The organism is Streptomyces sp. NPDC033221 (assembly GCF_055577005.1).
Genome location: NZ_JBVIQN010000009.1, coordinates 57,019 through 170,892, shown reverse-complemented (window position 1 = coordinate 170,892; position 113,874 = coordinate 57,019). Strand labels below are relative to the sequence as shown.

The following is a 113,874-nucleotide window of genomic DNA, read 5'->3' as shown; positions in this document are numbered from 1 at the left end:
CCGCCGACGAACATGTCGTAGTGCGCGGGGAAGACCAGCTTCTGCGCGGTACGGCGGTGTACGAAGATCCGGTCCTCGGCGTCGCGGGCGAGGATGAACGCGCACCTCGTCCGCAGCCGGTGGGCGTAGGCGTCGCCCCGCCGGGCCTGGCCCACGACCTCGTCGCTCTCGTTGACGATGTCGACGATCTCGTCCACGCTCAGTGGCTGCTGTTGTCCGTCCATGTCTCCATGCAATCAGTCCGCGGGGGCCGGTGTGGCACGGACCCGGCGGCGGGTGTCAGAGCCGAGGCCCGGCCTCACCAGCGCACCGCCGTGAAGTCGACCGGCCGCGGCCGCAGCTCCCGCGTACGCGTGGTCAGTCCGCGCAGCCGGGCGGCCATGTCGTCGGCGGGCAGCCGCTTGCGGTCGCCGTGGCCCGGCAGCAGCCACTCGAAGCGCAGCCCGGCGGCGGTACGGGCCAGGGAGGCCGCCAACTCCTCGATGGAGTACCAGGTGACGCTGTCCGCCACCTCGATGTCGCCGGTCGTGCGCGACCAGTAGAAGCTGTCCCCGCTGAAGCAGTACCGCTCGTCGGCGACGTAGAGCACGCTGCCCTTGGTGTGGCCGGGCAGCGGATGGGCGAGCACGCCCTCGGATATCTCCGTGGCTCCGGTGCCGCGCAGGACGTGGTCCGCGTCAGGCGCGGCGTCCAGGTCGCCCTCGTGGATCCACAGCCGGGCGCCGAAGCGGTCGGCGTAGCGGCGGCCGTGTGCCGCGTGGTCCCGGTGGGTGAGCAGGACGTCGGTGACGGGACCGATGGCCTCGTACCGGGTGGCCAGCGACTCGCTCCAGCGGGGCGTGTCGACCATCGTCAGCGTGCCGCCGGGGCGGTGCAGGAGGTAGGAGTTGGCTCCGGCGGTGTGCGGGGAGTTGTGCCCGCACAGCAGGACGTCGGTGGTGCCGAGCCGCAGGGGATAGGGGTCCAGGGCGGGGTCGAGCCGGCGTGCGGGGCGGCGGATGGAGCGGGTGGGGCACGCGAACGCCGCGGCGTACAGCCGCCGTTCCTCGGCCGCGTCGCGTGGCTGCCGTACGACCTCGGAGCGGCCGCCGGTCTCGATGATCAGGTCGGGGGCGAGCTGCCGGGCGACGTCGCAGTTGGTGCAGCGGTCGTCGACGTACCAGGCGTTCCGGGTGTCCTCGGGGGCGGGGCGGGCGTCGTTCATGGCATGCCTCACTGTTCGCAACTCTTCGGGTGGCTTGTAGGGGTTCGTACGAAGAGGTTCCGCGCCGGGCCGCGGAAGGGGAAGGGGTGCCGGGTCTTGTTTCTGCTCGCCAAGGGGGCTCTCGCGAGGCATGGGCGGGCAACATGGGCATGACAATCAAGAGGGGCTGACGGGGCCACCCGCGCCTCGACTGTCGCCCCTCACCCCACCTGCAACTCCCGCACCCGCTCCGGCCGCCCGGCCATCCCCGCCGGCATCGCCGGATGCCGTCCGATCAGGATGATGCCGGAAACGACCGCCGCCAGCCCGGCCGCCTCCCAGGTGAGCGCCCCGGTGGTCAGATTCAGCCGGTCGCCCAGGAAGCCGACCCCGCAGACGATGCCCGCCAGGGGCTGGGCCGCCGTCAGCGCGGGCAGCGACATGCGCAGGGGTGCCGTCTCGAAGGCACTCTGCACCAGCACCAGGGCGACGACGCCCAGAACGAGTACCGCGTACGGCTCCCAGCCGGTGAGCAACGCCGCCCAGCCACCGTGCCCGAACCGCTCGCCGCTGATCCGGGTCAGCGCGTCCTGAAGTCCGTACAGCAGCCCGGCCGCGACGCCCAGGAGCGCCGCCTCCCGGCTCATCCGTACGCGCCGGGCGCAGGCCGCCAGCAGCAGCGCGAGGCCCAGTACGGCCCCCATGACCAGCCAGTGCCGCACCGGGCCGGCGACGCTGTGGCCACCGTGCGGTTCACCGGCCACGATGAACACCGCCACGCCGCCCGCCAGCAGCCACAGGCCGCACCAGCCCTGCCGCCCCAGCCGCTGCCGGGTGAGGAATCTGGACAGGGCCATGGAGAACAGCAGGTTCGTGGCCAGCAACGGTTCGACGAGGGTGACCTCCCCCATGCCGAGCGCCGCGGCGCCCAGCGCCATGCCGGCGACCATGAGACCGAGGCCGGCCAGCCAGCGCGGCATCCGGGCCAGGTCGAGCAGCAGCCGCAGGGAGAGGAAGTCCTGCAGGGGGGCGCGCCGGGCCGCGCACTGCTGGAGCACGAAACCGGAACCCAGACAGCCGGCCGCGCTCACGGCCAGCAGGAACACCGTCACGACAGGCACCTCAAGTCGGGCGGGGCGAAGGAGACTTGGCCGAGAATAGCGAGCCGGACGGCCGCCCGCCGCCGGTCGACGCCCCCGGGTGCCCCGCCGTGCCGCGCGCGAACCCCGGTTGACGCACCGCGGGCACACGCTGAGGATCGGTATCCACGATGGCGGCCGGGCCCCGGTGCGCCGCGGTGCGGAAAGAAGACGGCGGACATGGCCTACGACGCTGATGTGATCGTGATCGGAGCGGGTCTGGCGGGTCTCGCGGCCACCGCGGAGCTGGCCGAGGCCGGGCGCAAGGTGATCCTCCTGGACCAGGAGCCGGCGAGCGGCCTCGGCGGCCAGGCGCACTGGTCCTTCGGCGGCCTCTTCCTCGTCGGCTCACCCGAGCAGCGGCGGCTGCGCATCCGCGACAGCCACGAGCTGGCCTGGCAGGACTGGCTCGGCGCGGCGGGCTTCGACCGCCCCGAGGACCACTGGCCGCGCAAGTGGGCCGAGGCGTACGTCGACTTCGCGGCGGGCGAGAAGCGCCCCTGGCTGCACCGGCAGGGCGTACGGTTCTTCCCGGTCGTCGGCTGGGCCGAGCGCGGCGGCTACGAGGCCACCGGGCACGGCAACTCCGTACCCCGCTTCCACATCACCTGGGGCACCGGCCCCGGCCTGGTCGAGCCGTTCGAGCGGCGGGTGCGGGCCGGGGTGGCGCGCGGCCTGGTGGAGCTGCGCTTCCGGCACCGCGTCACCGGCCTGGGGCGCAGCGCGGGCGCGGTGGACACCGTCACCGGCGAGGTGCTGGAGCCGTCGGACGCCGGGCGCGGCACGCCCAGCAGCCGTGAGGTGGCCGGCGCCTTCGAGCTGCGGGCGCAGGCGGTGATCGTCACCTCGGGCGGCATCGGCGGCAACCACGAGCTGGTGCGCGCCAACTGGCCGGAGCGCCTCGGCACGCCGCCGGAGCGGATGCTGTCCGGGGTGCCCGCCCACGTGGACGGCCTGATGCTCGGCATCGCCGAGGCGGCCGGCGGCCGGATCGTCAACCGGGACCGCATGTGGCACTACACCGAGGGCATCGACAACTGGGACCCGATCTGGCCGCGGCACGGCATCCGCATCCTGTCCGGGCCGTCCCCGCTGTGGCTGGACGCGCGCGGCAAGCGGCTGCCGGTGCCGCTGTTCCCCGGCTTCGACACGCTCGGCACCCTTGAACACATCATGCGGACCGGTTTCGACCACACCTGGTTCGTGCTCACCCAGAAGATCATCGAGAAGGAGTTCACCCTCTCCGGCTCCGAACAGAACCCGGACCTGACCGGCCGCAGCGTCCGGGATGTGCTGGGGCGGGCGCTGCCCGGTGCCCCCGGCCCGGTGCGGGCGTTCATGGACCGCGGCGCGGACTTCATCGTCGAGCGCTCGCTCGGCGGCCTCGTACGGCGGATGAACCAGCTCACCGCGGACCCGCTGATCGACGAGGCCGCGCTGCACCGCGAGATCATCGCGCGGGACCGGGAGATCGCCCACTCCTTCACCAAGGACGCCCAGGTCACCGCCGTGCGCGGGGCGCGCAAGTACCTGGGCGACCGGCTGATCCGCACCGTGTCCCCGCACCGCCTGCTCGATCCCAAGGCCGGTCCGCTGGTCGCCGTACGGCTGAGCATCCTCACCCGCAAGACGCTCGGCGGCCTGGAGACGGACCTGTCCTCGCGGGTGCTGACCGAGGGCGGCGAGCCGCTGCCGGGCGTCTACGCGGCGGGCGAGGCGGCCGGCTTCGGGGGCGGTGGCGTGCACGGCTACCGCTCCCTGGAGGGAACTTTCCTGGGCGGCTGCATCTTCTCGGGGCGCACGGCAGGGCGGGCGGCGGCGAAGGCGGTGGGCTGAGCGGGGGGACGGGGCCGGGCCGGTGCGCGTTCGGGCCGCCGCCGCACCCCCGGCACTTATTGACAAGTGTGTTGACGGGCAAGGGAGTTGGCTTTTCGGTCAATCTCCGAACCGCCTTGACGCGACACTGTGGCTGCGGGTTTGCTGTGCGTGACCTAACGGTGTCGATCAGTCCACACCCCATGGTGTCGATCAGTCCACCGATTCCGCACATACGCGCCCGGAAAGCGGCGCGCCGGAGGTGAAGCGCGTCATGGAGTGTTCCTGCCCGTGACCCCTCCGCCACCCCCGCCGCTGGGCCGCTCCCGCCGCAAGGACACGCCGGTCCTCGACCCGGCCCTGGACGACGTCCAGCTCGCCGCCTCCGTCGACGCCCTGGCGCACGGCCGCTGGGTCCGGGTACGGACGCTGCTGGCCGACACCGGAACCGACTGGGACCTGCGGGGCCACCGGCTGGTGGTCCTCGCCGAAGGCCAGGCCAGCGCCGCCTGGGCCGGTGACTGGCGCCTCGCCGAACCGGACAGCGCCGACGCCGCCACCCTGCTGGCGTGCGCCCTCGTCTGCCAAGTGCTGCGCGGCAAGGGCAGTGCGGACGCCGCGCGCGAAGCCTGCCGCCTGGCCGCCGCCATGGCGCCCCGCGACCCGACGCCCTGGCTGGGCCTGCTGCTCCTCGCCCGCCGCACCGGCACCCCCGACGAACGCGAGCACGCCTTCGACCAGGTACGGGCCCGCCACCCGGACCACCACCACGCCCACCACCTGATGGCCGCCTGCCTGGCCGAGCAGCAGCAGAACGGTGCCGACGACCCGCTGCACCAGGTCTACGACTTCGCGTACTGGGCCGCCGAACAGGCCCCCGCCGACTCACCGCTGGCGATCCTGCCCGTCGTCGCGCACGCCGAGCGCTACCGCGCGCTGGCCGCCGCCGGGCTCGAACCGGCGGACCCGGCCGCCTCCGGCCACTGGTCCACCCGCCGCGCCCGCCAGGTCATGAAGGCGGCCTTCGACTGGTGGCTGGAGTGGGAGGGCGAGGACCACCCGCGCCGCAAGGTGGACCTCAACTTCCTCGCCCACGCCAAGTACCACGAGGGGCGGATGGCGGAGGCCGCCGCGCTCTTCCACCGCATCGGCCCGCATGTCACCGCCGCCCCGTGGTCCTACCCCGACCGGGACGCGCGCAAGGCCTTCAAGGCGGCCCGCGCCACGGCCTTCAGCACCGCCTGACCCGGCGACCGGCCCCGCCCGGCGCCCGCACGACGTACGCAGCACCACCCGGCACGACGTACGCGGCAGAGCCCGTACGCAGCACCACGCACCACGCGCCACAGCCGTACGCACCACACGCGCAACCCGCACCACCCAGCACTCCGCACGACGCGCACCCCCGCCTCCCCGCTCCACGGAAAGGACACCTCCGCGCCATGCTGACGAGCAGTACGGGAAACCAGGGCAGTCCGGGACGCACCAGAGCTCCGGGCGGCCCCGATGAGATCAGCACCTTCAAGGGCCAGGAGCGGGCCCTGCGCGCCGGCCGCATCGGCACGCCGGGCCTGCTGCTGTCCGTGCTGGCGGCCAGCGCGCCCCTGATGGTGGTGGCCGGTGTCATGGTCACCACGTACCAGGTCATGGGCATCGTCGGGCAGCCGCTGCTGTTCGTCATCCTGGGCGTGGTGATGGCGCTGTTCAGCGTCGGCTACGCGGAGATGAGCCGGCACGTGCACAACGCCGGCGCCTTCTACGCGTACATCGCGCGCGGCCTCGGCGGCACGGCGGGCGCCGGTGCGTCCTTCGTCGCGCTCGCCGCGTACAGCGCCCTGCAGTTCGGCATCTACGGCATCTTCGGCTTCGAGGTGGCCGGGCTGCTCGACAAGCATCTGGGCCTCACCGTCCCCTGGTGGGGGCCCGCCCTGCTCGGAGTCGTCCTGATCGGCGTGCTCGGCGCGCTGAAGATCGACCTGAACGCCAAGGTGCTGGGGGTGCTGCTCGCCGTCGAGGTCGTCCTGATCGCCGTCGTCGACCTCGCCTTCGCCGCCGACCCGGGCCCGCAGGGCCTGTCGCCGCTCGCCTTCGACCCGGCCACCCTCGGCGGCGCGGGCCTGGGCACCGCGCTGTGCTTCGCCGTCGCCGCGTTCGTCGGCTTCGAACAGGCCCCCGTCTACGCCGAGGAGACCAGCCGGCCGCAGACCGTCGTGGCCCGGGTGATGTTCCTCGCCGTGGGCTTCGTCGCGGTCTTCTTTGCGCTCAGCTCCTGGCTGATCGGCGTCGCCACCGGCCCGGACCACGTCGTGGCCACCGCCGGAAAAGAAGGCCCCGGGCTGCTCTTCGCCCTCACCGGACCCCGGCTCGGCGGCACCTTCACCGACATTCTGCACATCTTCTTCGTGACCGGCATCTTCGCCTCGATGCTCAGCTTCCACAACGTGGTGGCCCGCTACGCCTTCGCGATGGGCCGCGAGGGCCTGCTGCCCGCCGCGCTCGGCCGCACGTCCAGGTCCAGCGGCGCGCCCGCGCTCGGCTCGCTGCTCCAGTCCGTCATCTCGCTGCTCGTCGTGGCCGCCTTCGCGCTCACCGACCGGACGCCGGCCGGCGATCCCACCACCCCCGTGCTGAAGCTGTTCACCTGGGGCGGCAACGTGGGGGCGCTCGGGGTGATCGTGCTGATGGCCACCGCGTCCGTCGCGGTCATCGCGTTCTTCGTACGGCGCGGAGCGGGGCGGGCCCAGGCCGGGCGGCTGCTGGCCGCCGGGCTGGCCGCGCTGGCGCTGCTGACCGTACTGGTCTACGCGGTCAAGGACTTCGGTGTCCTGGTCAGCGCCGGGGAGGGCTCGGCGCTGAGCTGGGTGCTGCCCGGTGTCATCGGCCTGGCGGCCGTGGTCGGGCTCGGGTACGGGCGGATCCTGCGGGCCCGGCGCCCGCGGGTCCATGCCCGTATCGGCCTGGGCAACGAGGCGTTCCAACTGGAGAAGGCGGCGAGCGTGCCGACGCCGTCGCCCCTGCGTGAGGAGAGCTGACCGATGACGCCCGGCACGACAACACCGCAGCCGCCCGCCCCGCACCCCCTCGACCCGCTCACCGCCGACGAGATCACCGCGGCCCGCGACGTCCTGGGCGGCGAGGGCCTGGTGGGCGAGACCACCCGCTTCCCGTTCGTGCTGCTGGACGAGCCGGACCGGCACACCGTCGCCGCCCACCGCCCCGGCGACCCGGTCGTCCGCCGCCTGCGCCTGACCCTCCTGGACACCGAGACCGGTACGAGCGCCGAGGCGATCGTCGACGTCACCGCCCGCGTCCTGCTGTGCCACCGCCCGCTGGACCCGGAGGCGGACGGCCAGCCGCCGATCCTGTTCGAGGAGTACGAGCGCTGCGACGCGATCGTCAAGGCCGACCCGGGCTGGCGCAAGGCCATGGCCGAGCGCGGCATCACCGACACCGCGCTCGCCGTCTGCGCGCCGCTGGCCGCAGGCAACTTCGGCCGGGCCGAGGAGACCGGACGCCGGATGCTGCGTTCGCTGACGTTCCTGCGATGCGACACGGCCGACAACCCGTTCGCGCACCCCGTGGGCGGACTGGTCGCCGACGTGGACCTGACCGAGCGGCGGGTCGTCCGGCTCGTCGACACCGGAGCGGTGCCCGTACCCGCCGAATGCGGGCGTTACGAGGCCGAATACAACGGCCCGGCACGCACCGACCTCAGGGCCTTGCGGATCAGCCAGCCCGACGGCCCCTCCTTCACCCTGGACGGACACCGACTGACCTGGCAGAACTGGTCGCTGCGACTGGACTTCAACTCCCGCGAGGGCCTGGTCCTGCACGAGCTGTCCTACCGCGACGGCGACCGCGTACGGCCCGTCCTGCACCGCGCCTCGCTCGCCGAGATGGCCGTCCCGTACGCCGACCCCGGCGCGGACCGCAACTGGATCTGCTACCTGGACGTCGGCGAGTACACCCTCGGCCGCAACGCCAACGCGTTGCGGCTGGGCTGCGACTGCCTCGGCGAGATCCGGTACGTGGACGCCGTCGTCCCCGACGACCACGGAACCCCGCGGACGCTGCCCAACGCCGTCTGCATCCACGAGGAGGACCACGGCCTCCTGTGGAAGCACACCAACATGTTCGACGACTCCGCCGTCGAGAGCCGCCGCTCCCGCCGCCTGGTCGTCTCCTGCATCGCCACGCTCGGCAACTATGACTACGGCTTCTACTGGTACCTCTACCAGGACGGCGGCATCGAGTTCGAGGTCAAGTCCACCGGCCTGGTGCAGACCTCGGCAGCCGAACCGGGGACGGTCTCGCCGTACGCCACCGAGGTCGCCCCCGGCCTCCAGGCTCCCTACCACCAGCATCTGTTCTGTGCCCGGCTGGACCCGGCGGTGGACGGCCACGCCAACACGGTGGAGGAGGTCGATATCGTCCCGCTCCCCATGGGCCCCGGCAACCCCAACGGCAACGCCTTCACCATCCGGGCCACCCCCGTCACCGACTCCGAAGAAGCCGGACGGCTGGCCGACCCGGCCGCCGGACGCCGCTGGCGGATCACCAACCCCGCCGCCCGCAACCGCACCGGACAGCCGGTCGCGTACACCCTGACCCCGCAGACCTCCGGCCCGGCCCTGCTCGCGCAACCCGGCTCCGCGGTCGCCGCGCGGGTCGCCTACGCCACCAGACACCTGTGGGTCACCCGCAGCGCGGCCGGCCGCCACTACCCGGACGGCGATTACCCCAACCAGCACCCCGGCGGCGCGGGCGTCACCGCGTGGTCCCGCCCCGGCGAGTCCCTGGAGAACACCGCCCTCACCCTGTGGCACTGCTTCGGACCGACCCACCTGCCGCGCCTGGAGGACTGGCCGGTCATGCCGGTCGACCGCTGCGGCTTCACGCTGCGGCCGACCGGCTTCTTCGACCGGAACCCGACGCTGGACCTGCCGCGGGAGAGCGGCGGGACGGACCACTGCCACGCCCAGGGCACGTGATGTCCCCCCGGGGTTCGGGCAGCGGCCCGGGCAGAGATGACGAAAGCCTGACGTCCGGGCGCGCAGGCTGGCCGGGCCCCCGGCGCGGTGCTCGAATCGAGGTGTGACCCCCAACGACGACGCGCCCGCCGCGGAGCCGGGGGCCGACGGGCGCGGCAGCCCCGTCGGCCGCCGCCTGGTACTCGGCATGCTCGCCACCGGCGCAGCCGGCATCGCCACCGCCCCGTACCTCCAGCGTGCGTACGACCGCACCCTCGGCGCCGCCGCGCAGAACGACCCCACCGGCCTGTCAGGCCTCCTCCCGGCGGGCGGTGGCTTCCGCTACTACTCGGTGACCGCTTCCGTACCGCCCAAGAACGAACGCAGTTACCGTCTCAAGGTGGACGGCCTGGTCGACCGCCCGGCCACCTACCGCCTGGCCGACCTGCGCGCGCTGCCGCAGACGCGCCTGGTGCGCGACGTGCAGTGCGTGACTGGCTGGCGGGTGCCCGGCACGCCGTTCCAGGGCGTCCGCCTGTCCCGCCTCCTGGACGCGGCGGGAGTGCGCCCCGGCGCGAAAGCGGTCCGCTTCACCTGCTTCGACGGCGCGTACAGCGAAAGCCTCACGCTCGGACAGGCCCGCCGGGACGACGTACTGATCGCCCTCACCATGCGCGACAAGCCGCTCCCGCACGCGCACGGCGGCCCGGTGCGGCTGTACGTGGCGCCGATGTACTTCTACAAGTCGGCGAAATGGCTGTCCGGCATCACCGTCACCGAGCGGGTGGAGCCGGGGTACTGGGAGGAACGCGGGTACGACGTAAACGCGTGGGTCGGCCGCTCGAACGGACGCGACGATGCACCGACCGTCTGAACGGGCCGCGCGCGTACGCCGCTTCACGCCCGCCGAACGCTGGGTGCACCGCGCCACCGCCACCCTCATGGCCGTCTGCGTCCTGACGGCGGGCTGCCTCTACCTCCCCTTCCTCGCCCAGCTCGTCGGCCGCCGGGCGCTGATGGTGACCGTCCACGAATGGTCCGGGCTGCTGCTCCCCGTACCGCTGCTGCTCGGCCTGGCCTCGCGCGCGCTGCGCACCGACCTCACCCGCCTCAACCGATATGGGCCGCATGATGGGCGCTGGCTGCGCGCCGCGCTGCGCCGTGGCTCCGACCGGCCCGCAGGGAAGTTCAACGCGGGGCAGAAGATTTACGCGGCGTGGCTGGCGGGCGCGGTCCTGGTCATGACCGGAACGGGCCTGCTGATGTGGTTCACCCACCTCGCCCCGCTCTCCTGGCGCAGCGGCGCGACCTTCGTCCACGACTGGCTGGCCCTGACGATCGCCGTCGTCATCGCGGGCCATGTGTGGATGGCGTACGGCGATCCCGAAGCGCGCCGGGGGATGCGGACCGGAACCGTCGACCCGGGGTGGGCGCGGCGTGAGCATCCGCTGTGGGAGCCGGGGGAGACGGGGAAGACGGGAGAGGTGCGGGAGCGGGACTCGGGCCGCGTGGGTTAGGCCTCTTCCGGCGCGTCCAGGGAGGTCGGCTCCCAGGCCCGCCGCAGCTGCGCGCGCAGCAACGGCAGCGGACTGTCGTCGATGCCGCGGAGCCGGTCGGAGAGCAGCGTCAGCGTGTCGCAGCGGGCCAGTTGCAGCGCACGGGCACCGGCGCCGAGGCCGAAACCGGCGGCCGTCGCGATCCGTACGGCGGCCACCGCGCCGACCGAGATCGCGAGCCCCGCGACGTCCTCGGCGGAATCGCCGGTGACCGCGTCCGCCCAGTCGAGCACGCCGCTGATCCGGCCGTCCTCGGCGACCAGCAGATGCTCGCCCTTGAGGTCGTTGTGTACGAGCGCGCCGGGCGCGGTGGCGCTCTCCGCCCCCGGGACGCGCAGCCTCGGCAGCCACGCCGTCTCGAACTCGCCCCGCGCGGCGGCGTTTTCGGCTGCTTCCGTGGCGCGGCGCAACAGCCCGGGCATGTTGCGCGGCGCCTCCGGGGGCACCCCCAGTGCCTCCGCGGCCTCCGCGGGCACCTCCGCGAGCAGGACGAGCAGCCGCGCCAGGTCGGCCTCGCCCGCCGCCGTCACCGGGCGCAATTCGGCGGAGGTCCCGTCCAGCCGGGTGTCCAGGGTGAACGCGCGGCCCCGGGCCCACTCGCCGCTCGCCACGCTGACCGGCACGGACACGCCGATCCGGTCGCCGATCAGCTCGCGCAGCGCGACCTCCCGGCGCAGCCGTTCCGATCCGCTCCGGTCCAGCGCGCACCGGGCCACCCGGTCCGGCCCGACCCACCAGGACGCGTGGTCGCCCCCCTCGCCGATGGGCCGGACATCCGCCGCGGTCACACCGGGAACGGTGTCCTGGGCCAGGTGGGCCACCTCTGCCGCCTCCGGCAGGCGTTCATCCGTCATGATCGCCATCATGCCGCAGCAGGCCGGATATCGGCACCGACATTCATAAGGGCAGTATGTGAATACGCAGCATTCACCTGTTCAACCACAAGCGCGTTTCTTCGGCGCTTTTTGACATGGTCGCGATTCTTTTCGGATCTCCGCTTGTTTCGCCGCACATATGGCACCCAGGTGCTTCGGCGGGCTTCCGACATTCCGTCCGCCACACGATGCGACACAGGTCACACGAGTCACGCCGATTCCGGTGCTACCTTCCCTCACCGCTGACCAACACCCGATGCAGAAGGAGAGGTTGTCATGAACGAGCAGTCCGAACAGACGCAGACGCCCACGGAGTACATTCCGCCGACGCTGGTCGAGGTGGGCGAGTTCTCCGAGGACACGCTGGGATCGAGCGGCCGGTCGCCCGACTGGTTCTTCAACTACAACTGGTAGGCCGTCCGCTGAACCAGCGGACACAGTGCAGGCAGGGAGCCGGGCCCGCGCGAGCGGGACCCGGTCTCCGCCGCCCCGCACCGCGGCCCCGGCCGCGCGGGGCGGCGAGGGCACCGACGGGGGGCGACAGGATGACGCAGACGCAGGCCGGGTTCGTGGTCCTGCCGGACACCGCCGGCGGCGCGCGGCTGCGACCGCTCGTACCGTTCGCGGACGCCCGGGTGGTCACCCACCCCTCCGGACGGCCGTGGCTGGCCGGCCGGTGGCACGACGACCGGGTCCTGACCGCCGCGGCGGGCACCGTGCGGCTGGCCGTGTTCGGATCGTCCCCGGTCACGGCAGACCGGCTCCAGCAGCTGGCGGCCGGCGTCTCCCGGCCCGCCGACCTGGACCGGTTCATACCGTCGCTGCTGGGCTCCTGCCATGTCGTGGCATCGGTGCACGGCACCGTCCGGACCCAGGGCAGCCTCTCCGGCCTGCGCCGCGTCTTCCACACCCGGGTGGACGGGGTGCCCGTCGCAGCCGACCGCTCCGACGTCCTCGCGGCGATGACCGGAAGCGGAGTGGACGAGGAGACGCTGGCCCTGCGGGTGGCGTGCGGCCTTCAGGTGCCCTTCCCGGCGAACGCCCGCAGCGCCTGGTCGGGCGTCCACGCGCTCGACCCGGCGGACTTCCTCCTGTGGGACGGCGACCGGGACCGGGAAGTGACGTGGTGGCGCGCGCCCACGCCGGACCGCTCGCTGCGGGACGGGGCACCGGCGGTGCGCGACGCCTTGGCCGCCGTGCTGGAACGTTCCGCTGAACGGCCGCCGCCCGGCGCGGGCCGGCTGAGCACCGACCTGTCCGGCGGACTGGATTCCACCTCCCTGGCCTTCCTGGCAGCCCGGCACACCCCCGAGCTGCTGACCTTCCGCTGGGGCGAGGCCGAGGCCGCAAACGACGACGCGGTCTACGCCGGACACGCCGCCCGGCTGCTCGACCGCGCGGAGCACCTGGTCGTCCCGCAGCACGAACTCCCCGAAATCTTCGCCGACCCCGGCATCGCGTTCGCCACCGAGGAACCCGTCTCCCTGACCCGGGCGACCGCCCGGATCCGCCGGAGCGCCCGGCTGCTCGCCGGCCACGGCGCCCGCCGGCACCTGGCCGGACACGGCGGCGACGAACTGTTCCTCCCCACGCCCGGCTACCTCCACGAACTGATGCGCGCCCGGCCGCTGACCGCTCTCAAGCACGTACGGGCGTACTGCGCGCTGACCCGCTGGCCGCTGAAGGCGACGCTGGCCGAGGTGGCGAACCCGGGCACCCAGGCCGCGTGGTGGCAGGCCCAGGCCGACGACCTGACCGCGCCCCGGCCGTCCCAGCGGCGCCCGATGCTGGGCTGGGGCCTCGGGCCGATGCGAGCGGCACCCTGGACAACGGCCGAAGGCGTCGGCCTGGCCCGCGCGGTCCTGCGCGGCACCGCCGAGCAGGTACGGCCCCTCGCCGACGGTCCGGCCGTCCACTCCACGCTGCTCATGGTCCGCTCGAACACGTCCGGCTACCGGCAGCTGGCCCGGCTGTACGCGGAATCCGGCGTCGAGCTGGACATGCCGTACCTGGACGACACCGTCATCGACACCGTGCTCCGGGTGCCCGTCCACGAACACGCCGGACCCTGGCGGTACAAGCCCCTGCTGGCCGAAGCGATGCACGGCATCGTGCCCGACATGGTGCGGACCCGGTCCACGAAGGGCGAGTTCGGCGAGGACATCCGGAGGGGCCTGCGCCGCAACCTGCCCGCCATCCTCGACCTGTTCGCCGACTCCGAGCTGGCCGCCCGCGGCCTGATCGACCCGGCGGAGCTCCGCCGTCAGCTGGCACTCCCGCAGCAGGACACCACGCTGCCGCAGGCGCTGGAGAACCTGATCGGCTGCGAAACCTGGCTGCGTGCCGCCGCCCCGGCCACCACCGCCTCCGCCCGCGCCACCGTGACACCCGACAGTGACCGCACCGCACCACGGAAGGCCTGACCCATGCGGCTCCACCCCGACGTATCCATGACGGACACCGACGACGGCACGGTCCTGCTGCACCAGCGCACCGGCCGCTACTGGCAGCTCAACACCACGGGGAGCCACGTACTCCACCGCCTGCTGGACGGGGACACCCCCGACTCCGTCGCCGCCGGCCTCGCCACCTCGTACGGCATCGCCCCGCAGCGCGCCACGGACGACGTCGACGCCGTGCTCGCCCGACTGGCCGCCGCCGGGCTGACGGTGGGCCCATGAGCCAGTCCATGGCCCTGGCCGACCGGCGGCGGCTCCCGCTGACCCACCGCGTACTGCCGCTGCTGGCCGTCGGGGTGGCGCGGCCGCTCGCCGGCCTCACCCCCGCACGGCTGCGCGCCGTACTGGAATTCGCCCGTCGCGGGGCGGCACCGGCCCGCTCCGGCCAGGCCCGGGCCGCGCGCGAGCAGGTCGTGTCGGTGAGCCTGCGCTGCGCGGGCCAGAACTGCCTCCAGCGCTCCATCGCCACCGCGCTGCTGTGCCGGACCCGCGGCGTCTGGCCGACCTGGTGCACCGGTGTGCGCACCCACCCCTTCGCCGCCCACGCCTGGGTCGAGGCGGAGGGCCGGATGATCGGCGAGCCGTACCCCGAGGGGCACTACAAGCCGCTGCTGACCGTACCGCCCGCCACCGCGGGCCGGTCCCGCGCCGCGGTGCGGCGTCCGTTCCGCCCGCGCCGGCCGAAGCGCTGAGCCCGTGCGCACCGTCCCCCAGGAGGTGGCCACCCCATGACGACCGTGCACACCGACGAGCCGCTCGGCTCCGCCGCCAGGGCCCTGCGCCTCGTCGAGGACCGCACCACCGCACCGACGACGGTGGACGTCACGGAGTACGTCGCCGCGATGTCCGCCCACTGCCCCTACCTCGCGCCGTCCGTGGAACGCGGGCTGACGAGCTGGACGCTGTACGAGGCGGCCGGGGACGCGGCGGACGTCGAGGCGGCGGTGTTCCATGCCGGGATGCGGGCCGCGGAACGGCTCCGGACCCGGGCGGACCAGCGGCACGGCGCCCTGCTGTGCGAGAACATCGTGGTCGGCGGGGCCGGCCGGGAGGTGCTGGCGTGGCCGCACTGGGCCCTGAAGAACCTGTACACCCCGGTCGGCGTCATGTTCGGCAAGTTCCCGGTCGGCGACCAGATCGCCGACCACCACGGCCGCGTCATCCCGGAACCGCCGGTCTCGTTCCTGGCCGTACGGTTCGTCGTACGGGCCCGCGACCCCCTCTTCCTGAGCCGCACCCCGGACCTCGCCGACGCCGTGGCGACCGCGGAGGACGACGGCCGGGACGTCTTCGCCCAGTTCTCGCTCCCCCGGGAGTGGAAGGACGTGAAGCTCTGGGCGCGGGGGCGGCTGCCCAAGGAGTAGGTGTGCGCGGGCCCGCCTCACCCTCCGGGCAGCTCGATCTCGAAGCGGCAGCCCCGTTCCGTGTTGCCGACCGTGGCGCGGCCCGCGTGCGCCTCGACGATGCCGCGGACGATCGCCAGGCCCAGGCCCGCGCCGCTGCCGCCGTCCGCGCGGGGCGTACGGGCGGGAGCGCCGCGCCAGCCGGTGTCGAAGACGCGCGGCAGGTCGGCCTCCGGGATGCCGCCGCACCCGTCCTCGACGGCGAGCACCACCCGGCCGTCGTCCGCGCGCCGCGCGCTCACTGCCACCGTGCCGTCGGCCGGCGTCGCCCGGATCGCGTTGACCAGCAGGTTGCCCAGCACCCGGGTGATCTGCTGGGCGTCCACCCGGACCGGCACGGCCGCCACCCCGCCGTCCACCAGGCGCACCCCGTCCGCGGCGGCCAGCGGCCGGGCGCCCGCGAGGGCGTCGTCCACCAGGTCGTACACCGACACCCGGGAGGGCGTCAGCGTCAGCGCGCCCGCCTGGATACGGGAGAGTTCGAAGAGGTCGTCGACCAGGCCGGCCAGCCGGTCCACCTCGACCCGTATACGGGCGTGGTAGCGGGTCGCGTCCGCACCGGACACCACGCCGTCCTCCAGCGCCTCGGCCATCGCCCGCAGGCCCGCCAGCGGGGTGCGCAGGTCGTGGGAGATGCCCGCGACCAGGTCGCGGCGGGCGGAGTCCAGGGCGCGTTCGCGCTCGCGGGCCCGTGCCAGCCGGGCGCTGGTCTCCTCCAGCGCCTCGGCCAGCGTGGCCAGTTCGGCCGTCGGCGGATCGGCGGGCGCCGCGAACCCGCCCTCGCTGCCGACCGTGCCGGCCGCCGCCGCCAGCTGCCTGCTGCCCGCCGCGATCCGGCGGCCGAACAGCAGCGCGGCGCCCAGCGACACCACACCGGAGACGGCGACCACGGCCATCACCACACCGAGGTCGTGCGCCGACAGGAACATCGCCTGGGCCACCGCGACCGTGCCCGCCGCCATCGTGACGACGGCCAGCGCCCCGGCCGCGAACAGCGACAGCGCGACGGAGCGGCGCCGCAGCACCCGCACGGCCGCTGCGGCCGGAAGCCCTGCGGCCGCCGCGCCGAGGGCGGCCAGGGCGACGATGACGAGGAAGTCGTTCACGGGCGGGGGCCTTCGAGGGGCGGGGTCTGCGGGGCCGGGTCCGTGTGCGGGGGCGCCTCCGCCGGGTCGAAGCGGTACCCGGCGCCCCACACCGTCACGATCAGCCGCGGCGCCGCCGGATCGTCCTCGACCTTCTCCCGTAGCCGCCGCACATGCACGGTCACCGTCGACAGGTCGCCGAACTCCCAGCCCCAGACCTGGTGCAGCAGCTCCTCCCGCGCGAACACCCGCCCCGGGTGCCGCATCAGGAAATGCAGCAGGTCGAACTCGCGGGCGGTCAGGGACAGGGGCCGCCCGGCCCGTACGGCGTGGCGGCCCGCGAGGTCGGCGGTCAGGTCCCCGGCCCGCAGGGGAGGGGCCGGGGTTGCGGCCGGCGGGGCGGCCTCCGCGCGCCGCAGTACGGACCCGATGCGCAGCACCAGTTCACGGGGGCTGAACGGCTTGGTCACGTAATCGTCCGCGCCGAGCTCCAGCCCCAGGATGCGGTCGGACGCCTCGCCGCGGGCGGTGAGCATCACGACGGGGAGCGGGCCCGCCCCCTCCGCCCCGTCCGTCCCCTCCGCCCGGCGCAGCCTGCGGCACACCTCCAGGCCGTCCAGGCCCGGCAGCATCAGGTCCAGCACCACCAGGTGCGGCCGGAAGGCCGCGGCGCGGTCGAGGGCCGCCCAGCCGTCGGCGGCGTGCTCGGTGGTGTAGCCGGCGCGGGTGAGGTAGCCGGTGACGACCTCGGCGACGGTCGGATCGTCCTCGACGACGAGGATGCGCCGGGGCGGGCCGCCGGGCACCGGGCCGGTGGGCGCCGGGCCGGAGCGCGGCCCGGCGGGCGGACCAGGGGTCGGCCCAGGGGGCGGTACGGGGGGCGGGGTGGCTCGGCTCACGGGATCAGCGTGCCATCACGTCGGCCGGCCGGAGGTCGGCGGCGCCGAAGGACACCGAGAACCGCTGGCACCAGATCACCACGCTGCGGAAGCCGGCGGGGTCGGCGCCGGCCGGTACGGCGTAGTTCTGGTTGCCGAGGTTGCCTTTCAGCCTGCCCAGTTCGACGGCGTCCTTCCCGAGGCCCTTGGCGGCCTCGGCGGCGCTCCGGTGCGACAGGTACACCCGCACGTCCGGCCCTTCGGAGGTCTTGAGGTCCTCCAGCCGCACCACCCGGCCGCCGTCCGTCTGGCGCAGGGTACGGGCGGTGCCGCTGGTGGTGTGCTCGTGGGAGACGAAGGCGCCGCGGGCCGACGGTCCCTGCATGTCGCCCGCGCCCTGCTCGCCCTGTTTGTCCTGCATGGCGGGGGCGGAGGCGGCGGGCGGCGCGGCCTCGTCCACCGTGGTGTCGGTGAACGCCTTCCACGGCTGGAACAGGTAGAGCGCGAACGCCGCGGCGGCCACGGCCACGGCGAGAACGGGGACGACGACGGCACGGCGCAGGAGCGGCGTGCGGCGGGATGCGGTGGGCTTCATGCGTCCAGCGAACCGCGCCGGACGGGCGGACGGGGGCGGTGCGCCCGTCCCGTAAGACTCCGGTAATCGTCCGAGGGAGGCTGCGCCGGACGGCCGACGCGGCTCCGCGCGCCGGAGCCCCTCAGCTCTCCAGCGCCTCCCGTACCCGCCGCGACACGGTGAACGTGTACAGGTCCAGCACCCCCGGCGGCTCCGCGATGCCGGGCCCGCCCGCCTTGATCCAGGCGGCGACGTCGTCCAGCGCCCCGTCGTCGTTGACCAGGCCCAGCCACACCGGGCGCCCGCCCGCCGCCCGGCCCGCGCGGGACGGCTGGACCACCACGACGTTGGCCTGGTCGCAGACGTCCAGGCACTCCGAGGCGCGGACCTCGGCCGCGCCCGCCAGCGCCGCCCGCAGCCGCGGTATCTGCGCCGCGTGGTCCACGCCCGGGACCTTGCGCGGATCACCGCAGCAGCAGCCGCGGCAGACGGTGACGCGGCAGGGGGTTTCGGCGGGCGCGCGGCCGGAACGCTTATTGATCATTCGGCTCATGCTACGCGGGGTAGGTATCGGCCTCATGACCTCCACCACACACCCCGCCCCGCAGATACCGGGCCCCCGGGGAGTCCCCTTCCTGGGCTCGATGTTCGACCTGCGCCGGTCCACGCTCGACACCTTCACGCGCGCCCGGCGCGAACACGGCGACGTGGTCCGCTTCGTGGCCGGCCCGCCCGGCCTGCGCAGCGTCTTCCACGCGGTCTTCTCGCCCGAGGGCAGCCAGCAGATCCTGGCGTCCGGGGCCGCCAACTTCCGCAAGGACCACCCGTTCTACGAAGAGGTCCGGCAGTCCTTCGGCAACGGCCTGCTGACCAGCCAGGACGCCGATTACCTGCGGCAACGGCGGATCGTGCAGCCGCTGTTCACCAAGCGCCGGGTGGACGGGTACGCGGCGGCCGTGGCGTCCGAGGCGCAGGCCGTCGCCGACCGCTGGCGCACCCGGCCCGGCGGCACCGTCGACCTGGTGGGCGAGATGAACCGGCTCGCGCTGCGCACGGTCTCCCGCATCCTGTTCGGTACGGACGTGGAGGCCGCGGTCGCCACCGTGCACCGCTGCTTCCCGGTGATCAACAAGTATGTGGTGCGGCGCGGCTTCTCGCCCCGCAACCCGCCGCGCCACTGGCCCACGCCCGCCAACCGCAAGGCGGCCGCCGCGACGGCCGAGCTGCACGCGGTGTGCGACCGTATCGCCGCCGGACGCCGGGCCGCCGGGGCGCCCGGCGACGGCGACGAGGACGGCGACGGCGCCGGCCTCGACCTCCTCTCGCTCCTGACCCGCGCGGGCAACGCGGCGGACGGCGGCCTGGACGCCACCGAGATCCGCGAACAGGTGCTGGTCTTCCTGCTGGCCGGGCACGAGACGACCGCGACCTCGCTGGCCTTCACCCTCCACCTGCTCGCCCGGCACCCCGGGGAACAGGCGCTGATCCGGGAGGAGATCGACTCCGTACTGGCCGAGCGCGACCCCGAGGCCGCCGACCTGGACCGGCTGCCGCGGCTGACGCGGGCCCTCAAAGAGGCCATGCGGCTGTACCCGGCGGCGCCGGTGGTCAGCCGGCGCGGCGTCGAGGCCACCGAGATCGGCGGATACCGCATTCCGGCCGGCGCCGATGTGATCGTCTCGCCCTGGGTGACCCACCGGCACCCGGACCTGTGGGAGGACCCGGAGCGCTTCGATCCGCTGCGGTTCACGCCGGAGCGCGAGGCGGCCCGCCACCGCTACGCGTGGTTCCCCTTCGGCGGCGGTCCGCGGGCCTGTATCGGGCAGCACTTCTCGATGCTGGAGTCGGTGCTGGCGGCGGCGGTGCTGCTGCGCGCGTACGAGCTGACGGCGGTGGACCGGGACGTGCCGCTCACCGCCGGGATCACCCTTCAGGCGGCCGGACCGGCGCGGGTGCTGCTGCGCGCGGTGGGCTGACGGCCGGGGGCGGGCAGTTCGCGGCGGGGGAGGGGCGCCGGCGGGTGGTGCGACCCCACCACCAAAAGCAACGAAAATAGCATTTGCGTTTTCGTGGTGCCCCTGTACCGTTCGTCGTGGTCCCACTGCCGCCGATAGGAGAAGGCCGTTGCTCGTCTGAGGTCCTGAGACACCGCGCCCACGGCGCGAGGTGCGAGAGTGCGCGATCAGCGCGCCCGGCACCCGCCGTGCGCCCTGTCCTCGACCTCGGCGACCCGGATCTCCCGGCCCGCCCGCCGCCCCGGCCCGCCCCTCGGCGCCGCCGCCCGGCTCTCGTGGACCTTCCCGTGGTGTCTCCCGCGCTGCCACCCGCACCTTCACCGCGCAACGCGCAACGAGGAGACCTGTATGACCACCTCTTCCACCGCCTCTGCCGCCGCTTCGGCCGCCGCTTCCGTCGTCTGCTCCGGTCTCGGCTTCTCCTGGCCCGACGGCACCCCCGTCCTGGAGGACTTCGACCTGACCGTCGGACCCGGCCGTACGGGCCTCATCGGCCTCAACGGGTCCGGCAAGTCGACCCTGCTGAAACTGTTCGCCGGCCGGCTCCAGCCGTCCGAGGGGTCCGTGAAAGTGGCCGGCGAGATCGGCTACCTGCCGCAGAACGCCGCCCTGGACACCGGACTGCGGGTGGACGCGGCCCTCGGCATCGCCGGAACCCGCGCCGCCCTGCACGCCATCGAGGCCGGAGACGCCAGTGAGGCCAACTTCACCGCCGTGGGCGACGACTGGGACGTGGAGGAGCGCGCCCGCGCCACTCTCGACCAGCTCGGCCTGCACTCCATCGACCTCGACCGCACCATCGGCGAGGTGTCCGGCGGCGAGTCCGTCCTGCTGCGGCTGGCCGCGCTGCTGCTGCGCCGCCCCGACGTCCTGCTGCTGGACGAGCCGACCAACAACCTCGACCTGGCCGCCCGCCGCAGGCTCTACGACGCGGTGTCCGGCTGGCCCGGCGTGCTGATCGTCGTCAGCCACGACCGTGCGCTGCTCGATCTGGTGGACCGCATCGCCGACCTGCGCGGCGGCGAAGTCCACTGGTACGGCGGCAACTTCACCGCGTACGAACGCGCCCTCGCCGTCGAGCAGGAGGCGGCCGGACGCATGCTGCGGGTCGCCGAGGCCGAGGTGGCCCGCCAGAAACGCGAACTGGCCGACGCGCACGTGAAGCTGGCCCGCCGGGCCCGGTACGCCAACAAGATGTACGCCCAGAAGCGCGAGCCGAAGATCATCATGAACGCGCGCAAGGCATCGGCCGAGGTCTCGGCCGGCAAGCACCGCATCATGCACACCGAGAAACTCAAGGAGGCCAGGGAGCGGCTGGGCGAGGCCGCCGAAGCGGTACGGGACGACGACGAGATCCGCGTCGACCTGCCGCACACCGAGGTACCGCCGGGCCGCGAGGTCCTGACCCTGCGGGCCCTGCGCGCCCGCTACGGCGGGCACGCCGACCTCGAACTGCGCGGCCCCGAACGGGTGGCGCTGACCGGCCGCAACGGCTCCGGCAAGACCACGCTGCTGCGGACCCTGGCGGGCGAACTCCCGCCCGACGAGGGCGAGGCGCAGATCCACGTACCGCACCGCTTCCTGCCGCAGCGGCTGGACGTCCTCGACGACGGGCTGACCGTCGCCGAGAACGTCGCCCGCTTCGCCCCGGACGCCACCAACAACCGGATACGCGCCCGCCTGGCGCGCTTCCTGTTCAAGGGCGCCCGGGCCGACCAGCAGGCCGGCACCCTCTCCGGCGGCGAACGCTTCCGCGCGACCCTCGCCGCCCTGATGCTTGCCGAACCCGCACCACAGCTCCTGACGCTCGACGAGCCGACGAACAACCTGGACATGGCCTCGGTGCGCCAGCTCGTCACCGCACTGGAGTCCTACCGGGGCGCGCTGGTCGTGGTCAGCCACGACGTGGCGTTCCTCCGCGAGATCGGCATCACCCGCTGGCTCACCGTGGACGGCGGCAAACTGACGGACACGGACCCGATGTGACGGTCCGGGGACGGGGGCGGCCCCGGGGCCGCCCCTTTACCCTTCCGCCGTGAACAGCGCCAAAGTGGCCGCACACTGCGAGTGCAGCGGTGCCGGCAGCGCGCCGGACGCGAACCAGCCCAGCTCGTCGAACTTGTGCGGCTCGCCGATCCGCACCTCCTCCGGACGGACCCGGACGGCGAAGACCACGGCGACCCAGTGCGACACCACCGGCTCGCCGCGCAGTACGTTCCGTACGCCGAGCCGCGCGATCTCCAACGGCGTGGTGCGGTACTCCTCGTACACCTCACGCGTCACGGCCGCCTCGAAGGTCTCGCCGAACTCCAGCGCCCCGGCGCCGCAGTCCCACGTACCCGGCTCGTCCCGGGCCCCCACGCTCCGCCGTGCGAGCAGCACCCGCCCCCGGCCGTCATGGCACACGAACACGCACGACACGCTCGGCACGCCACTGTTCCCCGTCACCGCCGGCTCTCCCTTCTCCTTGTTCCGCATCCCACCCCGCTCAGAAGTGCCGCAGCAGCTCGGCGAACGTCTCCAGGTGGAGCACCTGCTCGTCGGCCGGGTCCAGCACGCCGTGTTCCAGCACCCAGGTGTGGTCGTTCGGGATGAACACCGCGTTCAGGCCCGCCTGCCGGGCCGGCAGGATGTCCGACTTGGGGGAGTTGCCGATCATCCAGGTGGCCGACGGCGTCAGCGCGCACGTCCGGATCAGCTCCTCGTACGTGCCGGCGTTCTTCTCCGGCACGATGTGCACCCCGCGGAAGTGGTGCGCCAGCCGGGACGCGTCCACCTTCGCGCGCTGCTCGTCCGCATCCCCCTTCGTCAGCATCAGCAGCTCGTGCCGCCCGGCCAGCTCCGCCAGGGTCTCGGCCACGCCCGGGATCAGCTCCACCTCGTCCGCCTCGAAGGCCCGCGCCCAGCCCGCGATCCGCGCCAGCTCCGCCGCGCTGGCCTCCCGCAGCCGCACCCGCCGCACACACTCGCCGAGACTCTGCAGGAACACCTTGCTGCCGTAACCGTGCACCACGGCGTTGGCGGCCTCGATCTCGTCCAGCAGCGCCCGTACGCCGTCCCGGCCCAGCTCCGGGTGGTCCAGCCAGGTCAGAAACTCCTCGATGACCCGCTCGAAGATCACGTTGTTCTCCCACAACGTGTCGTCCGCATCGAAGACCAGCACCTGCCGCGCCCGCCGCGCCCCGGCCCCGTCGCCCGCTGTGCTCACACCGTCTCCTCGTACGCTTCGCCGTCCAGGCCGGAAGGCACCCCCGGCCCCGCGGCACCCTACTGACCGGGTCCGCGCGCACGCACCGCAATTCCCCGCGGCCCGGCCCGGCCGGCGCGGGGCAGCCGCCACCGGGGACAATGGCGGCATGCCGACAGAGCCCGACGCCGCGACCGTGTCCGGCGGCCCGTACGCGGTCCCGGACGCCGCGCAGTACCTGGCCGGATGGTGGACGATCGAGCGCACCGTGCTCGATGTCCGTACCGGTACGCAGGGCACCTTCCGCGGTACGGCGCACTTCCGGCCGGAAGAATCTGAAAACGCCGCGGGCTCCGGCGGTGGGACCGCGCCCGGTGTGCTGCTGCACATCGAGGAAGGCGAGCTGACCTGGAACGGCACGACGGCCCCGGCAACCCGCACGCTGCGGCTGTGCCCGCACCCGGACGGCACCGCCGACGTCACGTTCGCCGACGGACGGTCCTTCCACGACCTCGACCTGCGTACCGGCCACTGGACCACCCGCCACCCCTGCGCGGCAGACCTCTACGACGGCGAATTCACCGTCGTCTCGCCGGAGGAGTGGCACCTGCGCTGGCGGGTGGGCGGCCCGGCCAAGGCCCAGCTGCTGTGCTCGGTGTACCGGAAAGCGGACCTGCTCGACCGGCTGCCCGGTCGCACCGACTTCACCGTGGAGCGGGAGGAGTCCGTATCGGAAGGAGCCGGCGGACACACGCTGTTCCGGGCCCGGCGGCCCTGAGCCGCGTCACGGCCCCGGCCCCCAGTCCTCCGGGTCGAGCACGGCCGCCATCCGGTTCAGCGCGCGCTCCGGCATGCCGGGATGCAGTGGCAGGCACACGGCGTGGCGTACGAGATGAGCCGCGGTGCGCGCGCCCTGGCGGTGGCCGGGCGGTGCCGGTAACGCGCCCAGCGACGTCGGCCGTGCCGCGTCGAATCCCGCGGACCGCAGACGGGCGGTCGTCGCGGCCGGGTCCGGGGTGGGTACGGCACACAGCCAGTACGTGTGTACGGGTGCGCCCGCGCCGTACACCAGCGACGGGCCGGGCAGCCGTGCCACGAACCGCCGGGCCACCGCCGCCCGCTGTGCCACCGCCCGTGCGGTGCCCGAGGCGCGCAGCCGCCGGTCCAGCAGGGCGAGCAGCGCGGCGCTCGGACGGTGCCGGATCGCGGGCATGAGGTCCATGCCGGCGAAGGCGCCCACCGTGTCCTGGAGGCCGTTCGTGCGATCGTGTCCCAGCGCTCCGGCGGCGGCCATCACACCGGTGTAGACCGGCCGCGTGGTGAGCAGCGCCAGCAGGGCGTACTTGGCGACCCGCCGGGCCTGCGCGTCCTGTCGCTGCACCGGCCACTCCCGGTGCAGCGCGCGCATCGCTGCCAGCAGACCGTGATTGCGTACGATCGCCACCGCGCCGCCCAGCGCCGTGGCGGTCTTGATCGGGCCGAAGCTGAACAAAGACACGTCCGCGCCCGGACTACCCCGGAAGTCCGGGCCGCTGTACGCCTGGGCGCAGTCCTCCAACAGCAGCCAGCCGCGCCGCGCGGCCAGCTCCGCCAGCAGGCCCAGCGGCGCCTGGGTGCCCAGGAGGTGAGCGACGACGACGGCCTTCGTCCGCGGGGTGGCGGCCGCTTCCCACTGCGCGGCGGTGGGCAGCAGCGTGCCCGCGTCGAGGTCCACCGGCACCGGCACCAGCCCGTGTTCCGTCACGATCCGCCACATGTCGGGGATCGTGACGGCGGACATCAGCACCTCACTGCCACGCGGCAGTGCGGCCGCGCTCAGCGCCAGGTCCAAGGCGCTGCGCACGGACAGCGTCGCCAGGCACCGGGTGCCGCCGCCTCCGGTCCCGTGCGCGTTCCCGCCCGTACCGCGGTCCCCGAACCGCCGTTCCACGGTGGCCGCCCACTGCTCGGCGTCCCCGCCCCGCCCACAGGCCGCCATGCCGTACGCGAGGTCCGGCCAGCCGATGTCGAAGTTCTTCGGTGGATACACCGCACACCACCTCCTCACCGGGACAGACGCACCGCGCCGCCGCATGCCTGACGGCCTCGGCGTCCTCTGCCGGGCATCCGGGTCCCGGCCGCCGGGTAGGGAGGCGCTGTGACCACTCAGGACAGCACGCCCCACCAGGACAGTGTCCCCACGACCGACGCCATGCTGCGGGCCAATCAGGAGAACTGGGACGCCCGTACCCCGGTGCACGTGGCCAGCGCCTTCTACGGTCTGGACGGCTCACGAACCGCCGATGACTGGTTCGCCCCTTTCGAATGGGACGACCTCGGGCCCTTGAAGGGGCGGGACGTGCTGCACCTGCAATGCCACCTCGGCACCGAGACACAGGCATTCGCCGAACGGGGCGCCGCACACACCGTCGGCCTGGACTTCTCCGGCGAGGCCCTGGCCGAGGCGCGCCGCCTGGCGGCCGGCAGTGGACGGGACATCGAATTCGTCGAGGCAGATGTGCACCAGGCCGCTGAAGCGCTGGGCGGGCGCCGCTTCGACGTGGTCTACACGGGCAAGGGCGCGCTCTGCTACCTGCCCGACCTGCACCGGTGGGCCCAGGTGATCGCCGAGCTGCTGCGGCCGGGCGGCACGCTGTACGTGGTGGAGTTCCACCCGCTGCTCAACTCCCTGGGCGCCACGCCCGACCCCGCCCGGGCGCCTGAGGACGCGCGGCTGCTGCTGGCCCACGACTACCTGGAGGGCCGGGGTGCGATCCGCAGTGATGCGCCGCACACGTACACCGACGGGCCACCGGTGGAGGGCGCGACCACCAGTTACGAGTGGCGGCACGGCCTCGGCGAGACCGTCAACGCGCTCGTCGGCGCCGGGCTGACCGTTGACCTGCTGCGCGAGACGGAGCTGCTGCCCTGGAAGCGGTTCGCGACGATGGAACGGGCGGACAACGGCTGGTGGCGGCTGCCCTCACAGGAACCGCGGGTTCCTCTGATGTTCGCGCTGCGGGCGGTTTCAGCAGGCAGGTAAGCGGAATCTGCGGGTCGGGCCAGGCGAACCCCGACATCCCCGGGCCCAGCAGCGGAGAAACGATTCTGGCCAGCCCTCGTCCGCTTCAAGCCGGAATGCCCCGGGCCGCATTGCACCGGCAATCATCCCATGATCCGGTGGATTCACGGGACAGGCCGGACAGGCCCGGCCGACAGAGACCAGCGAGATCAGCAGAAATCAGCAGACAACCAGCAGAGAACCAGCAGAGAGGTGACCCCGGATGCGCGACGTGGATGCCGTACTCGGCACGCCCTGGCACGAACTGCCCTCCGCCGACGCCGTTGTGACCGCGGCCATGGAATGGCACTTCGACCCGGCCACCGGCTCCCGGTTCTGGGTGGAGCGCGCCGCGTCGCTGCCCTTCGACCCGCGCAAGGACATCACCACCCTCGCCGACCTGAACCGCTTCCCCGACGTCAGCGCCGAGTGGCGCGACGTACCGGTCGAGGACCTGCTGCCCGCGGGGCTGCGCGGCCTCGGCAGGCGGCCCGCCGTCTGGGAGAGCGGCGGCACCACCGGAGCGCCCAAGCGGATCGTCGACCTCGGCCAGTGGGAGCGCAACACCCGCTGGTGGTCCGAGGTCCTCGACCAGCAGGGCTTCCCCTCCGACGACGGCAACCTGCTCTTCCTCGGCCCGACCGGGCCGCACGTCGTCGCGGAGGCGCTGCGCGGTCTCGCCCGGCTGCGCGGCGCGGTGTTCTTCCCCGTCGACCTCGATCCGCGCTGGGTACGGCGGTGTCTCCAGGACGGCCAGAGCGACATCGCCCGGCACTACGTCGACCACATCCTCGACCAGGCCGAGCGGGTGCTCGCCTCGCAGTGCGTCTCGCTGCTGTACGCGACCCCGCCGCTCCTGGAGGCGATCGCCGAACGCCCGCGGCTCGCCGGTCTGGTCCGCGACAAGGTCCGCGGCATCATGTGGGGCAGCACGTCGATCGACCCCGAGACGCTGCGGCTGCTGTCCGCCGAGGTCTTTCCCGAAGCGGCTGTCAGCGGTCTGTACGGGAACACGATGATGGGCGCGGCGCCCCAGCGGCCCGCCGTGCCCGGCGACACCGAACCCTGCGTCTTCCAGAGCTTCCACCCGTATGTGCACCTGTCCCTGCTCGACCCGGACGACCTGTCCCGCGAGGTGGCGTATGGCTCACGTGGCCGGGTGTGCATGCGCCAGCTGAGCCCGGAGGTGCTGCTGCCGCACGTACTGGAACGGGACACCGCGATCCGCGTCGCGCCGGTGCCGGGCTTCGCGGGCGACGGCGTGGCCGATGTACGGCCGCTCGCCGGCGGCGACAAGAAGATCATCGAGGGGGTGTACTGAGGTGCCCGGCCACCCGGAAGCCGCCGCCGGGAACGGCGACGACATCGCCGTCGAACGGCCCTCCGGCCCGTACCGCTCCGCCCACCGCACCGCCCTCACCGACGCCACCGGCAGCCCGGCGGGTGAACTGTCCCTCGCTCCGCCGCTGCTGATCCGCCAGGTGATCAGCGAGATGCGCGCCGCGCCGGAACAGCCCGCCGGGGAACGCCTCGCGGCCCTCGCACGGGCGGGGGAGCTGTTCGCCACCGCGACCCTGGACGGGGAGACACCCGACGCGTACTGCCGCAGCCAGGCCCTGGTCTCCGGACTGCCCGTGTCCGTCGCCCGCCGCACCCTCGACAGGGCGGCGCGGACCGGCCGCGCCGCGGCGGACACCCTGGCCGCGCAGCGCCCCGCCGGCGCCCTGCCCCTCGACGGCCTGACCGCCGACGGCACGACGGCGGTGTGGGTACGCAAGGGCGATGTCCTCGGCGTCCTGGCGCCCGGCAACCACCCGGCCACCCACCTGGAGTGGCTGGGCGCCCTCGCCCTCGGTTACCGCGTCGCCGTACGCCCCTCCCAGCGCGACCCGTTCACCCCGCGCCGGCTGGTCCGCGCCCTGCGCGAGGCCGGCCTGGCACCGGCGTACACGGCGCTGCTGCCGACCACCCACGAGCACGCGGAGACCCTCGTCGAGCAGGCCGATCTCGGTCTGGTCTACGGCGGTGAGAGCGTCGTCGCCCGCTACGCGGACAGCCGGCGGGTGCTCGCCCAGGGCCCCGGCCGCTCCAAGATCCTGATCACCGGGGACGTGCCCTGGCGGGACCACCTGGACACCGTCGCCGATTCGGTGGCCGCCGACGCCGGGGTGCAGTGCCTGAACGCCAGTGCCGTCCTGTGCGAGGACGATCCGCGGGGCCTCGCCCGGGCCCTGGCCGAACGGCTCGCGCGCCTCCCGCTGCTGCCGCCGGACCACCCCGAAGCGGCACTGCCCGTACGGCCGCTGGCCGAGGCCCGGCGCCTCGCGGAGCAGCTGCACGACACCGTCGGCCCGCACCTGGCGGCCGCCTCTGGCACGGACCCCGCCGAACGGTTCATCGCCGACCTGGGCGACGGCAGCGCCGTCCTGCGGCCGGTCGTGGTCGCCCTTGACAGCCCGAGGGACCCGCATCTCGGCACCGAAATGCCCTTCCCCTACGTGGCCGTGGCGCCCTGGTGCCCGGAGCTGCGCCCGTCCGGGCTCGGCCGGACCCTGTCCCTCACGGTGCTGAGCGAGGACACCGGCCTGGTACGCGAATGTCTCGCGAGCCCGCGGATCCGCAATGTGCACCGGGGCGACGTCCCCACCCACCGGACCCGACCCGGGCTGCCGCACGACGGCTCGCTCGCGGAGTTCCTGATGGAGTCGAAGACCTTCGCGGGCGGGGCCGGGGCGGCGGTCCGGGGACCGGTCACGTGAAGGGCCGCCACCGGTTCCCGGAGGGCATGTGCCACGGCCCGCTGCGCCGTTCCACGGGCAAGATCCGGTGGGTAGGGTTCCGGACATGGTCCTCTCCGGATTTTCCCGGCTTCCGCTCCGCGCCGTGCTCTTCGCCGACGGCGTGTTCGCGCGCCTCGAAGGCAAGACCGCCCAGGGCGTGCTGCGGCACAGCACCGTCCTCGAATCCGTGGCGGTCGTCGACCGCCTGCACCCGTCCGGCAGTACGGCGTCCGTGGTGCCCGGGACCGACGTCCCGGTCGTCTCCTCGCTGGAGGAGGCCCTGCGGTTCGAGCCGGAGGCGCTCGTCGTGGCGATGACCGAATCCGATCATGTGGCGGTCGTGGACGGCGAGGTGCGGCACGCACCACGGCCACCGGGCGACCTGCCGGCGTTCTGGTGGGAGCAGATCGCGACCGCCGTACGCAACGGTCTGCACGTCATCTCCTGTCTCCACCTCCAGCTGCGGCACACCGAATTCGCCGACAAGACCGCGAACGGTCAGCAACTGGTCGATATCCGGCGTCAGTACGACGCGCTCCCGAAGTATTCCGGCCGCCTCGAACGCGCCCGTGCCAAACTCGTGCACGTGGCGGGCAGCGACTGCGTGGTGGGAAAGCGGACCGTCGCCCTCCAGCTCCACCGGGAGGCACAGGCGCGCGGCATCGACTCCGGATACGTCGGCACCGGCCAGACCTGTCTGCTCGCCGGCTGCACGGAGGGCGCGATCATCGACCGTACCCCCGTCTTCCAGGCGGCCGGGCTCGTCGAGCACTTGGTACAGCAGGCCGACCCCCGGCACGACCTGCTGATCATCAAGGGCCAGGCGTCCGTGCTGCACCCCGCGTTCGGCGGCCTGGCCACCGCGATCCTCCAGGGCTCGCAGCCGGACGCCGTGGTCTTCGTGCACGACCCGCGCCGCACCCACCGCTACCACTGGGAGCACCTGCCGGTGGGCGACCCGCGCAGCGAGATCCGCATGGTGGAGGAGCTGGGCGGAGCCCCCGTCGTCGCCGTCGCCACCCGCGGCCGGGACAACGTGGCGAGCCTGCGCCCGCTGGGGCTGCCGGTCGTCGACGTCCTCGACGGCGACGGCACGGCCGAACTGATGGACGCCCTCGGCCCCGTACTGCCCCGCTGAACCGAACCGCTCCCGGCCCGGGGCCGCGAGCGGCGGCCCACCCGATATTCCCGTTACGAGGAGAATGTGCACAGTGACTGTTGAAGTGGCCCTGGCCGTACGGGCGCACTTTGCCGAATGCCCCACCTGGGACGCCGCCGACGGCACCCTGCTGTGGGTCGACATGAACGAGGGCGGGGTGCACCGCTACCGCCCCGCCGACGGCGGCGACACCGTCACCGTCGTCGACCAGCCGGTGGCGGCGGCGCTGCCCCGGGCGGGCGGCGGCCTGGTGCTGAGCCTGCGCGACGGCGTCGCGGTGGCCGGGCCCGACGGGTCCCGACGGTGGCTCGCCGAGTGGTCGCAGGAGGGCGTGCGCGGCAACGACGCGAGCATCGACGACCGGGGCCGGCTGTGGGTGGGCACCATCGCCGGTGAGACCGCGCCGGGCTGGCTGGCGCGCATCGACGCCGACGGCACCGCGCACACCGCGGCCACCGGCATCCAGCTGAGCAACGGCATCACGTGGAGCCCCGACGCCACCCGGATGTACTACGTGGACACCCGCACCCGCCGTATCGACGTCTTCGACTACGACCTGGACACCGGCAAGGCGGCCAACCGCCGCCTGTTCGCCGAGATCACCGGCACCGAGGGCCTGCCGGACGGCATGTGCACCGACACCGCCGGCGGCGTCTGGGTGGCCCTCTTCCGCGGCGGCGCGGTCCGCCGCTACACCCCGGACGGGCGGCTGGACCGCGAGATCACCCTGCCCGCCTCGCTGACCACCTCCTGCGGCTTCGGCGGCCCGGACCTGACCGACCTCTATGTCACCTCCGCCCGCCGCGACCTCGGGGACGTCGAGCCGCAGGCCGGCAACCTGTTCGTGGTGTCCGGCGTCGCCCAGGGGCTGGAGGGCGTGCCGTTCGCCGGGTGACCCCGCCCGTACGGGGTCACTGTCCGGCCCGCGCCACCGCGGGCCGGGCCCGGGCGAACGCGCGGGACACCTTGACCAGCCACGCCACATCGGCGGAGAAGTCCGGCCCGCCGGCCGCCGCGGGCACCGGCACACCGTCCGGACCGGGCGGGTACTCCTCGGCGCCCAACGGGCCGTCCGTCACCGGACCGTCCGTCACGGCCTCCGGCGCCCGCGGCCCGGCCGCCAGCGCCGCCGCGATGTGTGCCGCCTCCACCTCGGCGTGCCGCTCCTCGGCGGCCCCCCGCCCGGGCGAGAGCACCGCGCCCGGATCGCCGTGGTGCCCGCGCAGCGCCAGACAGCCGTCCCGGATCTCGATCACCCGGCGGTGCAGGTGGAACCGCAGGTCGTACAGGGCCGACAGGTCGTTGCCGGTGCTGGACGGCAGGGAGATCTCCGGGTGGGCCTGGTGCAGGGCCAGCCACAGCGGGCGCAGCAGCCGGTAACTGCGGTAGTCCGCCAGCCAGCTGCGGGCGGCGGAGACCCGCGGCCCCCACAGCGGCGCGGTCCAGCCGACGATGTTGAGGACCATGCCCACCGTCAGCGTCGTGCGGGACACGTCCGACCAGCGCAGCGGGTTCCAGCCGTACTGCGTCAGGAAGACATCGGCGTACCGCCCCGCCGGATAGACCAGCTCGATGGCCGCGCCGGCCGCCGCGATGCGCAGCCCGCGGCGCACCCACGCGTGGTCGGTGAGCTTGGCGAAGTGCCAGCAGGCGCGCGCCACCAGGACCTTGCCGACCACGAACGCGGTGAGGTACGCGGCCTGGTAGGCGACGAAGAACGGCTGGTCGCCGAGGTGGGTGAAGACATTGCGCGGCGGGCCCTGGAGGGTCGCCAGGAAGAACAGCACCGCCATCGTCACCGGCACCACCGCGAGCAGCGACAGCCGCCGCCTGGCCCGTACCCGTGCCTCGGCCCGCGGGTAGATCCAGTGGATCAGCAGGATCTGCTGGCAGGCCAGTACGGCGATGATCCACAGCTGGACCGACACGTTGTACCAGGTGATGGTGCCGAACAGGGTGCCCGTCCAGCGGGCGGGGGTGGACATCGAGAGGTACATGCCCTGGCACCCGAAGGAGGCGCACAGTGCTATCAGCCCCGCGTTGCGGCGGTGCCCGCGCAGCAGCGGTACGAGGGTGTAGGCGAACGCGATCCAGCAGGCGAGCGCGGCGATCGGGTAGCGGATGTGGGTGATGCCGGTCATGAACCGTCCTCACGGCGCCAGTTGAGCGATCCGTGGATACGGCCCAGCGCGCTGTCCGGGTCCGGTGCCGCGGTGCCCCCGCGTGGACCGGCGCGCAGCGCCTCCCCGAGGAGAAAAGCCATGACCTCCGCTTCCTGTTCCTGGGCGTCCGAGTAGTTCTCGCGGTACAGCAGGTCCTGCACGAGGGACGGGTCGAGGTCCGGGAAGAGCAGGGTGCCGGGATCGGTCCCGGGGACGCCGACGCCGTGGTGACCGCAGATCATGTGGGCCAGTTCATGGGCGATGATGTGTTCCTGGTGGTGGCGGCTGGTGTGCGCCTCGTAGACGACGTAGTCCGTGCCGGGGAAGGACAGCCACAGGCCGCACGGCCCCGAGGTGTCCATCGGCATGGCCACCAGCTCGATCTCCCGGTCCCGCACCCGGGCCAGGTGGTCGCACAGCTGAGGCAGGTCATAGAAGGCGGGAAGTCCATACGAAGCCAGCTTCTCCCGGCACTGCCGGCGCAGGGCTTTCACGCCGGAAGACCCTCTGCCGTGGCGGTCACGCCAGGGGAAAGGCATCCGGAGCACTACTCCTCGCCGTCGGCCGAACGGCTCGGCTGCCGGCCGCGGGTCGCGCCGGTGGTGGCGTGCATCATGCTGACCTCGCGGATGATGCGGGCCAGGGACTTGCGCCCGGAGTCGTCCATGCTCATGGCGCGCAGCGCGATGTCGCGGACCTCCGCGTTGCCCATCGCGGAGGCGAGGGCGAGCTGGGAGTCGACGCGGTCGGCGGTGCCGTCGTCGAAGAAGTAGGCCACCGGCACCCGGAAGAACGCCGCGAGCGCCTCCAGGTGGCGCTTGGTGGGGTTGGTGCGCTGGCCGGTGCGCAGCTGCCAGACGTAGGTCTTGGAGAACGTGCCGCCGCTCAGTTCGCTGCATCCGCGCGCGACTTCCTCGTAGGTGTACTCGCGGCCGTTCGCACGGATCGTGGTGAACAGCTTGTCGACCTTCCCGGCCAGTGACGACATCTGGGCTCCTTGGTGGGTCCGCCGGGGTGAGCTGCCTGGGCATGCCAACTCATCCTAGTTGACAGGGCTCTTGTGTGCACTTACCGTCAGATCGCGTTAGCGGAGATGAACAGAGCAGTACCGATGTCCACTCACGCGGACGACGGGGGTGTCCGCCTGAGGGAGAGCTCGTCGCGACGGCGACCGATTGCCATGGTCGCGCGGCGCCGGCGCGATGAGCCGCTGCGCACACCGGCGCACCCGACCGCGCAGTCGCCTGGCCACGCGCCCGCAATGTCTCCGCCGCCTCTCTTCGATTCCCTCGGCCTTCTTCGATGCCGTCGCCTGTGGTGTCCGCCGTCGGCCGGCACGCACGACCGGTCGAACTGGTAACTGAGATAACGCAGTTCACGCAGCCCGCAGCCGAACCGCCCACATTGCAATACAGAGCTGTGCTGTATCGTAATGAGTGTGAAGCCTGACAGTGAGCCCGAAAGGCACACCCTTGCCGTGCCGACCCCGCAGACGAAGACCCCCGGCCGGCCACGCAGCCGGGAGGCCGACGAGGCGATCCTCGCGGCCGCGCTCGATCTGCTCATCGAGCGGGGGATCGGCTGGGCCAGCATCGAGCAGGTGGCGCGCCGCGCCGGAGTCACCCGCGCCACCGTGTACCGCCGTTTCGCGACCCTGACCGACCTGTTGGTGCGCGCGGTCGAGTGGGAATACCGGGACGTGGACCCCGGCTCGATGGACTGGCCGGACATCGACGGCATGATCACCGCCTGGGCCGGTCACCTCGCCGAACCCCGTGCGCGCAAGCTGATCCGCCGCCTCTACGGCACGGTCGACGACCTCCCCGAACTGCTGCACGCCTACCACAAGGCGCACGGCGGCCACCGCGGCCTCGCGGTGCGCACCACCTTGGAGCGGGCCCGCACGGCCGGACAGCTTCCCCCGGACAGCGACCCGCACATCCTGCAGCAGATGCTCAGCGGCGCGGCCCTGCAACACCTCGCCGCGCACCCCGACACCACCGGCGCGGAAGAGGTCAAGGCCTACTTCCTCGCCGTCCTGGGGCAGGCCGGACTGCAGCCCGCTCCCGCACCTGGAAGGAGCACCACACGATGACCGAGAACGCGGCGTGGCTGGGACGGGACATCCGCAGGGCCCGCAAGGAGGGCATGCCCGCCGTCACGCGGCGGCAGCGCGACCGGCTGGCCGGCATGGTCGCCCACGCGCGGGCCGCCTCCCCGTACTACCGCGATCTCTACCGCGGCCTGCCCGAACGGGTGGAAGATCCGACGCTGCTGCCGGTCACCGACAAGAAGACGCTGATGGCGCACTTCGACGACTGGGCGGCCGACCGCGCCATCACGTACGACAGGGTGCGCGCCTTCACTGACGACCCCGACCGGATAGGACGGCGGTTCCTCGGAAAGTACCTGGTGGCCACCACCTCGGGTACCAGCGGCCGGCGCGGCCTCTTCGTCCTCGACGACCGGTACATGGACGTGGGTGCCGCACTCACCTCCCGCGTGCTCGCCTCCTGGCTGGGCCCGGCCGGCCTGGTGCGGGCGGCCGCTCAAGGCGGCCGCTTCGCCCAACTCGTGGCCACCGGTGGGCACTATGTCGGTTTCGCCGCGTACTCCCGCACGGTCCACGCGGGCGGCTGGCGCAGCAAGCTGCTCCGCGCTTTCCCGGTGCACACGCCGATGCCGCAGCTGGTGGCCGAACTCAACGCCTGCCGTCCCGCCTTCGTCATCGGCTACGCCAGTACGATCATGCTGCTCACCGCCGAGCAGGAAGCCGGCCGCCTGCGCATCAACCCGGCGCTGGTCCAGCCGGCCGGCGAGACGATGACCGCGGACGACACCGACAGGATCGCCCGCGCTTTCGGCACCACGGTCCGCGCGATGTACAGCGCGACCGAGTGCACCTACCTCAGCCACAGCTGCGTCCACGGCTGGTACCACGTCAACAGCGACTGGGCCGTACTCGAACCGGTCGACGCCGACCACCGGCCCACCCCGCCCGGACAGTTCTCGCACACCGTGCTGATCAGCAACCTCGCCAACCGCGTCCAGCCGTTCCTGCGCTACGACCTCGGTGACAGCGTCCTGCTCAGGCCCGACCCGTGCCCGTGCGGCAATCCGCTGCCCGCGCTGCGCGTACAGGGACGCGCGGGCGACATCCTCACCTTCCCCGCCCGCGACGGCGCCCCGGTGCAGCTCGCCCCCCTGGCCTTCGGCACCCTCTTCGACCGCACTCCCGGAGTCGAACTGTTCCAGGTCGAGCAGACCGCCCCCGCTACCCTGCGCGTACGGCTGCGGCCGGCCGCCGGCGCCGACCCGGACCGCGTGTGGCAGGGCGCCCACCTGGAGCTGACGCGCCTGCTCGCCGACAACGGACTCGACCACGTCACGGTCCAGCGCGCCGAGGAACCACCTCGGCAGGCGGCCGGCGGCAAGTACCGGACCGTCATTCCCTTCGACGGGGCGGGCGCCCGCCCCTGAGCAGCGGCGGCCCCGCCCGCAGAACGCGAAAAACCCCAGCTGAGCTGGGGTTTTTGCTGGTGTCCGAGGGGGGACTTGAACCCCCACGCCCGATAAAGGGCACTAGCACCTCAAGCTAGCGCGTCTGCCATTCCGCCACCCGGACCAGGTGTCTGCCGGTGCGGGCCCTGGGCCGTTCCGACAGAGAAAACAATAGCAAACGTTCAGGGGTGGTCGATCACGGCCGTCCGGAGCCGGGGGTACGCCCGTGACCTGCACATGTCGGGAGTATTGCGGCCTTGGGCGCAGCGCCGCCGAGGGGGAGGATGGCGGTGGACGCCCGCCGCGGTCCGTGCCCCACCGGGAGGACGGCGCGGCCGTGAACCATGAGGAGGCAGTGTGAGCGAGTCGCAGCCGGCCCGTACGGTCACCGGCGAGGACGAGGTCGTCGACCTGTGCCGGGACCTGATCAGGATCGACACGAGCAACTACGGCGACCATTCCGGCCCGGGTGAGCGCGCAGCCGCCGAGTACGTGGCGGAGAAGCTCGCCGAGGTGGGCCTGGAGCCGCAGATCTTCGAGTCGCACAAGGGCCGCGCCTCGACGGTGGCCCGGATCGAGGGGGCGGACCCGTCGCGGCCCGCGCTGCTGATCCACGGACACACCGACGTGGTGCCCGCCAACGCGGAGGACTGGACCCACCACCCGTTCTCCGGGGAGATCGCGGACGGGTGCGTGTGGGGCCGCGGCGCGGTCGACATGAAGGACATGGACGCGATGACGCTCGCGGTCGTCCGTGACCGCCTGCGCTCCGGCCGCAAGCCGCCGCGCGACATCGTGCTCGCCTTCCTCGCCGACGAGGAGGCGGGCGGTGTGTACGGCGCCCGCCACCTCGTCGACAAGCACCCCGGGCTCTTCGAGGGGGTGACGGAGGCCATCGGCGAGGTCGGCGGCTTCTCCTTCACCGTCAACGAGAACCTGCGGCTGTACCTGATCGAAACAGCCCAGAAGGGGATGCACTGGATGCGGCTGACCGTGGACGGCACGGCCGGCCACGGGTCGATGACCAACAGCGACAACGCGATCACCGAGCTGTGCGAGGCGGTCGGGCGGCTGGGCCGGCACAAGTTCCCGGTGCGGGTGACCAAGACCGTACGGTCCTTCCTCGACGAGCTGTCGGACGCCCTGGGCACCGAACTCGACCCGGAGGACATGGAGGAGACCCTCGCGAAGCTGGGCGGCATCGCGAAGATCATCGGAGCCACGCTGCAGAACACCGCGGCACCGACCCAATTGGGCGCCGGCTACAAGGTCAACGTCATCCCGGGCCAGGCGACCGCGGCCGTCGACGGGCGGTTCCTGCCCGGCCATGAGGAGGAATTCCTCGCCGATCTGGACCGTATTCTCGGCCCGCGGGTCAAGCGCGAGGACATTCATGCCGACAAGGCACTGGAGACCGGTTTCGACGGCCCGCTGGTGGCGGCCATGCAGTCGGCGCTGAAGGCCGAGGACCCGATCGCGCGGGCCGTGCCGTACATGCTCTCCGGCGGTACGGACGCGAAGTCCTTCGACGACCTCGGTATCCGGTGCTTCGGATTCGCGCCGCTGCAGCTGCCGCCGGAGCTGGACTTCGCCGGCATGTTCCACGGCGTGGACGAGCGGGTGCCGGTCGACGGACTGAAGTTCGGGACGCGGGTACTCGACCGGTTCATCGAGCAGAGCTGAGGCGAAGTCCCGCGCCGCGGCGCGGGACTTCGGGCCCCTGACGTCGTACGCGGGCCCGGACAATCGGCCAGGCGTACGTATTTAGCCGGAACGAGTGAATGGCGTCATAGGCTCGTAGCTTCATCACCTTCTCCTCGTTGCAGAGAGTGCGGTCCGCGGCTGGGACCGCATTGCCAACAAGGAGGAATAATGATCAAGAAGGTCGTCGCTGCCGCGGCTGCCACCGGCGGTCTGGTGCTCGCTGGCGCGGGCATCGCCGTCGCCGACGCGGGGACGCAGGGCGCTGCCCTGAACTCCCCGGGTGTCATTTCGGGCAACACCCTCCAGGTCCCGGTCCACGTGCCGATCAACCTGTGCGGCAACACGATTGACATCATCGGGCTGCTGAACCCTGCCTTTGGCAACACCTGCGTCAACGACTGACGCTGTGCCTGAACCCGTAAGGCTGTAACCCCGGTCGGCTCCGGAGTGCGCGCCATGCACTCCGGAGCCGACGGTTGTTCCGGCCCGTGGACGCGAGGCGTGGTGCGGGTCACTCGGAAGGTCAAAGGCAGGGGAGAGCGAACCTATGCGACAGGTCGCGAAAAAGGGCCTGATCACGATGGCGGCGGCGAGCGGCGTACTGGCCGTCGCGGGCGGCTATGCGCACGCGGATTCCGGTGCGCAGGGGAATGCGGCGCATTCCCCAGGGGTGTTGGCCGGGAATACCGGCCAAATCCCCGTGGACATCCCGGTGCAAGCCTGCGGTAATTCCGCGAATGTCGTCGGACTGCTGAATCCCGCCATGGGAAACCACTGCGACAACGGCGGCGGGGGATCGCACGCCGGCCGGAGCCACGGCAGGAACGGGTCCGGCGGCGGGGCCGGTGCGCAGGGCTCGGCGCAGGGGTCGCCCGGCGTCGTCTCGGGCAACCAGGTGCAGGCGCCGATCCACGCGCCCGTCAACGCCTGCGGCAACTCGGTGTCGGTCGTCGGACTCGGCAACCCCGTCAACGCCAACGGCTGCGCGGGCGACGGCGGCAGCACCGGGGACGGCACCGGCACGGGCACCGACCACGGCTCGACGCCGGGCCATCCGGGCAGCCCGGGCAGCCCGGGCACGCAGCACCCGCGGCCGTCCGGCGGCCAGGAGGACCCGCGGGCCCCGGGCGGCCCCGCGACCCCGGCCGAGGACCGCGCGGGCGAACCGGCGGACCCGGCCCACGGCCTGCGGCCGCACACGACGGACACGGCGGGCGCCGTGCAGGAGCGGGAGGCGCAGGCCCGGAAGGAGGAGTCGACGCCGCGTACGCAGTTCGTCACGCCGCCCGAGGAGGCCGAGGGCATGGAACGCCTCGCCCAGACCGGTGCGGGAGCGCTCGGTCTCGCGCTGCCGGCGAGCGCGGGCCTGTTGATCGGTGGTGCGGTGCTCTACCGCCGCGCGCGTTCCGCACGGGTCTGACGGCGCACGGACGTACCGTGCACGGACGTGTTGCTACCGCTCGCGGGAGGGCCGCCAGGCCGGTACGACGACCACGGAGCGGGCCCCGCGCCGACGGGGCCCGCTCCGTCGCGTGCAGGGGCGGCGTATGCAGGATTGTCGGACAGCGGCCCGTCGGATACCGGCCCTTCGGCCGCGGGCCCGGCAGAGGCCGGCCCGCCGTACGCGGCCGGAAAGGCCGGCGGCGGTCACGCGTGCCGGTCCGTGCCGCGGCGGCCGTGGCCGCTCACCAGGTCGCCCGGATCTGGCGGATGATCCGGCGGCGCAGCCGTACGCGGCGGCTGCCGTCGGGGTTCAGGCGCAGGCGGTCCAACTCCCAGTGTCCGTACTCGGCATGGTCGGTCAGCAGGCGTGTGGCGGCCTTGCGGGAGACCCCTCGCGGCACATACACATCGCAGAATTCGTATTCCGGCATCGCATCTATTGTGCGGGACCCGCCCCAGTACGGATAGCGTCTGCACTATGTCTGATGCTGCGCAGCCTTCCGCTGCCGAGGTACGTGCCGCCGCCGAGGCGGTCAAAGCCGCGCTGGACCGTCACCTCGACGCGGTCGAACACCGCTCGGGCCAGGACGACCCTGCCGTCTATGCCGCGTTCGACGAACTCGCCGCGGCGGCTGAGGCGTACGACGAGCTGCTGTACGACACCTATGACGAGGTCACTCCCTTCGAGATCCCCGGGAACGACACGCTGCCCGCCTACGCGGGCCCGGAGGAACCCAGCGCGCTGAGCGTGCTGATCCGGCGGGACTACGCGGTGGTCGAACCACAGCGGCTGCTGTCGCAGGCACAGCGGATCGCCGACCTCGACCCGGAGTCGGCCGCCGACGCCGCGGCGGAGGCCAGGGCGGTCAACGGCGGTACGGGATCGGTGTCCGGCGTGGTCGGCAGCAGCGTGCACGCGGCGCTGGGGGTCCTCTTCGGGGAGTTCGAACCGGACGAGATCGCCACCCGGCACAAGGAATTCGGCCTGGAGGAGGGCGACTCCACCCTGTGGGTGGTCGCCGCCGACGAGCTGACCGAGCCGGGGGAGTGGCTGTCCGCGCCGTTCGACCAGACCGATCCGCAGCGGGTGGTGTGCCGCTTCGACGTCAGCTCCGTCTTCGACGAGGATCTGGGCACCGACGTCGATGACGACGACGTACTGGAGACGCTCGACGGGGACCGGTGAGGGTCTGCGATCGCTGCGGGCCGTGTGCCTGCGGCTGGTGCGGGCGTGTACCGGTGGCGGGCGGCACGTTGATGCGCGCCGCCCGCCACCGTGCGGCACGGGTCAGCCGGTGAGGGCGTCCGCCGTGGCCTGGACCGTGTGCAGCTGGAGCAGCGTCCGCAGGCGGGTGGTGCGCTCCTTCACCGGGACCTCCGCGACCGCGCGCGGCAGCGCCTGGTCCACGCCCTGTACGACGGACAGATGGCGCTCGGCGCGGCTGAAGGCGGTGTAGACCCAGGAGCGGGTGAGCCCCTTGGCGGCGTCGCCGGGCAGCACGACCACCACGGCCGGCCAGCGCGAACCGACCGCCTGGTGGGCGGTGACGGCCCAGCCGTGCCGGACCGTGTCCGGGCTCACCCGCTCACGCGGTACGAGCACGGGTGATCCGGCGCAGTCCAGGTGCAGTCCTGTCGCGTCGGCGCCGGTGACCCGGCCGGTGACCGTACGGCCGGGGACGGGCGAGTAGGCGACGCGGTCGCCCGCATCGAAGCCGCCGAACCGGCCGGGGCCGGGGTTGAGACGCTCCTTGAGGGCCGCGTTCAGCGCGCGGGTGCCCGCGGCGCCGCCGTGGCCGACGGTGATGACCTGCGTCTGCTCGGCGGGCACCCCGATCGCCCGGGGCACCGAGTCGGCGACGAGCTGGACGGTGCGGTGCACCGCCTCGCCCGGATCGCGAGCCGGGACGATCACCACTTCCTTGCCGGGGGCCTCGACCTGGGTCAGCTCGCCGATGCCGATGCCCGAGACCAGCTCGCCGACCGGCCCGAAGTCCGGGGTGCGGGAGGCCACCTGGGGGCAGCAGCGGGCGGCGAGCACGTCCGCGAAGAGCCGGCCGGGACCGGCCGACCACAGCACGCCGGGGTCGCCGCTGAGCACCAGCCGGGTGCCGTCGGTCAGCGACTCGACGAGCATCGCGGCGGTTTCGAGGTCCAGTTGGGGCGCGTCCAGGACGACCAGCAGGTCCAGGGCGAGCGCGCCGTCCGCGTCCCGGCCGGGCCCTTCGCGGCCGGCCAGCAGCCCGGACAGCGTCACGGCGGCCTCGGAGGGGTCGCCGGGCGCGGGTGCCGCGGCGAGGCCGGCGTACGCGTCGGTGGCCTCGGCGAGGTGCCGGGCCAGGCGGTCGCGGCCGTCCGCGGTGTGGGTGGCGCCGCACGCCCGCAGGCCGAGCGCGCGGGCCGCGGCGATCAGTGCGGCGGGCTCGGCGCGCGCGGCCTCGGCGCCGGTGTGCGCGACCAGGCCGCCGCGGGCCGCCGTACGGATCAGCTCCGCGGCGGAGGGGGAGGGAGCGGCCGACGCGGCGGCCTCCCACGCGGACGCGGAGGGCTGCCGTACGGGCGGTACGGCCACGTCATCGGACTGCTGGGCGGCGGCCGGCTCCGGGGAGGCGTCGCGCTGTCCGGCGTCCTTCTGTTCGGGGGTGCCCTGGTCGGCGTCGGGACCGGCCTCGGCGTCGGTGTCGGGACCGTCTTCGCCCTCCCCGGGCTCCTCGAACGTGTTGAGCAGCCGCGCCAGGCCGTCCGCGACGCTCTCCTCGGCCATCGCGAACCGGTCGAGCCCGAGCAGTATCCGGACCGGCTGTTCCGCGTCCTCGTCGTCGGCCGCCGGGCGGGCCGCGCCGGGCGTCTCGATGGCGTCCTGGAAGACCAGTACGGCTCCCTCGGCGATGGCCGTCTGCAGGGCCTCGTCCGGGTCCGGTACTGAGCGCTGGGCGAGCGCGGCACGCAGCGCGGGCGCCTCCAGTGCGGAGTGGCCCGCCAGGGCGGCCTGCTCCAGCAGCCAGCCGACCAGGGCCTGCGCGCGCCGTTCGTCGTCCGGTCCGCAGGCCGGTCCGAGCAGCGCCCGCGCGAAGCCGTCGGCCTGCTCGGGCCGGACGCCCGGCACGGAGAGCAGCTGCCACGGGTCCTCGCGCAGCGCCTCCGCCGCGCGCTCGCCGAGCGTTTCAGCGGTCTTCGCGGCCAGTGCCTCGGGGGCGCCGCCCGCCGTCAGTACCTGTCGTACGCCGTCGAGGCCGGGAGCCAGGGTGGCCGTCGTGGCCGGGTGGGCCGCCGTGTGCTCGGCGGGGGCGGGGCGGCCGCCGCCGTCGCCGCCGCCAGGGGCCGGGTGGGTGTGGCCCGGGACGCTGTCCCGGTTCGGCTCGGCAGCGGCCTGCGGCGGAGCGCCCGACGGCCCGGCCTGGCCGCCTGACGGTCCGGCCTGGCCGCCGCGTTCCTGGGCCGCCGGGGCCGGTACGCCGCCCTGGGGTTTACGGGCGCCTGCTGCCGCTCCCGCGCCGCCCGAGCGGGGGGACCGCTGGGTGAAGAACGAGTCCGCCGACCGCTCCCCGCTCTCCACGGCCCGCACGGCCGCTGCCAGCGCGGCGGCGGTCGGCGCCGCACCCCGCCCGGCGGCCTGGCCGCCGCTCACGGAGCCAGGGCCAGGGTCGGAGCCGGAGCCGGAGTCGGGGCTCGGGCCCGAGCCCTCCGTGCCGGTGCCCGCCGCCGGGCCCTCCGCCCCCGCCGCGCTCCCGGCCTCCGTCGCACCGGCCGTCTCGCCGTCCGTCCCGGCTGCCCCCGGGGCACCCGTCGTGGCGGCCTCTCCGTGGGCGGTCTCCGGGCCGGGCGCGGTGGGCTCGGGCGCGGCCTCGTCGGAGAGGCGGTCGGTACTCACAGCGTGCTCCAGTCGTGGTCGGGGTAGTGGTGCACCGGGGCCGAGACATCGTCCAGGGCCCGGCAGATCTCGTCAGGAAGACTAAGGGTCTCCACTGACAATGCCGCTCTGAGCTGCTGCGCCGTGCGTGCGCCGACGACCGGGGCGGCGACTCCGGGCCGGTCGCGCACCCACGCGAGAGCGACCTGCAGCGCGGTGACGGCGAGGCCGTCGGCGGCCGTGGTGACCGCTTCGACGATCCGGCCCGCCGTGTCGTCCAGGTAAGGGGCGACGAACGGCGCCAGCTGTTCCGAGGCGCCGCGGGAGTCGGCCGGGGTGGCGTGCCGGTACTTGCCGGTGAGCACCCCGCGGCCCAGCGGTGACGAGGGCAGCAGGCCGACGCCCAGGTCCCGTGCCGCGGGCAGCAGCTCCCGCTCGATGCCGCGCTGGAGGAGGGAGTACTCCATCTGGGTGCCGGCCAGGCGCGTCCGTATGGTCGGGGCCGACAGCTGCCAGGTCGCGGCCTTGGCCAGCTGCCAGCCGGAGAAGTTCGAGACGCCGACATAGCGCGCGCGGCCGGTGGCGACGGCGATGTCGAGGGCCTGGAGGGTCTCTTCGAGCGGGGTGTACGGGTCGAAGGCGTGCAGCTGCCAGAGGTCCACATAGTCGGTGCCGAGACGTTCCAGCGAGGCGTCGAGCGCGTCCAGCAGGTGGCGGCGGGAGCCGTCGACGCGGCGGTCCGCGTCCAGGACGCTGCCCGCCTTCGTGGCGATCACCAGGTCCCGGCGCGGCACCAGCCCCTCGCAGAGCCGGCCCAGCAGATACTCGGCGCCGCCGTCCGCGTACACGTCCGCCGTGTCCACGAGGGTGCCGCCGGCCTCCCAGAAGGCCTTGAGCTGCTCGGCGGCGTCGTGCTCGTCGGTGTCCCTGGCCCAGGTCAGGGTGCCGAGGCCGAGGCGGGACACGCGCAGGCCCGTACGGCCGAGGTGCCTTTGCTCCATGGGCCTTGAGATTACTGGCCCGTCGGCCGGGCCGGTGGACCTGTGGACAACGGGTCGGCACGCCGCGCGGGCACCCTGTGGACAACCGGCCGGTGACGCCCGGCGCCACCCCGCGCTAGAGTCCCCGGAACACCGACGTTACTGATCAGTAAGGGGAGCGGTATGAAGCTCGGGATCAACCTCGGCTACTGGGGCGCCGGGATGGACGCGGACAATCTGGCCGTCGCGCAGGAGGCCGACCGGCTCGGCTACGCGGTGTGCTGGGCGGCCGAGGCGTACGGCTCCGACGCCCCCACCGTGCTCTCCTGGGTCGCCGCCCAGACCGAGCGCATCGACATCGGCTCGGCGATCTTCCAGATCCCGGCCCGTACGCCCGCGATGACCGCGATGACGGCCGCCACCCTGGACTCGCTGTCCGGTGGCCGCTTCCGCCTGGGCCTGGGCGTCTCGGGGCCGCAGGTCTCCGAGGGCTGGTACGGCGTGAAGTTCGACAAGCCGCTGGCCCGCACCCGCGAGTACGTGGAGATCATCCGTAAGGCGATGACCCGCGAGCGGCTGTCCTACGAGGGGCAGCACTGGACGCTGCCGCTGCCCGGCGGCCCCGGCAAGCCGCTGAAGCTGACCGTGCACCCGCAGCGCGAGCACATCCCGCTCTACATCGCCGCGATCGGCCCCAAGAACCTCACCCAGACCGGTGAGATCGCGGACGGCGCTCTGCTGATCTTCCCGTCCGCCGACCACCTGGAGGAGACGGCGATCTCGCACATCCGGGCCGGCCGGGAGAAGGCGGGCAAAACACTGGAGGGCTTCGACGTCTGCCCGACGCTGCCGCTGGCCCTCGGCGAGGACAAGGACGTCAGCGCGCTGGCCGACATGTTCCGCCCGTACACCGCGCTGTACGTGGGCGGCATGGGCAGCCGCAAGCAGAACTTTTACAACCAGCTCGCGCAGCGCATGGGCTACGAGAAGGAGGCCGCCGAGATCCAGGACAAGTACCTGTCCGGCGACAAGGAGGGCGCGGCGGCGGCCATCCCGCAGAAGCTGATCGACCAGACCACGCTGCTGGGCTCCGTCGAGCGCATCGCGGACCGGATGCAGGCGTACGCGGCGGCCGGCGTGACCACGCTGACCCTCGCGCCCGCGGGCTTCACACTGGAGGACCGGATCGCCTCGCTGCGGGCGGGCACCGAGGCACTGGAGCGCGCGGGGCTGGCGTAACGAGCGCCCTGATGAGGACCCGGGCGGCCGGGGCGCAGGGCCGGGCCCCGGCCCGGGCAAGCCTGCGGCCGTGGTGGGGGCTCGGGGGTCTTCCCCGCCACGGCCGTCACCCGGCACAACGCCGGTACGGCCCGCGTGGTTACGCCGCGGTGCTCCCTCCCGCCGCCGGTCCGTCTTCCGGCTGTCCGGTGTGTCATCTGATCGGATGAGATGGCCGACGCCGTGGTTGTCACCTCCGCCGTACCGCACTTCACTTTTCTTCTGCGGATGCGGCGTATCGGAGGTGGCCCGGTGCTCTCGGCCAGAAGTCTGTTCCAGGAGATCCTCGACCACGACGAGTCCTACCGGCTCTTCTGCTCCATCGCGGCCGGCGGCGAGGCGCAGGGCGGCTGGGAGAACGGCCGGATCGCCGCCCTGATGCCCGGGTCGCTGCGCGCGCTGGCCCCCAAGGCCGCCCGGCACGGCGCAGACGAGGACAAGCACGGCCGCCTGTTCAACGCCCTGCTGCGCAAGCGCGGCCTGGAGCCGGTGCCGGTCCCCGAGGCCGCCGATTACACCGTCCTCCTGGAGTGCCGGGGCATCGGTCTGCCGCACGCCAGGCTGCGCCGCGACGAGCCGCTCACCGAGCAGGACATCGTCACCTACCTCGCGCACAGCCGTGTCACCGAGCAGCGCGCCGCCGAGCAGATGGACCTGCTGAAGAAGCACTTCGGCGGTCACCCCGACATCGGCAGGGCGGTCCTGATGATCGCCCGCGACGAGGAGAACCACCTCGCCTACTGCCACGAGGAGCTGCTGCGGCTGGCGGATCAGGGCCACGGCCCCGCGATCCGGCGCACGCTGCGTGCCGCGGCGCGCGCCGAGATCGAGGTCTACCGGGACGTCAGCCTGGCCGTGATGGCCCACATGGGGCGCATCCTGGGCTGGTCCCGGGCGAAGTCCGCCGCCCTCGCCGCCGGCATCCGCACGGTGTACGTCTACGAGCGGCTCGCCGGGTGGCGCCGGATGGTCACGCTCCGCCTCCCGGAGCGGCGGGACGCGCTGGGCGGCCCCGCCGCCTCGGCGCCGGAGTTCGTCTGAGGCGTACGTACCGGGCGGGGCGCACGGTGCTCACAGCCAGCCGCGGCGTTTGAACATGCGGTACAGCAGCAGCTCGATGAGCACCATCAGGAGCAGGATGCCGTGGTAGCCCCAGCTCCACTTCAGCTCGGGCATGTGCTCGAAGTTCATGCCGTAGACGCCCGCGATCAGCGTCGGTACGGCGGCCAGGGCGGCCCAGGCGGAGATCTTGCGCATGTCGTCGTTCTGGCGCACGCCCATCTGTGCCAGGTGGGCGCTGAGGATGTCCGACAGCAGCCGGTCCAGGCCCTCGACGGACTCGTTGGCGCGGGTGAGGTGGTCGCCGACGTCCCGGAAGAACGGGCGGGCCTCGTCGTGCACGAAGGGCACCCCGGGGTTCTGCAGCCGCAGCATCGGCTCCACCAGCGGGTTGGTGGCCCGCCGGAACTCCAGCACCTCGCGCTTGAACGCGTAGATCGCGGCGGCGGTGTTGTTGGTGTCCGACCGGGACGGCGCGAACACCTCCGCCTCCAATTCCTCCAGGTCCACCTGGAGTTCCGAGGCCACCTCGATGTAGTGGTCGACGACCGCGTCGCTGACCGCGTACAGCACGGCGGTGGGGCCGTGCCGCAGAACGTCCGGCTCGTGCTCCAGGCGCCGGCGGACGGCGGCGAGCGGGCTGGCCGCGCCGTGCCGGACGACCACGACGAAGGAGTCCCCGAGGAAGATCATCAGTTCGCTGGCGGAGATGGAGCCCGCCGCGTCGTCGTAGGAGATCGGTTTGAGCACGACGAACAGGGAGTCGTCGTACACCTCCAGCTTCGGCCGCTGATGGGCCTTGAGAGCATCCTCCACGGCGAGCGGGTGCAGCCCGAACTCCCTGCTGACATGGTCGAACTCCTCCTGGGTGGGCTCGTGCAGCCCGAGCCACAGGAAGGAGTGACCCTCGGCGCGCGCCGCTTCGAGGGCATCGGAGAAATCCGTGGGCCCCTCGGTGCGGCGGCCGTCCTGGTAGATGGCGCAGTCGACGATCACACGGGGAATTGTCACTCGCCGTGCCCTGTCGTGCCAGGAGCGGGGTACGGGCGGGCCGCCCGCGCCGTGCCTCCCGGTACGGTCACGGTCCACCGCACCGGTCCCGGGTCCGGAGCCGCCGCCCCGGGAACGTAGGCTGGCTGCCATGCCCACGCTGATCCTGGTGCGGCACGGCCGCTCCACCGCCAACACGTCCGGCCTGCTCGCCGGGCGGATGCCCGGAGTGGCCCTCGACGAGCGGGGCGCCGCCCAGGCCGCCGCGCTCCCCGGCCGTCTCGCGGACCTGCCGCTCGCCGCCGCCGTGAGCAGCCCGCTGCAACGCTGCCTGGAGACCCTGCGGCCGCTGCTGGACGCCCGGCCCGGTCTGCCGCTGCACACCGAGGACCGCGTCAACGAGTGCGACTACGGTGACTGGTCTGGACGCAAACTGGCCGAACTCGGCGACGAGCCGCTGATGGAGGTCGTCCAGCAGCACCCGTCCGCCGCCGCTTTCCCCGGCGGGGAGTCGATGCGCGCCATGCAGGCCCGCGCCGTGGACGCGGTACGCGACTGGAACGCCCGGATCGAGGCGGAGCACGGCCCCGAGGCGGTCTACGCGATGTGCTCGCACGGCGACATCATCAAGTCGCTGGTCGCCGACGCCCTCGGTCTGCACCTCGACCTCTTCCAGCGGATCTCTGTCGAGCCCTGTTCGCTGACGGCGATCCGCTTCACCCGGCTGCGGCCCTACGTCGTACGCCTCGGCGACACCGGCGACTTCGGCGGGCTGGCGCCGCGCGCGGACGGCAGCTCGGCGGCGGCCGAGCGGGACGCGGCCGTCGGAGGTGGCGCGGGCGGATCGTGATCAGCGGGCGCAGTAGGGTGGTGCGACGGCGCTGCCAGCCCTACTTCCTGCGTTCCGCCACCGGAAGCCCCATCCACAGGAACCGCAGCGACCACACAGACCCCGCAGTCGAGCAAACGGAGCAGGACGTTGTCCCGTCAGGTGTTCTTCTACGACGCGCCGGACCGCTTCGTGGCCGGTACGGTCGGGCTGCCTGGCCGCCGTAGCTTCTTCCTCCAGGCGACGGCTTCCGGCCGCACCACCAGTGTCGCCCTGGAGAAGACCCAGGTCGCCGCGCTCGCCGAGCGTATCGACGAGTTGCTGGACGAGGTGGTGCGCCGCAGCGGCGGCAACGCGCCCGTCCCCGCGGTCGCCCCCGCCGAGATGTCCGACACCGCTCCGCTGGAGTCGCCGGTCGAGGAAGAATTCCGGGTCGGCACGATGGCGCTTGCCTGGGACGGCGACGAACAACGCATGATCATCGAAGCCCAGGCGCTGGTCGAGCTGGAGGCCGACACCGACGAGGACCTCGCGGAGGCCGAGGAGCGGCTGCTCCAGGACGACGAGAACGGCCCGCCGATGCTGCGCGTCCGCCTCACCGGCACGATGGCTCGCTCGTTCGCCAAGCGGGCCCTGGAAGTCGTCAACGCGGGTCGCCCGCCCTGCCCGCTGTGCAGCCTGCCGCTCGACCCGGAAGGACACGTATGCCCGCGTCAGAACGGATACCGGCGGGACGCGTGATGCCGGGGGAGGAGACGGCGGCGGCCGGCGGCGGACCGGCGGGCCAGGCGGCGGACGGCCGTACGGGTGACGCCCCGGACGGCGGCCCGGACGGGCAGGCGAACGGCGGCGGGAACGGCAGCGGCGGCATAGCCGCCCGGGTCGGCGACCGCCCCGGGCAGCTGACCGCCGACGCGCTCGCGCACGGCGAGCTGACCGTACGCGGCCAGGTCCGCGAGGCGTCCAACGCCGTCCTGTACTGCACGATCAGCTACGAGGGCGCCACCGGCACCTGTGTCTACAAGCCCGTCGCCGGCGAGCGCCCGCTGTGGGACTTCCCCGACGGCACGCTCGCCCAGCGCGAGGTCGCCGCGTACGAGCTGTCCCGGGCCACCGGCTGGGACCTGGTGCCCACCACCGTGCTGCGCGACGGCCCGTACGGGCAGGGCATGGTCCAGGAGTGGATCGAGGCGGCGCCCGAGGGCGCGGAGCTGCTGGCGCTGGTCGAGGGCGAGGAGCCGGGGCCCGGCTGGAAACCGGTGGGTTTCGCCGAGGTCGGCGAAGGGCGCACGGCGCTTCTGGTACACGCCGACGACGAGCGGCTGCGGCGCCTGGCGGTCCTGGACGCCGTGATCAACAACGGTGACCGCAAGGGCGGCCACCTGCTGCCCGCCGACGGCGGCCGACTCTACGCCATCGACCACGGCGTGACCTTCAACGCCGAGGACAAGCTGCGTACGCTCCTGTGGGGCTGGGCGGGGGAACCGCTGACCGGGGAGGCCCGCGAGGTGCTGGGGCGGCTCGCCACGGCCCTGGAGGAGGGCGCTCCGCTCGCCGTCCGGCTGGCCGGGCTGATCACCGCCGCCGAGCTGGCGGCGCTCCGGGCCCGGGTGGCGGACCTGCTGCGCACCGGGGTGCACCCGCGGCCGGGCGGCGACTGGCCGCCGATCCCCTGGCCGCCGGTCTGAGGGACGGACGGCCGCGGGTCTGCGGGACGGACGCGGCAGCCTGGCGGTACGAAAGGGCGGCCCCGGGGCGTTGCCCGGGCTCCGGCGAGGCTTGGGCTGCACAGAACATCCGCCCGGCGCAAGAGTGCCTTCTCGGCCAAGATCCGAGGTCCGGTTCGTATGCGGAACATGCATCCGGTTACGCTCAAGACATGCATGCATGGCCCGCTTCTGAGGTCCCCGCCCTGCCCGGCCAGGGCCGCGACCTGAGGATCCACGACACAGCGACCGGCGGACGGGTGACCCTCGACCCCGGTCCCGTCGCCCGTATCTACGTCTGCGGCATCACGCCGTACGACGCCACCCACATGGGGCACGCGGCGACCTACAACGCGTTCGACCTGGTTCAGCGCGTGTGGCTCGACACGAAGCGCCAGGTGCACTACGTGCAGAACGTCACCGACGTCGACGACCCCCTCCTGGCGCGGGCGCAGGCCACCGGCGACGACTGGACCGCGCTCGCCGAGCGCGAGACCGCCCTGTTCCGCGAGGACATGACGGCCCTGCGGATGCTCCCGCCGCGCGAGTACGTCGGTGCCGTCGAGGCCATACCGTGGATCGTCCCGATGGTCGAGCGGCTGCGCGACAACGGCGCCGCCTACGAGCTCGACGGCGACGTCTACTTCTCCGTCGAGGCCGACCGGCACTTCGGCGAGGTCTCCCGGCTCGACGCCGAGGCGATGCGGGTGCTGTCCGCGGAGCGCGGCGGCGACCCGGAGCGCCCCGGCAAGAAGAACCCGCTCGACCCGATGCTGTGGATGGCCGCCCGCGAGGGCGACCCCAGCTGGGACGGCGCCTCGCTCGGCCGCGGCCGGCCGGGCTGGCACATCGAGTGTGTCGCCATCGCCCTGCAGTACCTCGGCATGGGCTTCGACGTGCAGGGCGGCGGCTCCGACCTCGCCTTCCCGCACCACGAGATGGGCGCCTCGCACGCCCAGGCGCTCACCGGCGAGCACCCCTTCGCCCAGGCGTACGTGCACGCCGGCATGGTCGCCCTGAACGGCGAGAAGATGTCCAAGTCCAAGGGCAACCTCGTCTTCGTCTCCAAGGTGCGGCGGGACGGCACGGACCCGGCGGCGATCCGCCTGGCCCTGCTCGCGCACCACTACCGCGCCGACTGGGAGTGGACGGACGCGGTCCTGGAAGAGGCCGTGGAGCGGCTGGCGCGCTGGCGTGCCGCGGTCTCCCGCCCGGACGGGCCGTCGGCCGACGCGCTGCTGGCGGAGATCCGTACGGCGCTGGCGGACGACCTGGACTCGCCGGCCGCGCTCGCCGCGGTCGACCGCTGGGCCGCCGCGCAGCAGGCGGCCGGCGGCAGCGACGAGGGCGCCCCCGGCCTGGTCTCGCGCTCCGTGGACGCGCTGCTCGGCGTCGCACTGTGACCCCCTGACGGACCACTGGCGAAACGGTCCGTCACCCTCCGTCCCCCCGGGGCGTTCCCTCTGCCGAGGGAGCGCCCCGATTCGCTTGTGAAGACGTAACGGTGCGGCGGACGGCGGGCCCACCGGTGTGCTGGGCTGAGCGTCACAGGTCCCACGGACCCCCGCAGGAAGGACGCGCATCATGCCTCGTTCCCTGTCCCGCCGAAGACTGCTCGCCACCGGTACGGCACTGGGCGCCGGCGCCGCACTCGGACCACTGACCGCACCCGCCCACGCGGGCGGCCGGTGGCCCACCACGATCCCGCTGCCCGACGGCTTCCGGCCCGAGGGCATCGCCATCGGCCCGGGCCCGTACGCGTACTTCGGCTCGCTGGCCGACGCCTCGGTCTACTGCGCCGACCTGGCCACCGGCCGCGGCCGGCTGATCACCGGCAGCCTCGGCACGGGCCGGCAGGCCGTCGGCCTGCGGACCGACGCCCGGGGGCGGCTGTTCGTCGCCGGCGGCGCCGGCACGCTCCGCGTCATCGACACCCGTGGCGGCGCCGTCCTGGCCACCTACCCGGCCGGCGACGGGCAGAACTTCGTCAACGACGTCATCCTCACCCCGGACGCCGCCTACTTCACCGACTCCTTCCGCGCCCAGCTGTACGTGCTGCCCCTCGGACGGCACGGCGAACTGCCCGGCCCGGACGGGCTGCGCACCCTGCCGCTGACCGGCGAGTGGGTCCAGGGCCCGGAGTTCAGCGCGAACGGCATCGAACGCACCCCGGACGGCACGGCGCTGCTCGTCGTCAACGCCTACGCGGGCGCGCTCTTCCGGGTCGATCCGCGGACCGGGAACGCCCGCAAGGTGACGCACAGCGGCCCGCCGCTCGTGAACGGCGACGGGCTGCTGCTCCTGGACCGGGACCTGTACGTCGTGCAGCAGGCGCAGAACGCCGTGGACGTCCTGCGCCTGAACCGCCCCGGCACGTTCGGCCGGGCCATCGCCCGGATCACCGACCCGCGCTTCCGGATACCGACCACCGCCGCCGCCTATGGGGACCGCATCTACCTGCCCAACGCCCGCTTCGACGTGGACCCGCCGCTGCCCACCACGACGTACACCGCCGTCGCGGTGGACCGCGTATGACGGACGGGGCAGGGAGACGCACACCGGCGGGACGCTCCCTGCCCCGCCGGAGACTGCTCGCCACCGTCGCCGCGACGGGTGCGGCAGCGGCACTTGGGCCCGCCGCCCGCGCCGCCGCCCGGCCCCGTACGGCCCCCGTTCCCGGCCGTACGGTCTTCCGGCTCCCCGACGGTTTCCAGCCGGGCTGTGTCGGCGACGGCCGCTTCAACCTGCTCTACTTCGGCTCGCTCCGCGACGGCTCGGTCCACCGCATCGACCCGGCCATCGGGGAGGGCGCCCTCGTCCACCGGGGAACCGGCGGCCCGGCGATCGCCCTCCAGGTCGACTGGCAGACGTCACTGTTCATCGCGGGCGGCGCGAGCCGCGAACTGCGCGTGGTCTCGGGCAGCACCGGCGAGGTCCGCGGCGTCTACCCCCTCGGCGGCGCGGATACGTACGCGGGCGACCTGATCGGGTACGGCGCCGGGCACTACATCACCGACGCCGGCCGCCCGCAGCTCTACTTGCTGCCCTACGGCCCCGCAGGCTCGCTCCCGCCACCGCCCGGCGGCATCGTCACCCTTTGGGCGGGTACGTCCACGTCGTCCAGCCACTGCGGAACGCCGTGGACGTCCTGCGCCTCGTCGCCGGCACCGGCAGCACCACCGTCGGCCGCCTCACCGACCCGGACCCCGACGTCCCGGGCAAGCCGACGGTGGACTGGACGCGTACGCAGCTGTGCGTGCCCAACTCCGCCTCGGGGTGCCGCCGGCGCCGACCACCCCGTACACGGCGCTGTCCCTGCCGCAGTGGCGTCAGAGCGGGCCGGGCGCCGGTGGCGGGACGATCCCGGCCTCGTGAGCGACGACGGCAGCGGCGGCCCGGTTGTCCACGTCCAGCCGCGCCAGGATGGCGCTCACATGGGCCTTGACCGTTCTCTCCACCACGCGCAGCCGCTGGGCGATCCGGCCGTTGGACAGCCCGGCGCCCAGGTACGCCAGCACCTTCCGCTCCCGGGCGGTCAGCGAACCCACCCGGTCCCGGGCCGCGGCCCGCCGGCCGGCCAGCGCGCCCGCGCCGGTCGCCGCGAGGTGCGCGACGACCCGGGCCGCCACCTTCGGCGCCAGGTACGCGGCGCCCTCGGCCACCGCCCGGACCCCCTTGATCAGTTCCTCGGGCTCGCCCGACTTGATCAGGAACCCGGCCGCGCCGCCGCCGAGCGCCCGGAGGATGTAATCGTCCTCGCCGAACGTCGTCAGCATGACGACGCCGGTGGCCGGTACGGCACCGCGGATTCCGGCCGCCGCCTCGATGCCGTCCATCCCCGGCATCTGGATGTCCGGCCGGCCGGTCCGGCAGCGGCACGCCGCCCGGGGTGGCGGGGACGGCGTACGGGGAGGCGGGGACGGCGTACGGTACCGGGTGGTGGCGCGGAATGCGTGCGTCCACCGTGAATCCCCCGCCGCACGGCCCGTACCGGAAGGAACCGCCGGCCGACCGCACCCGCTCGTCGAGGCCGACGAGACCGCGTCCCCCGCCGGGCAGACGGCCTGCGGGCGCGCGGGACGGCGGCCCGTTCTCCACCACCACCCTCGTCTCCGTGGGCGTGTGCGTCACATGGACGGTCGCCCGCGCGCCGGGCGCATGCTTGGCGACGTTGGTCAGCGCTTCCTGTACGACACGGTGAGCGGCCCGTTCGGCCGGTACGGAAAGGCCGTCCGCCGCGCCGTCCACGCGCAGTTCGACCGGAAGCCCGGACGCGGACGCCTGAGCGGTCAGCTGCGCCAGACCGGAACCCGGCCGCCGCGCGGACATTTCGGCGGCCTCCTCCCGCAGGACACCGATCACTTCACCGAGACGCTCCACCGCGGCCGCCGCCCTGGCCCTGATGTCTCCCGCGGCCCGCCGGTGGTGATCGTCGAGCCCGGGGGCGAGCTTCAGCGTGCCGGCGGTCAGCGCGATCAGGCTGAGGTCGTGGCCGAGCACATCGTGCATGTCCTGGGCGATACGGGCCCGCTCGCCCTGCCGGGCCCGGTGGGCGGCCAGCTGCCGCTCACGGGACAGCTGTTCGGCCCGCTTCCGGCCCGCCCGGACGGGGAACCGTCCCAGGAGGAAGGCGACGACCGTGGCGGGCAGGGCCCACCACAGGTCCGTGCTGCTGAGAGCGGCTGTCATCGCCGCGGCCGCGGTCACAACGATCCCCCCGATCAAGAGCCCGCCGCGAACCGGCCGCCCCCGTGGGGCTCCACGGAGTGGGCGGGCCGGGGGCGCATCCGTACGAAGACGAAGAGCAGCTTCGCGGACACGGGCGCACCGGGGGATCGCCGGTGAGGAGGAGCCCGCGCTCACCCCGCCTTAGGGGACGACCCGGAGGCCGCCCCCTCGGGGGTCATTCCGCCGAGTCGTCCCGGGATCCGTCCCGGGATCCGTCCCGGGAGCCGTCCTCCGGGCTCTTGGCGTCCGCGGAACCGGTCTCACGGGCGCTGCCGGGCTCGCGGGTGCCGTTGGCTTCACGGGCGCTGCCGGGCTCGTGGGCGCCGTCGGACGTACGGGAGTTACGCGGCTCCCGGCCCGGCTCGCCGGGCCCGGTGGAATCCGTGGGCTCCTTGGAACCCTCAGCACCCTTGCCGCCCTTGCTGCCCTTGGTTTCCTCGGTCTCCGCCGGTTCCTTCGGCTCCCGGGGATCCCTGGACTCCTCAGGCTCCTTGGAGTCCTTCGGCTCCTTGGGCGCCGGCTTCGGCGGGCGGGTGCGTCCGCTCGTCGTGTCGCGCAGGTACGAGCCGTCGCGGCCGTCGGCCACCCCGCCCTCGGTCGCCAGGCCGGGGCCGGCCTGCGGGTCCCTGCGCCGCAGATAGCGCTCGAACTCCCGGGCGATGGCCTCGCCCGACGCCTCCGGCAGGTCGGCGGTGTCCCGGGCCTCTTCCAGTGACTGGACGTACTCGGCGACCTCGCTGTCCTCGGCCGCCAGCTGGTCCACGCCCAGCTGCCAGGCGCGGGCGTCCTCGCTCAGCTCGCCCAGCGGGATGCGCAGGTCGAGCAGGTCCTCCAGGCGGTTGAGGAGCGCGAGGGTGGCCTTCGGGTTGGGCGGCTGCGAGACGTAGTGCGGCACCGCCGCCCACAGGCTGACCGCCGGGACGCCCGCGTGGGTGCACGCCTCCTGGAGGATGCCGACGATGCCCGTCGGGCCCTCGTACCGGGTCTCCTCCAGGTCCATCGTGCGAGCCAGGTCCGGGTCGGAGGTGACGCCGCTGACCGGCACCGGCCGGGTGTGCGGGGTGTCACCGAGCAGCGCGCCCAGCACCACCAGCATCTCGACGCCCAACTCGTGGGCGAAGCCCAGGATCTCGTTGCAGAACGAGCGCCAGCGCATGCTGGGCTCGATGCCGCGCACCAGCACCAGGTCGCGTGGCTTGCCCTTGCCGTTCGCGTCGGCGATCCGCACGACGGAGAGCCGCGTCGTGGGCCACGTGATCTTGCGGACGCCGCCGTCCAGCCAGACCGTCGGACGGTTGACCTGGAAGTCGTAGTAGTCCTCCGCGTCCAGCGCGGCGAACACCTCGCCCTTCCACTCCCGGTCCAGATGCGCGACCGCGGCGGAGGCGGCGTCGCCGGCGTCGTTCCAGCCCTCGAACGCGGCCACCATGACCGGGTCGATCAGCTCGGGAACTCCGTCGAGCTCGATCACCCAGCGCCTCCTTCCGACCGGCGCCGCCTCCTCGGGACGGTCACCGGCAGCAGTTCCATTGCGTGCGCCCCCAGCCTACGGCGTCCGTGGGACCCCGACGCAGCCCCTGTGCACGAACGAGTGTGCATACATCCGACGTGTTCGGATTGCGTCCGTCCCGGTCCCGTCGTCCGCGGCCGTCCGGACCCCGTCCCGCGTCCGGGTTCGGACACCGGCGGGCAACTTCGCCGCGCCCTCTGGACGGTGGCGCGGAAGCGGCGCTATACATCGGAGGTCCGGGAAAGGTCCGATGTTCGTCCGCACCCTCGCCGGAGGCGTACGTATGGCCGTCACCGCACCCGTCACGGGCGTCGAGGTCCACGACGTCCGCTTCCCCACCTCACGGCGGCGCGAGGGCTCGGACGCGATGAACCCGGACCCCGATTACTCCGCCGCCTACGTCGTCCTGCACACCGCCGACGGCGGCCGGGGGCACGGCCTGTGCTTCACCATCGGCCGCGGCAACGACCTCGCCGCCGCCGCGATCCGCGCCCTCGCCCCGCACGTGACCGGCCGCCCGGCCCCCGCCACGGCCGCCGGCCTGGCCGCCCTGCACCGCGACCTGACCCACGACTCGCAGCTGCGCTGGCTCGGCCCGGAGAAGGGCGTGACCCACATGGCGGCCGGGGCGCTGGTCAACGCCGCCTGGGACCTGGCGGCCCGCCGCGCCGGCCTGCCGGTGTGGGCGTTCCTGGCCGCCATGACACCCGAGGAACTGGTCTCCCTCGTCGACTTCCGCTATCTCTCCGACGCGCTGACCCCGGACGAGGCACTGGCGATCCTGCGCGCCGCCGAGCCCGGCCGCGAGGAGCGCGCCGCCCGGCTCCGCGCCGAGGGGTACCCCGCGTACACCACCTCGCCGGGCTGGCTGGGCCTCGACGACGCCACCCTCGTACGGCTGGCCGGGCAGGCGGTGGCCGACGGGTTCGGGCAGATCAAGCTCAAGGTGGGCGCCGACCTCGGCGACGATCTGCGGCGGCTGCGGCTGGCCCGGGAGGCCGTCGGGCCGTCGGTGCGTATCGCGGTCGACGCCAATCAGCGCTGGGACGTGGCCGACGCGGTGCGCTGGATGACCGCGCTCGCGCCGTACCGGCCGTACTGGATCGAGGAGCCGACCAGCCCCGACGACATCCTCGGGCACGCCGCCGTGCGCTCCGGCCAGCCGGTCAAGGTCGCCACCGGCGAGCACGCCGCCAACCGCGTCGTCTTCAAACAGCTGCTCCAGGCCGGGGCGGTGGACTTCGTCCAGATCGACGCGGCACGGGTGGCGGGGGTCAACGAGAACCTGGCGGTCCTGCTGCTCGCCGCCAAGTACGGCGTGCCGGTGTGTCCGCACGCGGGCGGCGTCGGGCTGTGCGAGCTGGTGCAGCACCTGGCGATGTTCGACTACGTGGCGGTGTCCGGGAGCCGGGACGACCGGGTGATCGAGTACGTCGACCATCTGCACGAGCACTTCACCGACCCGGCCGTCGTCGAGGGCGGCCGCTACCGGACGCCCGCCGCGCCGGGCTTCTCGGCCCGGATGAAGGACGCGTCGGTCGCCGCGTACCGTTTCCCGGACGGGCCGGTGTGGCGGGCCGGACAGGAGGGCACGGGATGACCGCCACCCCCGAGACCCCCGCTCCCTCCGAGGGGCGCGACTTCGCGGGCATGGCGGCGCTCGTCACCGGCGGTGCCTCCGGCATCGGCGCCGCCACCGCCGCCCTGCTGCTGCGCCGCGGCGCCCGGGTCGCCGTACTGGACCGCGACCCGGCCGGCGCGCCGCCCGGCACCGTGCCCGTCACGGCCGATGTGACCGACGCGGACGCCGTACGGTCCGCCGTCGCGGCGGCCGTGGACGCGCTGGGCGGGCTGGACACCCTCATCGGCAACGCGGGCATCGGCGCCGTCGGCACGGTCGAGGACAACGCCGACGAGGAGTGGCGGCACGTCCTCGACGTCAACGTCCTGGGCCTGGTGCGCACCGCGCGGGCTGCCCTGCCGCATCTGCGGCGCACGGCCGCCGCGCACCCCGGCCGCGCCTCCATCACCCACACCTGTTCCATCGCCGCCACCGCCGGACTGCCACAGCGCGCCCTGTACAGCGCCAGCAAGGGAGCCGTCCTCTCCCTCACCCTCGCCATGGCCGCCGATCACGTGCGCGAGGGCATCCGCGTCAACTGCGTCCATCCCGGTACGGCCGACACCCCGTGGGTCGGGCGGCTGCTGGCCCGCGCGCCGGACCCGGCGGCCGAGCGCGCCGCGCTCAACGCCCGGCAGCCGACCGGCCGGATGGTCACCGCGCACGAAGTGGCCGCCGCCATCGCCCATTTGGCGTCCCCGGCGGCCTCCGGCATCACCGGCACCTCCCTCGCGGTCGACGGCGGGATGCAGGGACTGCGGCTCCGCCCGGCACCTGACCTGTAAGGACGGGACCATGAGACTGCGTACGACCGGCGCGGCGGCCGGTGCCGTCCTGCTCGCCGCCGCGCTCACCGGCTGCAACCGTGGCAGCGACTCCCACGGCCGGATCGGCATCGACCTGCCGCGCGCCGACACCGACTTCTGGAGCTCCTACCAGCAGTACCTGGAGCAGGAGCTGGCCGCCGGGAAGATCAGGGCGCTGCCGCTGTCCAACTCCCAGAACGACATCGCCAAGGTCGTCTCCAACGTGCAGGCGCTGACCGGGCAGGGCGCCGAGGCCATCGTGATCGCCCCGCAGGACACCGGCGCCATCACCGCCGAACTCCACCGCCTCGCGGCCCAGCGGATTCCCGTGGTCAGTGTCGACACCCGGCCGGACGAGGGCACCGTCTACATGGTCGTACGGGCCGACAACCGCGCGTACGGCCAGAAGTCCTGCGACTACCTGGGCCGGAAGCTGGGCGGCCGGGGCCGGGTCGCCGAGCTGCAGGGGGACCTCAGCTCCGTCAACGGCCGGGACCGCTCCGAGGCGTTCGCGGCCTGTATGAAGCGGAAGTACCCCGGGATCACCGTGCACGAGCTGCCCACCGACTGGAAGGGCGAGGTCGCCGCCGCCAAACTGCAGAGCCTGCTCGCCCAGCACCCGGACACCGACGGCATATACATGCAGGCCGGCGGGGCCTTCCTGCGGCCCACCCTGGCCCTCCTCGAACAGCGCGGGCGGCTCAGGCCCGCCGGTACGCCCGGGCACATCACGGTCGTCTCCAACGACGGCATCCCCGACGAGCTGGCCGCGATCCGCGCGGGGACGATCGACGCGACGCTCTCCCAGCCGGCCGACCTGTACGCGAAGTACGCGCTGTACTACGCCCGCGCGGGGCTGGCGGGCAGAACGTTCCGGCCCGGCCCGACCGGCCACGGATCGAAGATCGTGAAGATCCCGAACGGCCTGGAGGACCAGCTTCCGGCCCCGCTGGTGACCCGGGCCAATGTCGACGACCCGAAGCTGTGGGCCAACCGGATGACGGACAAGTAGGGCGGTGGCGGCCGTGCGCAATCCGACGGAGGACGCGGTGGCGGAGCCGCCCGCCGTACACGCCGAGGGCATCGTCAAACGCTTCGGGCCGACCCTCGCCCTCGACGGCGCCGCACTGACCGTACGGCGCGGCGAGGCGCACGCCCTCGTCGGCCGCAACGGCGCCGGCAAGTCCACCCTGGTGTCCGTCCTCACCGGCCTGGTACGGCCGGACGCCGGACAGGTCGCCTTCGACGGCGTCCCGGCACCCCGCTGGGGCGACGCCGCCGCCTGGCGGCGCAGGGCCGCCTGCGTCCACCAGCGGCCGATGACCGTCCCGGAGCTGACCGTCGCGGAGAACCTCCACCTCAACCGCTTCCCGGACGGCCGGGTCATCCGGTGGCGGGCGCTGCGCGCGCGGACCGCCGCCCTGCTGGCCGAGTACGGCGTCGACGTCGACCCCACGGCCCGCATGAAGGACCTCGGCGTCGAGCAGCGGCAGTTCGTCGAGATCGCCCGGGCGCTGGCCTGCGGCGCGCGCCTGATCATCCTCGACGAACCCACCGCCCGGCTCGACGCGGGCGGCATCGCCCGGCTCTTCGCCAAGCTGCGCGACCTGCGGGCGGGCGGCACCGCCTTCCTGTTCATCTCGCACCATCTGCACGAGGTCCACGACCTGTGCGACACCGTCACCGTCCTGCGCGACGCCCGCCCGGTGCTCACCGCCCCCGTCGCCGGGCTGGCCGGACACGACCTGGTGGCGGCGATGACCGGGGAGCGGGCGGCACCGGCCGCCGGCCCGGCACGGCCGGCACCGCGGCCGGCGGGCGAGCCGGTGCTGCGCGTCGAAGGGCTGGCCCTGCGCGGCGCGTTCGCGCCTCTGGACCTGACCGTGCGGGCGGGCGAGGTGGTGGGTCTGGCCGGCGCGGCGGCCGGCGGCACCACCGCCATCGGCGAGACGCTGGCCGGGGTGCGGGTGCCGGACAGCGGGCGGATCGAGGTGCGCGGACGGCCCGTACGGACCGGCAGCGTGCGGCGCGCGATCGAGGCGGGCATCGGGTACGTACCGGAGGACCGCCACCACGACGGGCTGGTGCCCGGCCGCAGCGTCGCCGAGAACGCGACGCTGGCCGTCACCGACCGGCTCGGCCCGTTCGGCACCGTACTGCCCTCCCGTACGCGGGCGTTCGCCCGGCGCATGATCACCGCCCTGGACATCCGGACCACCGGGCCCGGCCAGCCGGTGTCCGGGCTCTCCGGCGGCAACCAGCAGAAGGTCGTCGTCGCCCGGGCACTGGCCCGCGAGCCCGCCGTGCTGGTCGCGGTCCGGCCGGCCAACGGGGTCGACGTGAAGTCCAGGGACGCGCTGCTGGGTGTCGTACGGGAGGTCGCCGCGGCCGGCCGCGGCGTGCTGATCGTCTCCGACGAACCGGCCGACCTGCGGGTCTGCGACCGGGTGCTGGCGGTGTTCCGCGGGCGGGTGGCCGCCCGGTTCGCACGGGACTGGGAGGAGCGGGAGCTGGTGGCGGCGATGGAGGGGGTCACGGCGACCGAGAGGGTGGCGGCGCCGGAGGGGGCGGGCGCCGGGGACGGCACGGGCGCCGCGACGGAAGGAGACCCCAGGCCATGACCGACACCGCACGGCAGCGGCCGGCCGGCCTGGCGGACGCGCCCGCCGCCGGACGCCGCCCGCACCCCGCCCTCGCCCGCTGGCGGGACGTCTCGCTGGTCCCGGTGATCTTCGTGCTCGGCGTCGCCGGCTTCATCGTGTCGCCCGCCTTCCTCACCCGGGACAACCTGATCGGCGTCGTCCAGCAGTCCACCGAACTCGGCCTGCTGGTACTGGGCGAGGCACTGATCCTGATCAGCGGACGGATGGACCTCTCGCTGGAGTCGACCATCGGCCTGGCGCCGGTGGCCGCCCTGTGGCTGGTGACGCCCGCGCACGGCGGGCGCTTCGAGGGCCTGGGACTCCTGCCCGCGTGGACGGCGGTGCCCCTGTGCCTCGCCGTGGGCGCCGCGGTCGGCGCGGCCAACGGATTCCTCATGCTCACCCTGCGCGTCAACGGCTTCATCGCCACCCTCGGCATGCTGACCATGCTGCGCGGCCTGCACCTGGGCATCTCCGAAGGCCGGTCGATCGGCGACGTTCCGGAGTCCTTCGCCTACCTGGGCAAGGCCGTCTGGCTGGGCGTACCGGCCGCCGTCTGGATCTGCCTGGCGCTCTTCGCACTCGGCGGCGCGGCCCTGGGCTGTCTGCGGCACGGCCGCGCGCTGTACGCGATCGGCGGCAACCCGGAGGCCGCGCGCACGGCCGGCATCCGCGTCGACCGGATCACCTGGGTCGTGCTCGCCGTCGGCGGCCTCCTGGCCGCCTTCGCCGGCATCCTGTACACCGGACACTACGGGGCCGTCTCCGCCAGTCAGGGCAACGGATGGATCTTCCAGGTCTTCGCCGCGGCCGTCATCGGCGGTATCAGCCTCAAGGGCGGGCGCGGCACGCTCTTCGGCGCGCTCACCGGTGTCCTGACCCTCCAGCTCGTCATCAACGTCATGACGCTGGGCGGGGTACCACCCCTGTGGACGCAGTTCCTGAACGGCCTGATCATCATCATCGCGCTGGTCATCTCCCGCTTCACCAGCGGGGAGAAGCAGGACTGAGGAGGCGGCGATGCCGTACATACCGTGCGCGGAGCGGCGGTTGGGCCGTACGGACGTGACCGTACCGCCCCTCGGACTGGGCTGCGCGCCCCTCGGCAACCTCTACCGGCCCCTCTCCGAGGACCGCGCCCAGCAAACCGTGCGCGCCGCCCTCGACACCGACGTACGCCACTTCGACACCGCGCCGCACTACGGACTAGGCCTGTCCGAGGAGCGCCTCGGCCGCGCGCTGGCGGGCCGCGACCGCGCCTCGTACGTCCTGTCCACCAAGGTCGGGCTGCGGCTGCGGCCCCTCGCGCCGGGCGAGCAGGTGGACGGCCAGGGCTACGCCGCCACTCCGGCCCGCGCCCGCGTCCGCGACCTCACCCGCGACGGCATCCGCCGCACCCTCGACGCCTCCCTGGAACGACTCGGCGTCCCCGCCGTTGACATCGTCTACCTGCACGATGTCGAAGGGCAGGAGGCCGCGGTGTACGAAACCGGCTTCCCCGCCCTCGCCGAACTGCGCGCGCAGGGCGTGGTGGGCGCCATCGGCTTCGGCATGAACCACAGCGGCGCCCTGGCCCGCTTCGTCGCCCGCCTCGACGTGGACGTGGTGCTGTGCGCCGGGCGCTGGACCCTGCTCGACCGCACCGCCTTCGACGACCTGCTGCCGGTCTGCGCGCGCCGCGGCACGTCGGTCGTCGTCGGCGGCGTCTACAACTCCGGGCTGCTGGCCGACCCGTCACCCGGCGCGCCGTACGACTACGCGCCGGCCCCGCCCGCGCTGGTGGAACGGGCCCGGCGGCTCGGGGACGTGTGCGCGGAGTTCGGCGTCCCGCTCAAGGCCGCGGCCCTGCGGTTCCCCTTCGGCCACCCCGTCGTCGCCGGGGCCCTGGTCGGCGCCGCGTCCCCGGAAGAGGCACGGGAGAACGCCGGACTGTTCACGTACGACATCCCCGACGCCCTTTGGCACGCGCTCACCGGCTGTGGCTTGCTCGGCGCCGACCTGCCGCTGCCCACCGCCGACCCCGGAACGTGCCCGTGACCGGCCACGATGGCTCGCCGACGCCCGACCGTATCGACGCGCACCACCACCTGTGGGACCTGGCCCGGCGCCCGCAGCCCTGGATGGACGGCGCTTGGGCCGACCCGATCCGCCGTACGTACACCCTCGCCGACCTGACACCGCACCTCGCCGCCCACGGCATCGACGGCACCGTCCTGGTCCAGTCCTCGGCCTCCCGCGCCGAGACCGCCGAACTCCTCGCCCTCGCGGCCCGCGCGCCCGCCGTACGGGGCGTCGTGGGCTGGGCCGACCTCACCGACCCGGGACTCCCGGACGTCCTCGCGGCGATGCCGCCGCAACTGGTCGGCCTCCGCCACCAGATGCAGGACGAGCCCGACCCCGACTGGCCGGCCCGGCCCGCCGTGCGGCGCGGACTGGCCGCCGTGGGGGACGCCGGACTCGTCTACGACCTGCTGATCACCCGGCACCAACTGCCCGCCGCGACCGCCGCCGCCCGCGCGCTCCCCGGCCTCCGCTTCGTCCTCGACCACGCCGCCAAGCCCGCCATCGCGGGCGGGGAGTGGCAGCCGTGGGCCGACGGCCTGGCCGCCCTCGCCCGGTTGCCGAACACCGTGTGCAAGCTCTCCGGCCTGGTCACCGAGGCAGACCGGTCGACATGGCGCCCTGTCGACATCGTCCCGTACGCCCGGCACGTCCTGGACGTCTTCGGCCCGCACCGCGTCCTGTTCGGCTCCGACTGGCCGGTGTGCACCCTGGCCGCCGGGTACGGGGACGTCGTCGCCCTCGCCGAAGCGGCCACCGCCCCTCTCGCACCGGACGAACGGGCGGCGGTCTTCGGGGGGAACGCGGCGCGGGTGTACGGGATGTGACCGAGCGGGCCGCCCCGGCCTGTGCGGCCCTGATGCGCCGTCCGGATTCCGCCAGCCATGACGTCCGCCGCGCACGAGTATCGAGTCAGGTCGCCGAGGGCGACAGATCACACCATCTCGGTACATCACGCGACAAGCGCAGCGAACATGCATGGAGGGGCGGACATGACGACCGCACAGCTCGACGGCAAGGTGGCACTGGTGACCGGCGGCAGCCGGGGGATCGGGGAGGCCGTCGCGGTGCGGCTCGCCGAGGACGGGGCCGATGTGGCCCTCACGTACGTCAGTGCGCAGGAGCGGGCCGGACAGGTGGTCAAACGGATCGAGGCGCTGGGCCGCCGGGCCTGGGCGGTCCGGGCGGACGGTGCGGACGCGGCGGCCGTGCGGGCGTCCGTGGACGGCGCCGTGGAACGGCTCGGGCGGCTGGACATCCTCGTCAACAACGCGGGGGCCGGAGTGCTCGGGCCGATCGGGGAGATCACCGAGGAGGACGTGGACCGCGTGCTGGCCGTCAACGTCCGCGCGCCGTTCCTGGCCGCGCAGGCCGCCGCCGGACACCTGACCGACGGCGGGCGCATCATCACCATCGGCAGCTGCATGGCCGAGCGCGTCGCCTTCCCCGGCGGCTCGCTGTACGCGACGAGCAAAGCCGCGCTCACCGGCCTGACCAAGGCCCTCGCCAGGGAACTGGGACCGCGCGGCATCACCGCCAACCTCGTGCACCCCGGCCCGGTCGACACCGACATGAACCCGGCCGACGGCGAGAGCGCGCCGATGCAGGTACAGCTGACGGCGCTGGGTCACTACGGGAAGCCGTCGGACATCGCGGCGACCGTGGCGCACCTGGCGGGGGAGAGTGGCCGGTACATCACCGGCGCGTCGATCGCGGTGGACGGAGGGTTCGCCGTCTGACCGGGGCGGGGGAGGGGCGGTCCCGGCGGTTCCGGGGGCCGTCCTTCCTCACAGCGTCGAGCGCAGCCACTGCTCCACGCTGGCGATGTGCACCGTCGCCCAGGACCGCGCCGCCTCCGCGTCCCGGTCGCGGAGGGCGCCGAGGATCGCCCGGTGCTCGGTGAGGGTGCGGCTCACCGCGTCCTTCTGTGTCAGCCCCCGCCAGACCCGGGCCCGGGTCGTCGGCCCCGACAGGCCGTCGAGCAGCGAGCAGAGCACCGAGTTGCCGGCGGTGGCCACGATCCGGCGGTGGAACTCCAGGTCGCAGGCGACCAGGTCCGACACCGGCGGATGCGGGCCGAGGGCGTTCAACTGCCGTTCCAGGGCGTTCAGTTCGGCCGGGGTGATACGCCCGGCCGCCATCGCGGTGGCGGCCGGCTCCAGTATCCGGCGGACGGCCAGGAACTCCAGGACCGTGTCGTCGCGGTGGAAGTCCACCACGAAGCTCAGCGCTTCGAGGAGGAGCTGCGGGGCGAGGCTGGTGACGTAGGTGCCGTCACCCTGCCGTACGTCCAGGATGCGGATCAGCGACAGGGCCCGTACCGCCTCGCGCAGCGAGTTGCGGGACAGGCCCAGGTCCGCCGCGAGTTCGCTCTCCTTGGGCAGCCGGTCACCCGGCCGCAGCGCACCGGAGACGATCATCGCCTTGATCTTATCTATGGCCTCGTCCGTGACCGCCATGTCCGCAGCCTCCCGCTCGCACCCGCCGCCGGACGCCCGCAGACATCCGATGTCTGCGGTCATTATGGCCACGGAAGCACACCCTCGGGAGGCTCGCCCGGCGAAGCCCGTGCCGGGTGAACTCCCGGGCCGCCCACGGAAAACGCGTCCCGCGGCCCGGGAGTTCGCCGCCGTACTCAAGCGGTGAGAAGCTGTGCCATGTCTCTTCGGGCCGTGACAGCGCGTTACTGGTGCGCGTCCAGCCGGGCATACTGCCAGCATGCAGACAGGCCAAGCGGATGAGGAGCCCAGTCCAGCCGACACCACCGCACCGGAAAGCGTTGTTGGTGCGCGTCGGCAGGAGGGGGCTGAGGACGAGCGGGAGCGGTTTGCCGACAGCCGCGAAACCGCCGCGGACGAGCGGGAGCGGTTGGCCGACAGCCGCGAAACCGCCGCGGACGAGCGGGAGCGGTTGGCCGACAAGCGGGAAGCTGTCGCAGACGTATGGGATGAGAAGCTCACCGCGCGAGAAGGCCGGGCCGATAGGCGGGCCCGTTCGGTGGGAGACGCTGTCCCCAGCAGCCGGCAGCGCTCGTATGAGGCGATCGACCGCGCCCGCGCTCTGGTGGAAGCCAGCAAGGGCCGACTGGATCGCAGAAAAGCGGCCCTGGACCGCGAGGACGCGCACGACGATCGAGAACAGGGCACCATCGACCGCGAGACTGCCAGCTCTCAGTCACGACAGGCCAGCGAGGGGCGAGTGCCGCGGGAGGTCCTGGAGGCCAGGGTGCGCTGCTTGCAGGAGCGGCTCGTCGAGGTGGCGTCCGCGCTGGGCGCCGCTCAGGAGGAACTGGCCGCGGAATACGAGCGGCTCGCCGTGGAGGAGCCGCAGCAGGCGGCGGAGTACTCCCATCGCGCCGAGCGAGCCCATCGGTCGGCGGCCGGCCTGCGCACCACCGAGCCGGACGGAAGCCAGTCCTGATGCACGACCATCAGGACCTGAAGACTGCTGCCGAGGTGGCAGCACAACGCCGGGCTGCTGGCACCAGCAGCGAGTAGCTGGCGAAGGGCCTGGCCAATCCGCCCCGGCCCTGTTCCTCATGGCGGGCCGGGGACTGCTGCGCAGCGGAGCTCAGTGTCGAAGCCGGACGGGTGGCAGGGGTGAGGCAGATGGTGCGGGTTTGGGCAGGGCCCGAATCCGAATGGACTTCGGCCGGGCCTTCGCGGCCGCCCGCTCGACGGGGTGAGGTGTTGTCCGGGGAGGTCGTGACGGTCGGGTGAGGCGGCGGGCCATGAGGGTGATCAGGGTCCAGGTGAGGTGAGCCTCGCTGTGGGAGATGTGCCGTTCGCAGTCGCGCACATTTCTGCGGGCCCGCATGATCCACGAGATCGCCCGCTCGACTCGCCATCGTTTCGCCAGGACGGCGAAGCCGTCCTGTTCCTTGCGGCGGGGACGGTGTGGAGGGTGATGCCGAGAAATGCGGAGGACCAGCGAATGAGGTCGCCGCCGTAGGCTGAGTCCGCCCAGGCGGCCGTCACTTCGGGGTGGGTGAGCCGGAGCCGGAAGAGTTGGTCGCGGGCCGGCTGGTCGTCTCGGTTGGTGGCGGGGGTGACCATGATCTGCAGCGGCATGCCGCGCATGTCGGCGGCCAGGTGCCGCTTGCGTCCGTTGATTTTCTTCCCGGCATCGAAGCCGCGGGTGGCCGCCCCCACCATCTCGGCTCCTTTGACGGATTGGGAGTCCAGGATCACCGCGACGGTGCGGGAGTTGAGACCGTCGCGGAGGCGGACGCGCTGGTGCAGTTCGGCCCGCGCAGCCATCGGCCGGCATGATCGACGCACAGAGCATCAAGACCTCCACCAGCGTCCCCGCCCGCGGGCAGGGCGCCGACCCGGGCAAGAAGATCGTCGGCCGCAAGCGCAGCATCGTCACGGACACCCTCGGCCTGCTGCTGGCGGTCCTGGTCACCGCCGCGAACGTTTAGGACTCGGTTGCCGGCACCCGCCTGCTCGACCGGGTCGCCGCCGCCCACCCCACCTAGCGCAAGGTCTGGGTCGACGGCGGCTACCGCAGACATCCCGTCGAGCGCGCCGCCACCCTGGGCATCGATATGGAGATCGTCGAGCGCGTCCCCGGCGCCCGCGGCTTCACCCCGATACCGAACCGCTGGGCGGTCGAGCGGACCTACGGCTGGCTGATGCTGCACCGCCGCCTGGCCCGGGACTACGAGACCCACCCGGCCCGCTCCGAAGCCATGATCCACCTCGCCATGACCGACCTCATGGCCCGCCGCCTCACCGGCGAGAACACCATCTCCTGGCGCGACCCGGCATCACCGGATCAAAGCCGCATAACGGGATGAAACAACAGGATGAAACGACCTCTTGGGCGGACAGGCCGTCAGACGGCCCGGACGAGAGCCTCCGCGTCGGCGGTCACGGCCGCCTCGTCCAGCGTCGTCAGCCGCCGGCCGCGCATCAGCACCCGGCCGTCGACGACCGTGTCCCGTACGTCGGCGGCCCGCGCCGAGTACGCCAGCGTCGACCACGGGTCGTGCCGGGGCGCCAGATGCGCACCGCCGAGGTCGAGCACCGCCAGGTCCGCGCGCTTGCCCACCTCCAGCGAGCCGAGCTGCCCGCCCAGCCCCAGGGCCCGCGCGCCCTCGATCGTCGCCATCCGCACGGCCTGCTCGGCGCCGACCGCCGTGGGGTCGCCGCCCGCCTTGTGCACCAGCGCCGCCAAGCCCAGCGCGCTCATCATGTCCAGCGAGTTGGAGCTGACCGCGCCGTCCGTGCCGAGCCCGACCCGGACGCCCTGCCGCAGCAGCTCCGGCACCCGGGCGATGCCGCAGCCCAGCTTGAGGTTGGAGACCGGGCAGTGCGCGACGCCCGTACCGGTCGCGGCCAGCGCGGCGATCTCGGTTCCGGTCAGCTCGACCGCGTGTGCGAGCAGCGTGTCCGGGCCCAGCAGGCCCAGCGACTCCAGCAGTTCGACGGGCCGTTTGCCGTACCGCTCGGTCACCATCGCCACCTCGGCGGCGTTCTCCGCGGCATGCAGGTGCAGCAGCGCGCCGTGCTCCCTGGCCAGCGCCGCGATGTCCGTCAGCTGCCCGGCGTCCAGGGTGTAGGCGCTGTGCGCGAAGAGCACCGGGCGGGTGCCGGGGGCGGGGCGGTGGCGATCGAGGTGCCGGCGCGCCCACGCCATCCGGTCCCCGTACGGCATCCGGTCGGGCGGTCCGGGTACGTCCATGAACGTCGGCCCGGACAGCAGCCGCCAGCCCGCGTCCCGCGCCGCCCGCTCGGCCGCCTCGTGGAACCAGTACATGTCCAGGGCGGTGGTCACGCCGCCCCGCACGCTCTCGGCGGCGGCCAGCCGCAGGCCCGCGGTCACCGCTTCCGGGGACAGCAGCGCGTTCTCCCGCGGCACCACCCGTCCGAGGAAGTCCTGGAGGTCCACGTCGTCGGCGTGGCCGCGCAGCAGCGTCATCGCCAGGTGGGTGTGGGTGTTGATCAGCCCGGGGAGGACCAGGCAGCCGGTGGCGTCGATCTCGTCGGCCGCGCGGTGCGCGGCGCGCAGCTCCGCGGCCGGGCCCACCGCGACGATCTCCCCGTCCCGTACGGCCACCGCGCCGTCGGCCAGGACGGTGCCCGACGCGTCGACGGTGAGCACCGTACCGCCATGTACCAGCAGGTCGGCCTGCGCCGGGGTGTTCCCCGCCGCTCCCGTGTTCCGTCCCGCGCTCACCGGGCCTCCTCCGCCAGCGTCCGCAGGGCCTCCAGCGCGACGACGGAGCCGCGCGCCACGCCCTCCGCGACGGCGTCCCGGTGCGGGTCGTACCCGCCGGTGGCCGCCTCGTCGACCAGTTCGTCCGCGTTCGCCCCGTCGATCACCAGCACCGCGCCGGCGACCAGCCCGCGCAGCCCGGCGGTCACCAGCAGCGCGGACACCTCCATCTCGATCGCCGCCACGCCCGCCGCGGTGTACGCGGCCACCGGCAGCGGCAGCAATCCCGGCTGGAACGCCGCACGGGTCCACACCACCCCGCGGTGGTACGGGGCCCCGGCCCGCGCCGCTGCCCCGGCGAGTGCCAGCACCGCTTCCGGCGCGGCCACGGCCGGGTACTCCGGCGGCACCAGTTGCTGCGTCACCCCGTCGTCCCGTACCGCGGCCTCGGCGATCACCAGGTCGCCGTCGCCGATCCCGGGGCGCATCGCCCCCGCCGTACCGAGGCGGACGAAGGTCCGTACGCCCGCGTCGGCCAGTTCCTGGAACAGCAGCACCGCGCCGGGCCCGCCCACCCCGTGCGAGGCGACGAGCACCGGCAGGCCCTGCCAACTGCCGGTGAAGGTCCGGTACTCGCGGTGGTACGCGATCTCCGTGGCGTCGTCGAGCAGCTCGGCGACGGCGGCCGCACGGGCCGGATCGCCGACCACGACGGCCCGGGGCGGCAGTCCGCCGCGCGGCAGGCGGGCGATGGGGGACAACTCTGGGGGCACGGGTCGGCTCCAGGGGCTGGGCGGGTGGCCCGGAAGACGGGACAACGCGGACGGGACGGCGGTCGCCCTCCAACCTACGGGCCCGGCCTCGCCCGCCCGCACCCGGTCCCGGGCAACGGCCCCGGCCCGTTCACCCCCGTCCCGACGCCAGCTCCAGCTCCAGCAGCCACTGCACGATCTCGGCGTGGTGCCGGGCCTGGAGCAGGTCCGGTCCCCACACGTACAGGCCATGATCCGCCACGACCACGGCGGGCATCCGCGGCTCCCTGGTCTCCTCCAGACGGTCCCCGAGCACGTCCATGTCCTGGCTGTTGGCAATGACCGGCAGCCGTACCGATGTCCCTTCGGCGGGCAGGCCGAGGCCCTTGAGCATCTCCAGGTCCCGGAAGACGATCCCGCCGGGCCTGCGCCGCCCCATCGCCACGGCGGCGACCGTGTGGACGTGGACGACCGCGCCCGCCCCGGTGAGCCGCACCACCCGCGCGTGCAGCCCGGCCTCCGCCGACGGCTTCCCGGCGCCGGCCACCGGGCCCGCCGTACCCGCGACGGCGGCGCCCCGGCCGTCGACCAGCACCACGTCGTCCGCGGTCAGCTCGCCCTTGTCCCGCCCGCTCGCGGTCACCGCCAGCCGCAGCGGCTCGCGCGCCAGCACGACCGACAGGTTCCCGGACGTGCCGCGCATCCAGCCGAACGACGCGAAGCGCGCGGCCTCGGCGGCCAGCCGGGCCCCGGCCCGCCGTATCCCGTCGGTGCCGACGACCGGCGCGTCCGCCGCTGCCGGCCCGCCTCCCGTATGGATCTCCAGCTCCGCGAAGGACGCCACCTCGGGGTGGTCGCCCACCCCACTCTCGTAGTACGGCTCTCCGGGCCGCCGCACCCCGGCCGTGCGCCACCCCGCCGCCCGCGCCGCGTCCAGTTCCCCGGCACGGTCGGACAGGAACAGCACCCGTCCCGGCACACTCCCCAGATCCGCGGCGATCGTCGCGTACGACGCGGCCACCAGCTTGGGCCCGGCGTTCTCCGTGTCATGGAACGTTTTGGCCAGCGGCCGCAGATCGCCCTCCGGGCTGTGCCCGAACCACGCCCGCTGCGCCGCCACCGACCCCGACGAGTACACGTGCAGCCGTACGCCCGCCGCGTGCCACTCCCGCAGCCGCGGCACCACGTCCGGGTAGAAGTGCGAGACCAGTTCCCCGCTCGCGAAACCCTCGGCCCACACGATGCCCTGAAGCGTCTTCAGGGGTGTGGCCTTGCGGTCCTCGTCCAGCCAGGCGCCGAGTGTGCGCTCGATCAGCGCCGTGTCGGCGGCCGGTTCGTCCAGCATCGTCCGTACCTGTTCGACGGCCCGCCGTACCTCCGGTTCCGCGGCCCGCTCGGTCAGCAGCCGCCCGAACCGCTTGCGCGCGTACGGATACAGCTCGCCGACCACGAAGCCGGTCGCGCTGGTGGTGCCCTCGATGTCGAGCACCACATGGTCCACGTCGAAGGTGTGGGTCACGCCGCGCCCCGTCCCGCCCGGCCGGCCGCGAGCGTGTCGAAGCCGGGGAACCGCAGCGCGATGCCGTCCCCGGTGAACGTGCCGATCCAGCCGTCCTCCTCGTGGAAGAAGCGGATGGCGGTGAAGGACGGGCGGGTCCCCATGTCGAACCAGTGGGTGGTGCCCCGCGGCACGCCCAGCAGATCGCCGCGTTCGCACAGCACGGCGTGCACCTCGCCGCCCGCGTGCAGGTAGAACACCCCGGACCCGGCGACGAAGAACCGCACCTCGTCGTCGTCCTCGTGGGTGTGCTCGGCGAGGAACTTCTGCCGCGCCGCCCGCGCTTTCTCCGGCCACCCGGGGTCGTCGCAGGGGTGCAGGGACACCACGTCCACCGTCACGAAGCCCTCCTCGGCGGTCAGCGCGCCGATCTCCGCGCGGTACGCCGCGAGGACGGCGGCGGGCTCCGCGTCCGGCGCCACGTCCGTGCGCACCGGCCACTGCTCGTACCGCACCCCGATCGGCGCCAGCGCCGCGGCGATCTCCGCGGGCTCGGACGTGCGCCGCAGCACGGTCTCCGGGCCGCTCTCCGGCCAGGTGGTCAGCAAGGTCATGGGGATCTCCAAGGTCGGTGACGGGGCTGGAGAAGCGGGGACGCGCACCGGGAGGACCGGCCAGGGCCCCTGCCTGGCGATGCTAGTGCGGCCGTCCAGAGCCGGACCCCGGCGATACGGGCCCCGCCGCGCCCTGTCCGCGACCGACCCGCCCGGTACGTGTGTGATCTCCACCCGGCGGGTACCTCAGGGAGCCGGGAGCGGGAAGACGGAACCGTCGGGAGGCGAGGAGCGCAGGTCCATGGACACCTGGGACGTGATCATCATCGGCGCGGGCTCGGCCGGAGGCGTACTGGCCTCCCGGCTCACCGAGGACCCCGCACGGTCCGTACTGCTGCTGGAGGCCGGACCCGACTACGGCAGCTCGCCCGGCGGCCTGCCCGACGACGTGGCGACCAGCCCCGCCGCCACCCACAGCCACGACTGGGGGTACGCGAGCGAGTCCGGCGCCCTCGGCCGGTCCGTCGCCCTGCCCCGCGGCAAGCTCGTCGGCGGCTCCTCGGCGATCAACTCCGCGATCGCCCTGCGCGGGCACCCGGGGGATTACGACGACTGGGCCGCCCTGGGCAACGACGGCTGGTCGTTCGCGGACTTCCTGCCCAGCCTGCGCCGCGTCGAACACGACCTGGACACCGGGCCGCCCTGGCACGGCACGGACGGCCCGGTCCCCGTACGGCGGTACGGCAGGGACGAGACGAACCGGTGGCAGCGCGCCTTCCACGACGCCTGCACCGCCCTCGGGCACCCGCCCGTCACCGACCACAACGCCCCCGGCGCCCGCGGCGTGGGCCCGGTCCCGGTCAACCGGGTCGGCGGCGTCCGGCAGAGCACCGCCCTCACCTACCTCGCCGGAGCACGCGAGCGCGCCAACCTCACCGTGCGCGGCGGCATCCTCGTCGACCGGGTCGTGGTGCGCGACGGCCGGGCGACGGGCGTGCAGCTCGCCGATCCCGCCCGTACGGTGCTGCCCGCCCGCCGGGTCGTGCTCGCCGCCGGGGCGTACGGCAGCCCGCCGGTCCTGCTGCGCTCCGGCATCGGCCCGGCGGACCAGCTGCGCGACCTCGGCATCCCCGTGACAGCCGACCTGCCCGGCGTGGGGGAGAACCTGCGCGACCACCCCGCCGTCACTCTCGAATACGCCACCGGCGCCCCGCCGCCCGACCCCCGGGACCCGGTGCTGCAAACCTTCCTGACCTGCGGCGTCGGCTGCGAGGACGGCCCGCCCGACCTCCAGGTCTTCCCCTCGGGCCCCGCGGCGGACGAGGACGGGAGCACGGTGCTCACTCTCTGGGTGGCCCTGCTGCGGCCCTCCTCCCACGGCCGCCTGTGGCTGCGCTCCGCCGACCCCCGCGACGCCCCGCGCATCGACGTCGGCTTCCTGCGCGAACCGGAGGACACCCGCCGCATGGTGACGGGCATGCGGCTCGCCCGCGCCCTCGCCCGTACGGCACCCCTGTCCGGCCTCCTGCGCGGCGAACGCGCGCCGGGCCCCGCCGTCACCACCGATGCCCAGCTGACGGAAGCGCTGCGGCGGACCGTCAGCGGCTATCAGCACGCCGCCGGAACCTGCCGGATGGGCCCGGCCGGGGACCCCGGCGCGGTGGTCTCCGCCACCGGCGCCGTACACGGCGTCGAAGCCCTGCACGTCATCGACGCCTCCGTGATGCCGACGCTGCCCGCCGCCAACACCAACCTCACCACCATGGCCCTCGCCGAGCACTGCGTACGCGCCCGCTGAGCCCGGACACGCCGAAGGGCGGCTCCCGGACCGGGAACCGCCCCTCGGACGACAGCAGGTGACGTGGCGTCAGCCGCGCTGCTCCAATATGCCCTTGGTCTTGGTACGGACGTCCTCCGTGTCCAGACCGCGGATGGTCAGCGTGGTGCGGCGGCGCAGCACGTCGTCGACCGTCTCCGCCCACTCGTGGTCACGGGCGTAGACGACCTGGGCCCAGATCTCCGGCGCGTCCGGGTGGATGCGCTCGGCCAGCGCCGGGTCCTCGTTGGCCAGCCGCGCGATGTCGAAGGACAGCGAGCCGTAGTGGGTGGCCAGGTGGCGGGCGGTCTCCGGCGCCATGCGCGGGCCGGGGGCCGAGCCGTCGACCAGCAGCCGGTGGGCGACCGCGTTGGGGTTGGCGATGCCCGGCAGCGGCAGCTTCTTCGGCAGGTGCGAGATCGGCTCCATGTCCTCGGCCAGCGGCTGGCCGGGCAGCGCCGCCAGCTTGTTCATGACCGTACGGCCGATGTGGCGGAACGTGGTCCACTTGCCGCCCGCGACGGAGAGCATGCCGCCGGCGCCCTCGGTGACGACGGTCTCGCGCTTGGCCTTGGAGGTGTCGCCGGGGCCGCCCGGCAGCACCCGCAGGCCCGCGAAGGAGTACGTGATCAGGTCACGGGACAGCTGCTGGTCGCGGACGGAGAAAGCCGCCTCGTCCAGGATCTGCGCGGTGTCCTTCTCGGTGACCCGGACGTCCGCCGGGTCGCCCTCGAACTCCTCGTCGGTCGTACCGAGCAGCAGCATGTCCTCCCAGGGGAGGGCGAAGGTGATGCGGTACTTGTCGATCGGGGTGGCCAGTGCGGCCTTCCAGGGGGAGGTGCGCTTGAGGACCAGGTGCGCGCCCTTGGACAGGCGGATGGAGGGCGCCGCGTTCGGGTTCTCCATCTTGCGCAGGTGGTCGACCCACGGCCCGGTCGCGTTCAGGACCAGGCGCGCGTTGACGCCGAACTCGGTGCCGTCGGTGCCGTCCTTCAGCTCGGCACCGGTGACCCGGCCCTGCGTGAAGCGCAGACCGGTGACCTCGGCGTGGTTCAGGACGGTGGCGCCGGCCTCGACGGCCGCGCGGACCGTCATCAGGGCCATCCGCGCGTCGTTCATCTGGTCGTCGCCGTACACGGCCACGGCCTTGAGGTTGTCCGTACGCAGCTCCGGCACGTCGCGCTGGGCCTTGGACGGGCTGATGACGTGACCGACACCGTCACCGAAGGCGGACAGCGCGGAGTAGGCGAAGACGCCCGCGCCGAGCTTGGCCGCGCCGTGCGGGCCGCCCTTGTAGACCGGCAGGTAGAAGGTCAGCGGGTTGGCGAGGTGGGGGGCCACCTCACGCGAGACCGCACGGCGCTCGAAGTGGTTCTCCGCCACCAGCTTCACCGCTCCGGTCTGCAGGTAGCGCAGACCGCCGTGCAGCAGCTTGGAGGAGGCGGAGGAGGTGGCGCCGGCGAAGTCGCCGGCGTCCACCAGCGCAACCCGCAGCCCCGACTGCGCGGCGTGCCAGGCAGTGGAGATGCCCAGGATGCCGCCGCCGATCACCAGGAGGTCGTACGTCGCCTTGGAAAGCTGCTCCCGAGTCTCGGCGCGGCTCTGGGTCGAACCGTCGGCCGGGTGCGTCCCGAGGGCCGGGACGCTCTGCAGGGTGCTCATGATTACTCCTCGTCCTCGATCCAGCCCATGGTCCGCTCGACGGCCTTGAGCCAGCTCTTGTACTCGCGGTCGCGGGTCTCCGCGTCCATGCGGGGGGTCCACTCGGCGGCCCGGCGCCAGTTGGCGCGCAGCGCGTCGGTGTCCGGCCAGAAGCCGACGGCCAGTCCGGCGGCGTAGGCGGCGCCGAGGCAGGTCGTCTCGGCCACCATCGGGCGCACCACAGGGGCGTCCAGGAAGTCCGAGATGGTCTGCATCAGCAGGTTGTTGGAGGTCATCCCGCCGTCGACCTTCAGCGAGGTCAGGTCGACGCCGGAGTCCTTGGTCATGGCGTCGGTGATCTCGCGGGTCTGCCAGGCGGTGGCCTCGAGGACGGCGCGGGCGATGTGCGCCTTGGTGACGTAGCGGGTCAGGCCCGCGATCACGCCGCGCGCGTCCGAGCGCCAGTAGGGGGCGAACAGGCCGGAGAAGGCCGGGACGAAGTACGCGCCGCCGTTGTCCTCGACGGTGCTGGCCAGCGTCTCGATCTCGGCGGCCGAGTTGATCAGGCCCATCTGGTCGCGCATCCACTGCACCAGCGAACCGGTGACGGCGATCGAGCCCTCCAGGGCGTACACCGGCGGCTCGTCGCCGATGCGGTAGCCGACCGTGGTCAGCAGCCCGTTGTAGGAGTTGACGGGCTCGTCACCGGTGTTCATCAGCATGAAGGTGCCGGTGCCGTACGTGGACTTGGCCTCGCCCTTGTCGTAGCAGGTCTGGCCGAACAGCGCGGCCTGCTGGTCGCCCAGTGCCGAGGCGACCGGCACGCCGGCCAGCGCGCCCGACGCGGCGGTGCCGTACACCTCCGCGGAGGAACGGATCTCCGGCAGCACCGCGGCGGGGATGTCGATGGAGTGCAGGATCTTCTGGTCCCACTCCAGCTTGCGCAGGTTCATCAGCAGCGTGCGCGAGGCGTTGGTGACGTCGGTGACGTGCACGCCGCCCTCGGCGCCGCCGGTCAGGTTCCAGATGACCCAGGAGTCCATGGTGCCGAAGAGGATGTCGCCGGCCTCGGCGCGCTCGCGCAGGCCCTCGACGTTGTCCAGCAGCCAGCGGATCTTCGGGGCGGCGAAGTAGGAGGCCAGCGGCAGGCCGGTCTCGCGGCGGAAGCGGTCCTTGCCGACGTTGCGGCCCAGCTCGCGGCAGAGACCGTCGGTGCGGGTGTCCTGCCAGACGATGGCGTTGTGGACCGGCTCGCCGGTGTTCTTGTCCCACATCAGCGTGGTCTCACGCTGGTTGGTGATGCCGATCGCCTTGACGTCCTTGGCGGTGATGCCGGCCTTCTCGACGGCACCGGCCACGACCTGCTGGACGTTGGCCCAGATCTCCTTGGCGTCGTGCTCGACCCACCCCGGCTTGGGGAAAATCTGTTCGTGCTCCTTCTGGTCGACCGAAACGATCCGGCCGTCCTTGTCGAACACGATGCAGCGGCTGGACGTGGTGCCCTGGTCGATGGCTGCGATGAATGGACCGTGACCGTGCGAGGCGGTGCTGTGGTTGTCGCTCATGGTGTGTGTGCTCCAAAAATCTTCGGTCGGGCGGCGCGGCTCAGGCGAACGCGAGGTTGTAGATACCACCGGCGATCGCGCCGCCGATCAGCGGACCGGCGACCGGGATCCAGGCGTATCCCCAGTCCGATCCGCCCTTGTTCGGCAGCGGAAGCAGCGAGTGGACGATACGCGGGCCGAGGTCGCGAACCGGGTTGATCGCGTAGCCGGTCGGGCCGCCCAGCGACAGACCGATGCCGACGACCACGAAAGCGGTCAGCAGCGCACCGATGACGCCGACGCCCTTGCCGTTGTCACTGAGGCCCTGCGTGAGGATCGCCAGCACGAGCACGATGGTGGCGATGACCTCGGTGGTCAGGTTCTGCACCGCGTTGCGGATCTCGGGTCCGGTGGAGAAGACACCGAGAACCGGGCCGGCCTTGGGGGCCGCCGCCTTGTCGACCATGCCTTCCTGCCCGCTCTGCGCGCCCACGATCTCCGGGTCGCGCAGGTGGGCCTGGAAGTGGCCGTAGTACGCGAGCCACACGAGCACCGCGCCGATCATGGCGCCGAGCAGCTGTGCGGCGAAGTACACCGGTACGTCGCCCCACGGCGTGCCGCCCTTGACGGCCAGGCCCACGGTGACCGCCGGGTTCAGATGGGCGCCGGACTTCGACGCGATGTACGCGCCGGTCAGTACGGCGAAGCCCCAGCCGAACGCGATGGCCACCCAGCCCGCGTCGTAAGCCTTCGAGCGCTTGAGCGTGACGGCGGCGCAGACGCCACCGCCCAGCAGGATCAGAACAGCGGTACCGATGGTCTCGCTGATGAAGATGTCGGAGCTGGACACCCGCGACTCCTTTGTCCTTCGTCCAGGGGAAGGCGGACCCCGGGTCCCTCCGAGGTCCGCGCCCTCCGAGAGGGCGTTGGTCGGCCTCCGGCACTGTCCACCATAACCAATATTGTCGTTTGGTGTTCGACAATGCCGACCGACGAACGGCAGTTTTCTTCACACGTAGCACCCCGTCAAGGGTTCTGTGACTGAAAACTTAGGTGAACATATGGGATGGAACGGGTCAGAATCGCCCTGCGCCGAGGTCACGGGACACCGCACGTGCGCAATCCCTCACAGCGGCGACGATTTCCGGCCGCAGCTCCCCCGGCTCGCCGTCCCGGCAGACCCGCTCCACCGCACCCGTCACACCCACCGCGCCGACCGGCATCCGGCGCCGGTCGTGGATGGGCGCGGCCACCGACGCCACGCCCTCCCAGGTCTCCTCCACATCGGCCGCCCAGCCCCGCGCCCGGGTGAGGTCCAGCACGCCCTCCAGCTCCTCCAGCGCGGTCACCGTGCGCGGCGTGAACGCCTGCCGCTCGGCCTCCGCCGCCTCGCTGTGCGCCACCGGGTCGTACGCCGTCAGCACCTTGCCCAGCGCCGTGCTGTGCAGCGGGTGCATCGCGCCGACCTCCAGCACCTGGCGGCTGTCGTCGGGCCGGAAGACGTGGTGCACGATCAGCACGCCCTGCTGGTGCAGCACCCCCAGGTAGACGCTCTCGCCGCTGGAGCGCGCCAGGTCGTCCGTCCACACCAGAGCGCGGGCGCGCAGCTCGTGGACGTCCAGATAGCTGTTGCCCAGGCGCAGCAGCTCGGCGCCCAGCTGGTAGCGGCCGGACGCCGGGTCCTGCTCGACGAAGCCCTCCTGCTGGAGGGTGCGCAGGATGCCGTGCGCGGTGCCCTTGGCCAGGCCCAGCGCGGAGGAGATGTCGGAGAGGCCCAGCCGCCGCTCACCGCCGGCCAGCAGCCGCAGCATCGCGGCGGCACGCTCCAGCGACTGGATGGTCCGTGCCATCGGGCAACCTCCGGGTGAAGCGGTGAAGCGGGTGACGTGGAGCGGTGCCGTACGGCTCGGAGAGCGGTTCGGCAATGCTGAACGATATCGGTGAATGCCGACCCTGTGGGAGTCGGCCGACCCCTGTCAATGATCTTGACCAAGTCCGGCGCCGCCCCCGCCCGGCACCCGTACGGCCCCGGCCGGGCGGGCCGCCGGGTGTCCCACGCCGTGGGACACCCGGGCCCCCAGCGGCCACGCCCGCTACCCTGACCGGGTGCGCCTTCTGCCGGAAGGCGTAAAGCCGACAGCCGTCGCAACCAGGGGAGCACCTCCATGGCCTCGTACACGCCATCGTCCACCAGCACATCCCGCACCACGGCACTGCGCGAGGCCCTCGCCTCCCGCGTGGTGGTGGCCGACGGGGCGATGGGCACGATGCTCCAGGCGCAGGACCCGTCGATGGAGGACTTCCAGCAGCTGGAGGGCTGCAACGAAATCCTGAACATCACCCGTCCGGACATCGTCCGTTCGGTCCACGAGGAGTACTTCGCGGTCGGCGTCGACTGCGTCGAGACCAACACCTTCGGCGCCAACTTCGCCGCGCTGGCCGAGTACGACATCCCCGAGCGGGTCTTCGAACTGTCCGAATCGGGAGCCCGCATCGCCCGCGAGGCCGCCGACGCGTTCACCGCCTCGACCGGACAGCAGCGCTGGGTGCTCGGCTCGATGGGCCCCGGCACCAAGCTGCCCACCCTCGGCCACGTCGACTACGCCACGCTGCGCGACGCCTACCAGCAGAACGCCGAGGGCATGATCGCCGGCGGCGCCGACGCGCTGCTCGTCGAGACCACCCAGGACCTGCTGCAGACCAAGGCCGCCGTCCTCGGCGCCCGCCGCGCCCTCGCGGCCACCGGCACCGACCTGCCGGTGATCTGCTCGGTGACCGTCGAGACCACTGGCACCATGCTGCTCGGCTCGGAGATCGGCGCCGCGCTGACCGCGCTGGAGCCGCTCGGCATCGACATGATCGGCCTGAACTGCGCCACCGGCCCCGCCGAGATGAGCGAGCACCTGCGCTACCTGGCCCGCAACGCCCGCGTGCCGCTGTCCTGCATGCCCAACGCCGGTCTGCCCGTCCTCGGCAAGGACGGCGCGCACTACCCGCTGTCCCCGGGCGAGCTGGCCGACGCCCAGGAGACCTTCGTCGGGGAGTACGGGCTCTCGCTCGTCGGCGGTTGCTGCGGCACCACCCCCGAGCACCTGCGCCAGGTCGTCGAGCGGGTACGGGGCCTGGCCACCACCGAGCGCAGCCCGCGCCCCGAGCCCGGCGCCGCCTCCCTCTACCAGACCGTCCCGTTCCGCCAGGACACCTCGTACCTGGCCATCGGTGAGCGCACCAACGCCAACGGCTCCAAGAAGTTCCGCGAGGCCATGCTGGAAGGCCGCTGGGACGACTGCGTGGAGATGGCCCGCGACCAGATCCGCGAGGGCGCCCACCTGCTCGACCTGTGCGTGGACTACGTCGGCCGGGACGGCGTCGCCGACATGCGGGAGCTGGCCGGGCGTTTCGCCACCGCCTCCACCCTGCCCATCGTGCTGGACTCCACCGAGGTGCCGGTGATCCAGGCGGGTCTGGAGAAGCTGGGCGGCCGCGCCGTCATCAACTCCGTCAACTACGAGGACGGCGACGGCCCCGAGTCGCGCTTCGCCCGGGTCGCGGCGCTGGCCCGGGAGCACGGCGCCGCCCTGATGGCGCTGACCATCGACGAGGAGGGCCAGGCCCGTACCGTCGAGAACAAGGTCGCCATCGCCGAACGCATCATCGACGACCTGACCGGCAACTGGGGCATCCGCGAGTCGGACATCCTCATCGACTGCCTGACCTTCACCATCTGCACCGGTCAGGAGGAGTCCCGCAAGGACGGCGTCAACACCATCGAGGCGATCCGCGAGCTGAAGCGGCGGCGCCCCGACGTCCAGACCACGCTGGGCCTGTCCAACATCTCCTTCGGCCTCAACCCGGCCGCCCGTATCGTGCTCAACTCCGTCTTCCTGGACGAGTGCGTCAAGGCGGGCCTGGACTCGGCGATCGTGCACGCCTCCAAGATCCTGCCGATCGCGCGCCTGGAGGAGGAGCAGGTCAAGGTCGCCCTCGACCTGATCTACGACCGGCGTGCGGAGGGCTACGACCCCCTGCAGCGGCTCCTGGAGCTGTTCGAGGGGGCCACCGCCAAGTCCCTGAAGGCGGGCAAGGCCGAGGAACTGCTCGCGCTGCCCCTGGAGGAGCGGCTGCGGCGCCGCATCATCGACGGCGAGAAGAACGGCCTGGACGCCGACCTGGACGCGGCGCTCGCCGAGCGCCCGGCCCTGGACATCGTCAACGACACCCTGCTCGAAGGCATGAAGGTGGTCGGCGAACTGTTCGGCTCCGGCCAGATGCAGCTGCCGTTCGTGCTCCAGTCCGCCGAGGTCATGAAGACCGCGGTGGCCCACCTGGAGCCGCACATGGAGAAGTCCGACTCCGAGGGCAAGGGCACCATCGTCCTGGCGACCGTCCGTGGCGACGTGCACGACATCGGCAAGAACCTCGTCGACATCATCCTGTCCAACAACGGCTACAACGTCGTCAACCTCGGTATCAAGCAGCCGGTTTCGGCCATCCTGGAAGCCGCCGAGGAGCACCGCGCCGACGTCATCGGCATGTCCGGACTGCTGGTCAAATCCACGGTGATCATGAAGGAGAACCTGGAGGAGCTCAACCAGCGCAAGATGGCGGCCGACTTCCCCGTCATCCTCGGCGGCGCCGCCCTGACCCGCGCCTACGTCGAACAGGACCTGCACGAGATCTACGAGGGCGAGGTCCGCTACGCCCGCGACGCCTTCGAGGGCCTGCGCCTGATGGACGCCCTGATCGCCGTCAAGCGCGGCGTGCCCGGCGCCACCCTGCCCGAGCTCAAGCAGCGCCGCGTCCCCAAGCGCGACATCGAGATCAAGGAGCCGGAGCAGGAGGAGGGCACCGTCCGCTCCGACGTGGCCACCGACAACCCCGTCCCCGCCCCGCCCTTCTGGGGCACCCGCGTCGTCAAGGGCATCCAGCTCGCCGACTACGCGTCCTGGCTGGACGAGGGCGCCCTGTTCAAGGGCCAGTGGGGCCTCAAGCAGACCCGTACGGGCGACGGCCCCTCGTACGAGGAACTGGTCGAGTCCGAGGGGCGGCCCAGGCTGCGCGGCTGGCTGGACAAGCTCCAGACCGAGAACCTCCTGGAAGCCGCCGTCGTCCACGGCTACTTCCCCTGCCACTCCAAGGGCGACGACCTGATCCTCCTCAACGAGGACGGCACCGAGCGCACCCGCTTCACCTTCCCGCGCCAGCGCCGCGGCCGGCGGCTGTGCCTGGCCGACTTCTTCCGCCCCGAGGAGTCCGGCGAGACGGACGTGGTCGGCCTCCAGGTCGTCACCGTCGGCTCGCGGATCGGCGAGGCCACCGCGGAGCTGTTCGCCTCCGACTCCTACCGCGACTACCTGGAGCTGCACGGCCTGTCCGTCCAGCTCGCCGAGGCGCTCGCCGAGTACTGGCACGCCCGGGTCCGTGCCGAACTGGGCTTCGCGGGTGAGGACCCCGCCGACGTCGAGGACATGTTCGCGCTGAAGTACCGCGGCGCCCGCTTCTCGCTGGGCTACGGGGCCTGCCCGGACCTGGAGGACCGCGCCAAGATCGCCGACCTGCTGCAGCCGGAACGTATCGGCGTCCAGCTCTCCGAGGAGTTCCAGCTGCACCCCGAGCAGTCCACCGACGCGATCGTCATCCACCACCCGGAGGCGAAGTACTTCAACGCGCGGTAGCGCCGGGACGCGCGGTGGCAGTGGGGCCGGGGAGGCCACGGAAGTCCCCGCGGGCCACGCGCGCCACCCCGCACCGTCGTACACTGGTCGGTCCGGTAGTGGCCGGTCGCCTTCCCTCCACGGGAAAGCGGCCGGCCCTTTCGTCCCTCCGGGGACGCGTCACTACGGAGGTGCACGGATGACCAGCAGCATCCCCGCGGTAGGTACCCGTACGGCCGACGGCGCCACCCTGCAGGCCGTCTTCCTCGACCTGGACGGCACCCTCGTCGACACCGAGGGCTTCTGGTGGGAGGCGGAGGCCCGGGTCTTCGCCGAACTGGGCCATGTACTGGACGACCACCACCGCGAGGTCGTCGTCGGCGGACCGATGACGCGCAGCGCCGCGTACCTGATCGGGGTGACCGGCGCCGACATCGGCCTGGACGACCTGACCGTGCTGCTCAACGCCCGCTTCGCGGAGCGCATCGCCCGCGGTGTGCCGCTGATGCCCGGCGCCCGCCGGCTGCTCGCCGAGCTGGCCGCGCACGGCGTGCCCACCGCCCTGGTCTCCGCCTCGCACCGCACCATCATCGACCGGATGCTGCACTCCCTGGGCCCGGAGAACTTCCGGCTGACGCTGGCCGGCGACGAACTGCCCCGTACGAAGCCGCACCCGGACCCGTATCTGACGGCGGCGGCCCGGCTCGGCGTGGACCCCCGGCGCTGCGCCGTGGTGGAGGACACCGTCACCGGCGTGACGGCCGGGGAGGCGGCCGGCTGCCAGGTCGTCGCGGTGCCGTCGGTGACGCCGATCGGTCCCGGCGCGGGCCGCACCGTGGTGGGATCGCTCGAAGAAGTGGATCTCCCATTTCTCCGGTCGCTCATCACGGAAGGCCGGTGAAGCGTGCACCGAGCGTGTTCCCCCGAAAACGGAAGAAACTGTAAGCAGTGGGCCGCTCATTTTCCGTGACGAATGCGCTGGCCGAATTCACCCGGGTGATCACCCCAATGCGGGAGTGACGTTTCTCACGCGCCAGCCCGTCGACAGTGCGGACCACGGTCGTTCCACGGGTGCTTTCTCCTGGTTTCCCCGGGGGTAAGTGTCCGGATTGATGGGGGCCCGTGCGGAATCGTTCCACCGTCCGGATATCGGTCACCCGGCGACCGTTATCCGGGCGTGATATCCGTTCAACTCTGTTGTGTCCCGGACGCCCTGGCCGTTCCTACTAATGTCAACGCGAGCAACACCTCTGCGCTGATAAGGAACCTGCCGACGATGAATCGCAAGACCTTGGTGCTGCCGGCCCTGGCCGGTCTGCTCGTCCCCACGCTCGCCGCCTGCGGCAGTTCGGACGGCTCCGGCGAAGGCGGCAAGCCGATCAAGGTCGGCACCACCGCCCAACTGGAGGCCACCAAGGACGCGCCCGCCCCGCTGGACCCCGCGCAGGCGTACGACGTCGACGCGTGGAACATGCTGCGCGGAACCCTGCAGACGCTCATGCGGCTGCCCCGGAGCGGCACCGCGCCGGTGCCCGAGGCCGCCGAGTCCTGCGGCTTCCGGGACACCCAGAACGAACAGTTCCGCTGCAAACTCCGCGACGGACTGAAGTTCTCCAACGGGCACGCCCTGACGTCCAAGGACGTGAAGTTCTCCATCGACCGGATGCTGGCCATCAAGTACGACCGCGGCCCCATCTCCCTGGTGGACAACGTCGACAAGGTGGAAACGCCCAGCGAGACCGAGGTGGTCTTCCACCTCAAGAAGCCGGACGCCACCTTCCCGCAGAAGCTCGCCACCCCGGCGGCGGCCATCGTCGACAGCGAGGTGTACCCGGCCAAGGGCCTCCACAAGGGCTTCGAGGTGTCCGGCTCCGGCCCGTACACCGTCAAGGTCGAGCACAGCGGAGAGCGTGTCAGCAAGGCCGTCTTCACCAGGAATCCCGACTACAAGGGCGGGATCGAGGCGAAGAACTCCACCGTCGAGATGAAGTTCTTCGAGGACTCCGACGGCATGGAGAAGGCCCTGCGCAAGGGCGACATCGACCTGATGAACCGCAGCCTGGCGCCCGATCAGGTCAAGGGCCTGGAGAACGCCCGGGACGAACACGTCACCCTGACGGCCGTACCCGGATCCGAGATCCGCTACCTGGCCTTCAACACCGACGACCCGTCGGTCTCCGACAAGGCCGTCCGGCAGGCCATGGCCCAGCTGGTCAACCGCTCCGCGCTGGTACGCGACGTGTACTCCTACGCCGGCGACCCGCTGTACTCCCTGGTGCCCAAGGGCCTCACCGGCCACATCAACTCGTTCTTCACCAAGTACGGCAACCCCAGCGTCCCGGCCGCCCGCAAGATCCTCCAGCAGGCGCACATCAACACCCCGGTGAAGCTCACCCTCACCTACACCGCGAACCACTACGGCTCCAGCACCGCCAAGGAGTTCAAGGAACTGCAGAGCCAGCTGAACCAGAGCGGCCTGTTCGACGTCCAGATCAAGGGCATCGAGAACTGGCAGCAGTTCCGCAAGGAGCAGTCCGAAGGCAAGTACGCCGTCTACGGCATGGGCTGGTTCGCCGACCTTCCCGACGCGGACAACTACGTCGCGCCGTTCATCGGCAAGGGGAACTTCCTCAACTCCCCGTACCGCAACAACAAGATCGAATCCCAGCTGATCCCCGCCACCCGGCAGCAGACCGACCGCAACTCCGCCGCCGACGGCTTCAAGCAGGCCCAGGACATCATCGCGGACGAGGTACCGATTCTGCCGCTGTGGCAGGGCAAGCAGTACGTCGCCGCCCGCGACGACATCACCGGCGCCGAGTGGGCCCTGAACTCCTCCTCGGCCCTGCAGATCTGGGAACTCGCCCGCGGCGTGAGCAGCAACTGACGACGACTTCCGGCCGGCGCCGTACGCGCCGGCCGGCTGCCGCATCCGAGACGGCGCGCACCACCACAACCGATGACGGCACCCCGCCGGCACACCGACACCGGCACCCGCCGGCGCGGAACACACCGCTGAACCGCCAGGACGACTGTGAGGAACACGCACGTGAGGAAACGCGACCAGTGGCTCGCCGCACCGCTGGGGGCAGGGCTCGTCGCCGCCCTGCTCAGCGGCTGCGGAACCGGTGAGGGCGGGGACGCCGGGACCGGGGAACCCGTGGCAATGGGGATGACCGACAAGATCGTGTCCACCGACCCCGCCGCCGGTTACGACCCGGTCTCCTGGATGCTGTTCAACAACGTCTTCCAGTCGTTGCTGAGCTTCCCCAGGGGCAGCACCACGCCCCAGCCCGAGGCCGCCGACTCCTGCGGCTTCGTCGAGGGCGGCAGCACCGTCTACAAGTGCACGCTCAAGGACGGCCTGAAGTTCAGCAACGGCAACAGCCTGACCTCCGAGGACGTCAAGTTCTCCTTCGACCGGATCAAGCGCATCAACGACAAGGGCGGCCCGGCCGTCATGTTCGCCGGTCTGGACAAGGTCGAGGCCCCCGACGCCCAGACCGTCGTCTTCCGCCTCAAGACGCCCGACGCGACCTTCCCCATGAAGATCGCCTCCGGTGCCGGCTCCATCGTCGACCACCGTGAGTACGCGCCCGACAAGCTGCGCACCGACGACAAGGCCGTCGGCTCCGGCGTCTACACCCTCAAGGAGTACGACGCCTCCTCCGAAGCCGTCTTCGGCGTCAACGGCTCCTACAAGGGCCCCGCCAAGGTCAAGAACTCCGGCATGACCATGAAGTTCTTCAACAGCCAGGACAAGCTGAAGAAGGCGGTGCAGGACGGCTCCATCGACGTCGCCTACCGCGGTCTGGCCATGAAGGACATCGCCACGCTGGACCAGGCGTCCGGCAGCCAGAAGCACGGCACTCAGGTCGTCGAGGGCAACAGCGCCGAGATCATGCACCTGGTCTTCAACATGCAGGACCCGGTGGCCGGCAAGCTGGGCGTCCGCAAGGCCGTCGCCTACCTCCTGGACCGCTCCACGCTCGTCCGGGACGTCTACAAGCGCACTGCCGAGCCGCTGTACTCGATCGTCCCCGCGGGCATCACCGGCCACAACACGGCCTTCTTCGCCAGCTACGGCGACCGGCCGCAGGCCGACAAGGCCGCGGCCGCCCTGCGCGAGGCCGGCTACAACAACAAGAAGGTGCCGCTCACCCTCTGGGCCACCCCCGTCCGCTACGGCCCCGGCACCGTCCCGGCCTTCCAGGAGATCGCCCAGCAGCTCAACGCCAGCGGCCTCTTCGACGCCAAGGTCAAGAGCGTGCCCATCGAGGAATTCGAGAAGGACCGGGAAGCCGGGAAGTACGGCGCCTACGTCAAGGGCTGGGTCCCCGACTACCCGGACCCCGACAACTTCACCCAGCCGTTCTTCGGCAAGGACAACGTCCTCGGCAACAACTACGACGCCAAGCGGATCACCGGCAAGCTGCTGCCCGGCACCGCCGGCCAGCCCGACCGGCAGGCGACCAAGGCCGCCTTCCGCGAGGTCCAGGACATCGTCGCCGAGGACCTGCCGGTCATACCGCTGTGGCAGGGCAAGCAGTACGCCGTCGCCCGCGAGAACATCGACGGCCTCCAGTGGACGCTGGACGCCTCCACCGTCTTCCGCTTCTGGGAGCTGAAGAAGGGCTGACCCGCCCGCTCCGAACGGCCACGGCCCGGCGCGCCACCGCTCCTCCGGGGAGCGGGGCGGGCCGGGCCGTTCTCGTGAGTGCCCGGGGCGGCCGGGCGGCCGGGCCGCCGGGGCTACTGGGCCCCGGGACGCACCAGCCCGCTCTCGTACGCATACACCGCGGCCTGCACCCGGTCCCGCAGCCCCAGCTTCGTCAGCACATGCCCCACGTGCGTCTTGACGGTCGTCTCGCTCACGAACAGATCCGCGGCGATCTCCGCGTTCGACAGGCCGCGCGCCACCAGCTTCAGCACCTCCACCTCACGCTCGGTGAGGGTGTGCAGCGTGTCCGGCACCGCCTCCTCACCGGACGGCAGATGGCCCGCGTACTTGTCCAGCAGCCGGCGCGTGATGCTCGGCGCCAGCATCGCCTCGCCCGCCGCCACCACCCGGATCGCCTGCACCAGCTCCTGGGCCGGCGCATCCTTCAGCAGGAAGCCGCTGGCCCCCGCACGCAGCGCCTCGACCACATACTCGTCCAGGTCGAACGTGGTCAGCACCAGCACCTTCGCCGGACCGTCCTTCGCCGGACCGGTGATCTGCCGGGTCGCCTCCACCCCGTCCATCCGCGGCATCCGGATGTCCATCAGCACCACGTCGGGCTGCAGCGCCCGCACCTGCTCCAGCGCCTGCAGACCGTCCCCGGCCTCGCCGACGACCGCGAGATCCTGCTCGGCCTCCAGGATCATCCGGAAACCGGTACGCAGCAGCGGCTGGTCGTCGACCAGCAGGACGCGGATTGCCACAGGAACTCCTTCGTTAGACCAGGCCCATTCTGCCCTGCCCCTCCCCGGACGCCGCCACAGGGAGAGCCCGGCCGGGGCCCGGAACCGGCAGCGGATACGGCGGGGGAGTACCGCCGAACTCCGGACACACCGCCTGGTGGTCGCACCACCCGCACAGCTTCGTACGGCGCGGCCGCCAGTCCCCCGACGCCGTCGCCCGCTGGATGGCGTCCCACAGCGCCAGCAGCTTGCGCTCCACACCCAGCAGATCCGCCTCGGACGGGTCGTACGTCAGCACGTCACCACTGCCCAGATAGACCAGTTGCAGCCGCCGCGGCACCAGACCGCGCAGCCGCCACATCACCAGCGCGTAGAACTTCATCTGGAACAGCGGACCGTCCGCATACTCCGGACGGGGCGCCTTGCCGGTCTTGTAATCGACCAGCCGCACCTCACCCGTCGGCGCCACGTCCACCCGGTCGATGAAGCCGCGCAGCCGCAGACCGGAGTCCAGCACCGTCTCCACATACAGCTCGCGGTCCGCGGGCTCCAGACGCGTCGGGTCCTCCAGCGTGAACCACCGCTCCACCAGCGCCTCGGCGTCCGCCAGCCACGCCGCCAGCCGCTCACCCTCCGGGTCGTCCTCGAACAGCCCCGCCAGCTCCGGCCGCTTCGCCAGCAGCTTCTCCCACTCGCCCGGCACCATCGAGCGCGCGCCGCCCGCCGTGCGCTGCGCCGCCGGCGCGTCGAAGAGACGCTCCAGCACCGCGTGCACGACCGTGCCGCGCGTCGCCGCGGGGCTCGGCTTCTCCGGCAGCTTGTCGATCACACGGAAGCGGTACAGCAGCGGACACTGCATGAAGTCGCTCGCCCGCGACGGGGAGAGCGCGACGGGACGGGCGGCAGGGCGGGGAGCGGCGGCGTCCGCGGGCGCGGGGAGGGGAGGGGAGGGGTCGGCGGGCGAGGCGGCGTCTGCGGGCGCGGGGAGGGGAGCGGTGGCGTCCGCGGGCGGGGCGGTGGCGGTTGTCACGTCCCCCGGGCCCCCGGCCACCGCCGCAAGCCCTGCGCCGGACGTCACAGCCCCGCCGGACGCCACGGCCCCGCCGGCCGCCCCGGCTGCCCCGCCCTGTCCGTCATGACCGCCGCCCGCGGCGTCCGGCCCGGCCTGTCCGCCCTGACCGCCGTCCGCTGCGTCCGGCCCGGCCTCTTCGGTGCTCGTTCCCATGACACCCGACCCTACGGCCCGCCACTGACAGCTCCCGCAACCGAGGGATCACAATGGGAGACCGAGGCGGGGTGCCGGGGAGCGCTCCGCATACCATCGACGCCAGACCCCTTCGCCCTGCATGATCGACATGTCGTACGGACAGCATCCGGACGGACCGGAGCGAAGGCCGCAACCGACGAGGGGACACCGTGGACGAGAGTGGGAAGCCGCAGGACCCCGAGGAGTCCGCGCACCACCGACCGCCCAACCCGCCCGGACCGTCCGACCCGGCCCGCGCCGCCGGCCGTACGCGGCCGTCCGGGGACCGCCCCTCCCAACAGCGCCCGGCCAAGGACGGCCGGGGCAGGCGCACCGGCGGCGGCATCCTCATGGGCCGCCCCTTCGGCGTACCGGTCTACGTGGCCCCCAGCTGGTTCATCGTCGCCGCCCTGATCACCTGGGTCTTCGGCGGCCAGCTCGAACGGATCCTGCCGGAGCTGGGCGCCGCCCGCTACCTCGTCTCGCTCTTCTTCGCCGTCGCCTTCTACGCCTCGGTGCTCGTCCACGAGCTGGCGCACACCATCGCCGCGCTGCGCTACAAACTCCCCGTACGCCGCATCCAGCTGCAGTTCTTCGGCGGCGTCTCCGAGATCGAGAAGGAGTCCGAGACACCCGGCCGCGAGTTCGTCCTCGCCTTCGTCGGCCCGCTGCTCTCCCTCGTCCTCTCGGGCGTCTTCTACGGCGGCATGAAGCTGGTCGAGCCCGGCACCGTACCCGGCGTGCTGCTCGCCGGACTGATGATCTCCAACCTGATCGTCGCCGTCTTCAACCTGCTGCCCGGCCTCCCGCTGGACGGCGGCCGGATGCTCCGGGCCGTCGTGTGGAAGATCACCGGCAAGCCGATGACCGGCACCGTCGCCGCCGCCTGGGTCGGCCGCGCGCTCGCCATGGCTGTCCTGATCGGCCTGCCGCTGCTCACCCACACCGGCGCCCTGGGCAACGCCCCCACCGACCTCGGCGGCGCCGACTCGATCACCGACGCGCTGCTCGCCGCGATCCTCGCCGCGATCATCTGGACCGGCGCGGGCAACAGCCTGCGCATGGCCCGGCTGCGCGAACGCCTCCCGGACCTGCAGGCCCGCACCCTCACCCGGCGCGCCGTCCCGGTGGAGGCCGACACCCCGCTGTCCGAGGCGCTGCGCCGCGCCAACGACGCGGGCGCCCGCGCCCTGGTCGTCGTGGACCGGGTGGGCCGGCCCACCGCGGTCGTCCGGGAGACCGCCATCGTCGGCGTCCCCGAGCACCGCCGCCCCTGGGTCGCCGTCAGCGGCCTCGCCCAGGACCTCAAGGACGGGATGCGGGTCTCCGCCGAACTGGCCGGCGAAGACCTCCTGGACTACCTGCGCACGACCCCCGCCACCGAATACCTGGTGGTCGAGGAGACCGGCGAGATCTACGGCGTCCTGTCCACCGCCGACGTCGAGCGCGCCTTCGTCGCCGCCATGGCCCGCCCGTCCTGACCCACCGCGCACGATTCCCGCCGCCCGCCGCTGGGTATACCCCCACCGGGGGGATGATCACGTCGGCCCCGTAGGCCGCCGCCGAGGGTTTGCTGAGGGTCGCCGGGGCCCGCTGCGCGGGGTCTGCGGCCCGAGGGCCGCCCCCCGGGGGGCCGCTGCCCGGGCCCGTCCGGGGCCTGTCGCCCGGGGTTAGCCGCCCGGGGCCTGTCGCCCGGGGTCCGCCTTCTGGGGCCTGTCGCCCGGGGCTCGCGCCGCAGCCGACTGCCCCCGCGACTGACGCGACTGAGTAGTGCCGCAATCGAGTGCCCCGAAGGCCGACCGGCCCGAGACGTCAGCCGCCCGGGTCCGTCTCGACTGCCTGCCAGTCGACCGCCCCGAGGCCGACCGCCCGAGGTGCCGGGGTCCGGAGCCGGCCTCGACCGCTCTGAGTCCGATCGTCCGAGACACCAGCCGCCCGGGGCCTGACTCGACCGCCCCGAGGCCGACCGCCCGAGGCGCCAGCCGCCCGGGGCCCGCCGCCATGCACCGAGCCCCCTCACCAGCCACCCGGACCCACTGCCGTTCACCAAGCTCCCCAGCCGCCCGAAGCCCCACCCGCACCCCACCCACACCACCGCCCCGGCGCGCCTCCTCCGCGGCAAGCTCACCCCTCGTCCCCCACCCGCCCCCACCCCACCCTGGTACGGAGCACCCCCCACGCCCGGTAGGCTGGTCACATGTCCGAACCGACCGGTGCCGCCCGCCGTCGCGGGCCCTTCAAGGTCGGGGACCAGGTCCAGCTCACCGATCCCAAGGGACGCCACTACACGTTCACGCTCGAAGAGGGCAAGAGCTTCCACACCCACAAGGGAGCCTTCCCCCACGACGAGCTGATCGGTGCTCCCGAGGGCAGTGTTGTCCGTACCACCGGGAACGTCGCCTACCTTGCGCTGCGCCCGCTGCTCCCCGACTATGTCCTGTCCATGCCCCGCGGTGCCGCCGTGGTCTACCCCAAGGACGCGGGGCAGATCCTGGCGATGGCCGACATCTTCCCCGGCGCCCGCGTCGTCGAGGCGGGGGTGGGTTCCGGCTCGCTCAGCAGCTTCCTGCTGCGCGCCATCGGCGATCAGGGCATGCTGCACAGCTACGAGCGGCGCGCCGATTTCGCCGAGATCGCCACGCAGAACGTCGAGCGCTACTTCGGCGGTCCGCACCCGGCGTGGACGCTCACCGTCGGTGACCTCCAGGACAACCTCTCCGACACGGACGTCGACCGGGTCATCCTGGACATGCTCGCCCCCTGGGAGTGCCTGGAGGCCGTCTCCAAGGCGCTCGTCCCGGGCGGCATCCTGTGCGCGTACGTGGCCACCACCACGCAGCTGGCCCGCACCGTCGAGGCCATCCGTGAGCACGGCACGTTCAACGAGCCGTCGGCCTGGGAGACCATGGTCCGCACCTGGCACGTCGAGGGTCTCGCCGTCCGGCCCGACCACCGCATGATCGGCCACACCGGGTTCCTGCTGACCGCCCGCCGCCTCGCGGACGGCGTCGAGCCGCCGCTGCGCCGGCGCCGCCCCGCCAAGGGCGCGTACGGCGAGGACTACTCCGGGCCCGGCAGCTCCAGCGGAGGCGCGGAGCGCGGCTGACCGGCGTACGCACCGGGGAAGCGCGGCCGGCCGGCCGCGGACACGCCCGTACGCACTTTTCGAACCGTCCGGCGCCGCCGACGAGTTCCCGCCCGCCGGGAACCGCCGGCGGCGCCGTTTCGTTCGGCAGGTGGAGGCCCGGCGGGAAACCCTGCCCGAGTGTTCCCCGGCGGCCCGCCCTGTGGAACGATGCTGGGCACTCCCACCGCCACAGCTCTTCACAGGAGTTACCCCGCGTGCAGCTCATGGCAGGCCAGGACTTCCCGCACACCCGCACCCGCGCCCTGCACTGGCTCGCCACCGCCGCCGCCCTCGCGGCGGTCGTCGCGGCCGCGTCCTTCGTCCAGCCGCCCGACGCCACGGCCACCACCGACGCCGCTCCCGGGGCCCGCGCGGCCGCCGGCCCGGCCCCCGACGCGCACGCCGCCACCTATCCGGTGTACTGCGGCCCGAACCGCGTCGACGTGGTCGCCAGTGCCACCGGCGACCTCGACGGTGACGGCGGCCCGGAGACGGTCGCCGTGGTGCGCTGCCACACCGAGACGGGGACTCCGCCCAGCGGCGTGTACGTCCTCGCCCGGCCCGCCGCGGGCAAGGGCGCCCCGCGGGTCGCCGCGACCCTGCTCGCGCCCGCACGGCAGCGCAGCGTGGACGGCATCGCCGTACGCGGTGGTGTGGTCGCCGCGACGGTCCTGGGCTACTCCTCGACCGATGTGCCGCGCTGCTGCCCGGACGTGCGCGAGCGGACCAAGTGGCAATGGAAAGGCGGGAAGTTCGTCCAGAGCGAACTTCCCGCCTCGTCAACCACTCGGGGTGTGTGATACGTCACACCCGGTCTCACTCCGCGTCGGGGCCGTAGACCTCCACCCGGTCCGCAACGCGGCGTACGTGGATGCAGTCGCCCGGGCACTCCTTCGCGGAGTCCCGTACGTCATTGAGCAGCGGCAGGGGTACGGGGGTGGTGGCCCCCTTGTCCTGCAGCAGCTCGTCGTCGGCGCTTTTCACATAAGCCAGACCGTCGATGTCGAGTTCGAAGACCTCCGGCGCGTACTGCGCACAGATGCCGTCGCCGGTGCAGAGGTCCTGGTCGATCCAGACCTCCAGTGCTTCGTCCTGCGCCGTCATCTCGCCTGCCGTTCCTGCGTACGTGAATCAAATGGGGCCCACCCTGACGGGTGTTGACCGTCTCGACGATACAACCGTCCGCTTTCTGATGTTGTTGGGTGGGTATCCCCCTGAGGTGAGGACGTGCGCAAGGGTGAAGATCGGACACACCCCGACAGTCTTTTCGATCTAGGGGTTTCAACCTGCACCGGCCCAGGTAGGGTCAGGAAGCGTCCAGCTCCCCTTGGAGGAGGTGAGGACCGTGGCAGCCCACGACGACGACATCAACCGCGGCATCCGGCCGGGGCGGGGGTCTGACGACCCTGCCGGCCAGGTTGCCTATCTTGAGCAGGAGATCGCCGTCCTGCGACGCAAGCTCGCCGACTCTCCGCGTCACACGAGGATTCTCGAAGAGCGGATCGTCGAGCTGCAGACCAACCTGGCCGGTGTTTCGGCACAGAACGAGCGACTCGCCAACACACTGCGCGAGGCGCGCGACCAGATCGTGGCCCTCAAGGAAGAGGTCGACCGGCTCGCGCAGCCGCCGGCCGGCTTCGGCGTCTTCCTGCAGGCGAACGAGGACAGCACCGCCGACATCTTCACCGGAGGCCGGAAACTCCGTGTGAACGTCAGCCCCAGCGTCGACCTCGACGAGCTCCGGCGTGGCCAGGAGGTCATGCTCAACGAGGCGCTCAACGTGGTCGAGGCCATGGAGTACGAAAACGCCGGGGACATCGTCACCCTCAAGGAGATCCTCGAGGACGGCGAGCGCGCCCTGGTGATCGGGCACACCGACGAGGAACGGGTGGTCAGGCTCGCCGAGCCGCTGCTGGACATCAACATCCGGGCCGGCGACGCCCTGCTCCTGGAGCCCCGTTCCGGCTATGTCTACGAGGTCATTCCCAAGAGCGAGGTCGAAGAGCTCGTCCTCGAAGAGGTCCCGGACATCGACTACACGAAGATCGGCGGTCTGGGCGGCCAGATCGAACTGATCCGCGACGCGGTCGAGCTTCCGTACCTCTACCCGGACCTGTTCAAGGAGCACGAACTGCGCCCGCCCAAGGGCGTACTGCTCTACGGGCCGCCCGGCTGCGGCAAGACGCTCATCGCCAAGGCGGTCGCCAACTCGCTCGCCAAGAAGGTCGCCGAGGTGACCGGCCAGCCCGCGGGGAAGAGCTTCTTCCTCAACATCAAGGGTCCGGAGCTGCTGAACAAGTACGTCGGCGAGACGGAGCGGCACATCCGCCTCGTCTTCCAGCGGGCCCGGGAGAAGGCGAGCGAGGGTACCCCCGTCATCGTCTTCTTCGACGAGATGGACTCCCTCTTCCGCACCCGCGGATCCGGGGTCAGCTCGGACGTGGAGAACACCATCGTCCCGCAGCTGCTCTCCGAGATCGACGGTGTGGAGGGCCTGGAGAACGTCATCGTCATCGGCGCCTCCAACCGCGAGGACATGATCGACCCGGCGATCCTGCGGCCCGGCCGGCTGGACGTCAAGATCAAGATCGAGCGTCCGGACGCCGAGGCCGCCAAGGACATCTTCTCGAAGTACCTCACCGAGCGCCTGCCGCTGCACGCCGACGATCTCGGCGAGCACGGCGGAGTCCGTTCGGCCGCGGTCATCGCGATGATCCAGTCGGTCGTCGAGCAGATGTACGCGGAGTCCGAGGAGAACCGCTTCCTTGAGGTCACCTACGCCAATGGTGACAAGGAAGTTCTCTACTTCAAGGACTTCAACTCCGGCGCAATGATCGAAAACATCGTCGGACGCGCCAAGAAGATGGCCATCAAGGCATTCCTCGAACACAACCAGAAGGGTCTCCGCGTCGCCCACCTGCTCCAGGCATGTGTGGACGAGTTCAAGGAGAACGAGGACCTGCCCAACACCACCAACCCGGATGACTGGGCCCGGATCTCCGGCAAGAAGGGCGAGCGGATCGTCTACATCCGCACCCTGGTCACCGGCAAGCAGGGTGCCGACACCGGCCGCTCCATCGACACGGTGGCGAATACCGGCCAATACCTGTAACACCGCCGACCGGCTGCGGATGTCCTGCACGGGGCGTCCGCAGCCGGACGCATTTCCGGGGCCACGGGGGTGATCCCCGGAAGGCGGCGACGGCGCAGGTGAAAACCGGACTGGAGCAATGACTGTAATGATCTCCCCAGCGCCGCAAAGGCGTTCTAGGCTCTTCGGTACCGCCGCGTCGCGCACTGCGGAAGCGGGGGCCGCACACGGACCGGAAGCGCAGCGGTACTTGAGCGCCGACCCCATCCGGGGGCGCCGCCGGGCAAGGAGGGCCGCATGACCGTACGGCGAGTAATGGGAATCGAGACGGAGTACGGGATCTCCGTCCCCGGCCACCCGAACGCCAATGCCATGCTCACCTCGTCCCAGGTCGTCAACGCCTACGCGGCGGCGATGCAACGGGCGCGACGCGCCCGCTGGGACTTCGAGGAGGAGAACCCGCTGCGGGACGCCCGAGGCTTCGACCTCGCCCGCGAGAACGCCGACGCCAGCCAGCTCACCGACGAGGACATCGGGCTGGCCAATGTGATCCTCACCAACGGGGCACGTTTGTACGTCGACCACGCGCATCCGGAATACAGCTCGCCGGAGGTCACCAACCCGCGCGACGCGGTGCTCTGGGACAAGGCCGGCGAGCGCATCATGGCCGAGGCCGCCGAGCGCGCGGCCCAGGTCCCCGGGGCCCAGCCGATCCACCTCTACAAGAACAACACCGACAACAAGGGCGCCTCCTACGGCACGCACGAGAACTACCTGATGAAGCGGGAGACCCCGTTCTCGGACATCGTGCGCCATCTGACGCCCTTCTTCGTCTCCCGCCAGGTCTACGCCGGCGCCGGCCGGGTCGGCATCGGCCAGGACGGCCACGAGCACGGCTTCCAGATCAGCCAGCGCGCGGACTACTTCGAGGTCGAGGTCGGGCTGGAGACCACCCTCAAGCGCCCCATCATCAACACCCGTGACGAGCCGCACTCCGACGCCGAGAAGTACCGCAGGCTGCACGTGATCATCGGGGACGCGAACCTCTCCGAGATCTCCACGTACCTCAAGCTGGGCACGACCGCGCTGGTCCTGTCCATGATCGAGGACGGTTTCATCGCCGTCGACCTCGCCGTCGACCAGCCCGTACGCGCCCTCCACCAGGTCTCCCACGACCCGACGCTGCGCCACCTGATCACGCTGCGCAGCGGCCGGACCCTGACCGCCGTACAACTCCAGATGGAGTACTTCGAGCTGGCGCGCAAGTACGTGGAGGACCGGTTCGGCGCGGACGCCGACGAGCAGACCAAGGACGTCCTGGCCCGCTGGGAGGACGTGCTGGGGCGCCTGGAGCACGACCCGATGAGCCTGTCCGGCGAGCTGGACTGGGTGGCCAAGCGGGAGCTGATGGAGGGCTACCGGCGCCGGGACGGCGTGGACTGGGACGCGGCCCGGCTCCAGCTGGTCGACCTCCAGTACGCCGACGTACGGGCCGACAAGGGCCTGTACAACCGCCTCGCGGCCCGCGGCAAGATGAAGCGGCTGCTGACCGACGCGGAGGTCACGCGGGCGGTCCAGGCGCCGCCGGAGGACACCCGGGCCTACTTCCGCGGCCGGTGCCTGGAGCAGTACGCAGACGACGTCGCGGCGGCCTCCTGGGATTCGGTGATCTTCGATCTGCCGGGCCGTGACTCTCTGCAACGGGTACCGACGCTGGAACCGCTGCGCGGCACCCGTAATCACGTCAAGGAGCTGCTCGACCGGTGCCGTACGGCCGAGGACCTGGTGCGGGTCCTTTCCGGAGGGTGACCGGGGGCCCGATCGGGCACCCGATCCGGGGCTGAAAAGTCCCCCGGGCGGGAATCATCGGGGTGACTCCCGGACGTTGCACGAAGACGAACAGGAACAGGGCCGATGTCAGACCTTGCTTGTAGGGTCTGATCTTGACAGTCACATCGAGCGGGGCGAACCGAGCGGGGTGAGGGACATGGCGACCAAGGACACCGGCGGCGGACAGCAGAAGGCGACGCGTTCGACCGAGGAGGTCGAGGAGCAGTCGCAGGACGCGCAGGCCGCGGACGATCTCAAGGAGCGGCAGGAGAAGCTGTCGGACGACGTCGACTCCGTGCTGGACGAGATCGACGACGTACTCGAAGAGAACGCCGAGGATTTCGTTCGGTCGTTCGTGCAAAAAGGCGGTCAGTAACGGGTACGCCGGTTCCCGTCGGCAGTCGATGCGGGACGGGCGGGCGCGGCGGACCACCGTCCGCGCCCGCCGTGCGCACGGACCGGTGTGACGGGTTCCGGCTCGATGCCGGGGCAGGCGGCGACACTGGCCGCCGCGTGCCCCGGCACCGCCGGTACGCGCTCGGCGAGCGCGTACGAGCAGGCCGTCCCGGGCATCGGCGCACGAGCGCGGGGGCCGGAGGGCGAAGGCCGCCACGGCCGTCGTCCGTCTGTTTCCGCATGCATGTGGATCATGACCGCAGGACAGGTAAGGTCCGGGACGTACTGTGCTTCAGCTGCATCGCAGCGCTGGGCCAATTCAAGGATCGGCCGGACGCCTTGGGGCGGGCGGCCGAATATCCGGAAGGAAACGTGTGGAAGCCAACACTCGTAACGCCGGGCATCTACCAGCTGCCTTCCTGACGCCCGGGTCATCGTCGTTCATGGACTTCCTCGGGGAGCACTCGCCGGAGCTGCTGCCGGGCCGGCGCCCGCCGCTGCCCGTGCAGGGTGCCATCGAGGCGCCGCACGGCACGACGATCGTCGCGGCGTCGTTCCCCGGCGGCGTGGTGCTCGCCGGCGACCGCCGCGCGACGATGGGCAACGTCATCGCGCAGCGCGACATCGAGAAGGTCTTCCCGGCCGACGAGTACTCGGCCGTCGGCATCGCCGGCACGGCCGGTCTCGCGGTCGAGATGGTCAGGCTCTTCCAGTTGGAGCTGGAGCACTTCGAGAAGGTCGAGGGCGCCCAACTCTCCCTGGAGGGCAAGGCGAACCGCCTCTCGACGATGATCCGCAGCAACCTCGGCATGGCCATGCAGGGCCTGGCCGTGGTGCCGCTGTTCGCCGGCTGGGACGTGGACCGCGAAAAGGGCCGCATCTTCTCGTACGACGTGACCGGCGGGCGTTCGGAGGAGCACGGCTTCGCCTCGACGGGCTCCGGCTCGGTCTTCGCGCGCGGCGCCCTCAAGAAGCTCTACCGCGACGACCTCACCGAGAACCAGGCCGCCACGGCCGTGGTCCAGGCGCTGTACGACGCCGCGGACGACGACTCGGCGACCGGTGGCCCCGACATGGCCCGCCGGATCTATCCGATCGTCACGGTGATCACCGAGGACGGCTTCAAGCGGTACACCGAGGCCGAGGTGTCGGAGATCGCCCGTGCCGTCCACGAGCGGCGGCTGGACCAGCCCGACGGCCCGCGCGCCGCGCTGCTCTGAGGGGCGGGAGCCCGCCATGCACGCGCCACTGAGAGAGTCATTGACAGAAAGGGACGGATAGCCGGTGTCGACGCCGTTCTATGTCTCACCCCAGCAGGCCATGGCCGACCGGGCGGAGTACGCCCGCAAGGGCATCGCGCGAGGCCGCAGCGTCGTGGTGCTGCAGTACGCCGACGGCGTGGTCTTCGTCGCCGAGAACCCCTCCCGCGCCCTGCACAAGGTCAGCGAGATCTATGACCGCATCGCCTTCGCGGCGGTCGGCAAGTACAACGAGTTCGAGAACCTGCGCATCGGTGGCGTGCGCTACGCCGACCTGCGCGGCTATACCTATGACCGCGCGGACGTGACCGCGCGCGGCCTTGCCAATGTCTATGCCCAGACCCTCGGTTCGATCTTCTCCAGCGCCGCCGAGAAGCCCTACGAGGTGGAGCTGATCGTCGCGGAGGTGGGCAGTGCCCCCGAGGACGACCAGATCTACCGGCTGCCGCATGACGGTTCGATCGTCGATGAGCACGGTTCGGTCGCGGTGGGCGGCAACGCCGATCAGATCAGCAGCTACCTCGATCAGCGGCACCGCGACGGCATGACGCTGGGCGAGGCCCTGAAGCTGGCCGTGGACTCGCTCTCGCGCGACAACAACGGCGGTGAACGCACGCTGACCGCCGAGCAGTTGGAGGTCGCGACCCTGGACCGTACGCGTCCGCAGCAGCGGAAGTTCAAGCGGATCCTGGGCCGTCAGCTCTCCCGGCTGCTGGAGGAGAACGGCACCGCGGCGTCCGAGGGCTCCCAGGGGGACGCGGACGAGTCGTCGGACTCCGAGGACGGCTCGGGCTCCGGTTCATAACGGGGCGGACGCGGGCACTTACGCGCCCCGGCGGGTGGAGACCACCTGCCGGGGCGCGCCGCGTTGCGGGCCAGGGGTGCGTACGTCACCCCCGGCCTTCCGGCGCCGCCGCCGTGGACCCCCGTACGACCAGTTCCACCGGCAGGCTGACCGGCGCGGGCGGACGGCCCTGGAGCGCGGCCATCAGGGCGTGCATGCCCGCGGCCCCGACCTCTTCGGCGGGCAGCCGCACGGTGGTCAGTTCCGGCTCCACGGCCGTGGCCAGTGCCAGGTCGTCGAGGCCGGTCACGGAGAGGTCCTCGGGCACCCGCAGGCCCAGCCGGCGGGCCGCCTTGCAGGCACCGGCCGCCACGAGGTCGTCGTCGCACAGCAGGGCGGTCGGGCGGGGGCCCGGCCCGGTCAGCGCGGCGTGGGCGGCGCGCAGGCCGCCGTCGACGCTGAGCGCGGCGGGTTCCGTACGCACCTCCGCGTCCGCGACGCCCCGCAGCGTCTCGTCGAGCGCCGCGGACCGGACGCGGAAGGTCCAGGAGCCGACGTCGGCGGCGAGGTGGGTGATGCGGCGGTGGCCGAGCCCGAGCAGGTGCGACGTGAGGCGCCGGACGCCGTCGGCGATGTCGAGGTTGACGGTCGCGGTGGCGCCGGGGTCGTCCGGGTCGCTGTCGAGCATGACCAGCGGCAGTTCCTCGCCGTGCAGGGCGGCCAGCGCGTCGGTGGCCATGGCGGCGGCGATCACGCCGTCCAGTGAGGCGCGTGCCGAGGCGAAGGGGTCGCGCGCCGGGCCGATGCCCTCGGGGGAGGGGTAGAGGACGACACCGAAGTCGTGGTCGGCGGCGACGCGGGCCGCTCCGGTGTAGACGCGGGCGAAGTACTCGGTGGTCAGGGCGGGCACCACGAGCAGCACGGTACGGGTGCGGCCCATGCGCAGGCTGCGGGCGGCGAGGTTGGGGCGGTAGCCGAGGTCGCGGGCGGCGGCGCGGACGGCGTCGGCCTTGTGCGGTGAGACCCGGCCGCGCCATTTGTCCCCGAGCACCAGGGAGACCGCGGCCTGCGAGACCCCGGCGGCGCGTGCGACGTCCCGGCTGGTGACGCGGGGTGCGGCGGCCGTTCCGGGGCGCGCTGCTGTCGGCTGCTCGTGGGCGGTCACCGGGGTCGGGCTCCTCGCGTGGTGCGGCGCGGTGTGGACCCGCGGGTTGCGTCCATGGTACGTATGACGCCGCACGTTATACGTAACACTTCCTGGTCGCGTGCCAGGGGAAAAGAGGCGGGCATGGCCGCTGGGTACGCGGAACTGCTCCGGACGCGCCACGCGGCCCGGCTGCTGGCCGGAACCCTGGTCGGCCGGCTGCCGAACGCGACCGGACCACTCGCGGTGGTGCTCTTCACCCGCGCCGAGGGCGGCAGCTACATCCTCGCGGGTGCCCTCTCCGCCGTGTACGGGGTGGGCAACGCGATCGGGCAGCCGCTCCTGGGGCGGGCGGTGGACGTGTACGGCCAGCCGCGCGTGCTGCTGCCCTCGGCCGTGATCTCCGCCCTGGGCATGGCGCTGCTGGCGTTCGCCGGTCTCGACCCGCTGCCCGTGGCGTACGCGGCCATGGCGATCGCCGGGTTCTTCACGCCGCCGTTGGAGGGCGGGCTGCGGGCCCTGTGGCCGGGGGTGCTCAAACGCGCCGACCGGGTGCACGCCGCGTACGCGCTGGACGCGGTGGCGCAGGAAGTGCTGTTCGCGGTGGGCCCGTTGCTGGTGACGATGTGTGTGGCCCTCTGGTCGGAACGGTGGGCGCTGCTGGTGATCAACGTGATCGGGGTGCTCGGCGCGCTCTCCGTGGCCGCCTCGCCGCCCTCGCGGCAGTGGCGCAGCGCGCCGCGCGAGGCGCACTGGCTCGGGGCCCTGCGGTCGTCCGGGATGCTGGTGCTGATCGGCTCGTTCTTCTTCGTCGGGCTGGCGCTGGGGTCGATAGCGGTGGCGGCGGTCGCGTACGCCGACGAGCACGGCGGCGGCATGGTCTCCAGCTACCTGCTGTCCGCCCTCGGTGTCGGCGCCCTCGCGGGCGGGGTGGTGTACGGCGCGCGGCAGTGGCCGGGGCACCCGGAGAACCGGCTGCGGCTGCTGGTGGCGCTGCTCGCGCTGGGCTACCTGCCGCTGGCGCTGACGCCGGGCGTGCTGGGGATGACGCTGCTGACAGGGGTGGCCGGAGTGTTCCTGGCGCCCGCGCTGGCCTGCGCGTTCGTGGTCGTGGACGGGCACGCGCCCAGGGGAACGGTCACCGAGGCGTTCTCGTGGCTGGTGACGACGTTCGGGGTCGGGTCCGCGCTGGGCATGACGGTGGTCGGGCCCGCGGTGGAGCGGGGCGGTCCGGCGGCCGGGTTCGGTGTGGCGGGGGCGGGCGGCGTGGCCGCGCTGCTCGTACTTGTGTCGACAAAGCGCTTTCTTTCCCCTGGTGGGAGCGGCGCCGTGAGCGGTGCTGCGCAGGTCACGGCGGAAAATGATCGGAACGAGGCCGCCCAACCCGGTTTCAGAGCAGGCCATCAGGCGTAATGTTCAGTCATGGACCGCCGCATTTTCGGGCTGGAGAACGAGTACGGCGTCACATGCACGTTCAGGGGACAGCGCCGACTGTCTCCTGACGAAGTGGCGCGGTACCTCTTCCGCCGTGTCGTGTCATGGGGCCGCAGTAGCAATGTCTTCCTGCGGAACGGCGCCCGCCTGTACCTCGACGTGGGATCGCACCCGGAATACGCAACCCCGGAGTGCGACAACGTGACCGAACTGGTCACCCACGACAAGGCCGGTGAGCGCATTCTCGAAGGTCTGCTGGTCGACGCCGAACGTCGCCTGCACGAGGAAGGAATCGCGGGCGACGTCTATCTCTTCAAGAACAACACCGATTCCGCCGGAAACTCCTATGGTTGCCACGAAAACTATCTCGTGGCCCGGCACGGGGAGTTCTCCCGGCTCGCGGACATTCTCATCCCCTTCCTGGTGACCCGTCAGCTGCTGTGCGGCGCGGGCAAGGTCCTGCAGACACCGCGCGGGGCCGTCTACTGCGTGAGCCAGCGCGCCGAACACATCTGGGAGGGCGTCTCCTCCGCGACGACCCGCTCCCGTCCGATCATCAACACCCGCGACGAGCCGCACGCCGACGCGGAGCGCTACCGCCGGCTCCACGTCATCGTCGGCGACTCCAACATGTCCGAGACGACCATGCTGTTGAAGGTCGGCGCCACCGACCTCGTACTGCGCATGATCGAGGCGGGCACGGTCATGCGCGACCTGACCCTGGAGAACCCGATCCGGGCCATCCGGGAGGTCAGCCACGACATCACCGGACAGCGCAAGGTGCGGCTGGCCAGCGGCCGGGAGGCGTCGGCCCTGGAGGTCCAGCAGGAGTACTACGAAAAGGCGGTGGACTTCTGCGAACGGCGCGGTATCCGTACGGGCATGGTCGAACAGGTCCTGGAATTGTGGGGCCGTACGCTCGAAGCCGTACGCGAAGAGGATCTCGACCGCATCGACACCGAGATCGACTGGGTGATGAAGTACAAGCTCATCGAGCGTTACCGGGCGAAGAACAACATCACCATGTCGCACCCGCGGGTGGCGCAGATAGATCTCGCGTATCACGACATCCACCGCCGCCGGGGCCTTTACTACCTGTTGGAGCGGAAGGGCCAGGCGGCCCGTATCTGCAACGACTTGAAGATCTTCGAAGGCAAGTCGGTGCCGCCGCAGACCACCCGGGCCCGGCTGCGCGGTGACTTCATCCGCCGGGCGCAGGAGCAGCGCCGCGATTTCACGGTCGACTGGGTGCACCTCAAGCTCAACGACCAGGCGCAGCGCACGGTGCTGTGCAAGGACCCGTTCCGGTCCGTCGATGACCGGGTGGAGAAGCTGATCGCCGGGATGTGAGTCCGTTTCGTCACCGTATCCGGTACGTCACCGGATACGGTGACGGCCGGACGTGGCTGTGCCGGGAGCGCCCGCGCTCCCGGCACATTGCTGTATTGCGCCGATGTGTTGCTTATGGAAATGCACCCGGGATCAGGTCGTAGAGTGGCGGGCATTGCCCACCCACCCCACAACCCCGAGTTGGACTTCATGAACCTCACGAAGAACACCCGCCGCGCCGCCGCCGCGGTGCTGACCGTGCCCCTCCTGCTGTTCACCGCCGCCTGTGGGTCCGATGACGGCAAGGGCTCGTCGGCCTCCGCGGTCGCCAAGGTGGAGGGGAAGCCCGGGGAACAGCCCAAGATCACGGTGCCGAAGGATGCCAAGGCGCCCGACAAGATGGTCACCAAGACGCTGACCGAGGGCAAGGGCGCGGCGGTGAACAAGGGCGACTTCGTCCGGCTGGACTACGCCGCGCAGGCGATGACGACCGGCCAGAACCTCGGCAGCAACTGGGCCAAGCAGCCCGGTGCGGACGCGAAGGCCCCGCGGATGCAGGTGGTCGGCGAGGCCAGCGACCAGAGCCAGTCGCAGCTCCCGGCGAAGGTGATGGGAGCCGTGGTGGGCCAGAAGGTCGGCGGCCGGGTCCAGATCGAGGGCACCGCGAAGGAACTGCTCGGTGATCAGGTGGTCGCGCAGTCCGGTCTCAAGCCGGAGGAGGGCCTGGTGTGGGTCGTGGACGTCGCCGCCGCCGGGAAGGGCGACAAGAAGGGCAAGGCCGACGGCGAGCAGGCGGCGCCCGAGGAGGGCATGCCCGAGGTCAAGGCGGAGGGCGAGAAGGCCGCGACGATCACCATCCCCAAGGGCGAGAAGGCACCCGCCGACCTCAAGGAGCAGGTGCTGATCAAGGGCAAGGGCCCGAAGGTCAAGGCCGGTGACGGGCTGATCGCGCAGTACACGGGTGTGAAGTGGGAGGACGGCAAGAAGTTCGACTCCTCCTGGGACCACGGTGGCGCCATCGCCTTCCAGATCGGCACCGGTTCCGTCGTCAAGGGCTGGGACCAGGCGCTGGTCGGCAAGAACGTCGGTGACCGCGTGGAGATCGTGATCCCGCCGAAGCTGGGCTACGGCGCCAATCCGCAGCACGAGCTGGCGAAGAACACCCTCGTCTTCTCCGTCGACATCGTCGGCACCGTCTGAGCATGATCTGCCAGACTGTGCACGTAGCTGTGCACATTCTTTCGTAGGAGCATTTTCGTGAACATCGACAAGCCCGAGATCGACTTCCCCGAGGGCGACGCCCCCAGCGATCTGCAGATCGTGGACCTGTGGGAGGGTGACGGGCCGGTCGCCAAGGCCGGGGACTTCGTCAAGGTCCACTATGTCGGAGTCTCCTTCAGCTCCGGCGAGGAGTTCGACGCCAGCTGGAACCGCGGCAACCCGCTGGAGTTCCAGCTCGGTGCCGGCCAGGTCATCTCCGGCTGGGACCAGGGCGTGCAGGGCATGAAGGTCGGCGGCCGCCGCCGGCTGACCATCCCCCCGCACCTGGCCTACGGCGACCGCGGCGCCGGCGGCGGCCGTATCGCCCCGGGCGAGACGCTGATCTTCGTCTGCGACCTGGTGGCCGTCTGAGAACGGCAGCAGCCGGCCGCGGCACAGCGGCGGCCGGCGCGCACCGAGGGCCCGTGCCACCCGGCACGGGCCCTCGGCCGTCTCCGGCCGCTCCGCCGCCCGGCCCCGGCCCCGGCCCCGCATCGTCCGGACCCTCGGCTTTGCCGCAGGTCCCCGGAGCGGTACGGTCATCGGTCGGGAGTCCGACAAGAAAGGGCGTCGATGGCCATTGCCAAGGCCGAGCGGCTGATGAATCTGGCGCTGTGCCTTCTGGGTACCCGTCGCCCGCTGACCAAACGTGAACTGCGGTCCTCCATCGAGGCGTACGTCGAGACGTTCGGCACCGGGGACACCGGTACGGGCAGCGACGACTCCTTCAACCGGATGTTCGAGCGCGACAAGGACGACCTGCGCGAACTGGGCCTGGTCATCGAGACCGTCGAAGGACTCGACGGGGACACCGGCTACCTCGCGCGCCGGGACAGCAACCGCCTCCCCCCGATCACCCTGGACGCGGCCGAGGCCGCCGCCCTGGGACTCGCCGCCAAGATCTGGCAGCAGGCCCGGCTGGCCGGCGCCGCCAGCGGCGCGCTGCAGAAACTCCGCGCGGCCGGTGTGCCCTTCCAGGACGACGGCAGCTTCGAGGCGCAGCAGCCGCACAGCGCCCTGGAACCCCGCATCCCCGCCCACGAGGCCGCCTTCGAGCCGCTGATGCTCGCCTGCCGCGACCGCCGGCCCGTCGTCTTCGACTACCGCAAGTCCAACGCCGCCCGCCCCGAGCAGCGGCAGGTGGAACCGTGGATACTGGAGTGCTGGCGCGGCCACTGGTATCTGGCCGGCTGGGACCGCGAACGGCAGGCCGAACGGGTCTTCCGGCTCTCCCGCATCACCGGCAAGGTCCGCTCCCGGCAGGGGAAGTTCACCGCCGAGGTGCCCGACCACGTCACCGTCCGCGAGACGGTGGAGAGCTGGGCGGGCGAGACCGCGACCGGCACCGCCCGCATCCGACTGCGCACCGACCACGGCTACCCGCTGCGCGCCCGCGCGCTGAGCATCCGTGAGCTGGGCGGCGGCTGGGACGAGCTGGAGATCCCGTACGGGCACGGGCTCGACGCCTGGCTGGTCGAGTTCGGTCCCGACGTGGTGGTACTGGAACCCGCCGAGCTGCGGGCCGACGTCGTGGACCGGCTGCGCGCCGTGGCCAAGGACTGAGAGGGACGGGACCACACTCCATGGCTACGAACGCCATCGACCAGACCCGGCGGATGCTGTCGCTGGTCACCTATCTCCGCGAGCGCCCCGGCGCCCGCGTCTCCGACGTCGCCCGCGCCTTCGGCATCTCCGAGGACGAGCTGATCGCCGACCTCGACGTCCTGCCGATGTGCGGTACGAGCTTCCGTGGCGGCGACCTGCTCGACATCGACACCGACGGCGACCGCATCTGGTGGCACAACCCCGACGACGTCGCCGAGCCGCTGCGGCTCGCCGCCGACGAGGCGACCGCCCTGCTGGTGGCCGCCCGCGCCGTGGCCACCCTCCCCGGACTGCGCGAGGGCGACCGCCAGGCACTGCTGCGCGCCACCGCCAAGCTGGAGGCCGCGGCGGGCGAGGCGGCCGGCGCCAGCTCCCGGGTGTCGGTCACCTTCGAGTCCGAAGGCGGCGTCTTCGCCGACGTCGACCGGGCCATCGCCGAACGGCGCCGGTTGTGGCTGCGCTACTACTCGCCCGCGCGCGACGAGCTGACCGAGCGCGAGGTGGACCCGATCCGGCTGTTCGCGGTGGGCCACACCTACGTCGAGGCGTGGTGCCGGCTCTCGGAGGCCCGCCGTACCTTCCGGCTCGACCGGGTCGCCGAGATCAAACTGCTGGACGCCCCCTCCGACCCGCCGCCCGTCGAGCTGCGCGACCTGTCCGAGGGCCTGGTGCAGCCCGCCGCCGAGGACCCCGAGGTCGTCATCGAGGTGGGCCCCGGCGGCCGCTGGGTGGCCGAGTACTACCCGCACGACAGCGCCGAGGAACTGCCGGACGGCGGCCTGCGCATCACCCTGCGCACCCCCGACCCCGCCTCACTGCGGCGGCTCGCGCTGCGCCTGGGCCGGGACGGCCGGATCGTCTCGCCGCAGGCACTCGCCGACAGCGCCCGGCAGGCGTCCCGGCAGGCCCTGGCGGCGTACGGCGAGTAACGCGCGAGAGGGCGGGCGGCAACGATGACGACGACCATGGCGGGTGCGATGACCACGACCCTGACCGGCCCGGTGCTCTTCAAGGCCGCCTGCCCCGACTGCCGCGGCCGCTTCGAGCTGGCGTCGGAGGCGCTGCGCCTGGCCATCGGCGCCAGCAGCCGCACCACCTTCTACTCCTTCACCTGCCCGGACTGCGGCAGCGCGGTCCGCAAGCCGGCGGGGGAGCGGATCATCGAACTGCTCACCGGCGGCGGGGTCCGGACGCTGCGGCTGCACCGCGGCTGACCCGCCCGGCCACCGAGTCCACTCGTCGGATATGACCCACTATTCGTGGCATCCGTCACATTCGAACCCCCCGATAGGCTTCGCCCCATGCTCTGGCCCATGATCGCCATCGTTCTCGGCTTCCTCGGCATCGCCGTCCTCGGCATCCTCGCCGTCCGCGTCTTCGTGGAGGTACGGCGCCTGGCCCGGCAGGTCGGGCAGACCTCGGACCGTATCCAGCGGGCCGCGCAGGACCTGGAGCGGGCCGCGACACCGCTCGCCGCGCGGGCCCACGAATCCGCCCGGGACTGATACCGCACCCTGCTGCTACAGGTGTGCGGGCGGTACGCTGCAGTGCACGGTTCAGACCGCGAGGCGAAGGCGGAAACCCACGGTACGCACGCCCATTGTCGGCCGTTTACCGCCGAACGTTACGATCGCTGTCAGCACTAGCACGCCAGTCCGACCCCCACGGCAGGCACCGAAGTAGACGCCGACCCGGCGAGAAGGTAGTCGCACATGCTCAGCAACCTCAGGGCCCCCGAGATCATTCTGATCCTCGTCGTCATTGTGCTGCTGTTCGGCGCGAAGAAGCTCCCGGACATGGCACGTTCGCTCGGCAAGTCGGCCCGCATCCTCAAGAGCGAGGCCAAGGCCATGAAGAAGGAAGGCGGCGAAGGCGAGGCCACCGGCAAGGACGCCTCCTCCGCCGACTCCCAGGCCGCGCCGCGGACGATCCAGGCAGCCCCCGGCGACGTGAACAGCTCGCGTCCCGTCGCCGAGCCGAACCGCACCACCCAGAGCTGACCGGAGCCGACCCAGCTTCGCCGGCCCGGCCGGCCGGTGGCGGCTGATGCACGAGACGAGGACGTGGGTTGCTCAAGTCTGCCCGCAAACAGGAGAAGGATCCCGAGGGGCGGATGCCGCTCGCGGAACACCTGCGTGAGCTGCGTAACCGGCTGCTGAAGTCGGTCCTTGCGATCGGTGTGGTCACCGCCGTGGCCATGCTCTACTACAAGGACATCGCCCACTTCATCACGGGTCCGGTCATCGACAGCGTCGGCTGCCCGCGCGGCACGTCCGCCGCGCCGGACCATCCCTGCGCGCAGATCACGGCGCAGGGCATGCTGGCGCCCTTCACGATCCTGCTCAAGGTGTCGCTCACCACGGGCGTGGTCATCGCCAGCCCGGTCTGGCTCTACCAGCTGTGGGCGTTCCTCGCACCCGGCCTGCACAACACCGAGAAGAAGTACGCGCTCAGCTTCGTGGCGGCGGGCGTCCCGCTGTTCCTCGGCGGCGCCTACCTCGCCTACGCGGTCCTGCCCACCACGGCCGCGGCGCTGGTCGGCCTGACCCCCAGCGAGTGGTCCAACCTCTTCCCGGCGGACGAGTTCCTGGACATCGTCACGCGGATGGTCGTCGTCTTCGGCCTCGCCTTCGAACTGCCGCTGCTGCTGATCCTGCTGAACTTCGGCGGAGTGATCACCGGGCGCCGGGTGCTGAGCTGGTGGCGCTTCATGGTGCTGGGCATCACGATCTTCGCCGCGCTCGCCACGCCCACCGGAGACCCGCTGACCATGGGCCTGCTCGCGGCCCCGATCGTGATCCTGTACTTCGGCGCCGTGGGCGTGTGCCTGTTCAACGACCGCCGTCGCCGCCGCGCCAACCCCGACCGTGAGCTGGACGACGACGAGGCGTCCCAGCTCGACCTGACGCCGGAGCGCATCGACGGACTCGACCCGGCCACCGGCCACCGGATGCTCCCGGAACAGTCCACCGGCGATCCGGCACCGCGCCGCAACGGGTACGACGACGCGACGTAGCGGGCGGTACGACGATGCGACGTAGCGGGGGCTGACGTCGTGGAACGGCGGCGCGGCGCTTGGAGCGCCGCGCCGCCGGTGTGTGGGCGGCGCCGGTGCGCGTGTGTGGGCGGCGCTGGTGTGGTGCGAAGGGGGTCGCTGATGTGGTGCGAAGGGGCTGCCGGTGTGATGTGAGGGCGTGGCGGCCGCTCTACGGGGCAAATCGAACGTGATCGTCCCCCCCTTGGCGGGGGGGGATACCCGGGGGTGGCGGGCGGGAACCGCGCCGGACGCCGGTATCGCCCCGCTCGCAGGTGGGGGAGTGGTGTGGGCCGGGGAGGGCCGGTAAAGGGCGTCCATAATGATCGGCTCGTTGTCAGAGGTGGCCGGTAGGCTCGTAAGCACGATGACCGAGGACATGTCCCCTGCTGAGCGCTACGCCGCCGCCAAGTTGCGGGCGGCGGAGCAGGCCACCGCACTCGCCCCTTTCCGTGAGATGTACGACTTCGCGCTGGACCCGTTCCAGATCGAGGCGTGCCAGGCCCTGGAGGCCGGGAAGGGCGTGCTGGTCGCGGCCCCGACCGGATCCGGCAAGACGATCGTGGGCGAGTTCGCCGTCCACCTGGCCCTGGAGCAGGGCCGTAAATGCTTCTACACCACGCCGATCAAGGCACTGTCGAACCAGAAGTACCAGGACCTGGTGCGGCGTTACGGCGCCGACAAGGTCGGCCTGCTGACCGGTGACAACAGCGTCAACTCCGAGGCGCCGGTGGTCGTCATGACCACCGAGGTGCTGCGGAACATGCTGTACGCGGGCTCGCAGTCACTGTCCGGCCTCGGCTATGTGGTGATGGACGAGGTGCACTACCTCTCCGACCGCTTCCGCGGCGCCGTCTGGGAAGAGGTGATCATTCACCTCCCCGAGTCCGTGACGCTGGTGTCGCTGTCCGCGACGGTGTCGAACGCTGAGGAGTTCGGTGCCTGGCTGGACACCGTGCGCGGCGACACGGAAGTGATCGTCTCCGAGCACCGTCCGGTGCCGCTGTGGCAGCACGTGCTCGCCGGGCGCCGGATGTACGACCTCTTCGAGGAGCGCGAGGGTCGTTCCGGTGCCGGGCGCCGGGAGGTCAACCCGGACCTGGAGCGGCTGGCGCGGATGGAGAACAGCCGCCCGACGTTCGGCCGGGACAAGCGCCGCGGCCGCAACCTGCGGGAGGCGGACCGCGAGCGCGAGCGGCGTCAGCGCAGCCGTATCTGGACCCCGGGCCGTGCCGAGGTGATCGACCGGCTGGACAACGAGGGCCTGCTGCCGGCGATCACGTTCATCTTCAGCCGGGCCGGGTGCGAGTCCGCCGTCCAGCAGTGCCTGTATTCGGGGCTGCGGCTCAACGACCAGGAGGGGCGGGCGAAGGTCCGCGCCATCGTGGAGGAGCGTACGGCCGGCATCCCGGACGAGGACCTCCATGTGCTGGGTTACTACGAGTGGCTGGAGGGGCTGGAGCGGGGTATCGCCGCGCACCACGCCGGCATGCTGCCGACCTTCAAGGAGGTCGTGGAGGAGCTGTTCCTGAAGGGGCTGGTCAAGGCGGTCTTCGCGACGGAGACGCTGGCGCTGGGCATCAACATGCCCGCCCGTTCCGTGGTGCTGGAGAAGCTGGTCAAGTGGAACGGTGAGCAGCACGCCGACATCACCCCCGGCGAGTACACCCAGCTCACCGGCCGTGCCGGGCGGCGCGGTATCGACGTCGAGGGCCATGCGGTGGTGCTGTGGCAGCGCGGCATGGACCCGGGCGCGCTCGCGGGCCTGGCCGGTACGCGTACGTATCCGCTGCGCTCGTCCTTCAAGCCGTCGTACAACATGGCGGTCAACCTGGTCTCGCAGTTCGGGCGGCACCGTTCGCGCGAGCTGCTGGAGATGTCGTTCGCGCAGTTCCAGGCGGACAAGTCGGTCGTCGGCATTTCGCGGCAGGTGCAGAAGAACGAGGAGGGCCTGGACGGCTACAAGGAGTCCATGACCTGCCACCTCGGCGACTTCGAGGAGTACTCCCGGCTGCGCAGGCAGCTCAAGGACCGGGAGACGGAGCTGGCCAAGCAGGGGGCGACGCAGCGCAGGGTCGCGGCCGCCGCGGCGCTGGAGAAGCTCAAGCCGGGCGACGTCATCCACGTACCGACGGGCAAGTACGCGGGGCTGGCGCTGGTGCTGGACCCGGGCATGCCGTCGGGGCGGACCAACGGCCACCGCGGCTACGACGCGCACGACGGGCCCCGGCCCCTGGTGCTGACCGCCGAGCGGCAGGTCAAGCGGCTGGCGTCGATGGACTTCCCGGTGCCGGTGGCGCCGCTGGACCGGATGCGCATCCCGAAGTCCTTCAATGCGCGCAGCCCGCAGTCGCGCCGCGACCTGGCGTCCGCGCTGCGCACGAAGGCCGGTCACATCGCGCCGGAGCGGCACCGCAAGCAGCGGTCGGAGGCGGCCGACGACCGGGAGATCGCACGGCTGCGTACGGAGCTGCGGGCGCACCCCTGCCACGGCTGTGACGAGCGTGAGGATCATGCCCGGTGGGCCGAGCGGTATCACCGGCTGCTGCGGGACACCCGGCAGTTGGAGCGCCGTATCGAGGGCCGTACGAATACGATCGCGCGCACCTTCGACCGGATCTGCGCTCTGCTGACCGAACTTGACTACCTGGAAGGTGACACGGTCACGGACGAGGGCCGGCGGCTGGCGCGGCTGTACGGCGAGCTGGACCTTCTCGCGAGTGAGTCCCTGCGCGCGGGCGTCTGGAACGGGCTGGGCCCCGCCGAACTGGCCGCCTGCGCCTCGGCGCTGGTCTACGAGTCCCGGCAGGCGGACGACGCGGTGGCACCGAAGCTGCCGTCGGGCAAGGCACGGGACGCACTCGCCGAGATGGTGCGGATCTGGGGCCGGCTGGACGCCCTGGAGGAGGACCACAAGATCAACCAGGCGGAGGGCGTCGGCCAGCGCGAGCCGGACCTCGGCTTCGCCTGGGCCGCGTACCGCTGGGCCTCCGGGTTCGGCCTGGACGAGGTGCTGCGCGAGGCGGAGATGCCGGCCGGTGACTTCGTGCGCTGGTGCAAGCAGCTGATCGACATCCTCGGCCAGATCGCGGCGGCCGCTCCGCCGGAGGTGGGACGCAACGCGCGCAAGGCCGTGGACGCGGTGCTCCGGGGCGTGGTGGCGTACTCCTCCGTGGGGTGAGGGGGACCGGGCCGGGGCTGTTCCCGGCCCGCCCCCGGCCTTCGGGGCTCCGTCTCACCCGCCCGGGTTGACGGCGGTGGCCTTGAAGAACGTGTAGTGAAACGTTCCGCCGTCCTCCGCCGTCCGGCGCAGATCGCGGATGCCGCGCTCCCAGCCGCCCCCGGTGGTCAGCCCGGCGGCCAGCGCGTCGTCCCGTACGGCGGCGATCATCGCGATGAACGTGCCGCGGGTGAAGCTGTCGACCAGGCCGGGCCGGGTCGCGTCGGCGTAAACCGTGCGCGGCCGGACCACGACCTGCTCGTACCCGGCGGCGGCCAGCAAGGGCTGCACCTGCCGTCCGAGGAGCGCGTTGCCGCCGGCTGCGGCCTGCAGCCGGACCTGGTGGCCGATGACGGCGTGGGCGTGGGCACTGTCCGGGTGGAAGAACGCCGACCCGTGGTCCCCCTCGATGACGGTGATGCTGCCGCCCGGCCGCAGCACCCGCCGCAGATCCGCCAGCGCCTGCGCGGGGTCGCGCAGATGCTCCAGGACGAAGCAGACGAAGAGGTGGTCGAAGGAGGCGTCGGCGTACGGCAGGTCGGTCAGGTCGGCCTGCTGCCAGCACACCGTCGCCGCGTGCGGCCGGCCGGCGAGGCGGGCGCGGGCCTGGTCGAGCGAGTCCGCGGAGATGTCGACCGAGGTGATCTGCGCCCCCGGGCTGGACGCCGCCAGGTGGACGGTCTGGGCGCCGACCCCGCAGCCGGCCTCCAGGACGCGGCTGCCCGCCTCGTACGCCGTGCCCGCGTGCAGGAGCGCTGCCAGGGTGTCCGCCTGGCCGGTCAGCCGCCGGGCCTCATGGTCCGAATATCCGTGTACGTAAGCCGGTTCGCCGGGTGCGGGGGCTGGGTGCGCGCGGCGGTCCTCGCGCGTGCCGCCGGGCGTCTTCGCTGTTGCTGCCGTTCTCATGCCGCCACTCTGGGCCGACAATGGTCCGGTGCCCAGGTCCAAAGACGCACCACCTGACCGGTCCATAACCGGGTCCGACTTCCTCCAGCTCAACGCCGCCGACGCGCCCGCGGGCGGCCTGTCCGACTGGCTGGCGCAGCGGCTCCGGCTCGCCGTCTCGGAGGGCCGTCTCGCGGTGGGCGACCGGCTGCCCGCCA

100 protein-coding genes, 1 tRNA gene and 4 pseudogenes (2 of these 105 cut by a window edge) are annotated in these 113,874 nt (G+C 72.5%); 68 read left to right on the top strand and 37 right to left on the bottom strand.

The window, feature by feature from the left end; genetic code table 11:
• From ACZ53K_RS14695 to ACZ53K_RS14685, 3 genes are all read right to left on the bottom strand, one after another.
• Positions 1-224, bottom strand: partial view of an NUDIX hydrolase gene (locus tag ACZ53K_RS14695; RefSeq protein ID WP_468835642.1) — the 5' end (the start) only. It extends 313 nt beyond the left edge of the window; 224 of the gene's 537 nt are visible here — the first part of the coding sequence; its start codon is at positions 222-224; the stop codon falls past the left edge of the window.
• A gap of 74 nt (positions 225-298) precedes the next feature.
• Positions 299-1,204, bottom strand: coding sequence for an MBL fold metallo-hydrolase (locus ACZ53K_RS14690; RefSeq protein ID WP_468835640.1), 906 nt, complete (start codon positions 1,202-1,204; stop codon positions 299-301).
• 200 nt (positions 1,205-1,404) lie between these two features.
• Complete coding sequence (locus tag ACZ53K_RS14685) at positions 1,405-2,295, bottom strand: DMT family transporter (RefSeq protein ID WP_468835638.1); 891 nt, start codon at positions 2,293-2,295, stop codon at positions 1,405-1,407.
• A 207-nt stretch (positions 2,296-2,502) separates the two neighbouring features.
• Here ACZ53K_RS14685 and ACZ53K_RS14680 point away from each other — a divergent pair, with 207 nt between their 5' ends.
• From ACZ53K_RS14680 to ACZ53K_RS14655, 6 genes are all read left to right on the top strand, one after another.
• Positions 2,503-4,158 (top strand): FAD-binding dehydrogenase, encoded by a 1,656-nt coding sequence (locus ACZ53K_RS14680; protein WP_468835636.1) that lies wholly within the window; start codon positions 2,503-2,505, stop codon positions 4,156-4,158.
• Between the two features lie 270 nt (positions 4,159-4,428).
• Complete coding sequence (locus tag ACZ53K_RS14675) at positions 4,429-5,382, top strand: hypothetical protein (protein WP_468835633.1); 954 nt, start codon at positions 4,429-4,431, stop codon at positions 5,380-5,382.
• A gap of 197 nt (positions 5,383-5,579) precedes the next feature.
• Positions 5,580-7,169, top strand: coding sequence for an APC family permease (locus tag ACZ53K_RS14670; RefSeq protein WP_468835630.1), 1,590 nt, complete (start codon positions 5,580-5,582; stop codon positions 7,167-7,169).
• Positions 7,170-7,172: 3 nt separating this feature from the next.
• A complete protein-coding gene (locus tag ACZ53K_RS14665) occupies positions 7,173-9,128 on the top strand; it encodes a primary-amine oxidase (RefSeq protein ID WP_468835627.1) in 1,956 nt (651 codons plus the stop codon).
• A 103-nt stretch (positions 9,129-9,231) separates the two neighbouring features.
• Positions 9,232-9,981, top strand: a complete 750-nt coding sequence (locus ACZ53K_RS14660) for a molybdopterin-dependent oxidoreductase (protein WP_468835625.1) — start codon at positions 9,232-9,234, stop codon at positions 9,979-9,981.
• Positions 9,965-10,624, top strand: a complete 660-nt coding sequence (locus ACZ53K_RS14655; protein WP_468835622.1) for a cytochrome b/b6 domain-containing protein — start codon at positions 9,965-9,967, stop codon at positions 10,622-10,624. The genes ACZ53K_RS14660 and ACZ53K_RS14655 overlap by 17 nt, the downstream gene beginning before the upstream one ends.
• On the opposite strand, the gene ACZ53K_RS14650 is transcribed toward ACZ53K_RS14655, so the two are convergent.
• A complete protein-coding gene (locus tag ACZ53K_RS14650; protein ID WP_468835620.1) occupies positions 10,621-11,517 on the bottom strand; it encodes a phosphotransferase family protein in 897 nt (298 codons plus the stop codon). The two genes, ACZ53K_RS14655 and ACZ53K_RS14650, sit on opposite strands and share 4 nt — an antisense overlap.
• A 297-nt stretch (positions 11,518-11,814) precedes the next feature.
• Between ACZ53K_RS14650 and ACZ53K_RS14645 the strand changes: the two genes are divergently transcribed.
• The 5 genes from ACZ53K_RS14645 (at position 11,815) to ACZ53K_RS14625 (ending at position 15,361) form a co-directional block, all read left to right on the top strand.
• On the top strand, positions 11,815-11,952 hold the full coding sequence (locus tag ACZ53K_RS14645) for a lasso RiPP family leader peptide-containing protein (RefSeq protein WP_468835617.1): 138 nt from the start codon (positions 11,815-11,817) through the stop codon (positions 11,950-11,952).
• Positions 11,953-12,107: 155 nt separating this feature from the next.
• A complete protein-coding gene (locus ACZ53K_RS14640; protein ID WP_468835933.1) occupies positions 12,108-13,961 on the top strand; it encodes a lasso peptide isopeptide bond-forming cyclase in 1,854 nt (617 codons plus the stop codon).
• A 3-nt stretch (positions 13,962-13,964) separates the two neighbouring features.
• On the top strand, positions 13,965-14,219 hold the full coding sequence (locus tag ACZ53K_RS14635; protein ID WP_468835615.1) for a lasso peptide biosynthesis PqqD family chaperone: 255 nt from the start codon (positions 13,965-13,967) through the stop codon (positions 14,217-14,219).
• Complete coding sequence (locus tag ACZ53K_RS14630; RefSeq protein WP_468835612.1) at positions 14,216-14,689, top strand: lasso peptide biosynthesis B2 protein; 474 nt, start codon at positions 14,216-14,218, stop codon at positions 14,687-14,689. The genes ACZ53K_RS14635 and ACZ53K_RS14630 overlap by 4 nt, the downstream gene beginning before the upstream one ends.
• 36 nt (positions 14,690-14,725) lie before the next feature.
• Positions 14,726-15,361: a DUF6875 domain-containing protein gene (locus ACZ53K_RS14625; RefSeq protein WP_468835609.1), complete on the top strand. Its 636-nt coding sequence runs from the start codon at positions 14,726-14,728 to the stop codon at positions 15,359-15,361.
• A 17-nt stretch (positions 15,362-15,378) separates the two neighbouring features.
• Here ACZ53K_RS14625 and ACZ53K_RS14620 read toward each other — a convergent pair whose 3' ends face one another.
• The 4 genes from ACZ53K_RS14620 to ACZ53K_RS14605 form a co-directional block, all read right to left on the bottom strand.
• Positions 15,379-16,506 carry a sensor histidine kinase gene (locus tag ACZ53K_RS14620; protein ID WP_468835606.1) on the bottom strand — a complete coding sequence of 376 codons (1,128 nt, stop codon included), beginning with the start codon at positions 16,504-16,506 and terminating at the stop codon, positions 15,379-15,381.
• Positions 16,503-17,291, bottom strand: a complete 789-nt coding sequence (locus ACZ53K_RS14615; protein ID WP_468835931.1) for a response regulator transcription factor — start codon at positions 17,289-17,291, stop codon at positions 16,503-16,505. Before ACZ53K_RS14615 ends, ACZ53K_RS14620 begins: the two co-directional genes overlap by 4 nt.
• A 97-nt stretch (positions 17,292-17,388) precedes the next feature.
• A complete protein-coding gene (locus tag ACZ53K_RS14610; protein WP_468835603.1) occupies positions 17,389-17,958 on the bottom strand; it encodes a DM13 domain-containing protein in 570 nt (189 codons plus the stop codon).
• 121 nt (positions 17,959-18,079) lie between these two features.
• Positions 18,080-18,490, bottom strand: coding sequence for a (2Fe-2S) ferredoxin domain-containing protein (locus ACZ53K_RS14605; RefSeq protein WP_468835601.1), 411 nt, complete (start codon positions 18,488-18,490; stop codon positions 18,080-18,082).
• 25 nt (positions 18,491-18,515) lie between these two features.
• Between ACZ53K_RS14605 and ACZ53K_RS14600 the strand changes: the two genes are divergently transcribed.
• Both ACZ53K_RS14600 and ACZ53K_RS14595 read left to right on the top strand, forming a co-directional pair.
• Positions 18,516-19,913, top strand: a complete 1,398-nt coding sequence (locus ACZ53K_RS14600) for a cytochrome P450 (protein WP_468835599.1) — start codon at positions 18,516-18,518, stop codon at positions 19,911-19,913.
• A 387-nt stretch (positions 19,914-20,300) separates the two neighbouring features.
• The gene (locus tag ACZ53K_RS14595) at positions 20,301-21,938 is read left to right on the top strand and encodes an ABC-F family ATP-binding cassette domain-containing protein (RefSeq protein ID WP_468835596.1); all 1,638 of its coding nucleotides are present in this window, start codon (positions 20,301-20,303) and stop codon (positions 21,936-21,938) included.
• 36 nt (positions 21,939-21,974) lie between these two features.
• On the opposite strand, the gene ACZ53K_RS14590 is transcribed toward ACZ53K_RS14595, so the two are convergent.
• Together ACZ53K_RS14590 and ACZ53K_RS14585 are read right to left on the bottom strand one after the other, a co-directional pair.
• A complete protein-coding gene (locus tag ACZ53K_RS14590; protein ID WP_468835593.1) occupies positions 21,975-22,400 on the bottom strand; it encodes an NUDIX domain-containing protein in 426 nt (141 codons plus the stop codon).
• Between the two features lie 40 nt (positions 22,401-22,440).
• The gene (locus tag ACZ53K_RS14585; RefSeq protein ID WP_468835591.1) at positions 22,441-23,160 is read right to left on the bottom strand and encodes an HAD family hydrolase; all 720 of its coding nucleotides are present in this window, start codon (positions 23,158-23,160) and stop codon (positions 22,441-22,443) included.
• Between the two features lie 148 nt (positions 23,161-23,308).
• Here ACZ53K_RS14585 and ACZ53K_RS14580 point away from each other — a divergent pair, with 148 nt between their 5' ends.
• Complete coding sequence (locus ACZ53K_RS14580; RefSeq protein WP_468835588.1) at positions 23,309-23,917, top strand: DUF6314 family protein; 609 nt, start codon at positions 23,309-23,311, stop codon at positions 23,915-23,917.
• A gap of 6 nt (positions 23,918-23,923) precedes the next feature.
• Here the strand turns inward: ACZ53K_RS14580 and ACZ53K_RS14575 are convergent, their stop codons facing one another.
• Positions 23,924-25,168, bottom strand: a complete 1,245-nt coding sequence (locus tag ACZ53K_RS14575) for a DegT/DnrJ/EryC1/StrS family aminotransferase (RefSeq protein WP_468835585.1) — start codon at positions 25,166-25,168, stop codon at positions 23,924-23,926.
• A gap of 162 nt (positions 25,169-25,330) precedes the next feature.
• Between ACZ53K_RS14575 and ACZ53K_RS14570 the strand changes: the two genes are divergently transcribed.
• The 5 genes from ACZ53K_RS14570 to ACZ53K_RS14550 all read left to right on the top strand — a co-directional run bounded on the left by ACZ53K_RS14570 (position 25,331) and on the right by ACZ53K_RS14550 (position 31,013).
• Positions 25,331-26,161, top strand: coding sequence for a class I SAM-dependent methyltransferase (locus ACZ53K_RS14570; RefSeq protein WP_468835928.1), 831 nt, complete (start codon positions 25,331-25,333; stop codon positions 26,159-26,161).
• Between the two features lie 241 nt (positions 26,162-26,402).
• The gene (locus ACZ53K_RS14565; protein WP_468835582.1) at positions 26,403-27,500 is read left to right on the top strand and encodes a class I adenylate-forming enzyme family protein; all 1,098 of its coding nucleotides are present in this window, start codon (positions 26,403-26,405) and stop codon (positions 27,498-27,500) included.
• Position 27,501: 1 nt separating this feature from the next.
• Positions 27,502-28,938 (top strand): aldehyde dehydrogenase family protein, encoded by a 1,437-nt coding sequence (locus ACZ53K_RS14560; protein WP_468835580.1) that lies wholly within the window; start codon positions 27,502-27,504, stop codon positions 28,936-28,938.
• 85 nt (positions 28,939-29,023) lie between these two features.
• Complete coding sequence (locus tag ACZ53K_RS14555) at positions 29,024-30,097, top strand: DUF1611 domain-containing protein (protein ID WP_468835578.1); 1,074 nt, start codon at positions 29,024-29,026, stop codon at positions 30,095-30,097.
• 64 nt (positions 30,098-30,161) lie between these two features.
• On the top strand, positions 30,162-31,013 hold the full coding sequence (locus ACZ53K_RS14550; RefSeq protein WP_468835576.1) for an SMP-30/gluconolactonase/LRE family protein: 852 nt from the start codon (positions 30,162-30,164) through the stop codon (positions 31,011-31,013).
• 16 nt (positions 31,014-31,029) lie between these two features.
• Here ACZ53K_RS14550 and ACZ53K_RS14545 read toward each other — a convergent pair whose 3' ends face one another.
• The 3 genes from ACZ53K_RS14545 to ACZ53K_RS14535 are packed head-to-tail and all read right to left on the bottom strand — an operon-like array spanning position 31,030 to position 33,268.
• Complete coding sequence (locus tag ACZ53K_RS14545; protein ID WP_468835574.1) at positions 31,030-32,259, bottom strand: MAB_1171c family putative transporter; 1,230 nt, start codon at positions 32,257-32,259, stop codon at positions 31,030-31,032.
• On the bottom strand, positions 32,256-32,774 hold the full coding sequence (locus ACZ53K_RS14540) for a toxin (RefSeq protein WP_468835571.1): 519 nt from the start codon (positions 32,772-32,774) through the stop codon (positions 32,256-32,258). The genes ACZ53K_RS14545 and ACZ53K_RS14540 overlap by 4 nt, the downstream gene beginning before the upstream one ends.
• Positions 32,775-32,827: 53 nt before the next feature.
• Positions 32,828-33,268 (bottom strand): XRE family transcriptional regulator, encoded by a 441-nt coding sequence (locus ACZ53K_RS14535; RefSeq protein ID WP_468835568.1) that lies wholly within the window; start codon positions 33,266-33,268, stop codon positions 32,828-32,830.
• A 450-nt stretch (positions 33,269-33,718) separates the two neighbouring features.
• Between ACZ53K_RS14535 and ACZ53K_RS14530 the strand changes: the two genes are divergently transcribed.
• Together ACZ53K_RS14530 and ACZ53K_RS14525 are read left to right on the top strand one after the other, a co-directional pair.
• Positions 33,719-34,375: a TetR/AcrR family transcriptional regulator gene (locus tag ACZ53K_RS14530; protein WP_468835565.1), complete on the top strand. Its 657-nt coding sequence runs from the start codon at positions 33,719-33,721 to the stop codon at positions 34,373-34,375.
• A complete protein-coding gene (locus ACZ53K_RS14525) occupies positions 34,372-35,760 on the top strand; it encodes a phenylacetate--CoA ligase family protein (RefSeq protein WP_468835562.1) in 1,389 nt (462 codons plus the stop codon). The genes ACZ53K_RS14530 and ACZ53K_RS14525 overlap by 4 nt, the downstream gene beginning before the upstream one ends.
• Positions 35,761-35,817: 57 nt before the next feature.
• On the opposite strand, the gene ACZ53K_RS14520 is transcribed toward ACZ53K_RS14525, so the two are convergent.
• Positions 35,818-35,905, bottom strand: a tRNA-Leu gene (locus ACZ53K_RS14520).
• Between the two features lie 233 nt (positions 35,906-36,138).
• Here ACZ53K_RS14520 and ACZ53K_RS14515 point away from each other — a divergent pair.
• The 3 genes from ACZ53K_RS14515 to ACZ53K_RS14505 all read left to right on the top strand — a co-directional run bounded on the left by ACZ53K_RS14515 (position 36,139) and on the right by ACZ53K_RS14505 (position 38,905).
• Entirely contained in the window at positions 36,139-37,464 is a 1,326-nt protein-coding gene (locus tag ACZ53K_RS14515; protein ID WP_468835560.1) for a M20/M25/M40 family metallo-hydrolase, read from the top strand.
• A gap of 189 nt (positions 37,465-37,653) precedes the next feature.
• The gene (locus tag ACZ53K_RS14510) at positions 37,654-37,887 is read left to right on the top strand and encodes a chaplin (RefSeq protein ID WP_468835557.1); all 234 of its coding nucleotides are present in this window, start codon (positions 37,654-37,656) and stop codon (positions 37,885-37,887) included.
• 145 nt (positions 37,888-38,032) lie between these two features.
• Positions 38,033-38,905 carry a chaplin gene (locus tag ACZ53K_RS14505; protein WP_468835554.1) on the top strand — a complete coding sequence of 291 codons (873 nt, stop codon included), beginning with the start codon at positions 38,033-38,035 and terminating at the stop codon, positions 38,903-38,905.
• Between the two features lie 265 nt (positions 38,906-39,170).
• Here ACZ53K_RS14505 and ACZ53K_RS14500 read toward each other — a convergent pair whose 3' ends face one another.
• On the bottom strand, positions 39,171-39,359 hold the full coding sequence (locus ACZ53K_RS14500; protein WP_003986762.1) for a DUF5703 family protein: 189 nt from the start codon (positions 39,357-39,359) through the stop codon (positions 39,171-39,173).
• 47 nt (positions 39,360-39,406) lie between these two features.
• Between ACZ53K_RS14500 and ACZ53K_RS14495 the strand changes: the two genes are divergently transcribed.
• Positions 39,407-40,114 carry a hypothetical protein gene (locus tag ACZ53K_RS14495; RefSeq protein WP_468835550.1) on the top strand — a complete coding sequence of 236 codons (708 nt, stop codon included), beginning with the start codon at positions 39,407-39,409 and terminating at the stop codon, positions 40,112-40,114.
• A gap of 102 nt (positions 40,115-40,216) precedes the next feature.
• Here ACZ53K_RS14495 and ACZ53K_RS14490 read toward each other — a convergent pair whose 3' ends face one another.
• Positions 40,217-42,799 (bottom strand): helix-hairpin-helix domain-containing protein, encoded by a 2,583-nt coding sequence (locus ACZ53K_RS14490; protein WP_468835547.1) that lies wholly within the window; start codon positions 42,797-42,799, stop codon positions 40,217-40,219.
• Positions 42,796-43,779 (bottom strand): aldo/keto reductase, encoded by a 984-nt coding sequence (locus ACZ53K_RS14485; protein WP_468835544.1) that lies wholly within the window; start codon positions 43,777-43,779, stop codon positions 42,796-42,798. The genes ACZ53K_RS14490 and ACZ53K_RS14485 overlap by 4 nt, the downstream gene beginning before the upstream one ends.
• Before the next feature lie 162 nt (positions 43,780-43,941).
• Between ACZ53K_RS14485 and ACZ53K_RS14480 the strand changes: the two genes are divergently transcribed.
• A complete protein-coding gene (locus ACZ53K_RS14480) occupies positions 43,942-44,997 on the top strand; it encodes an LLM class F420-dependent oxidoreductase (RefSeq protein WP_468835542.1) in 1,056 nt (351 codons plus the stop codon).
• 291 nt (positions 44,998-45,288) lie between these two features.
• Positions 45,289-46,077, top strand: a complete 789-nt coding sequence (locus ACZ53K_RS14475) for a ferritin-like domain-containing protein (RefSeq protein WP_468835925.1) — start codon at positions 45,289-45,291, stop codon at positions 46,075-46,077.
• Positions 46,078-46,107: 30 nt separating this feature from the next.
• Here ACZ53K_RS14475 and corA read toward each other — a convergent pair whose 3' ends face one another.
• On the bottom strand, positions 46,108-47,100 hold the full coding sequence (corA, locus tag ACZ53K_RS14470) for a magnesium/cobalt transporter CorA (protein ID WP_468835923.1): 993 nt from the start codon (positions 47,098-47,100) through the stop codon (positions 46,108-46,110).
• A gap of 136 nt (positions 47,101-47,236) precedes the next feature.
• Between corA and ACZ53K_RS14465 the strand changes: the two genes are divergently transcribed.
• The 5 genes from ACZ53K_RS14465 (at position 47,237) to ACZ53K_RS14445 (ending at position 52,155) form a co-directional block, all read left to right on the top strand.
• Positions 47,237-47,935 (top strand): histidine phosphatase family protein, encoded by a 699-nt coding sequence (locus ACZ53K_RS14465; RefSeq protein ID WP_468835539.1) that lies wholly within the window; start codon positions 47,237-47,239, stop codon positions 47,933-47,935.
• Positions 47,936-48,064: 129 nt separating this feature from the next.
• Positions 48,065-48,655: a DUF3090 domain-containing protein gene (locus ACZ53K_RS14460; protein WP_468835536.1), complete on the top strand. Its 591-nt coding sequence runs from the start codon at positions 48,065-48,067 to the stop codon at positions 48,653-48,655.
• Positions 48,619-49,602, top strand: a complete 984-nt coding sequence (locus ACZ53K_RS14455; RefSeq protein ID WP_468835534.1) for an SCO1664 family protein — start codon at positions 48,619-48,621, stop codon at positions 49,600-49,602. The genes ACZ53K_RS14460 and ACZ53K_RS14455 overlap by 37 nt, the downstream gene beginning before the upstream one ends.
• A 191-nt stretch (positions 49,603-49,793) precedes the next feature.
• Entirely contained in the window at positions 49,794-51,023 is a 1,230-nt protein-coding gene (mshC, locus tag ACZ53K_RS14450) for a cysteine--1-D-myo-inosityl 2-amino-2-deoxy-alpha-D-glucopyranoside ligase (RefSeq protein ID WP_468835531.1), read from the top strand.
• A 181-nt stretch (positions 51,024-51,204) separates the two neighbouring features.
• Positions 51,205-52,155: an SMP-30/gluconolactonase/LRE family protein gene (locus ACZ53K_RS14445; RefSeq protein ID WP_468835528.1), complete on the top strand. Its 951-nt coding sequence runs from the start codon at positions 51,205-51,207 to the stop codon at positions 52,153-52,155.
• A gap of 794 nt (positions 52,156-52,949) precedes the next feature.
• Here the strand turns inward: ACZ53K_RS14445 and ACZ53K_RS14440 are convergent.
• The 3 genes and pseudogenes from ACZ53K_RS14440 to ACZ53K_RS14430 form a co-directional block, all read right to left on the bottom strand.
• Positions 52,950-53,474 (bottom strand): annotated as a pseudogene (locus ACZ53K_RS14440) (LuxR C-terminal-related transcriptional regulator); the annotation flags it as partial.
• A gap of 544 nt (positions 53,475-54,018) precedes the next feature.
• Positions 54,019-54,129, bottom strand: a pseudogene (locus tag ACZ53K_RS14435) (hypothetical protein); the annotation flags it as partial.
• Between the two features lie 394 nt (positions 54,130-54,523).
• Positions 54,524-55,819 (bottom strand): PAC2 family protein, encoded by a 1,296-nt coding sequence (locus tag ACZ53K_RS14430; protein WP_468835525.1) that lies wholly within the window; start codon positions 55,817-55,819, stop codon positions 54,524-54,526.
• A 289-nt stretch (positions 55,820-56,108) separates the two neighbouring features.
• On the opposite strand from ACZ53K_RS14430, the gene ACZ53K_RS14425 reads away from it, so the two are divergent.
• From ACZ53K_RS14425 to ACZ53K_RS14390, 8 genes are all read left to right on the top strand, one after another.
• A complete protein-coding gene (locus ACZ53K_RS14425; protein ID WP_468835522.1) occupies positions 56,109-57,458 on the top strand; it encodes an enolase C-terminal domain-like protein in 1,350 nt (449 codons plus the stop codon).
• The gene (locus tag ACZ53K_RS14420; RefSeq protein WP_468835519.1) at positions 57,455-58,264 is read left to right on the top strand and encodes an SDR family NAD(P)-dependent oxidoreductase; all 810 of its coding nucleotides are present in this window, start codon (positions 57,455-57,457) and stop codon (positions 58,262-58,264) included. Before ACZ53K_RS14425 ends, ACZ53K_RS14420 begins: the two co-directional genes overlap by 4 nt.
• Positions 58,265-58,274: 10 nt before the next feature.
• The gene (locus ACZ53K_RS14415; RefSeq protein ID WP_468835516.1) at positions 58,275-59,297 is read left to right on the top strand and encodes a sugar ABC transporter substrate-binding protein; all 1,023 of its coding nucleotides are present in this window, start codon (positions 58,275-58,277) and stop codon (positions 59,295-59,297) included.
• Positions 59,298-59,310: 13 nt separating this feature from the next.
• Positions 59,311-60,906: a sugar ABC transporter ATP-binding protein gene (locus ACZ53K_RS14410; protein ID WP_468835514.1), complete on the top strand. Its 1,596-nt coding sequence runs from the start codon at positions 59,311-59,313 to the stop codon at positions 60,904-60,906.
• On the top strand, positions 60,903-61,937 hold the full coding sequence (locus ACZ53K_RS14405; RefSeq protein ID WP_468835511.1) for an ABC transporter permease: 1,035 nt from the start codon (positions 60,903-60,905) through the stop codon (positions 61,935-61,937). Before ACZ53K_RS14410 ends, ACZ53K_RS14405 begins: the two co-directional genes overlap by 4 nt.
• A 10-nt stretch (positions 61,938-61,947) precedes the next feature.
• Positions 61,948-62,964, top strand: a complete 1,017-nt coding sequence (locus ACZ53K_RS14400; RefSeq protein WP_468835508.1) for an aldo/keto reductase — start codon at positions 61,948-61,950, stop codon at positions 62,962-62,964.
• On the top strand, positions 62,961-63,815 hold the full coding sequence (locus tag ACZ53K_RS14395) for an amidohydrolase family protein (protein ID WP_468835506.1): 855 nt from the start codon (positions 62,961-62,963) through the stop codon (positions 63,813-63,815). Before ACZ53K_RS14400 ends, ACZ53K_RS14395 begins: the two co-directional genes overlap by 4 nt.
• A gap of 165 nt (positions 63,816-63,980) precedes the next feature.
• Positions 63,981-64,727 (top strand): SDR family NAD(P)-dependent oxidoreductase, encoded by a 747-nt coding sequence (locus tag ACZ53K_RS14390; RefSeq protein WP_468835503.1) that lies wholly within the window; start codon positions 63,981-63,983, stop codon positions 64,725-64,727.
• A gap of 48 nt (positions 64,728-64,775) precedes the next feature.
• Here ACZ53K_RS14390 and ACZ53K_RS14385 read toward each other — a convergent pair whose 3' ends face one another.
• Positions 64,776-65,447 (bottom strand): FadR/GntR family transcriptional regulator, encoded by a 672-nt coding sequence (locus ACZ53K_RS14385; RefSeq protein ID WP_468835920.1) that lies wholly within the window; start codon positions 65,445-65,447, stop codon positions 64,776-64,778.
• 259 nt (positions 65,448-65,706) lie between these two features.
• Here ACZ53K_RS14385 and ACZ53K_RS14380 point away from each other — a divergent pair, with 259 nt between their 5' ends.
• A complete protein-coding gene (locus ACZ53K_RS14380) occupies positions 65,707-66,408 on the top strand; it encodes a hypothetical protein (RefSeq protein ID WP_468835501.1) in 702 nt (233 codons plus the stop codon).
• A 320-nt stretch (positions 66,409-66,728) separates the two neighbouring features.
• Here ACZ53K_RS14380 and ACZ53K_RS14375 read toward each other — a convergent pair whose 3' ends face one another.
• Positions 66,729-67,247, bottom strand: a complete 519-nt coding sequence (locus ACZ53K_RS14375; protein ID WP_468835498.1) for a transposase — start codon at positions 67,245-67,247, stop codon at positions 66,729-66,731.
• Between ACZ53K_RS14375 and ACZ53K_RS14370 the strand changes: the two are divergent.
• A pseudogene (locus tag ACZ53K_RS14370) lies at positions 67,232-67,789 on the top strand (transposase); the annotation flags it as partial. The gene ACZ53K_RS14375 and the pseudogene ACZ53K_RS14370 sit on opposite strands and share 16 nt — an antisense overlap.
• 38 nt (positions 67,790-67,827) lie before the next feature.
• Here the strand turns inward: ACZ53K_RS14370 and ACZ53K_RS14365 are convergent.
• From ACZ53K_RS14365 to ACZ53K_RS14350, 4 genes are all read right to left on the bottom strand, one after another.
• Positions 67,828-69,171: an amidohydrolase gene (locus ACZ53K_RS14365; protein WP_468835496.1), complete on the bottom strand. Its 1,344-nt coding sequence runs from the start codon at positions 69,169-69,171 to the stop codon at positions 67,828-67,830.
• Entirely contained in the window at positions 69,168-69,923 is a 756-nt protein-coding gene (locus ACZ53K_RS14360) for a nucleoside phosphorylase (protein WP_468835492.1), read from the bottom strand. The genes ACZ53K_RS14365 and ACZ53K_RS14360 overlap by 4 nt, the downstream gene beginning before the upstream one ends.
• 130 nt (positions 69,924-70,053) lie before the next feature.
• Positions 70,054-71,391, bottom strand: a complete 1,338-nt coding sequence (mtnC, locus tag ACZ53K_RS14355) for an acireductone synthase (RefSeq protein WP_468835918.1) — start codon at positions 71,389-71,391, stop codon at positions 70,054-70,056.
• 26 nt (positions 71,392-71,417) lie between these two features.
• Positions 71,418-72,014 (bottom strand): 1,2-dihydroxy-3-keto-5-methylthiopentene dioxygenase, encoded by a 597-nt coding sequence (locus ACZ53K_RS14350; RefSeq protein WP_468835490.1) that lies wholly within the window; start codon positions 72,012-72,014, stop codon positions 71,418-71,420.
• 241 nt (positions 72,015-72,255) lie between these two features.
• Between ACZ53K_RS14350 and ACZ53K_RS14345 the strand changes: the two genes are divergently transcribed.
• Positions 72,256-73,752, top strand: a complete 1,497-nt coding sequence (locus ACZ53K_RS14345) for a GMC family oxidoreductase (RefSeq protein WP_468835487.1) — start codon at positions 72,256-72,258, stop codon at positions 73,750-73,752.
• Positions 73,753-73,821: 69 nt separating this feature from the next.
• On the opposite strand, the gene ACZ53K_RS14340 is transcribed toward ACZ53K_RS14345, so the two are convergent.
• The 4 genes from ACZ53K_RS14340 to ACZ53K_RS14325 all read right to left on the bottom strand — a co-directional run bounded on the left by ACZ53K_RS14340 (position 73,822) and on the right by ACZ53K_RS14325 (position 78,805).
• A complete protein-coding gene (locus tag ACZ53K_RS14340; protein WP_468835484.1) occupies positions 73,822-75,432 on the bottom strand; it encodes a glycerol-3-phosphate dehydrogenase/oxidase in 1,611 nt (536 codons plus the stop codon).
• Between the two features lie 2 nt (positions 75,433-75,434).
• Positions 75,435-76,976 carry a glycerol kinase GlpK gene (gene glpK / locus ACZ53K_RS14335; RefSeq protein WP_468835481.1) on the bottom strand — a complete coding sequence of 514 codons (1,542 nt, stop codon included), beginning with the start codon at positions 76,974-76,976 and terminating at the stop codon, positions 75,435-75,437.
• Between the two features lie 40 nt (positions 76,977-77,016).
• On the bottom strand, positions 77,017-77,805 hold the full coding sequence (locus tag ACZ53K_RS14330) for an MIP/aquaporin family protein (RefSeq protein ID WP_468835479.1): 789 nt from the start codon (positions 77,803-77,805) through the stop codon (positions 77,017-77,019).
• Positions 77,806-78,031: 226 nt separating this feature from the next.
• The gene (locus ACZ53K_RS14325) at positions 78,032-78,805 is read right to left on the bottom strand and encodes an IclR family transcriptional regulator (RefSeq protein WP_468835476.1); all 774 of its coding nucleotides are present in this window, start codon (positions 78,803-78,805) and stop codon (positions 78,032-78,034) included.
• Positions 78,806-79,120: 315 nt separating this feature from the next.
• Between ACZ53K_RS14325 and metH the strand changes: the two genes are divergently transcribed.
• The 4 genes from metH (at position 79,121) to ACZ53K_RS14305 (ending at position 87,248) form a co-directional block, all read left to right on the top strand.
• Positions 79,121-82,630 carry a methionine synthase gene (metH, locus tag ACZ53K_RS14320; protein WP_468835474.1) on the top strand — a complete coding sequence of 1,170 codons (3,510 nt, stop codon included), beginning with the start codon at positions 79,121-79,123 and terminating at the stop codon, positions 82,628-82,630.
• A gap of 178 nt (positions 82,631-82,808) precedes the next feature.
• Positions 82,809-83,510: an HAD family hydrolase gene (locus ACZ53K_RS14315; RefSeq protein WP_468835472.1), complete on the top strand. Its 702-nt coding sequence runs from the start codon at positions 82,809-82,811 to the stop codon at positions 83,508-83,510.
• Between the two features lie 375 nt (positions 83,511-83,885).
• Complete coding sequence (locus ACZ53K_RS14310; protein WP_468835470.1) at positions 83,886-85,496, top strand: ABC transporter substrate-binding protein; 1,611 nt, start codon at positions 83,886-83,888, stop codon at positions 85,494-85,496.
• Positions 85,497-85,658: 162 nt separating this feature from the next.
• Entirely contained in the window at positions 85,659-87,248 is a 1,590-nt protein-coding gene (locus ACZ53K_RS14305) for an ABC transporter substrate-binding protein (protein ID WP_468835468.1), read from the top strand.
• A 113-nt stretch (positions 87,249-87,361) separates the two neighbouring features.
• Here ACZ53K_RS14305 and ACZ53K_RS14300 read toward each other — a convergent pair whose 3' ends face one another.
• Complete coding sequence (locus ACZ53K_RS14300) at positions 87,362-88,033, bottom strand: response regulator (protein ID WP_468835466.1); 672 nt, start codon at positions 88,031-88,033, stop codon at positions 87,362-87,364.
• A gap of 13 nt (positions 88,034-88,046) precedes the next feature.
• Positions 88,047-89,042 carry a RecB family exonuclease gene (locus ACZ53K_RS14295; RefSeq protein WP_468835915.1) on the bottom strand — a complete coding sequence of 332 codons (996 nt, stop codon included), beginning with the start codon at positions 89,040-89,042 and terminating at the stop codon, positions 88,047-88,049.
• Positions 89,043-89,428: 386 nt separating this feature from the next.
• Between ACZ53K_RS14295 and ACZ53K_RS14290 the strand changes: the two genes are divergently transcribed.
• The 3 genes from ACZ53K_RS14290 (at position 89,429) to ACZ53K_RS14280 (ending at position 93,185) form a co-directional block, all read left to right on the top strand.
• The gene (locus tag ACZ53K_RS14290) at positions 89,429-90,739 is read left to right on the top strand and encodes a site-2 protease family protein (protein WP_468835464.1); all 1,311 of its coding nucleotides are present in this window, start codon (positions 89,429-89,431) and stop codon (positions 90,737-90,739) included.
• 716 nt (positions 90,740-91,455) lie between these two features.
• Positions 91,456-92,364 carry a tRNA (adenine-N1)-methyltransferase gene (locus tag ACZ53K_RS14285; protein WP_003981600.1) on the top strand — a complete coding sequence of 303 codons (909 nt, stop codon included), beginning with the start codon at positions 91,456-91,458 and terminating at the stop codon, positions 92,362-92,364.
• A 236-nt stretch (positions 92,365-92,600) separates the two neighbouring features.
• Positions 92,601-93,185, top strand: a complete 585-nt coding sequence (locus ACZ53K_RS14280; RefSeq protein ID WP_468835462.1) for a hypothetical protein — start codon at positions 92,601-92,603, stop codon at positions 93,183-93,185.
• A 16-nt stretch (positions 93,186-93,201) separates the two neighbouring features.
• On the opposite strand, the gene ACZ53K_RS14275 is transcribed toward ACZ53K_RS14280, so the two are convergent.
• Positions 93,202-93,489, bottom strand: coding sequence for a ferredoxin (locus ACZ53K_RS14275; protein WP_030017428.1), 288 nt, complete (start codon positions 93,487-93,489; stop codon positions 93,202-93,204).
• 241 nt (positions 93,490-93,730) lie between these two features.
• On the opposite strand from ACZ53K_RS14275, the gene arc reads away from it, so the two are divergent.
• The 6 genes and pseudogenes from arc to prcA all read left to right on the top strand — a co-directional run bounded on the left by arc (position 93,731) and on the right by prcA (position 99,766).
• Entirely contained in the window at positions 93,731-95,497 is a 1,767-nt protein-coding gene (arc, locus tag ACZ53K_RS14270; protein WP_468835459.1) for a proteasome ATPase, read from the top strand.
• A 276-nt stretch (positions 95,498-95,773) separates the two neighbouring features.
• The gene (gene dop, locus ACZ53K_RS14265) at positions 95,774-97,285 is read left to right on the top strand and encodes a depupylase/deamidase Dop (protein WP_468835457.1); all 1,512 of its coding nucleotides are present in this window, start codon (positions 95,774-95,776) and stop codon (positions 97,283-97,285) included.
• A gap of 178 nt (positions 97,286-97,463) precedes the next feature.
• Complete coding sequence (locus ACZ53K_RS14260) at positions 97,464-97,682, top strand: ubiquitin-like protein Pup (protein WP_003981605.1); 219 nt, start codon at positions 97,464-97,466, stop codon at positions 97,680-97,682.
• A gap of 263 nt (positions 97,683-97,945) precedes the next feature.
• Positions 97,946-98,125, top strand: a pseudogene (locus ACZ53K_RS14255) (endonuclease domain-containing protein); the annotation flags it as partial.
• Positions 98,077-98,922: a proteasome subunit beta gene (gene prcB / locus ACZ53K_RS14250; RefSeq protein WP_468835453.1), complete on the top strand. Its 846-nt coding sequence runs from the start codon at positions 98,077-98,079 to the stop codon at positions 98,920-98,922. The pseudogene ACZ53K_RS14255 and the gene prcB, both read left to right, overlap by 49 nt.
• 64 nt (positions 98,923-98,986) lie before the next feature.
• Positions 98,987-99,766, top strand: a complete 780-nt coding sequence (gene prcA / locus ACZ53K_RS14245) for a proteasome subunit alpha (RefSeq protein ID WP_468835450.1) — start codon at positions 98,987-98,989, stop codon at positions 99,764-99,766.
• Between the two features lie 85 nt (positions 99,767-99,851).
• Here prcA and ACZ53K_RS14240 read toward each other — a convergent pair whose 3' ends face one another.
• On the bottom strand, positions 99,852-100,910 hold the full coding sequence (locus ACZ53K_RS14240) for a LacI family DNA-binding transcriptional regulator (protein WP_468835447.1): 1,059 nt from the start codon (positions 100,908-100,910) through the stop codon (positions 99,852-99,854).
• Between the two features lie 123 nt (positions 100,911-101,033).
• On the opposite strand from ACZ53K_RS14240, the gene ACZ53K_RS14235 reads away from it, so the two are divergent.
• The 11 genes from ACZ53K_RS14235 to ACZ53K_RS14185 all read left to right on the top strand — a co-directional run bounded on the left by ACZ53K_RS14235 (position 101,034) and on the right by ACZ53K_RS14185 (position 112,732).
• On the top strand, positions 101,034-102,302 hold the full coding sequence (locus ACZ53K_RS14235; RefSeq protein ID WP_468835444.1) for an MFS transporter: 1,269 nt from the start codon (positions 101,034-101,036) through the stop codon (positions 102,300-102,302).
• 9 nt (positions 102,303-102,311) lie between these two features.
• Entirely contained in the window at positions 102,312-103,673 is a 1,362-nt protein-coding gene (pafA, locus tag ACZ53K_RS14230; protein WP_468835442.1) for a Pup--protein ligase, read from the top strand.
• Positions 103,674-103,862: 189 nt separating this feature from the next.
• Positions 103,863-104,852, top strand: coding sequence for an FKBP-type peptidyl-prolyl cis-trans isomerase (locus ACZ53K_RS14225; RefSeq protein ID WP_468835439.1), 990 nt, complete (start codon positions 103,863-103,865; stop codon positions 104,850-104,852).
• Between the two features lie 57 nt (positions 104,853-104,909).
• Entirely contained in the window at positions 104,910-105,284 is a 375-nt protein-coding gene (locus ACZ53K_RS14220) for an FKBP-type peptidyl-prolyl cis-trans isomerase (protein WP_468835436.1), read from the top strand.
• A gap of 201 nt (positions 105,285-105,485) precedes the next feature.
• Entirely contained in the window at positions 105,486-106,475 is a 990-nt protein-coding gene (locus tag ACZ53K_RS14215) for a helix-turn-helix transcriptional regulator (RefSeq protein ID WP_468835434.1), read from the top strand.
• 20 nt (positions 106,476-106,495) lie between these two features.
• Complete coding sequence (locus tag ACZ53K_RS14210; RefSeq protein WP_468835431.1) at positions 106,496-107,446, top strand: helix-turn-helix transcriptional regulator; 951 nt, start codon at positions 106,496-106,498, stop codon at positions 107,444-107,446.
• 24 nt (positions 107,447-107,470) lie between these two features.
• A complete protein-coding gene (locus ACZ53K_RS14205) occupies positions 107,471-107,731 on the top strand; it encodes a hypothetical protein (protein WP_468835428.1) in 261 nt (86 codons plus the stop codon).
• Positions 107,732-107,818: 87 nt separating this feature from the next.
• The gene (locus ACZ53K_RS14200) at positions 107,819-108,022 is read left to right on the top strand and encodes a hypothetical protein (RefSeq protein WP_468835426.1); all 204 of its coding nucleotides are present in this window, start codon (positions 107,819-107,821) and stop codon (positions 108,020-108,022) included.
• 207 nt (positions 108,023-108,229) lie between these two features.
• Positions 108,230-108,517 (top strand): Sec-independent protein translocase subunit TatA, encoded by a 288-nt coding sequence (gene tatA / locus ACZ53K_RS14195; RefSeq protein ID WP_468835422.1) that lies wholly within the window; start codon positions 108,230-108,232, stop codon positions 108,515-108,517.
• A 68-nt stretch (positions 108,518-108,585) separates the two neighbouring features.
• Complete coding sequence (gene tatC, locus ACZ53K_RS14190; protein WP_468835419.1) at positions 108,586-109,533, top strand: twin-arginine translocase subunit TatC; 948 nt, start codon at positions 108,586-108,588, stop codon at positions 109,531-109,533.
• 385 nt (positions 109,534-109,918) lie between these two features.
• Entirely contained in the window at positions 109,919-112,732 is a 2,814-nt protein-coding gene (locus ACZ53K_RS14185) for a DEAD/DEAH box helicase (protein ID WP_468835416.1), read from the top strand.
• 54 nt (positions 112,733-112,786) lie between these two features.
• On the opposite strand, the gene ACZ53K_RS14180 is transcribed toward ACZ53K_RS14185, so the two are convergent.
• The gene (locus tag ACZ53K_RS14180) at positions 112,787-113,677 is read right to left on the bottom strand and encodes a methyltransferase domain-containing protein (RefSeq protein ID WP_468835413.1); all 891 of its coding nucleotides are present in this window, start codon (positions 113,675-113,677) and stop codon (positions 112,787-112,789) included.
• Between ACZ53K_RS14180 and pdxR the strand changes: the two genes are divergently transcribed.
• A protein-coding gene (pdxR, locus tag ACZ53K_RS14175; protein WP_468835410.1) for a MocR-like pyridoxine biosynthesis transcription factor PdxR crosses the window boundary here: on the top strand, positions 113,676-113,874 show its 5' end (the start). It continues 1,310 nt past the right edge of the window; only the first 199 of its 1,509 coding nucleotides appear in the window; it begins with the start codon at positions 113,676-113,678; its stop codon lies off the right edge, out of view. The two genes, ACZ53K_RS14180 and pdxR, sit on opposite strands and share 2 nt — an antisense overlap.

Coding starts and splice junctions, on each gene's coding strand:
- ACZ53K_RS14690 (WP_468835640.1), bottom strand. CDS start 1,204: ATGAACGACGCCCGCCCCGCCCCCGAGGACACCCGGAACGCCTGGTAC.
- ACZ53K_RS14680 (WP_468835636.1), top strand. CDS start 2,503: ATGGCCTACGACGCTGATGTGATCGTGATCGGAGCGGGTCTGGCGGGT.
- ACZ53K_RS14670 (WP_468835630.1), top strand. CDS start 5,580: ATGCTGACGAGCAGTACGGGAAACCAGGGCAGTCCGGGACGCACCAGA.
- ACZ53K_RS14665 (WP_468835627.1), top strand. CDS start 7,173: ATGACGCCCGGCACGACAACACCGCAGCCGCCCGCCCCGCACCCCCTC.
- ACZ53K_RS14655 (WP_468835622.1), top strand. CDS start 9,965: ATGCACCGACCGTCTGAACGGGCCGCGCGCGTACGCCGCTTCACGCCC.
- ACZ53K_RS14650 (WP_468835620.1), bottom strand. CDS start 11,517: ATGACGGATGAACGCCTGCCGGAGGCGGCAGAGGTGGCCCACCTGGCC.
- ACZ53K_RS14645 (WP_468835617.1), top strand. CDS start 11,815: ATGAACGAGCAGTCCGAACAGACGCAGACGCCCACGGAGTACATTCCG.
- ACZ53K_RS14635 (WP_468835615.1), top strand. CDS start 13,965: ATGCGGCTCCACCCCGACGTATCCATGACGGACACCGACGACGGCACG.
- ACZ53K_RS14630 (WP_468835612.1), top strand. CDS start 14,216: ATGAGCCAGTCCATGGCCCTGGCCGACCGGCGGCGGCTCCCGCTGACC.
- ACZ53K_RS14625 (WP_468835609.1), top strand. CDS start 14,726: ATGACGACCGTGCACACCGACGAGCCGCTCGGCTCCGCCGCCAGGGCC.
- ACZ53K_RS14610 (WP_468835603.1), bottom strand. CDS start 17,958: ATGAAGCCCACCGCATCCCGCCGCACGCCGCTCCTGCGCCGTGCCGTC.
- ACZ53K_RS14605 (WP_468835601.1), bottom strand. CDS start 18,490: ATGAGCCGAATGATCAATAAGCGTTCCGGCCGCGCGCCCGCCGAAACC.
- ACZ53K_RS14600 (WP_468835599.1), top strand. CDS start 18,516: ATGACCTCCACCACACACCCCGCCCCGCAGATACCGGGCCCCCGGGGA.
- ACZ53K_RS14595 (WP_468835596.1), top strand. CDS start 20,301: ATGACCACCTCTTCCACCGCCTCTGCCGCCGCTTCGGCCGCCGCTTCC.
- ACZ53K_RS14580 (WP_468835588.1), top strand. CDS start 23,309: ATGCCGACAGAGCCCGACGCCGCGACCGTGTCCGGCGGCCCGTACGCG.
- ACZ53K_RS14570 (WP_468835928.1), top strand. CDS start 25,331: ATGCTGCGGGCCAATCAGGAGAACTGGGACGCCCGTACCCCGGTGCAC.
- ACZ53K_RS14565 (WP_468835582.1), top strand. CDS start 26,403: ATGCGCGACGTGGATGCCGTACTCGGCACGCCCTGGCACGAACTGCCC.
- ACZ53K_RS14555 (WP_468835578.1), top strand. CDS start 29,024: ATGGTCCTCTCCGGATTTTCCCGGCTTCCGCTCCGCGCCGTGCTCTTC.
- ACZ53K_RS14550 (WP_468835576.1), top strand. CDS start 30,162: ATGTGCACAGTGACTGTTGAAGTGGCCCTGGCCGTACGGGCGCACTTT.
- ACZ53K_RS14545 (WP_468835574.1), bottom strand. CDS start 32,259: ATGACCGGCATCACCCACATCCGCTACCCGATCGCCGCGCTCGCCTGC.
- ACZ53K_RS14535 (WP_468835568.1), bottom strand. CDS start 33,268: ATGTCGTCACTGGCCGGGAAGGTCGACAAGCTGTTCACCACGATCCGT.
- ACZ53K_RS14525 (WP_468835562.1), top strand. CDS start 34,372: ATGACCGAGAACGCGGCGTGGCTGGGACGGGACATCCGCAGGGCCCGC.
- ACZ53K_RS14510 (WP_468835557.1), top strand. CDS start 37,654: ATGATCAAGAAGGTCGTCGCTGCCGCGGCTGCCACCGGCGGTCTGGTG.
- ACZ53K_RS14505 (WP_468835554.1), top strand. CDS start 38,033: ATGCGACAGGTCGCGAAAAAGGGCCTGATCACGATGGCGGCGGCGAGC.
- ACZ53K_RS14500 (WP_003986762.1), bottom strand. CDS start 39,359: ATGCCGGAATACGAATTCTGCGATGTGTATGTGCCGCGAGGGGTCTCC.
- ACZ53K_RS14495 (WP_468835550.1), top strand. CDS start 39,407: ATGTCTGATGCTGCGCAGCCTTCCGCTGCCGAGGTACGTGCCGCCGCC.
- ACZ53K_RS14485 (WP_468835544.1), bottom strand. CDS start 43,779: ATGGAGCAAAGGCACCTCGGCCGTACGGGCCTGCGCGTGTCCCGCCTC.
- ACZ53K_RS14480 (WP_468835542.1), top strand. CDS start 43,942: ATGAAGCTCGGGATCAACCTCGGCTACTGGGGCGCCGGGATGGACGCG.
- ACZ53K_RS14465 (WP_468835539.1), top strand. CDS start 47,237: ATGCCCACGCTGATCCTGGTGCGGCACGGCCGCTCCACCGCCAACACG.
- ACZ53K_RS14455 (WP_468835534.1), top strand. CDS start 48,619: ATGCCCGCGTCAGAACGGATACCGGCGGGACGCGTGATGCCGGGGGAG.
- mshC (WP_468835531.1), top strand. CDS start 49,794: ATGCATGCATGGCCCGCTTCTGAGGTCCCCGCCCTGCCCGGCCAGGGC.
- ACZ53K_RS14445 (WP_468835528.1), top strand. CDS start 51,205: ATGCCTCGTTCCCTGTCCCGCCGAAGACTGCTCGCCACCGGTACGGCA.
- ACZ53K_RS14425 (WP_468835522.1), top strand. CDS start 56,109: ATGTTCGTCCGCACCCTCGCCGGAGGCGTACGTATGGCCGTCACCGCA.
- ACZ53K_RS14420 (WP_468835519.1), top strand. CDS start 57,455: ATGACCGCCACCCCCGAGACCCCCGCTCCCTCCGAGGGGCGCGACTTC.
- ACZ53K_RS14415 (WP_468835516.1), top strand. CDS start 58,275: ATGAGACTGCGTACGACCGGCGCGGCGGCCGGTGCCGTCCTGCTCGCC.
- ACZ53K_RS14405 (WP_468835511.1), top strand. CDS start 60,903: ATGACCGACACCGCACGGCAGCGGCCGGCCGGCCTGGCGGACGCGCCC.
- ACZ53K_RS14400 (WP_468835508.1), top strand. CDS start 61,948: ATGCCGTACATACCGTGCGCGGAGCGGCGGTTGGGCCGTACGGACGTG.
- ACZ53K_RS14390 (WP_468835503.1), top strand. CDS start 63,981: ATGACGACCGCACAGCTCGACGGCAAGGTGGCACTGGTGACCGGCGGC.
- ACZ53K_RS14385 (WP_468835920.1), bottom strand. CDS start 65,447: ATGGCGGTCACGGACGAGGCCATAGATAAGATCAAGGCGATGATCGTC.
- ACZ53K_RS14380 (WP_468835501.1), top strand. CDS start 65,707: ATGCAGACAGGCCAAGCGGATGAGGAGCCCAGTCCAGCCGACACCACC.
- ACZ53K_RS14375 (WP_468835498.1), bottom strand. CDS start 67,247: ATGGCTGCGCGGGCCGAACTGCACCAGCGCGTCCGCCTCCGCGACGGT.
- ACZ53K_RS14350 (WP_468835490.1), bottom strand. CDS start 72,014: ATGACCTTGCTGACCACCTGGCCGGAGAGCGGCCCGGAGACCGTGCTG.
- ACZ53K_RS14345 (WP_468835487.1), top strand. CDS start 72,256: ATGGACACCTGGGACGTGATCATCATCGGCGCGGGCTCGGCCGGAGGC.
- ACZ53K_RS14340 (WP_468835484.1), bottom strand. CDS start 75,432: ATGAGCACCCTGCAGAGCGTCCCGGCCCTCGGGACGCACCCGGCCGAC.
- glpK (WP_468835481.1), bottom strand. CDS start 76,976: ATGAGCGACAACCACAGCACCGCCTCGCACGGTCACGGTCCATTCATC.
- ACZ53K_RS14325 (WP_468835476.1), bottom strand. CDS start 78,805: ATGGCACGGACCATCCAGTCGCTGGAGCGTGCCGCCGCGATGCTGCGG.
- metH (WP_468835474.1), top strand. CDS start 79,121: ATGGCCTCGTACACGCCATCGTCCACCAGCACATCCCGCACCACGGCA.
- ACZ53K_RS14315 (WP_468835472.1), top strand. CDS start 82,809: ATGACCAGCAGCATCCCCGCGGTAGGTACCCGTACGGCCGACGGCGCC.
- ACZ53K_RS14310 (WP_468835470.1), top strand. CDS start 83,886: ATGAATCGCAAGACCTTGGTGCTGCCGGCCCTGGCCGGTCTGCTCGTC.
- ACZ53K_RS14285 (WP_003981600.1), top strand. CDS start 91,456: ATGTCCGAACCGACCGGTGCCGCCCGCCGTCGCGGGCCCTTCAAGGTC.
- ACZ53K_RS14275 (WP_030017428.1), bottom strand. CDS start 93,489: ATGACGGCGCAGGACGAAGCACTGGAGGTCTGGATCGACCAGGACCTC.
- dop (WP_468835457.1), top strand. CDS start 95,774: ATGACCGTACGGCGAGTAATGGGAATCGAGACGGAGTACGGGATCTCC.
- ACZ53K_RS14260 (WP_003981605.1), top strand. CDS start 97,464: ATGGCGACCAAGGACACCGGCGGCGGACAGCAGAAGGCGACGCGTTCG.
- ACZ53K_RS14235 (WP_468835444.1), top strand. CDS start 101,034: ATGGCCGCTGGGTACGCGGAACTGCTCCGGACGCGCCACGCGGCCCGG.
- pafA (WP_468835442.1), top strand. CDS start 102,312: ATGGACCGCCGCATTTTCGGGCTGGAGAACGAGTACGGCGTCACATGC.
- ACZ53K_RS14225 (WP_468835439.1), top strand. CDS start 103,863: ATGAACCTCACGAAGAACACCCGCCGCGCCGCCGCCGCGGTGCTGACC.
- ACZ53K_RS14215 (WP_468835434.1), top strand. CDS start 105,486: ATGGCCATTGCCAAGGCCGAGCGGCTGATGAATCTGGCGCTGTGCCTT.
- ACZ53K_RS14210 (WP_468835431.1), top strand. CDS start 106,496: ATGGCTACGAACGCCATCGACCAGACCCGGCGGATGCTGTCGCTGGTC.
- ACZ53K_RS14205 (WP_468835428.1), top strand. CDS start 107,471: ATGACGACGACCATGGCGGGTGCGATGACCACGACCCTGACCGGCCCG.
- ACZ53K_RS14200 (WP_468835426.1), top strand. CDS start 107,819: ATGCTCTGGCCCATGATCGCCATCGTTCTCGGCTTCCTCGGCATCGCC.
- tatA (WP_468835422.1), top strand. CDS start 108,230: ATGCTCAGCAACCTCAGGGCCCCCGAGATCATTCTGATCCTCGTCGTC.
- ACZ53K_RS14185 (WP_468835416.1), top strand. CDS start 109,919: ATGACCGAGGACATGTCCCCTGCTGAGCGCTACGCCGCCGCCAAGTTG.
- ACZ53K_RS14180 (WP_468835413.1), bottom strand. CDS start 113,677: ATGAGAACGGCAGCAACAGCGAAGACGCCCGGCGGCACGCGCGAGGAC.